A 112,196-nucleotide genomic window follows, 5' to 3' on the forward strand; every position below is an offset into this window, starting at 1 on the left:
GCTGCGGGGCGCGCTGCTGCAACGCCCAGACGATGCCACCGCCAAGCAGGGTCAGCACTGCCGCGAACGCGCACACCCCCAGCCAGTCCCACGCGGCGTAGGCAAGCCCGCCCACACCGCCCAGCACGCTCGACCCCAGGTAGTAGGCGAACAGATACAGTGCCGAGGCTTCCGCGCGCATCATGCCCGCCCGGCTGCCGACCCAGCTGCTGGCGACCGAATGACCGCCGAAGAAGCCGAAGGTCACCAGCGCGATGCCCAGCGCCATCGTGGTCAGCCACGGCATCGCCAGCAGCGCGATGCCGGCACCGATAAGCACGAAGGAGATCGACAGGACACGCCCACGGCCGTACCGCGTGGCCTGTTGGCCCATCCATGCCGAGCTGAACGTACCGACCAGGTAGACGCTGAAGATCAGCCCGACCACGGTCTGGCTGAGGTGGTACGGCGGCGCCAGCAGGTGATAGCCGAGGTAGTTGTAGAGGGTGACGAATACGCCCATCAACACGAAGGAGGTGGCGAACAGCCACGGCAGGCCGGGATCGGCGAACAACGTGCGCCAGCGCGACGGCAGCTGGCGCAGGCCGCCGCGACGGGCCTGGAAATGCCGCGATGGCGGCAGCTGCAGCCACAGCAACACGGTGCTGGCCACGGCGATGATCGAGACCACGCCGATGCCCCAGCGCCACCCCCAATGGTCGGCGATGATGCCGGCGAGCAGGCGCCCGCTCATGCCACCAATCGCGTTGCCGCCGATGTACAGGCCCATCGCCAGGCCCAGTGCGCGGCTGTCCATTTCTTCGACCAGATAGGTCATCGCCACCGCCGGCACGCCACTCAGGGCCAGGCCCAGCAGGGTGCGCAGCACCAGCAGCGTGGTCCAGTCATCGACCAGGGCGGTACTCAGCGAGAGGATGGCCGAGGCCAGCAGGGCGACGATCATCAACGGCCTGCGGCCCACGGCGTCGGACAGCAGCCCGGCCAGCAGCATCGCCACGGCCAGCGTGCCGGTGGTCAGTGACAGCGACATCGCGCTGCCGGCGGCGGAGACGCCGAAGTGGCGGCTGAACTCGGGCAGCAACGGCTGCACCGTGTACAGCAGGCCAAAGGTGGAGAAGCCGGCCAGGAACAACGCGACCGCAGTGCGGCGGAACGCTGGCGTGCCCTGCTGGATGCGCGTCTCGGGGCTGGAATCGGCAGGAGGGAAGCGACGTTCGGGGGCCGCGGCGGTTTCGCCAGTCATGGGATCGATGGGCCGTTGGGGGCGGCCGGGGTGGAGGGAACGGGCCCCAGACTAGGCCCGTCCACCCAGTCGATCCATAACCTGAAAAGTCAGGATTGATATCCCTGACGTATCGATTCAGCTCACAGGTGCTGCCACTGGAAGCCATCGCCACGGCGGTAGTAGACGGCCACCGCGCGCCCGTAGACTTTGTCGGCGTCGACAAAGCCGAAGAAGCGGCCATCGAAACTGTTGCCGCGATGATCCCCCAGTACCAGCAGCTTGCCGGCCGGTACCACCAGATCCGCAATGTCGGGACCACCGCCCATGTCCAGGTCCAGGCGGGCACGGCGGCTGCCGAAGGCCTCCACGTCCTGCAGGTCGGCCATCTGCAGCGGGTGGCCGTTGATGCTCAGATGGCCCTCGTGCAGTTGCACGTGGTCGCCGGCCACGGCGGCGACCCGCTTGATCAGGCGGGTGCCGTCGGCAGGCGAATCGAATACCGCCACCTCGCCGCGCTGCGGCTGGCCGGTGGACAGCAGGGACGTGTTGGTGAACGGCAGGCGCAGGCCATAGGCACGCATGTCCACCACCACCCGGTCACCGGGCTGCAGGGTCGGCTGCATCGAGCCACTGGGCACCACGTAATGATTGGCGAGGGTGTCGCGGGCGGCGGCGAGCAGGCCCAGCATGAGCAGCAGCGGCAGCGCCTCCTTCTTCAGCCAGGCGAGAGCGCGTTGCGGGAACGGCGGTCGGGCAACAGCATCCATGTCAGGTTCCGATGGGGTGGCAGGGTCTTCAGACCCCATCCGGGTGCAAGAGGTTCCCGGTCGCGCCGGGCCATGCCCGGCCGAGTGTTGGAACGGCCGCGCCATGTGCTCTCCGGGCATGGCCCGGCGCTGCCGATGCAGGGTTACGCAGGTTTTACGCCCGGGCCCGGCGCCCGCCATCGCACCTTTACGGGCACTGCGCGCATCGTCTGCCCACCGCGCCGAACGGCGCTTTCCGCAAGGTGTTGTATGACCCTCCTGGTGATCCGCCACGCCTCTTCATCGGCACCGCGTCCGCAGCTGCCGGCGCAGTTGTCCGGCCACCGCGTGCTGTGCAGCGACTGCGCCAGCCTGTCCGAAGTGCGCCAGTGCCTGTGCCAGCCGCAGGCGCGCTCGGCCGACTGGGTACTGCTGGACGTGGGCGTGGCCGACGAGGCGCAATGGCAGGCCGAGGGCAGCGCGCTGCAGGCCGCCCTGGAGCGGCTGCCGGCGCAGTACATCGAGCTGCAGAGCGCCCGCGAACCCGGCCTGGACGCGCGCCTGCGCCTGCAGCATGGGCCGGCCGCGGTGGTGGTCGACCAGCGCAGCCAGCAGGCCGGTTATCCGCTGTCGCTGGCCATCGTCGGCCGCCGCCTGGCGCAGGAGGGCTGAGCCATGTCGATCTTCATCATCCGCGGCCCGGAAGCGGCCGGCACATTGATCCGTACCGCACTGCCGCTGCCGGCACCGGTACTGAAGTCGCTGGTACACCGTGCGATCGATGCCGGCACCAGCGTGGCCATCCGTGCCTGCGGTTCGGAACAGGAACTGCTGGATGCCCTGCGCGTGGCCGATCACAGCCGCGGCGAAGTGACATTGCTCGATCCCGGCGCGTGTGCCGGCAGCCTGCGTCTGCAGCGCCTGCTGCCCTATCTGCACAACGCCTACGTGGAGGTGCATGACGACGGCGCGGTGGCTGAGCCCTGTCTGCCGGCCGGCATCGGCCAGCGCCTGGGCATCGCCGCCGGCTATGGCGCGCAGAGCTACGTGCTGGCGCTGGATATCGCACTGGATCACCTGGGCCTTGCCGAACAGGCGAACCGGGTGCACGTGGGGACGTAACGCTGCAATCAAACTACACAGCTAAGCGTTGGGCAGATGCAAATCCGAAGAAGCGGTGAACATGTTTCGCCGCTTTCCCCACAATTTAGGTCCTCCAAACGGAGGCAGCTCATGCGATGCTGTAAGCAATGGAAAGTTGCACATCGTGCAGACGAGCGCCTACCACAAGGAGGATCACGCGAATGATTGACGCATCTCCCGGCATTCCGCCTCACATTGCCTTGCTCCTCAATGAAAAGTTCGAATTTTCAGATCATCGAAGCGCTGCCAGAAAACTAAAGGGTATGCTGCGAGAGCTGAAGGACCAAGCTGTCGTAGAAGACATCCTTTCAAAGAAACCCAATGAATCTGATGAGAGAAATTTCAACGCCATACTAAGCGGAGGCCTAAACCTCTTCGCCGGAGAAGGCGCTTGCCAAGCCCTACCTTGTCGGGTCAGCTACGCGACCCAGATCTCTCGAAGTATTGCGCTAATGGCTGACACAGTCACGGCGAGCGATTCAATATTCGAAAAAATAATGAGACTGCGTTCAAGACCAAGAAACGACGAGATATACCCTCTTCTGTCTGATCTAATCGTACTGAAGACAATTTATCCACTCATTGAGGCGGGACTATTCAAGTTCTCCCCTCCTTTCATTGGAGCCTGCTCAGGATGCATGAAATCATTCAACGAGAAAATTGAAGAAATCACAGATCGCGCCTTTCTCCAATTAGGGAAGGAGATAAAAGTCGAGCGCGGCTCAAATGGGACTTCAATGGACTTTGCTTCAGTATATACCCCTGCTATCCACATATACATTGACGAAGAATTTGCAAAATCAAACAGAGACGATGAAATAATAAGATCTGTCCTTAGAAGCTCAATTCGCTCCATCTTTCTTGACGCAAAAAGCGCAAGCTGGCTCAAAGGAAGCGTATTCTCCAACTCAAACGCAGGAATAACTGCGCTGCTGTCTGAGGATGGCAGAGTACTTGACTCATGGGATCTTAGAGCATTCTCCGCTGACCGAGCGGCGAATCTTCCGTGGGTTTCAGGATTGACTGTTCGTCAAACTCTAGAACTGAGAAACGAAGCAAAATCCGCGTTGCCAGCTCTCCGAGAGTTCATGGCTAGAAGACTATCGTCGCCCGACAATTCACAACAAGCGACGAACTGGGCGGACACCGTTGCCGAACTTCGAGATCAAGCAGCGCAGGTCCGATCTGAGCTGGCCATTGCAACCTCACGCTCGAGATCCCTTCAACGAAACGCAATTGGCATTCTTGGCCTATGTGTATCAGCAGTGTGCCTTGCGACGGAAGGTCCTGGCTCCGCAATTGGCGGCTTGCTTGGAACGCTCGGACTGGTTCACTCGGACTCTTCGCCGATAAGTGAAGCAAAAGCGAAGCCCGGCTATGTGCTTGTTGCGGCGGAAGATATTCTCCACCATGCCAGTTAGAAAAACGGCGGGGTCGCCCCCGCCGTTTTCGCTTTCTTACTTCAGCCCACGGAACTTCAGCAGCGGTTCCACCGACGGGTCCTTGCCGCGGAAATCGCGGTACAGGGTCGACAGCTCCACGCTGTTGCCGCGCGAGAGGATCTTGTCGCGGAATTGCTGGCCATTGGCCGCGGTCAGGCCACCGTGTTCGGTGAACCACTGGTAGGCATCATGATCCAGCACTTCGGCCCAGAAGTAGGCGTAGTAGCCGGCCGAGTAGCCACCGCCCCAGATGTGGTCGAAGTAGGTGGTGCGGTAGCGCGGCGGAACCTGCGGCAGATCGACCTTGAACTTCTTCAGCGCGCTGGCTTCGAAGGCTCCGACATCCTGCAGCGGCGCGTCGGCCTTCTGCGTGTGCCAGGCCAGGTCCAGCAGCGCAGCCGACAGGTACTCGGTGGTGGCGTAGCCCTGGTTGAAGCTGCGCGCCTTGAGGATCTTGTCGACCAGTTCCTGCGGCATCGGCTCGCCGGTCTTGTAGTTCTTGGCGTAGTTGGCGAACACCTTCGGATCCAGCGCCCAGTGCTCGTTGAACTGCGACGGGAACTCGACGAAATCGCGCGAGGTGGCCGTACCGGCGATCGAGGGGTACTTCACGTTCGAGAACATGCCGTGCAGGGCGTGGCCGAACTCGTGGAACAGGGTGGTGACGTCGTCGAAGCTCAGCAGCGCCGGCTGGCCTTCGGCCGGCTTGGTGAAGTTGCAGACGTTGTAGACCACCGGCTTGGCGCCGGTCAGGCCATCCTGCTCGACGAACACGTCCATCCACGCGCCACCGGACTTGCTGTCACGCTTGAAGTAGTCGGTGTAGAACAGGGCCAGCGAGGTGCCGTCCTTGTCGAACACTTCGTACACCTTCATGTCCGGGTGGTAGGTCGGAATGTCGGTACGTGGCTTGAAGGTGATGCCGTACAGCTGGGTGGCGGCGTAGAAGACGCCGTTCTGCAGCACGTTGTCCAGCTCGAAATAGGGCTTGATCTGCGACTCATCCAGATCGTACTTGGCCTTGCGCACCTGCTCGGCGTAGAAGTCCCAGTCCGAGGCCGCAACCTGGAAGCCGCCCTTCTGCGCGTCGATCACCTTCTGGATCTCGCCGGCTTCGGCACGTGCCTTGGCGGTGGCAGCCGGCACGGTGTCGGTCAGCAGCTTCAGCGCGGCGGCCGGGGTCTTGGCCATCTGGTCGCCCAGCTGGTAGTCGGCGAAGGTGTCGAAACCCAGCAGCTTGGCCTTCTGCGCACGCAGCTGGGCCAGGCGCTGCACGGTCTGGCGGGTATCGTTGGCATCACCGCGCTCGGCGCGGGTTTCCGAGGCCTTGAGCACGGCGGCGCGCTGGTCGCGGTCGCTCAGCGAACCAAGCACCGGCTGCTGGGTGGTGTTCTGCAGCGGCAGCAGGAACTTGCCGTCAAGCTTGCGCGCCTTCGCATCGGCAGCTGCGGTGTTGATCGCGTTCTCATCCAGGCCGGCCAGCTTGGCCTTGTCGTCCACGATGACGGCAGCGGCAGCGGTGGCGGCGACCAGGCGGGTATGGAACTGGGTGGAAAGCGTGGTCTCTTCCACGTTGAGCTTGCGCAGGCTGGCCTTGTCGGCGTCGGACAGCTGCGCACCGGCACGCACCAGGCCGTCGTAGTAATGCTCGACCAGGCGCTTCTGCACCGGGTCCAGGCCCAGCGTGTCACGCTGGTCGTACAGCGACTTCACGCGTGCGAACAGCTTCGGGTCGAGGCTGATCTCGTCCTGGTGCGCGGCCAGTTTCGGCGCGACTTCTTCCTGGATCTTCTGGCGCGCATCGTTGGTATCGGCCTGCACCAGGCCGAAGAAGATGCGCGACACGCGGGTCAGGGTCTCGCCGCTGCGCTCCATCGCCACGATGGTGTTGTCGAAGGTGGCCGGCTCGCTGTTGTCGGCGATCTTGCGCACGTCGGCCAGGTGCTGGCGCATGCCTTCCTCGAACGCCGGCAGGTAGTCGCTGTCCTTGATCTTGTCGAACGGCGGCGCCTGGAACGGCAGCGTGCTGGCGCTCAGCAGCGGGTTGGTGGAGGCATCGGCCGGCTGCTGGGCCGGGGTATTCTGGGCTGCGGACACGGGGGTGGACTCCTTGCCGGAACAGGCCGCCAGCGCCAAGCTGATGGCGGCGGCCAGGACTACGGTACGCGACATGTAAAACGCTCCTTGGGCAGACGGGATGGGATGCCGACCGTCCACCCTACTCCTGTCGCGCTCGCCCGGCATGTGCCGGACGTGGCGTCTGGACCTTCACTGGCGGCCGGCTCAGACCGTACCGCGGGTCTTGCCGATCCAGGGCCGGTAGAACTCGCGGATGGCGGCCATGTCGGCCACGTCATCGCCGGTGGGATGGAACAGCGGACCGACGCCGATGACCTTCTCCGGATAATGGAAATAGGCGGTCAGGATCGGCACGTCGGCCATCCGCGCGATCTTCAGGAATCCGGCCTTCCATTCCTTGACCGCCTTGCGGGTGCCTTCCGGGGTGATCGCGAACCACATCCTGTCGTTGTTGCGGATCAGGTCCACTGCCTGGCCGACGGTTCCCTGCGGCGAGCTGCGGTCCAGCGGGATCACGCCCAGCCGGTGCAGCAGCGGGCCCAGCGGCCACCAGAACAGCGACGCCTTGCCCAGCACCTTGACCTTCATGCCCAGTGCGATCTTGGCCGCCATGCCCCAGAACCCGTCCCAGTTGGACGAGTGCGGGGCGATGATGAAGACCAGCTTCGGGATGTCCGGCAGGGTGCCGACCACCTTCCAGCCGCCCATGCGCAGGGTGCAGCGCGCCAGCCAGCGCAGGAACGGGTTGGATCTGACCTGCGGCATGTTCGGCGGGATGGCCGGCAGCAACGGAGTCGGGTTGTTCAAGCAATCACTCCCAGTCACGTGAGGAGCGCCCGCGCTTGATCTGCGCGCGCCCGCGTTTGGCGTCCAGACGACGCAGTTTCGACCCGAGGGTCGGCTTGGTGGCCTTGCGCGGTTTGGGCACGCTCAACCCGGCCTGGATGAAGGCCGCCAGCCGCTCGCGCGCATCCTCGCGATTGCGATCCTGGGTCCGGAAGCGTTGCGCGTCGATGACCAGCACGCCTTCGCCGGTCATCCGCCGGTCACGCCGCGCCAGCAGGCGCGCGCGCAACGGTTCGGGCAACGAGGGCGAGTTGGCCACGTCGAAACGCAGTTCCACCGCGGTGGACACCTTGTTGACGTTCTGGCCACCGGCACCACTGGCACGCACGAAACGCTCGACGATCTCGCCGTCGGGGATTTCAAGCTGCGCGCTGATGGTGACCGGTCCATTGCCCATCCGCGCATTGTAACGGCAGCCACGTGGCGGAGTGCGGCATCGCGCGCCGTATGCCGCCGATCAGGCACCGAACACGCCGCCTTCGCCTTGCCAGCGGGTATGCTGGCCGTCCCATGTACCGCAGGAAGCTTCGCATGATCCGCTCCGCATCCACCCTGCCCGCCCTGCTGCGCCGTGCTGCCCTTCTGCTGGCGCTTGCCGTGGCCAGCGCCCCGGTCCTGGCCGCCGCGCCGACCGACGGCGACATCAACCGCCTGCTGTCGGCCTCCCGCGCGCAGAGCATGATCGACACCATGCTGCCGCAGATCGAGGCGATGCAGCAGCAGCAGTTCCAGCAGGTCGCGTCGCAGCGCCAGCTCAATGCCCAGCAGCAGGAGCAGCTCAAGCGCATCCAGGCACGGACCAGCCAGACCCTGCGCCAGGCCCTGTCATGGCAGCAGCTGCGGCCGATGTACGTGGATCTCTACAAGAAGACCTTCAGCAAGGAAGACGTGCTGGCGATGGCCGAGTTCTACGAGAGCCCGGCGGGCCAGAGTCTGCTCGACAAGACCCCGGCGCTGATGCAGAACGTGATGGTGGCCATCCAGTCGCGCATGCAGCCGCTGTTCGCCGACCTGCAGAAGGATCTGGAAGCGATCGTCAACGAGCCGGAAAAGAAGTGAGGCGGTAGCGCCGGGCCATGCCCGGCGCTGCCTTCACTCCACCCGCCAGCCGAACAGGTCCAGTGCCTTCTGGAATTCCCGGTCCAGCGGCGCCCGCACATCCACCGTGCCGCCCTCGGGATGCGGAAAACGCAGGCGCTCGGCGTGCAGCAGCATGCGGTGCACCCCCTGCATGCGGAAGATGCGGTTGTGGCGGCCGTCGCCGTGGCTGGTGTCGCCGATCATGTGGTGCGAAAGATGCTTGAGATGCCGGCGGATCTGCCGGAACCGTCCGGTCTGCGGCTGGCAGCGCAGCAGCGCATAGCGCGAACGGGCGAACTCGCCGACCGGCACCGGCAGCTCGCCGGTAGCCAGGCACTGGAAGTCGGTGATGGCAGGCTTCTTGACCGGTTTTCCGGGGCCGCCGTCGAGGTCGTGGTCGACCCGCCAGGACGCCTCGGCCGGCCAGCCGCGGCAGATCGTCAGGTAGTCCTTGGCCACCTCGCCGCCCATCAGGGCCTTGCCCAGCGCACTGGCGGTGTCACGGTCGAAGGCCAGCAGCAGGCAGCCACTGGTGGCACGATCCAGCCGATGCACCAGAAAGATCGGGCGCCCGAGCTGCTCACGCAGGCGATCGGCCAGGAAATCATCTTCGCCACGGGCCAGCTTGCTGTCATGGACCATCAGCCCGGCCGGCTTGTCGACCACCGCCAGGCGTTCATCCAGGTGCAGGAGCCGAAGGGGGGCGGTGTCGGTCTCGACCGCGGCGAGGGTATCGGGTTCGGTGCTCACCGCGCGATTATACGGGCGGCCTGTATGGGGTCAGATCCCTTTTCCTGCGGAAAAGGGATCTGACCCCGGGTTTGTGCCGCGAGGCAGTCAGGCGTTGCGCACGGCCAGCAGTTCACCGTTGCCCACCGGCACCAGGCTGACGCTGAAGTTCGCGTCCGCCTCCAGCAGCGCCCGCAGCGGCTCCATCTGTTCGGCGTGGGAGATCGCGTTGTCCACCACCAGCAGGCCACCGGGCCGCAGCACGCGGCGCAGGTGCGGCCACCAGCCAGCGTACTGCTCGCGATCCGAATCGAGGAACAGCAGGTCGATGCTGGCATCGGCCGCCTGCGCCAGCCACGCCCCGGCGTCAGCGTGCACCAGGGTGATATGCGCCTGCAGGCCGCTGCGGGCGAAGGTCGCGCCGGCCAGGGCCACCTTGTCGGCAGCGTACTCCAGCGTGGTCACATGGCCGTCGATGGCAGCGGCAGCCTCGGCCAGCCACAGGGTGGAATAGCCGTTGGAGGTGCCTATCTCCAGCACGCGCCGGGCCTGTCCGAAACGTACCAGCAGCGACAGCAGCGCACCGGTATCCGGCGTGATGTTGAGCATGCGCCGGGCCCGCTCGCTTTCGCGCGCATCGTTGTCGGCGCCAAAGCGCGCCAGTTCGTCCTTGAGCGCCTGCAGCACGGCGGCTACTTCCACCACGCCCGGGCCAATGCGGCCACACCCACCGCGCCCGACAGCCAGCTCCACATCGGCAGGTCGCCCCAGTACCAGCCGGGCGGCTGCAGCACGTACATCAAGGCGGCAATGGCAAGCAGGCCGACGCCGGTGATGGCACCGACCGCATGCTTCTGCAGGCGCTGCACGCTGGCATCGAGCGATACCAGATCGCGCGAGCGCATCGCCAGCTCGTGACGTCCCTCCACCTGCTGGGTCAGCCAGGCATGCACCAGGCGGGGCATGTCCGGTGCGTGGGTCATGATTTCCGGCAGGCGCTTGCCGAGCTCGCGCATCACCCTGCGCGGGCTGTAGCGCTCGCGCAGGATCTTCGCCAGTACCGGCTTGGCCACCGCCCAGATATCGATCTGCGGGTCGAGCTGGCGACCGACGCCTTCGATGTTCAACAGGGTCTTCTGCAGCAGGATCAGCTGCGGCTGCAGCGTCAGCTGGTAGCGCTGCGCCACGCGGAACAGCTTCATCAGCACTTCCGCCAGCGAGATCTGCGACAGCGGGCGGGTGAAGTACGGCTCGCACACCGACCGCACCGCCGCTTCCAGGTCGTCGATGCGCACGTGGTCCGGCATCCAGCGCGCCTGCACGTGCAGCTCGGCGATGCGGCGGTAGTCGCGGTTGAAGATGGCCATGAAGTTCTCGGCCAGGTAGTACTGATCTTCCTGCGACAGCTGGCCCATGATGCCGAAGTCCAGCGCGATGAAGCGCGGATCGCTGCGGCGTGCCGGATCGGGGTCGACCCAGATGTTGCCGGCATGCGCATCGGCGTGGAAGAAGTTGTCGCGGAACACCTGGGTGTAGAACACCCGCACGCCCTTGGCGGCCAGCGCCTTGCGATCGATCCCGGCGGCGTCCAGTGCCACGATGTCATCGGAGGGAATGCCCCACACGCGCTCCAGGGTCAGCGCGCGCTCGGCCGTGTGGCTCCAGATCACTTCCGGCACGTACAGGTCGTCGGAGTTCTCCCAGAAGCGGCGCAGCACGCTGGCGTTGGCGCCTTCGCGCTGCAGGTCCAGCTCGGCGGCCAGGGTGTTCTCCACTTCCGCCACGACTTCGCGCGGGCGGATCTTGTCGGCACGAGGGTGGGTGCGCTCAACCAGCGCGGCCAGTGAATTGAGCAGGGCGATATCGGCGTCGATCTGCTTCTCGATGCCCGGGCGCAGCACCTTGACCACCACCTGGCGGCCATCGGCCAGCGTGGCCGCATGGACCTGCGCGATCGAGGCCGACGCCAGCGGTTCGGTATCGAAGCTGGCAAAGGCTTCGCTGACCGGCAGGCCCAGCGCGTCCTCGACGATGCGGCGCGCGGTGTCGCCGTCGAACGGCTTGACCCGGTCCTGCAGCAGGGTCAGTTCGTTGGCCACGTCCGGCGGCACCAGGTCGCGACGGGTCGACAGGATCTGCCCGAACTTGACGAAGATCGGACCCAGGTCCTGCAGCGCCAGGCGCAGGCGTGCGCCACGCGATTGCGCGGCGATGTCGGCCGAGGCCCGCGGAACGAAGGGTTTGGCCAGGCGCAGCCAGCGTTCGGCCGGCGTGTCCTGCAGCAGGTCATCCAGGCGGTAGCGCAGGATCACCCGGCCGATGCGGCTGGCCCGCAGCACCGCCTTCATGCCGCACCCCGCAGGCGCTGCACGCGTGCACCCAGGCGCTCGACATCATCGCGCAGCACATCCACATCGTCGTGGAACGCGTCCAGCTCGGCGCGCGGCACCACGTCGCGCGATTCCTCGGTAATGAATTCGGCTGCACTGTGCGCCAGATCGATCACGCCCTGGCGGGCGTGCTGCAGCGCGCCGCGCAGTGTGTTGGCCACCTGTACGCCCAGCACCTCGCCGAACACGCTGACGAACGGCTGCTGCCAGTCCGGGTCGAAGCCCTTGGCCAGCTGCTGCAGGCGGCGCGCCAACTCGGCATCGCCGGCCACGCGCACGCGTCCCTTGCCGGTGCTGTCGGCGCGCCGGGCATTGGCCAGCAGCGGCAGCTGGGCCAGCACCCCCGACAGGCTGCTGCGTACGGCCAGATCGGCTTCCTGCGCATCCACCGGCCCCACCCGCAGCTGGTCACCGTCAACGCTGATGCGCATGGCCAGCGCAGGAGCCTCCAGGGTCAGATCGATATGGCGGCCATCCAGACCGGCCAACGCGTGGCGGGTATCCGGATCCAGCGCCAGGGCGCGGTTCAGGGCGATCTGCAGGGCACGGCCGGCGACCGGCTTGAGGGACTTGAGCAGGGAAAGAGCCATGGCCCCATTCTACCTTCGTGGGTGCCGGGCTTGGGCCGGGCAGCGCGGATGGGTGCGGGTTCATCTCCGCCTCACCTGCCGGGCGAAGGAAGGTCCATGCTGTGGGGCCACGCAACGTCCAGGACATCGCATTGCCCATGAGCAGGACCCGGGTCGGCATCATTTTCGGTGGTACGTCCTCCGAGCACGAAGTCTCGCTGCAGTCGGCGAAGAACATCCTCGACGCACTCGACCACGAGCGCTTCGAGCCGGTGCTGATCGGCATCGACAAGCAGGGCCGATGGCATCTGAGCCAGGCCGGGAGCTTCCTGCTCAACGCCGATGATCCGGCGCGCATCGCGCTGCGCCGGTCCGGCGTCGCGCTGTCGGTGCACCCGGGCGCCGGACAGGCGCAGCTGCAGCCCGCCGATCCGGCTGCCGTGCTCGGCCAGATCGACGTTGTCCTGCCGATCGTGCATGGTCCGCTGGGTGAGGATGGCGCGCTGCAGGGCCTGCTGCGCATGGCCAACCTGCCCTTCGTCGGTTCACCGGTGCTGGGCTCGGCCGTGGCCATGGACAAGGACGTGACCAAGCGCCTGCTGCGCGATGCCGGCCTGCAGGTGGCGCCCTGGCAGTGCATCCGTCGCCACCAGGCTGCGAACATCGATGTCGACGGCGTCATCGCCCAGCTCGGTCTGCCGCTGTTCGTGAAGCCGGCCAACCAGGGTTCGTCGGTGGGGGTGAGCAAGGTCAAGGACGCTGCCGGCTTCGCGGCCGCGCTGGAACGGGCGCTGCGCTACGACCACAAGGTTCTGGTGGAAGCGGCCGTGGCCGGCCGCGAGATCGAATGTGCGGTGCTCGGCAACGAGCAGCCGCAGGCCAGCGTGTGTGGCGAAGTGGTGGTGCACGACGAGTTCTATGCCTACGACACCAAGTACCTCAACGAGAACGGTGCCGACGTCGTGGTCCCGGCCGACATCGATGATGCCACCCAGCAGCGGATCAGGCAGATCGCCCTGCAGGCGTATCAGGCGCTGGAGTGCGCCGGCATGGCCAGAGTGGATGTGTTCCTGACCGGCGATGGCCGCGTCGTCATCAACGAGGTCAACACGCTGCCGGGCTTCACCCGCATCAGCATGTACCCGAAGCTGTGGGGCGCCAGTGGCGTGGATTACACCACGCTGATCACACGCCTGATTGAACTGGCCCTGGAACGGCACGAAGCCGATCAGAGGCTGCTGTAGGCCAGGCAGTACCCGGTACTACAGGAAACAACCGCTTCCGCCGGAGCAGTGCCGGCCATCGACCGGCACTGCTCCGGGGCTCACTAGCCGCGCTTGCGGAACATCGAGATCACCGCCAGGACCAGGAACACCACGAACAGGATCCAGGCAATGTTGCTGGCCGCGCCGGCGATGCCGGAGAAACCGAGCACGGCGGCGATGATGGCGATGACGAAGAAAATGACGGCGTAATGCAGCATGGCGCTCCTCGCAGATATTCGGCCGTGGGTGGCGTGGGGTCCATCCTCCCGGTCCGGCGGTGTGCAACCGGTGATGGCCGGTTCTGCGCGCGATGAAGTCTTCAGCGCCGTGAGGCTGCCGTCATGACGACGCGGCCTGCAGCCGACGCAGCCCTTCCTCGATGCTGACCTGCGGCACATAGCCGAAATCACGGCGCGCCGGCTCCATGCTGTACCAGTGCGGCGTGCACAGCTGCTCGGCGAGGAAACGCGTCAACGGCGGCTCGCCGCGCAACCGCAGCAGCGGCCACAGGCGCTCGCAGATCGCACCGATCCGGTAGGCGGTCCTGAAGCTGATTGCCTTCTCCACAGGCGGGGCGCCCACGGCCTGCAGCAACTTGTTGACCAGCTCGCGCATCGGCAGTGGCTCGCCATTGGAGATGAAGTAGGCCTTGCCGGCGCAGGCCGCCGCCGGGCCCAGCGCCTCGAATGCCAGGAAGTGCGCCAGCGCGGCGTTGTCGATGTAGGTGGTGTCGACCTTGTTGCTGCCATCACCGACCAGGCGCAGCCGGCCCTGCCGTGCGCGCTCGGCCAGGCGCGGCACCAGCTGCTGGTCGCCCGGCCCCCAGATCAGGCGCGGGCGCAGCGCCACCGTGGCCAGCGTCGCGTCGTTGGCGGCCAGCACCCGTTGTTCGGCGATCGCCTTGGTCGCCGCGTACGGCGCCTGGAAATCCTCGCCGTAGGGCACCTCGTCCGCGCCCAGTCCTTCCACGGGGTGGGTGGCACGATGGGTCACGCTCGGTGTGGAGGTATAGACCAGCCTGCCGATGCCATGCGCACGGCAGGCAGCGATGACATTGTCGGTGCCGACCACATTGGCCTGGTGGTAGCTGTCGTAACTGCCCCAGGCGCCGGCCTTGGCACCGTTGTGGAACACCGCATCGACACCGGCCACCGCATGCAGCACGGCCTGCGGGTCCGCCAGGTCGCCACGGATCTGGCCCACTCCCAGCGCCTGCAGCGCCGGGTAGTGGCTGCGGTTGAATGCCAGCACCTGGTGGCCGCGCTCGACCAGCCCGCGGCACAGCGCCTGGCCAAGGAAACCACCACCACCGGTGACCAGGATCTTCATGCGCGCTTCTCCAGTTCGGCGCTGGCCCAGACGGCGAGCTTCTCGCGGCCGATCTTGGCGTTGTGACGGATATCCACGGGAAACGCCGGATGCACCAGGAAGTGCTGCAGCCCGGCCTCGGGCAGGCGTGCGCCGGCAAGGGCGCGCAGCGCTTCATGCAGCGCCGGGCTGTCGGACTGTCCACGCTGCAGCTCCACGCACAGGACCGGCACCTGCGCGCCCGCGGGACCCACGCCGACCAGCGCGGTGCGTGCCACGCCCTGCACCGTGTTGAACACCGGCTCGACCTGTTCGGTGTAGAGCGGGCCGTGCGGGGTCTCCACGCGCTGGGTCTTGCGTCCGCAGAACCACAGACGGCCCTGCGCGTCGAAATAGCCGACATCGCCCATGCGATGCACGATGCGTGTACTGCCATCGGCCAGCGTTTCGGCAATCTTCGCCGCAGCGGTGGCCTGCGGGCGATTGAAATAGCTGTCGGTGGCGGTGGGGCCGGCCACGGTGATCTCGCCCACCTCGCCGGTGGCCAGCACGCGTACCTGCGACCAGTCGGCCAGCGGTGCATCGTCGATGGCGATGATGCGCACTTCGTTCGGGGCCACCACGTTGCCCACGCAGGTACCCGCACCGCCCTCGGTGGCCGCACGGGTGCGCTCCAGTTCATGGCCTTCCACCACCGCCACCGGCAGGCATTCGGTGGCACCGTACGGCGTCCAGAACTGCGCGCCGGCCGGCAGCAGGCCACGGATGGTGGCGACCACATCCGGCGGAACCGGGGCACCGGCCGAGGTCACCCGGGTCACCGACGGCAGCGGCCGGCCATGGCGGGCCAGGACCCGCATCAGCGCAGGCGAGCCGAACAGCTGGGTCACGCCGAAGCGTTGGATCGCATCATGCAGGCGTGCCGGATCGGCCTGCGCGGGCCGCGTGGGGTCCATGTCCGGGATCACCGAGGTCAACCCCAATGCGGGATCGAACAGGGCGAAGGGCGGGAAGGTCGGCAGGTCCACCCCGCCGGCCTCCATGCCGAAGGCGCTGCCCAGCAGCTCGATCTGGCCCAGGAAATGGCGATGGCGGTAGACCACGCCCTTGGGCACGCCCGTAGAGCCGCTGGTGAACAGGATCGCGGCCATGTCCTCGCCGTCGGTGGCCGCCAGCATCGGCCCGGCCTGCGCGCCCGCGCGCTCCAGCGCGGCCAGGGTGGTCCCGCCCCAGGCCAGCCGCCGTCCCACCGTGACCAGGCGGGTCGCCGACGGCGCCCAGCGCAGCGCCAGCCGTGCCACGTGGGCCAGCGGGATGCCGATGAAGGCCTCCGGCTGGGCTTCGTCCAGGCACTGCTTCAGCGCGCGCCGGTCGATGCCGGGATCGACCAGCACCGGCACCGCACCCAGCTTGAACAGGGCGAACATCAGCAGGAAGAACTCCGGCGAGGGCCGCACCATCACCACCGTGCGCACGCCGCGCCCGATCCCGTAGCCGGCCAGGCCGGCGGCCATGGCGTCGCTGCGGGCATCCAGCTGCCGATAGTCCAGGGTCACATCGTAGGCCGCCATGCCGTTGCCGGCGCCGCGGCGGCCGGGGCAGCGGATGGCGATCTGGTCGGGGCGTTCACGGGCCAGTTCAGGCAACCGCGCAGCAATGTTGCAGGGTCGGTTCATCCGTTCATTGTCGCCGCTTACGGAATTTCTTGCGCGGCGGCTCACTTCGTGGAAAATCCGCAGCCTCGTTCCCGATTCCGACTGCCGCCCGAGGCGGCTTGCCCATGCAACACCCCTGCATGACCTGCGGCGCCTGCTGCACCCAGTACCGCGTGGCCTTCCACTGGATGGAATCGGACGAGGTCACCCCGGGCGGCGTGCCCCACCAGCTGACCGAAGTGCTCGACCCGCATCGCCTGTGCATGCGCGGCACCCACTCCAAACCGGTGCGCTGCGTGGCACTGGATGCGCAGATCGGCGTGTATTCGCGCTGCACGATCCACCCCAACCGGCCCAGCGTGTGCCGCGAAGTGGATGCCTCATGGGAGTACGGCAAGGCCAGTCCACAGTGTGACAAGGCCCGCATCGCCTACGGCCTGGACCCGCTGACGCTGGCCGACTGGCGCTGGCGCGACGAGGCGGACAACGACGACGATCATCCGGACGACAACGGCAGCAGCCCGTCGTCTCCGCCACAGGCGCCGATCGCGGCGTGACGGTCGGGGTCGGGCCCGTTTCCGGCACGGAAGGGCTCTGACCCCCTGTACGACAACGCCGGGCATGGCCCGGCGCTACCGAGGGGATCCGATCAGATCGGGTTCGCGTCCAGGAAGGCGCGGATCTCCGGCACCAGCACCTCGTGCTTGTCTTCCAGCACGTAGTGGCCCGCGTCCTTGAAGGCATGCACCTGGGCCTGCGGCAGCGCCGCCTGGAAGCCCTGCAGGAAATGGTGGTCGAACACGAAGTCGCGCAGGCCCCAGCCTATGAAGGCCGGGCGATCGGCAAACGACGGCAGCGCCTTGCCTGCACGCTCCAGCAGCGACCACGCCTTGTCGGCCGGGCCCAGCGGAATGTCCTGCATGAAGCGGATGGTGCTGATGCGGTTGGCGTAGCTGTTGTACGGCGATACATACGCGCGGCGCACGTCGGCGGGCATCTTCCGCTCCACGCCCAGCCACGATGCGCCGGCGGAGAAGGCATTGAAGGTGCGGATGATCCACTCGCCGATCTTCCAGTGCCGTCCGAGCGCGATCTGCCACGGCATCTTCTTCGCTGCCGGCATCGGGAACGCGGCGGTGTTGAGCACCACCAGCCGCTTGACCTGCGCGTGGTGCGACAGCGCCCAGCCAAAGCCGATCATGCCGCCCCAGTCGTGCACGGCCAGGGTCACCGGGCCGGTGATGCCCAGGTGCCTGAGCAGCGCATCCAGGTCATCCACGCGCGATTGCAGCGTGTACGCATAGCCACGGTCATCGGGCTTGTCCGACAGGCCCATGCCGATATGGTCGGGCACGATGCAACGGTACTTGTCCGACAGGCCGGCCACCAGCGTGCGCCAGTAATAGCTCCACGACGGATTGCCGTGCACCATCACCACCACCTCACCGTCGCGCGGGCCCTCGTCGAGATAGTTCATCGACAGGCCGGGGCGGACCTCGAAGCGTTGGGGATGGGCGGGGTAACCGGGAAGCTTGGACATCGGGTCGCACCTGTAAAAAGGGCCGGTAGTACCGGCCCCAGGATTCAACGCAGGGGTCTGTTTACCAGACCACTTCGGCCATCGAGCAGTTCAGGCCCGAGCCGATGCCCAGAAGCGCGATGCGATCACCCTTCTTCAGCTTGCCCAGCTGCTTGAGCTTGCTCAGCACGATCGGTACCGACGCCGGGCCGATGTTGCCGTGCTCGCCGAAGATGGTCATGACCTTCTTCGGGTCGATGCCGAAGTTCTTGATGAACGCTGCGGTGTGCGGCTGGCTGACCTGGTGGATGACGAACTGGTCCAGTTCTTCCACCGCCCAGCCCAGCGCGATCTTGGCCGCAGTGAACGTCTTCTGCGCCAGCTTGATGCCTTCGATCAGCAGCAGGCGGGTGTCGGTCACCATGCGGTCCAGGTTGCCCAGGCACAGCTGGTTCCATTCGGTCGCCGAACGGGTGACGCCGCCCTTGTAGCGCGGGGCATCCGGCACCAGTTCCGAGCGCGCCATCACCATGGCGGCAGCGCCCGAACCGGTGGTCAGCGCCGCCAGTTCGTTGCGGAAATCGTCGGCGGTGACGTCCGGCGCGGTCATGCGCTCCAGCGTCTTCTCGTACACCAGGTTGGCGGTTTCGCCATCCACCACCAGCGCATAGTCGATGTCACCGCGCTCGATCATGCGCGCCGCGATGTCCATGCCGTTGATGAAGGCCAGGCAGGCATTTGCGACATCGAACGTCATGCATTCGTCGCTGACACCCAGATTGCCCGAGACGATGGAGGCCGTGGACGGCTCCAGGTAGTCGCGGCTGACCGAGGTATTGACCAGCAGGCCGACCTGGGTGGCTTCGATGCCGGCATCTTCCAGTGCCTTGCGACCGGCCATGGTGGCCGCGTCCGAGGCCAGCACGCCGTTGTCCCACAGGCGGCGGGCGTGGATGCCGGCGATATCGCCGAGCACGTCGGTGCGGATGCCCAGCCGGTCCAGCGTCGGCTGCAGGCGTTCGTTGATTTCCTTCGTCGTCAGCGTATGAGGCGCATCGACGTGTGCCAGGCCGGCGATCGAGACATTCTTGAAGAGCATCGAGGTTAGCGCCAAGGCTCAGGCAAAAGGGGGCGCTATTCTATAACCCCCCGGGCCTTCACCGCATCTTTACGAATTCAGGCTTGCCCGTATGGTGAAGGATTCAGCGCGGCGGGCACTGGAAGGCGGCAAAGCGCTGGCTGCCATCGGCAGGCGGTGCGGCGGCCTGTACGGCATTGGCGCCAGCGCTGGGGGCCTCGTTGCGGGCCAGCGTTTCCAGTTCTTCCTGCACGCGCAGCGGGTTGCGGTTGTAGAAGCCGACCTTGCTCTTCACGGTGACCACCACCTCGCCCTTGGTGATGCAGCCGGTCGGCGCCGGCCCGGCCGGCAGCACGCGGACGGTCTTCCCGGCCGGTTCGATCGGCACCCAGGTACAGGCGGTGACGGTGAGCAGCAGGGAGGAAAGCAGCAGAACGCGCATGGGCAGATCCTGGAAGGGTATGAGGGGGATTCTGCCTGAACCGCCTGAATCGAGGGTAGCCGGGAGGCCTGCCCGCCGTGGCGGGCAGGCCTGTCCCTTACTTCTTGACCGGCTTGCCTTCGGCATCCAGCACGGTCACCTCGCCCAGGTTCAGCGCGCGCACGGCCGCCTCGGTCTGCTTGAGGTCGCCCACCACTACCCAGGTCAGCGCCTGCGGCTTGATCTCGGCCGCAGCCTGCTGCACCTGGGCCGGCGTCATCGCCTCGATCTCGGCCTTGCGACGCAGCACATAGTCATCCGGCCGCTTGAACTGCACGATGCTGCTGATGGTCGCGGCGACCGCACTGGCGGTCTCATAGGCGCCCGGCAGGCTCAGCGTCTGGATGTTGCGGATGCGGTTGACCTCGGCAGCGGTGGCCGGCTTGCTGCCCGTGCTGAACTCGACGATTTCCTTCTGCATCTCGGCCAGCGCCGGGCCGGTCTTGTCGATCTGCACGGGGGCACTGGCCGCCCACGGCCGCTGTCCGACCGAGTTCGGCGCACTGCTGCGCGCGCCATAGGACCAGTGCTTGTCCTCGCGCAGGTTCATGTTCAGGCGCGAGGTGAAGTCACCGCCGATCACACCGTTGGCGATATCGAAGCGGGTCGAGCTGGCGTCACTGGACGGCGGCACCACCTGGCCGGCGAACAGGTTTGCCTGCACCGCACCCGGCTGATCGATCAGGAACACGCGCGGGCCCTTCGGCAGCGCCACATCGGTGGCCGCCTTCACCTGCGGCGCATCGCCCGTGGCCTTCCAGTCGCCCAGCTGCTTGTCCAGCAGGGGCACGATCTCGGCCAGCGTGGTATCGCCAACCACGATCAGGGTGCCATCCTGCGGGCGCAGCCAGTCGCGGTGGAAGTCGACCAGATCCTCGCGGGTGAGGCTGCTGATGGCCGCTTCATCGCCGCTGCCAGTGAACGGAATGGCGTACGGATGGCCTTTGCCGTACAGCAGCGGCGGCAGCACGCGCATGGCCACCGCGTTCGGGTTGACCTTCTCCTGCTGGATGCCGGCGATCCAGGTGGCCTTGACCCGGTCGATCTCGGCCTGTTCGAAGCGCGGCTCGCGCAGCAGATCGCGGTACAGGGCCAGCGATGGCACCAGGTTCTCCTTCAGTGCCGACAGGTCCACGGTCACCGAATCCAGGCCGGCACCGGCGTCCAGGCTTGCACCCAGCGCATCGGCGGCATCGGCGAAGGCCAGCGAGCCGAGCTTGCCGGCGCCTTCGGTCATCAGGTTCATGGTGAAGTTGGCGGTGCCCGGCTTGCGGCCCTGGTCGGCGGTGAAGCCACCCGGGAACTGGTAGCTGAACTGCACCACCGGAATCTCGTGGCGCTCGGCCAGCACCACCTGGGTGCCGTTCTTCAGCGTGGCGCGCTGCAGGGCGGGGAACTTCAGCTGCGGGAATTCACGGGTCTGCGGCACGCCGGCCTTGCGGTCCACCTGCTCCGGCAGAGTGCTGTACTTCGGGTCCACCGCCGGCACGTTGAACGGCTTCGGCGCCTGTGAGGGATCTTCCTTCAGCGCCACGCGCTCGCCCGGTTCGACCACCAGCGTGTGGCTGCCGACGTCCAGCCACTGTGCGCCCAGGCGCTTCAGGTCGGCCGCGGTCGCCTTGTCGATGTTGGCCAGCGACGTGCGGAAGCAGCCCGGGTCGCCGGTGTAGACCGCGCATTCGGCCAGTGCGTCGGCCTTGCCACCGAAACCACCGATGCGCTCGATGCCGCGGATGAACGCTGCGCGCGAGCCGGTCTTGGCACGCGCCAGCTCGTCGGCCGTGGGGCCCTCCTTGATCAACCGGTCCAGTTCTTCGTCGATGATCTTCTCGACCTTGGCCGGATCCTGGCCCTGCTTCACCGTGGCCATGACGATGAAGTTGGAACCCAGCTGCGAGGCGTAGGCGCCGGCGCTGATGTTGTCCACCAGCTTGTCCTGGTGCTGCAGTCGCTGGCTCAGGCGCGAGGACTTGGCGCCGCCGAGCACATAGGCCAGCAGCTGCAGCTGGTCGACGTCGGTGGTGCCGACCTGCGGCACGTTCCAGGCGCGGTAGATGCGCGACTGCGGCACCTTGTCGGTCATCGTCTCGCGGGTGTCGGCCGGGCGCTTGGCCACGTCGACCTTCGGCTGCGCCATGCTCGGACCGGCCGGGATGCTGCCGAAGTAACGGGCCACCTTCTCCTTGGCGGTGGCCACGTCGATATCGCCCGCCAGCACCAGCACCGCGTTGTTCGGGCCATACCAGGTGCGGAACCAGGTCTTGACGTCATCCAGCGAGGCCGCGTTGAGGTCGTTCATCGAGCCGATCACGCTGTGGTGATACGGGTGGCCGGCCGGGTACATCGCACGGTTGAGCTTCTCCCAGGCCTGGCCGTAGGGCTGGTTCTCGCCCTGGCGCTTCTCGTTCTGCACCACGCCGCGCTGCTCGTCCAGCGCGGCCTGGTCGATCGCACCGAGCAGATGGCCCATGCGGTCCGACTCCATCCACAACGCCATGTCCAGCGCGGTGGTCGGCACGTTCTCGAAGTAATTGGTGCGATCGGTATTGGTGGTGCCGTTCTGGCCGGTGGCACCCACCTGCTTGAACGGTTCGAAATACTCGCCGTCGTGGTTTTCGCTGCTCTGGAACATCAGGTGTTCGAACAGGTGGGCGAAACCGGTGCGGCCCGCAGGCTCGTCCTTGCTGCCGACGTGATACCAGACGTTGACCGCCACGATCGGCGCCTTGCGATCGGTATGCACGATCACGCGCAGCCCGTTGGGCAGGGTGAACTGCTCGAACGGAATATCGACCTTGGCCGGCGTGACCGTCTTGGCCGCCAGTGCAGGAGTGGGCGCGAGCGTGCCCAGGGCAGTGCTGAGGGCAACAGCGAGCAGTGCAGCACGCGGGCGCAGGGCGAGAGACATTTCCGGATCCTTGGTCACGTTGGTGAAGCCCGATCCTAGCGTGCCCATCCGGTGCCCGGAATCCGCCAGCAGTCACTGGGGGTGTTTGCCCCCGTAGCCGTTCAGGGCCTTGTCGGCGGCCCCCGACAGCAGTCACGTCTCCCCCGCCCCTGCGTCCGGACAGTGTCCGCGCCCCCTCGGATGGACAGGTGTCCGCCCCGCGGACACTTTCCGACGGGAGAAAAACCCTTTCAAATCAATGATTAAAAGTTGGCACGGGGTTTGCTTGGTACTTCCTGCGCCAAGAAGGGCTTCAGACAAAAGCTGACTGAAGACTGAACAAATGCAAGAAATCGAAAATTTCCCTTGCATCCCCCGAATTGGTGTTCTACCTTACTACCACACCACCGCTCAACAACACTAAACAGGCCCCGTCATGAACGCCAAGACCATTGCCATCGCCATCGCCCTGATCGCCGGCACCGCGGTTGTTTCGTCGGTGCAGGCCTCCGAATCCATCAAGACCCTGGCCACCGTGCAGGTTCGCCCGGCCGCCGACCAACTGGCCCAGCAGGCCTGGGAACAGGCCAGCGGCATTCCGACCCTGGCCACCGTGGAAGTGCGCCCCAGCGCCGACCAGCTGGCCGAACGCGACGGCTTCACCGCCGCCCCCGTCGCCGCCGCCCTGCCGATCACCACCCTGGCCGCGGTGGAAGTGCGCCCGAGCCTGGAACAGCGCGTTGCCCTGGCCGCCGAACTGGAAGCACAGCGCTACGCAGCCACCCTGGCCGCCGCCGCCACCAGCGTTGCCAACCAGGTGATCGTCAACCTGCCGACCCTGCAGGTGCGTCCGAGCGCGGCCGACCTGCAGGCCCTGGCCACCGAAACCGCCCAGGTCCTGCTGCGCCCGTAAGCGGTGCCCGCCCTGCCCTGGCAGGGCGTGCGCCGTACTGGCAGCCGTCGCAGGTACACTGCGCCGATGAATGCCGCACCCCCGTTCCACGTGATCCTGTTCCAACCGGAAATCCCGCCCAACACGGGCAATGTGATCCGGCTCTGCGCCAACACCGGCGCGCAGCTGCACCTGGTCGAGCCACTCGGCTTCGCACTGGAAGACAAGCAGCTCAAGCGCGCCGGCCTGGACTACCACGAGTACTCGCGCCTGCAGGTGCACCCCGACCTGGACACCGCGCTGGCGCGGATCGCACCGAATCGGTTGTTCGCACTCAGTACCCGCGCCAGCGTGCGCTACGACAGCCTGGCCTTTGAAGAGGGCGACGCCTTCCTGTTCGGCCCGGAAAGCCGCGGCCTGCCGCAGGATGTGCTCGATGCCTTGCCGGAGGGCCGGCGCCTGCGCCTGCCGATGCGGCCGGACAACCGCAGCCTCAATCTTTCCAACACCGTTGCCGTGGTGATGTATGAAGCCTGGCGGCAGCACGGGTTTGCCGGCGGCGCGTGAGAGGAAGCAGCCGAGCATGGGCTCGGCTCTACACGTACGTGTGACCTGCTTATGGTGGGTGTGACCTGCTTATGGTGGGTGCGGACCTTGGTCCGCACCGATGCCCGGATGCGCGCCGAAGAAATGTGCCGACCAAGGTTGGCACCCACCGGAACCCGCTGTCAGAACGCGTTGATGCCGGTCAGTTCGCGGCCAATCACCAGCTGGTGCACGGTCTCGGTGCCTTCATAGGTGATCACCGATTCGAGGTTCAGCGCGTGCCGGATCGCCACGTGTTCGGTGGTGATGCCAGCCCCACCGAGCAGATCGCGACACTCGCGGGCGATGTCGATGGCCATGCGGCAGTTGTTCCACTTGGCCAGGCTGACCTGCTGCGGCTGCAGCTTTCCGGCCTCCTTCAAACGGCCCAGCTGCAGCACCAGCAACTGGGCGGTGGTGATGCGGCGCGCCATCTCGGCCAGCTTGATCTGCGCGCTCTGCGTGGCCGCCAGCGGGCGGCCGAACAGCACGCGCTCCTTGGCGTAGCCCAGCGCTTCATCCAGGCAGGCGATGGCCGCGCCGATCGGGCCCCAGCTGATCCCGTAACGCGCCTGGGTCAGGCACCCGAGCGGCCCCTTCAGGCCCTTCACGTTCGGCAGGCGGTGGCTGTCGGGCACGCGCACATCATCGAAGAACAGCGCGCCGGTCAACGAGGCGCGCAGGCTCATCTTGTGCTTGATTTCCTGCGTGGTGAAACCGGCCATGCCCTTCTCCAGCACGAAGCCCTGGATGCCGTCCTCGGTCTGTGCCCAGACGATGGCCAGGTCGGCCACCGGGCCGCTGGTGATCCACATCTTGCTGCCGCTGATGCGCCAGTCGCTGCCGTCGCGTACCGCTCGGGTCTTCATGCTGGCCGGGTCGGACCCACCGTGCGCCTCGGTCAGGCCGAAGCAGCCGATCAGTTCGCCGCGTGCCATCGCCGGCAACCACTGCTGGCGCTGTTCCTCGCTGCCGTACGCGTAGATGGGATACATGCACAGCGAGCTCTGCACCGAAACGAAGCTGCGCAGGCCCGAATCGCCGCGCTCCAGCTCCTGGCAGATCAGGCCATAGCTGACCGCGCCGAGGCCACCGCCACCGTATTCGGCCGGCAGTGTCGCGCCCAGCAGGCCCAGCGATGCGATCTCCGGTACCAGTTCGGCCGGGAAGCGCGCCTGGTCAAATGCATCGCCGATGATCGGCAGCACGCGCTCATTGGTGAAACGCGCCACGCTGTCCTGTACGGCGCGCTCTTCCTCGCTGAGCAGGGAACGGACATCGAACAGGTCGTACGGATCCAGGGCCATGGCACTCACACGCAGTCGGGACCGGGCCATTGTCGGTCATCCGGGAAGCGCGTGCCGACCAAGGTCGGCTCCCATCCGGCTGCGGGCGTACGCTGCACTGCAGCAATCACGACGTGAACATCGGCGATCTAGCTCGATCACGCCCGTCCCGGTACCCTGACACATTCAAACAACCGTTTCGCCGTGGCTGCACGCGCGATTTCCAGGCAACCGCCGGTGGCCCTGCTACCGGCACTACCCACGAGTCATGCAATCGATGAGCGCTGAAGCCAACGCCCTGCCCCCGCGTGAAGTAATGGAGTTCGACGTGGTGATCGTCGGTGCCGGCCCAGCCGGGCTGGCCACCGCGATCCGCCTGCGCCAGCGTGCGATCGAAGCCGGCCGCGAACTGTCGGTGTGCGTGCTGGAGAAGGGCTCCGAGCCCGGTGCACATGTTCTGTCCGGTGCGGTGATGGACCCGCGCGCCCTGACCGAACTGTTCCCGGACTGGGCCGAACGCGGCGCACCGCTGAAGCAGAAGGTCACCCGCGACGAGTTCCTGTTCCTCAGCGAGACCGGGTCGCGCAGCACGCCCAATGCGCTGCTGCCGGAGTGCTTCCACAACGAAGGCAACTACATCATCAGCCTGGGCGAAGTGACCCGCTGGCTGGCGCAGCAGGCCGAGGCGCTGGAAGTGGCGATCTTCCCCGGCTTCGCCGCCGCCGAGGTGCTGTACGGCGACAACGGCGAAGTGATCGGCGTGGCCACCGGCGACATGGGCATCGAGAAGGACGGCAGCATCGGCCCGGCCTTCGAGCGCGGCATGGCACTGCACGCCAAGTACACGGTCTTCGCCGAAGGCGCGCGCGGCCACCTCGGCCGCCAGCTGATCGCCCGCTACAAGCTGGACGAAGGCAAGGACCCGCAGGCCTACGGCATCGGCATCAAGGAACTGTGGCAGATCGACCCGGCCAGGCATGAGCCGGGCCTGGTGGTGCACGCCGCCGGCTGGCCGCTGGACAGCGACACCTACGGCGGCGCGTTCCTCTACCACGCCGACGGCGGCAAGGTCGCCATCGGCTACGTGGTCGGCCTGGACTACAAGAACCCCTGGCTGAGCCCGTTCGAGGAATTCCAGCGCTTCAAGACCCATCCGGATATCCGCAAGCATCTGGAAGGCGGTACCCGCATCGGCTACGGCGCGCGTGCGATCACCGCCGGCGGCCTGCTGTCGCTGCCGAAGACCGTGTTCCCCGGTGGCGCGCTGGTCGGTTGCGAGGCCGGTTATCTCAACGCCAGCCGCATCAAGGGCAGCCACGCCGCGATCAAGACCGGCATGCTGTGCGCCGACGCCGCGTTCGACGCGCTGGCCGCCGATCGCCAGCACGATGAACTGAGCGCCTATCCGCAGGCCTTCGAAGCCAGCTGGCTGTTCACCGAACTGCAGCAGGCCAAGAACTTCAAGCAGTGGTTCAAGAAGGGCCAGACCGTGGCTACGCTGATGACCGGCGTGGAGCAGTGGCTGCTGCCCAAGCTGGGCGTGCGCAACCCGCCGTGGACGCTGCACCGTACGCAGCCGGACCACGCCTGCCTGGAGCCGGCGGCCCAGCACACCCGCATCAGCTACCCGAAGCCGGACGGGGTGCTGACCTTCGACCGTCTCAGTTCGGTGTTCCTGAGCAGCACCAACCACGACGAGAACCAGCCCAGCCACCTGACCCTGAAGGACCCGAGCATTCCGGTGAAGGTGAACCTGGCCGAGTACGCCGGCCCGGAAGCGCGCTACTGCCCGGCCGGCGTGTACGAGTTCGTTGGCGAAGCCGACAACGCACGCCTGCAGATCAACGCGCAGAACTGCGTGCACTGCAAGACCTGCGACATCAAGGATCCCACCCAGAACATCGTCTGGGTGACCCCGCAGGGCGGCGGCGGCCCGAACTACTCGGGCATGTGACCGCAGGGGGCTGCGACCGCGTGTCGCAGCCCGGCCCGCGGCGGCCACGGCTATCCTCTCCGCCCATGCGTGCCTTCCGTCTGCTCCCTGCCCTCGTCCTGCTGCTGGCGTGCAGCGGCTGCCAGCGCACGGCCACGCCACCGGCCACACCTGAGCAGGCGCGACAACAGGCGATGCAGCGCGCGTTCGAACTGTGTGCGGGCTGCCACACGGTGCAGGCCGGTGGCATCCACCGGTTCGGCCCCAACCTGCACGGTGTGATCGGACGCCGCGCTGGCAGCCTGCCCGACTATGGCTATTCGCAGGGCATGCGCCGGGCCGACATCGTCTGGACCGCGCAGACCCTGGATGCCTTCCTGCAGTCACCAACGCAGCAGGTGCCCGGCACGCGCATGTACAACGCGTTTCCCAGCGCCGAACGACGTGCGCTGGTGATCGCTTACCTGCAGCAGCAGTCTGCTCAGTGAGACAGCCCCTGCAGCTGCTGCTGCAGGCGTGACAGGAACGCCTGGACTTCGGCGAACAACGGCGCGCTGTCCACTTCTCCGGCGTCTTCCAGGCGTTCGACCAGGGCATTGGCCTGCGTTGCCAGCGCATGCGCACCCACCGCCCCGAGCCCCCCGGCCTGGCGATGCAGGTGCAGGGCGGCGGCCTCGCGGTCGCCGGCCTGCACCGCACGCTGCACGGCCGCGATATCCACCTCGCTGGCCTGCAGCAGGGTGGCGGCCAGCTGCACGGCGACCGCATGCGAACCGAAGCGCCGCTGCAGGCCCGCCAGGTCCAGCGATGCGTCGCCCTCCACCGCTGCGGACGACTCGGCGGTCGCCTCCGGTGCCACGGACGCCTGCGGCAGCCATCGCATCAACGCCGCGCGCAGCGTAGCCAGCGACAACGGCTTGGCCAGCACCTCATCCATGCCGGCCTCGCGGCAACGTCGCGCGTCGTCGTCCAGCACGCTGGCCGTCAATGCCAGTACCGGCATGCGCGCCTGGCCCTGGCGGCCTTCGCGCTCGCGCAGCAGGCGGGTGAACGCAAAGCCATCGAGAACCGGCATGCGGCAATCGGTGATCACCAGGTCGAAGCGTTCCGACGCCAACCGGTCCAGCGCCTGCTGGCCATCACTCACCAGCACGTGCGGAAGGCCCAGCTGCTGCAGCCGCCAGGCCATCATCGCCTGGTTGGTCGGATGATCCTCGATCACCAGCACGCGGCTCTGGCGCAGCGCGGTCGGCAGCAGCGCCGCCTGCTCGTGCTCGCTCGCCAGCACGGCGACGTCCTCGATGCCGGCTTCCACCAGCGACAGACGGACCTCCGCGCGGGTGCCCTCGCCGAGCGTGCTCTGCAGGGTCAACGTGCCGTCCATCATCTGCACCAGCCGCTGGCAGATGCTCAGGCCCAGGCCGGTTCCGCCATGGTCGCGCTGGATGTATGCACCGGCCTGGGTGAACGGCGCGAAGAGGTGCTGCAGCTGTTCCGGCGCGATGCCCATGCCGGTATCGATGACGCTCAGGCACAACGGCTGACTGCCATCGGCGGTGGTCGGCCCGAGCACCTCCAGCCGCAGCCACACATCGCCCTGCGCGGTGAACTTGATGGCATTGCTGAGCAGGTTGAAGACGATCTGCCGCAGGCGCACGCCATCCACTTCATGCGCCGCAGCCAGCTGCGGATCGATCTGCACGTGCAGGGCCAGGCCACGCGCGCTGGCCTGCGCCGACATCAGCCGGCACACGCCTTCCAGCAGGGTCCGCAGTGACAATGGCACCGGTTCCAGGCGCAGCGCACCGGCTTCGATGCGCGAGTAGTCGAGGATGTCATCGAGGATCTGCCGCAGCATCTGCGCAGAATCCTCGATCACGGCAAGGATGCGCTGCTGTTCTGCATCCAGCGGCGAGTGCGCCAGCACTTCCAGCATGCCCAGTACACCGCTCATCGGCGTGCGGATCTCATGACTCATCGTGGCCAGGAAGCGTGATTTGGCCTCGGCCGCCTGTTCCGCCTCGATCTTGGCCGCCGCCAGCGCATCGGCCTGTACGCGTGCCTGGGTCACGTCCACCCAGTAGCCGCTCCAGGTGACGGCGCCGGCCTCGGTGGCGTAAGGGTGAGCCTGGCTGCGTACCCAGCGCGCGGGCGTGCCGTCATCACCCGGCAGCAGGCGGAACTCGAAGGCCAGCGGCGCGAACTGGCGGGCCGCCTGGTCGATCGCCTGCAGCACGGCCTGGCGGTCGGTGTCCTCGATCCGCGCCAGCAGCGCCTGCGCATCCTGCTCGGCACGCTGCCGCGGAATGCCGAACAGTGCCTGCAGGTCGCCGGCGATGAAGGGGAAGGCCAGGCTGCCGTCCGCGTCGCGACGTGCCTGGTAGACCACCGCAGGCAGATTGTCGGTGACCTCGGCCAGGCGCTGCTCCAGATGGCGGCGACCGGCCACCTCCCGGCGCAGCCGCCAGTGACCGACGCCATGCACCACCGCCCCGGTCAGCAGCACCAGCAGCAGCGGAAGCCCCCAATGCAGCACGGCGTCCCAGTCCACGCCACTGCGATATTCCACGGCCAGCCAGTCGCCCCGCAGCGCCTCATGCTCCCGCGGTGACATCTGCAGCAGCAGGCGGTCGAAGGTGGTCGCCAGGGCGGCATGGCGACGGTCGACAGCCAGCGCCAGCTGGTCGCCGAATCCGGCCGGCGCAAGGATCTGCAGACGGCCCGGGAAGCGGTTGCGCAACAGGTGATCGACCAGGACCAGGTTGCCCACGTAGGCATCGGCCTCGCCATTGGCCAATCGCTGCAACGCCTGCTCGCCACTGCGCGCGGGAATGATCTTTGCCCGTGGCGCCTGCTGCAGCACGTAGCCGCGCAGGCGTTCCGGGTCGGACAGCAGCACGCGCTTGCCCTGCAGATCGGCCAGCCCCAGGATCGCCGGGCTGTCGCGCGTGCCGACGATCACGCTCGGCACGCTGATGAAGGGCTGGCTGAACACCCAGTCCGGCCCCAGGTAGCGCGAATCGGTGGGAATGCCCATCACCGCCTGCACCTCACCCTGCAGCGCCTTCTCGCGCACCTCGAACCAGTCGTGGCTGGTTTCCACCTCCAGGTTGGCGCCGACCTGGATCAGCCGCCGCAGGTACTCGCTGGTCAGGCCGCTGGGCTGGCCGTCGTCGTCGGTGAACGAAAGCGGCGCGGCATTGGGCGCGAAGGTGATCTTCAACGGCTGCTGCAGCACGCGCTTTTCGGCCTGGCTCAGGGCCAGCTGCGCCGACGCGGACCATTCCGGAGGCCGCAGCCAGCGCTGGGCCAGCGCGTCCCGCTGCGCCTGGCTGGTGGCAGCCAGCGCAAGATCCAGTGCCTCGGCCAGCGGTTGCTTGCTGTTGGGGACGCCGAAGTGCGCCCGCTCCGGCGGCAGATCGCTGGGCCGCAGCAGCACCACTCCCTTCAGCTGATGGGCCGCGATCAGCTCGGTGGCGACATAGGCATTACCGATATAGACGTCGGCCTTGTCGTCTCTGACCATCTGCAACGCCGCCAAAGTGCCATTTGCGACAAGTTGTCGAGCGCGTGGAAACCGTGCACGCACCTGCGGTGCGGTCAGGAAATCCTGCTCGATCACGACGCGCAGTCCGTCAAGATCCGGCATCTCCGAAGCACGCAGGTCTCCAGGTCGTCCGACCACCGCCAGCGGCGCTTCGACATAGGCCGAGGTGTAGACCATGCAACGGGTTCGGTCGGCACTCAGGCCGATGTTCATGACCACATCGATCTCGCCCCGGCATGCCGCGTCCAGCACGGATGTCCAGTCCGGATAGCGGCGTGCCTCGACTTTCACGCCCAAACGACGAGCCAAAAGCGACAAGTAGTCCGGTCCCAGGCCGACCTGCTGGCCTTCGTGGATCGACTCGAAAGGGGGCCAACCGCTGTCATACTGCCCGACGACGATGCGAGGGTGCGCGGTCAGGTATTCGCGTTGCAGGGGACTCAACGGCAATGGGCCGGGCGCGAGTTGCGCCCAAGCGACGGCAGGACCCAACATGGCCAGCAGCAGGACCCGCCCGCGAACAGCCCAGCTACGCATCGGCGTTGATCTCCTAGAATCCTGCCAGGAGCCGCGATGGTCGCGGCCCGGCGTGCCCGGTGGTCATACTAGAGCATGAGCTTGCGCATCATCATCGCAGACGACCACCCCGTGGTCCGTATCGGAACCCGCGCCGTCATCGAGTCCAGCGGCGTTGGCCAGGTCGTCGGTGAAGCCGACAGCGCCCAGGCGCTGATGGCGCTGCTGACCAGCCAGCCATGCGACCTGCTGGTCACCGACTATTCGATGCCCGGCAGTCCCCAGGCCGATGGCTTCGCCATGATCGGCATGATCCGGCGCCGCCATCCCGACCTCAAGGTGCTGATGCTCAGCGTTTCCAGCAACCTGGCGATCCTGCGCATGGTGCTCGACAGCGGCGTGCTCGGCCTGGTCGACAAGAGTTCGTCGATGGACGAGCTGCCGCAGGCGATCCAGGCGGTGAACCGCGGCCAGCTCTATATCAGCCGCAGCCTGCGCGAGCGGGTCGAGGCCGCCGGCAGCTGGCGCATGCGCGAAGGCGACGGCAAACCGCTGTCGCCGCGCGAACTGGAAGTGCTGCGGTTGCTCGGCACCGGCATGACGGTGAAGGAGATCTCGGTGCAGCTGCACAAGAGCGTCAGCACCATCAGCCGGCAGAAGGGCGATGCGATGCTGAAGCTGGGCCTGAAAGGCGATGCGGAGCTGTTCGACTATCTGCGTGACGGCAAAATCTGAATCCTGTCCATCCGGCCATTGAACTTTCAGGCAGGCTTCATGCCTCCTGACGCTAGATGAATACGCACGCCGCCCAGTGGCCCACGCAATGTTCCGGCAATCTCCGGGCGCCAGCGTGGTCACTACGGCAGCCAGGGCGCCCGCGCCCTCCCTGCCCACCGTGGCATGCCCCTACAGGAGAACCGAACATGCTCAGTACTTCCGCTCTCAGCTTCCGTGGCGTGGCGATGGCCCTGGCCCTGCTGGCCGGTGTCGCCGTGGTCAGCGACGCCAGCGCCATGTCGAGGAAGGACAAGCGCACCGTCGTCGGTGCGGTGGTGGGCGGCGTCGCCGGCCACCTGATCTCCAATGGCGATCCGGCCGCCACCGTCGGCGGTGCCGTGGCCGGCGGCGCGATCGGCAACCTGACCACCCCGGACCGCCACGACCGTCGTTATGACCGCCGCTACGACCGCGGCTACCAGCGCGGCTACGACCGGGGCTATGGCTATCGGGACCGCGGTCATGACCGCCGCTGGCGCGACAGCGACCGCCGCTACTACCACGACCGCGGTCGCCACCGCGGCTGGTAACCCTCGCCGGCACTGCCCGGCATCACCGGCAACGGGCGGGTCGATGACCCGCCCGTTTGCGTCGGGACCGTCCATGGCGTTGAATGCGCAGCCCTGGATGACTCCTTTGCCCCCGGCCCCCGCATGACCTCCACCGCCCACCGCGTGCAGGGCCTCAACAACGATGAGGTCGCTGCCGACTGGCCCGCGATCGATGCAGCCGAGGTTGCCTGGCTGGCCCGCCGTTATCCGGTGCTGGACGCGGACAGCGCCCTGCGTTGGCACAGCCCCCGGCCGTTGTCGGCCGCCGCGCTGGCCGAAGGTGCCCGCGGCCGGGTGTTCATCAAGCGCCACCACCGCAGCGTGCGCAGTGCCGCCTGCCTGCAGGAGGAACACCGCTTCATCGCCCATCTGGACGCTGCCGGCGTGCCGGTGGTGAAGGTTCTGCCCACCGCCGGAGGCGACAGCGCCATCGAGCATGGGCCTTGGACCTATGAACTGCATTCGCCGGGGGTGGGTGACGATCTGTACCGCGACGCCGCCTCCTGGACGCTGCTGACGGACACCGCACGGGCGCGTTCTGCCGGACGCATGCTGGCCCGGCTGCATCAGGCCGCCGCCAGCTACCACGCCCCTCAGCGCAGCACGCATGTCCTGGTGGCACGCGACGAGCTGATCCGCGCCGCCGACCCCATCGGCGCGCTGGAAGCGGGTCTTCCCGACCGCCCGGGACTGGCGCGCTACCTGGCGCGGATTCCGTGGCAGGCGCAGCTGCGCCGCGACGTCCTGCCCTGGCATGCCGGCCTGGCCGAGCGCCTGTCCGCCGAGCCGCCGCTGTGGGCGCACAACGACTGGCATGTGTCCAACCTGCTGTGGCGCGGCGACGACGTCAGCACCGTGCTGGATTTCGGCCTCGCCTCACCCACCAGCGCGCTGTTCGACCTGGCCACCGCGATCGAGCGCAATGCCGTGGCCTGGCTGGAGCTGGAGCGGGGCCATGAGGCGGTGCGCATCGACATCGCGCTGGCGCTGCTCGACGGCTACCGCGAAGTACTGCCGTTGTCGGCCACCCGCCTGCACCTGCTGGCGGACCTGCTGCCGATGGTCCACTTCGACTTCGCACTGTCCGAAGTGGAGTACTTCGAAGGCATCACCGGCTCGACAGCGAACGCCGATGTCGCCTGGTATCCCTTCATGCTGGGCCATGCCGCGTGGTTCGCCAGCGCACCCGGCCAGGCCCTGCTGCAGGCGCTGCATGCCGCCGCCTGAAGGGCATCGGCTCGCAAATCCCTGCCATCTGTAGTGAAATAGCGGCCTGAAGCGGGGGTGCCTGGATCTGCAGGCTGAGAGAGTCCCTTGGAACCTGATCCGGTTTGCACCGGCGTAGGGAGCTTTGAGCCGCAGCCACACCCCCGTTCCGGGCCGGTGCACCTGCGCGCCGTCGCTTCGTCTCCCCTGTTGTCCGAAGACGAATCGAATGAACCGCTGCCTGCGTCCCACCCTGCTCGCTCTCGCCCTCTGTGCCGCGCTGCCGCTGCATGCCAGCGAGGCTGGAGCCTCCCCCGACGTGACAGCCGACAGCGGCGAACGTTCGCCCACCGAGCTGGCAGCGGTCCGCGTGCAGGCCGGCAGGCCGGCGGCCGACAGCGCGCGGGTCAGTGCATTCGGCGCCGGCTCCTGGAAGGACACCCCGGCCTCGGTGAACGTGCTCGAACGCGACTACCTCGACCGTCGACAGGTGCGCTCGTTGTCCGAACTGGCCAGCAATGACGCCTCGCTCGGTGATGCCTACGCGCCGGTGGGCTACTACCAGAACGTCGCCATCCGCGGCTTCGCGCTCGATGCCGCCACCGGCTACCGCTTCAACGGCCTGGCCATCGCCGGCGAACAGCGGCTGGCGCTGGAGAACGTGCAGGCGGTGGAGATCCTGAAGGGTGAAGCCGGCCTCGCCGCGGGGGTGATGGCACCCGGCGGCATCATCAACTACATCGGCAAGCGCCCGGCGGAAGTGCGCACGGCTACCCTTGGCACCGATTCGGAAGGCTCGCGCTATGCCGCCGTCGATGTCGGCCACTGGATCACGCCGCGTTTCGGCATCCGCCTCAATGCCGCCTGGGAGGGCAGCGAGTCCTACGTCGAGCACGCCGACGGCCGCCGCAACTTCTATTCGCTTGCAGCGGACTGGCTGATCGGCGAGCGCGGCAAGCTGGAAGTGGACGCCAACTACCAGACCAGTTCGCAGCGCTCGGTGTCCGGCTACCAGCTGCTGGGCGCACGGGAGCTGCCTCGTGGCGTCGACCGCGAGCACCTGCTGGGCTATCAGCCGTGGCAGCGCCCGGTGGAGATCGCCAGCACCAACATCACCGCCGTACACACCTACGACTTCAACGAGCGCTGGCAGTCGCGGCTGTCGGTGGGCCACAGCCGCTCGGTGATCGACGACAACGTCGCCTTCGCCTATGGCTGCTACTACGCCGACGCGTGCGCTGATGGCAGCGTGCCCGGCAACTACTTCGCCCCCAACGGCGACTACGACATCTACGACTACCGCAGTCCGGACGATACCCGCCGCAACCAGCAGGCGCGCGCCGAGCTGCGTGGCCGCTTCGACACCGGCAGCGTCGGCCACCAGCTGACGGTCGGCGCCGACACGTTCCGCCGCACGGTGGACAGGCGACCGAGCGTCAACGAGTACGTAGGCAGCAGCAACATCCACGACACGCAGGTGCCGGTGTACGAGCCCTCGCCGCTGATGCCCGGCCCGTCCGCACGGCGCCTGGACAGCCGCCAGACCGCCGTGTTCGCGCTGGACCGCATACAGTTCGGCGATGACTGGCAGTGGCTGGCTGGTGGCCGCTTCGTCCGCCTGGACGAGCGCGCGTACGACAAGCGCGGCACGCCGCAGCGGCACAGCCGGCTGTCGCGCTTCCTGCCGCAGACCGCGCTGGTATGGAAGGCCACCGACCAGCTCAATGCGTACGCCAGTTATGTGCGCGGCATTGCGCTGGGCCAGGAGGCACCGTTCTGGACCTCCAACGCCGATGCCTTCCTGCCGGCGGTGCAGTCACGGCAGCTGGAAGCCGGCGTCAAGTACGTGCCAGCTGCCTCGCTCACCCTGGGCGCCGCGCTGTTCCGCATCTCGCAGCCCTACCAGTACGCCATGCCGGATGACAGCGATGCCGGTTACACCTTCGTCGAGCGCGGCACGCAGACCCATACCGGCCTGGAGCTGACCGCCAACGGCCAGCTGACCGATGCGCTGCAGATCGTCGCCAGCGCCAGCGTGCTGCAGGCGCGTGCACGCGATACCGGCACGCCGGGCCAGGAAGGCCATCAGCTGGTGAACGTGCCGAAGGTGCGTGCCAGTGTGCATCTGGCCTACGCACTGCCGTTCGTGCAGGGCCTGGATGTCACCGGTGGCTGGCGCTATGCCGCCGCCAATGTGGCCCGTGCCGACGGCGGCGTGCGTGCGCCGGACTATTCGGTGTTCGATGCCGGCCTGCGCTTCCGCCACCGCGTGCATGAGCGCGCCGTGACCTGGAACCTGTCGGTGGACAACGTGTTCAACCGCTTCTACTGGCGCGACACCGGCAGCAGCGGCGGTGACTACTACCTGTTCCCCGGCGCACCGCGACAGGCACGCCTGTCGGTGACGTTCGCGCTGTGAGCGGCGCCGTGCTCGAGTGGACCGCCGCGTTGTGCAGCGTGCTGGGCGTATGGCTGATGGCGCGCCGGCGGCTGGCAGCGTGGCCGGTCGGCCTGCTGTCGGTGGCGCTGTACGGCCTGGTGTTCGCCGAGGCCAGGCTGTACTCCGACACGCTGCTGCAGGTCGCCTTCGCCGGCTTCCTGGTCTATGGCTGGATCAACTGGCGCCAGCACGCCGCCGACGAGGGCAGCATCCGCATCGTGCCCCTGGCGCGCGGGAAACTGCTGCGTGACCTGATCATCGGCCTGTGCGGTGGCGTGGCGCTGGGCACGGTCATGCACACCTTCACCGATGCCGCGCTGCCATGGCTGGACGCGATGCTGACCGCCCTGAGCCTGGTCGGCCAGTGGTGGCAGGCGCGCCGCCATGTGGCGTGCTGGTGGGTGTGGATCGGGGTGGACGTGGTCTATGTGGGCGCGTACCTGTTCAAGTCGCTGCACGTCACGGCCGCGCTGTATGTGTTCTTCCTGGGGCTGGCAGTATTCGGCCTGCGCGCCTGGAGTTCGGCGGCGCGGGAGCGCGAGCTGCTGCCGGCGCGGTAGTGCCGCGCGGTACACCTCGCTTCGGCTGCAGCACCAGCCCCAACCGCAACGGCTGGCGCATGTCGCCCGGTGGCGCCGACGACAGCGGCGCCGACTGCAGCGTCGCGCGCAGATCCGCGTCCGCCTGCGCATCGCCGAGACTGTCGAATTCCAGTTTCGCGATGCGGCCATCGGCTGCGATCCAGAGGCTGACCGGCAGCGGCGTGGACACCTGTGGGTGCGCCTGCAGCCAGGCCAGCACGCGCTGCACCTTCGGGTCCTGCTCCTGCTGCAGGCGCTGCTGCAGCTCACTGCCTGCCGTGGCGGCGTAGGCCATCCAGTGCGGTGGAGCCTCATCGGCCGAGACGGCCCCGGCGCCGCCCAGCGCCAGAAGGCCGATCAGCGATGCCAGCGGTCGCCACCAGCGGCGGCGGTCGGCGCGAAGTACGGATTCCATGGCAGCACCCTCATGCAGTCGTCCAGCGCTCCATCGTCGGCGGCGCGGATGACAGGCAGATGGCGGGCAGGCATTACCCGCCCAGGTCGGCCAGCACCTTGCGCGAAGGCGCGAAGAAGGTCACGCCGGTCATCGCGGTAGAGAAGTCCAGGATGCGGTCATGCAGCGGCGCAGGGTTGCCGATGAACATGCGCTCGAGCATCTTCTCGATCACCCACAGGCGGCGCGTGTAGCCGATGAAGTACGTACCGTACTCACCGCGCCCCGGATTGGCGAAGGGCATGTTGTCGCGCAGGATGTCGTGCTCGCCGTCGGCGTCCTCGATGGTGCACAGCGTCTTGTGCGACTTCTGCGCGTCGGCCGGTGCATCGTCCAGCTCGGTGTTGTCGTGCTTGGTGCGGCCGATGATCGCCTCCTGCACCTCGGTCTTCTGCGCGCGCCATGCGTCGAGGTTGTGCAGGTACTTCTGTACCACCACGTAGCTGCCGCCGGCATGCGCGGGATCCTCGTCGCCGACGATCGTGGCGTCCGGCAGCGACAACCCTTCCGGATTGGCCGTGCCGTCAACGAAATCGAGCAGGTCGCGGCCGTCGAAATAGCGGAAGCCGGCCACCTCATCGACCGTCTCCACCGCATCGCCGAACGCCATCAGCAGGTTGCGCTCGAACGCCACGATCAGGTCCATCGTGCGTGCCCGGATGTGGTACAGCAGATCGCCCGGGGTCGACACCGCGGTGTGGGTGGCGCCCTTGATCTCGCGGAACGGATGCAGCTCGCGCGGCGGCGTGCTGCCAACCAGCGGCTGCCACACACGGTGGCCGATCGCCACATTGCAGGTGAAGGTCCGTTCGATCTCGCGGATGGCCGTGTTCTTGATCAGGTCATCGGTGCTGGCCAGCACGTCGCGTACCTTCGCGATCGAGTCCGCATCATCCTTCACCTTCAGCACCAGGAAGGCGGCCGAGTGGGTCAGCGGCGCAGTGATCTGCTGCGGCTCGTTGTCGAGCGTGTGATTGAGGGCGGTGATCGGTGCGGGCTGGGAATTCACGGCAGTTCCTGCGGGCTTGAGGCGGGCGCATCGCGCATGGTGCAGCGATGTGCGGGCGATCATAGCGGAACGGCTTCCGCTGCGACGGAGCGGTTCTCAGTCGCGCGCCAGCCGCTTGGGGCGCAGAAAAGTGAAGCCCGGCGCGAGGCCGGGCTTCGATGGCGTGCGGGAGAGAGAGAGAGAGTCACACGCCAGTTACACGCACTAACGACAGAGCGTTTCTTACCAGGTGAAGCGCGGGCCGACGAACCACTCGCGGTCGCCTGCCTTGGCCAGCTTCACTTCGCCACTCAGGCCCCAGTTCTGGTTGAACTTGGCGGTGGCACCGACGCGGCCGTAGAACTCGCCGTCCGGGTTGTAGCCGTGCTTCTTGCTGAAATCTTCGTAGCCGGCCAGCGCGTAGCCTTCCAGGTACGGGTTGAACGCGGTGCGCACGCCCACTTCAGTGGAGTAGCCATTGAAGTCCAGGCCGCGCTTCTCGTCGTACTTCTGATAGGCCACGCGGGCCACCAGGTCGGTGTTCGGTGCGATGCCGTAGTTGTAGCCGACACCCAGGCGCCACTGGTCGACGTCATTCTTGAAGCGGTCGGTTTCCTGCGCGCTGTAGTCGCCGAAGATGTGGAAGTTCGGGTGGACGGCCACCGAGCCCTTCACGCCCCAGCCATCGGCGTCGCCGCCCTTGGCATCGGTGTTCACGTAGCCGCCTTCAACGTAGTTGTACGACAGGCCATCGGCAGCCGATGCAGCGAACGGCAGGGCAGCCAGCAGACCCAGGGCAAGCAGCGAATTCTTGTTCATCGGGACACACCTTTAATTATTTTGGTTTCGTCGACCGCCTCCCGGGAGGGGGAGAGAGGAGAGGCGGTCGACAGGTGTGAATTATCCGTTTGTTGGCGAAATCAGCCCTGAATATTGAACTGACCGGTACATGAATGAAGTTGCTGTTCAGGGAACTCCGGGGCTGGTCGACAGCAGCATGCTGCTGCATGCCAGGGTCACCTACCCGTCATGTCCCTTCAGGCGGCTGACACCTGTCACTGGTTCGGGAAGGCTCCGGCGCGAATAGTACGCGTCACCGCCCGGCGCCACTGCGCCGGCACTCACCCAAGGGGACCTGTCATGAGCCTGTTCCAGCAACTCCTTTCGCATACTCCGATCTGGGTCTGGGTGCTGATGGTGTTTCTCATCACCCGGGGCATCGCGGCCATGAAGCCCGGCGAAACCTCGTTGCCTACGCTGGCGATCGTGCCGGCGGTGTTCGCGGCATGGGGGGTGTGGTCCATCAGCCACCGCTACGGCGCATCGTGGTCGGCCTGGGGCGAGTGGCTGGTCGGCGTCGGCGCAGGAACGGGCCTGGGTTGGCTGTTGCTGCGCCGGGCGCGTGTGGCCATGAACAGTGCGACGGGACGGCTGTGGCGCAGCGCGGATTACAGCCTGCTGCCGCTGCTGCTCATCACGTTCCTGGTGAAGTATGGCTTCGAAACGGCGCTCGCAGTGTCGCCCGCGCTGAGCGCGAACTCAGGTTTCAGCGCTGCCTACCTGCTGCTGTCCGGTGGTTTCACCGGCATCTTCATCGGCCGCTACTGCCGGTATCTGTCGGCGGCACGCCTTGAGGGGCACAGCCGGATGGGGGCTGCCAGCTGAGGCGGGTGCACCCGGGAGGCGTCGCGCAGTGCCGTCACCCGGTGCCGGCTGCGGTCGTCGCCCCTGCGGCCTGCGCCAGCGCTGCCGCTGCAGCGTCACCCTTGCGCTCGCTGTAGCGATCCACCAGGTAGTCCGCCCGGCCCCGCGTCAACAGGGTGAACTTCACCAGTTCCTCCATGACATCCACCACCCGGTCGTAGTATGGCGAGGGCTTCATTCGTCCGTCCTCATCGAACTCCTGCCAGGCCTTGGCCACCGAAGACTGATTGGGGATGGTCAGCATGCGCATCCAGCGCCCCAACACCCTCAGGGTGTTGACGGTGTTGAACGATTGGGAGCCGCCACTCACCTGCATCACGGCCAACGTTCTGCCCTGCGTGGGCCGCACGCTGCCGTCCTCCAGCGGCAACCAGTCGATCTGGTTCTTGAACACGCCGGTGACGGTACCGTGCCGTTCCGGGCTGACCCACACCTGCCCCTCAGACCACTGCGACCACGCGCGCAGCCGCTGCACTGCGGGATGGCTCCTGTCCACGCTGTCCACCATCGGAAGCGCATGCGGATCGAACACCCGGGTTTCGCAACCCAGATGCTGCAGGAGCCGCTCGGCTTCCAGGGCCAGCTTGCGGCTGAACGACTGCGGCCTCAGCGAACCGTAGAGCAGCAGGATGCGGGGCGGTCCCAGATTCCCCGCGGCGAGCAGGCTGGGGTCGGGCTGGGGCAGCGAGGCTTCCCTCAGATTCGGCAGCTGGGTACTTGCGATCGTCTTATTCATTCGACTATTCTAGAAATATGGAAACGTCAAATGCAATCGTCGCGCTCACCGCGTTGGGCCACGCCACCCGCCTGGCGGCCTTCCGCCTGCTGGTGGAAGCCGGTCCAGCGGGGCGCGTGGCCGGTGACATCGCGGCGGCCCTGCAGGTGCCACCGGCCACACTCAGCTTCCACCTGAAGGAGCTGGTACAGGCCGGCCTGGTGGAGAACGAGAGCCAGGGCCGCAATGTCTGTTACCGCGCCAACTTCGCCGCCATGACCGGCTTGATCGAGTACCTCACGCACAACTGCTGCGCGGGTTCGCCGAGCGAGGAGTGCGGGCCCACTGCGCCCGCATGCAAGTGCTGAAGCCCGATCCAACCTCCTGCCATCACAACGACTGCACCATGACACGCAACGTCCTGTTCCTCTGTACCGGCAACAGCGCGCGCAGCGTCCTTGCCGAGGCCACGCTGCGAGCCTGGGGCGCTGAACGTTTCAATGCATTCAGCGCAGGCAGCCACCCCACCGGCCAGGTCAACCCATTCGCGCTCGCACAGCTGCAGGCCGAAGGAATCACCATCGATGGGCTGCGCAGCAAATCGTGGGATGAGTTCGTGGATGCTGCGCCCATGGACCTGGTGATCACCGTGTGCGATTCGGCTGCGGCAGACGCCTGCCCGGTGGTGTTTGGCGACTTCATTCGCAGCCACTGGGGCCAGCCGGATCCGGCCGCAGTTGCAGGCAGCGATGCCGAGAAAGCAGCCGCGTTTGCACGCGCGCATGCCATCGTGAAATCGCGGCTGCGTGCGTTGATCGATCTGCCCGGATCGTTGTGGTCCGACCGCGAGGCAATGCAGAACGCTCTGGATCAGATCGGCCGGTTGCAGCCGACCGACAGCACACCGTGACGGCGCCCGCGCGCATGCGCCTGTTCGAGCGCTACCTCACCCTGTGGGTCGCGCTGTGCATCGCGGCCGGTACCCTGCTGGGACACCTCCTGCCCGGCGCCTTTGCGGCACTGGCGTCCGCCGAAGTGGCCAAGGTCAACCTGCCGGTCACGGCACTGATCTGGCTGATGATCATCCCGATGCTGCTGAAGGTCGACTACGGCGCAATGCGCCAGTTGCAGCAGCACTGGAAAGGCATCGGCGTAACGTTGTTCATCAACTGGGCGGTCAAGCCCTTTTCGATGGCACTGCTGGGCTGGGTATTCCTGCGTCACCTCTTCGCGGAATGGCTGCCAGCCGGCCAGATCGACAGCTATATCGCCGGCCTGATCCTGCTGGCAGCCGCGCCCTGCACCGCGATGGTGTTCGTGTGGAGCAACCTGTGCCGCGGCGATGCGAACTTCACGTTGAGCCAGGTCGCGCTGAACGACGCGATCATGGTGGTGGCCTATGCGCCGGTGGTCGCGTTGCTGCTCGGCATGTCCGCGATCACTGTTCCGTGGGACACCCTGCTGCTGTCAGTGGGTTTGTACATCGTTGCACCTGCCGGTGTTGCCACCCTGCTGCGCCGCTGGATGCTTTCGCGCAGCGGCGAGGCCGGTCTGCAGCTGGCGCTGACCCGACTCGGCCCGGTTTCGCTGTCGGCCCTTCTACTGACACTGGTGCTGCTGTTCGGCTTTCAAGGTCAGCAGATCGTCGAGCAGCCGCTGGTCATCGCGCTGATCGCCGTGCCCATCCTGATCCAGGTCTATTTCACTTCGGGCCTGGCCTATCTGCTCAACCGTCGTCTGGGCGTCGCCCATTGCGTGGCCGGGCCGTCGGCGCTGATCGGCGCGAGCAACTTCTTCGAGCTGGCGGTCGCAACCGCCGTCGGGCTCTTCGGGGTGCATTCGGGCGCCGCACTGGCCACCGTTGTCGGTGTGCTGATCGAGGTGCCGGTGATGTTGTCGGTCGTTCGTATCGTGAACCGTACTGAAGGCTGGTACGAGAGGCAGGGTGCGGGTGACCGCGGGCGGTCGTAGAGGGCCGATGCCTGCTTCTGGCCCGCGCTGTCGCAATCGTCCAAGTTTCGCGGCACCCCGAAGCACTCAACCACGACTCGTGTCGCAAATTCCCCGAATGCGTGAGGCCCTTGCGCCATCAACGTCTGCGACTACTTAACCGTGTGCGAGGATGCTGAAAGCGTCGAGCATCGTGGGTTGAATACAACTCGGCTCATTGGCGTTGCGCAGTGACACAGGTACAGATGCAGTGCCACCCAAAAAGGTGGCCGGGCATCGAAAACCCGTGGAGTTGCTTGATTACGGTTGCCAGCCGGTGTCACCTCGTGTGGTGCCGGCTGGCAACGCGTCCGCCGGCCATGGCGGGCGGAGCGTGGAGGCCTTGTGCCTGCCGGCCTAGCAACCTCCCGGTTTTCGAGCCACGTCTCCGCCCGCCACCTTTATCCGTGGCGGCTACCGTCTGTCCTGCACGGAGCCTCATCAATGACCACACCCGAGTTTCCCCCTCCGCATTCCGACAGCGCGCCGGCCAACGACGCCGATGCGACCCCCCAACAGTCCCCGTCCGACCCCAACACCTTCATCGCCACGCTGAAACGGATCGGCAGCGGCGCAGCCGCCGATGGCCTGCCCTGGCCGGAACGCCATCCGCTGCCTGGCCGTCAGCTGGCGCTGGCCGATGCCGACTGCGCGCACGCCGGCCTGCGGGTGGCGCTGGAGATGCTGCTGGCCGCAGAGCGTGTCCGGCAGAACGGGCCGGAGGAGCAGTACGTGGGCGATCGCGTGATGGAAGGACTGGTGATGGCCTGCCTGTCACTGTCAGTGCAGGCCGGCACCTTGCTGCGTCCGGGCTGACAGGGAGGTTTCGCGCACCCTCGGCCGCGTGATCCGGGGCCGGCCCGTGTGGTTATTCTTGCGGCCAGGCTTCTGCCACCGCCCGGGACTCTTCGCATGCGCCGACCCTTCCATGCCGCGATCCTTCTTGCCACCGTGCTGCTGGCCGGTCCTGCCCTCGCGCAGCACGCCAGCAGCGCACCGCCGCCCGCTGAACGCCTGCCCGACGTGGCACTGCCTGCGGCACTGGATCGCGTGCTGCGCGACTACGAGCGGGCGTGGAGCGCGGGCGATGGCAAGGCACTGGCGGCGCTGTTCGCCGAAGACGGATTCATCCTGCAGAGCCACCAGCCGCCGGTGCGCGGGCGCGACGCGATCGCGGCCGCCTACGCCGGACAGGGTGGAAGCCCGCTGCGCCTGCGTGCGCTGGCGTACGCGGTGGACAGGAGCACGGCCTACATCATTGGTGCCTACACGTTTGGCGGCAACGTCAGCGATACCGGAAAGTTCACGCTGACGCTGACGCGCGCGGGCGATGGACCCTGGCTGATCTTCTCGGACATGGACAACGGCAACGCGCCGCCACGGGCGCGGTGATCGGGCGTTGCAGTGGATCCACGCCATGCGTGGATATGCTGCACGCGTGATGCCAAGCAAGCTTGGCACCCACCAAAGCCTGTGTCCGGTCCGGCACCCGCATGGGGTACTCCCTGATGAAAAAACCCCGGCGCTTGGCCGGGGTTTTCGGTTACTTGAACAGCGTGTCCGGATACTCCGGCTTCTGTTCGCGCGCCAGCAATGCGCGCAGGCCCTCTGCCGGGGTCTGCTCGCCGTGCAGTACGGCGCGTACGCCATCGGAGATCGGCAGGTCGATGCCGTGTCGGCGTGCCTGACGCATCACCTCATCGGCCGTCTGCACCGATTCAACCACCTGCCCGATCTCGCGCACGGCATCCTGCAGCGTCTGCCCGCGGCCCAGGGCCAGGCCCAGGCGGCGGTTGCGCGACAGGTCGCCGGTGCAGGTCAGCACCAGATCGCCCAGGCCCGCCAGACCCATCAGGGTTTCCGGCTTGGCACCGATTGCCGCGGCCAGCCGCAGCATCTCGTTGAGGCCGCGGGTGATCAGGCCGGCACGGGCGTTGAGGCCCAGCTGCATGCCATCGGCAACGCCGGTGGCCACGGCCAGCACGTTCTTCATCGCGCCCCCCAGCTCGGCACCGACCATGTCGTCGCCGGTGTAGGCACGGAACGCCGGGCCATGCATCGCTTCGGCCACGGTCTGCGCGAACGCCGGCACGTCGCCGTGCACGGTGATCGCGGTGGGCAGGCCCTGGGTGACTTCCTTGGCGAACGACGGCCCGGTGACGACGGCCAGCGGCACGTCCTCGCCGAGGATCTCGCGCGCGACTTCATGCAGGAAACGGCCGGAGCCGGGCTCGAAACCCTTGGTCGCCCAGGCCACGCCGGCACCGGCCGGACGCAGCGGCGCCAGCGCGCGCACGGTCTCGTTGAACGCGTGCGACGGGGTCACCACCAGGATCCAGGCGGCACCGTGCACCGCCGACGCCAGGTCGGTGGTGGCATGCAGGCTGTCCGGCAGCGGGATGCCCGGCAGGTAGCGCGGATTCTCGTGGCGCTGGTCGATGGCCTCGACCACGGCGGCATCACGCCCCCACAGCACGGTCGGATGACCGTGCCGGGCGAGCAGGCTGGCCAGCGCGGTTCCCCAGGAACCGGCGCCCAGCACGGCGATCTTGTCAGCGGTAGTGCTCATCCGTGACGTCGCGACGGATTCAGGCGTTGCCGGCCGGCTCGGAGTCAGCCAGCGACGGTGCGTCGCCCTGCTCCTGGCGCTGGCGCAGGGTTTCTGCGTACAGGCCTTCGAAGTTGATCGGCTGCAGGAAGAACGGCGGGAAGCCGCCGGCCTGGATCAGATCGCTGACCAGCTGGCGCACGTACGGGAACAGGATGTTCGGGCACTGGGTGCCGAGCAGCACGTCGATCGACTGCGGGTCCAGGCCGACCAGGCCGAACACGCCGGCCTGCTTCACTTCGGCCACGTAGGCGGTGCGCTCACCGGCCTGGCAGGTCAGGGTGACGGCCAGCACGACTTCGAACGCGTTCTCACCCAGGCGCTGCACCTGCTGGTTCAGATTCAGCTGCAGCTCCGGCTGCACCTGGTCATTGAAGATGGTCGGTGCGTTCGGCGACTCGAAGGAGACGTCCTTGACGTAGATCTTCTCGACGGTGAAAGCGGGGCCGGTAGCGGCATCGACCGGCGCAGCGGCGCCGTTGGTGATCTCTTCGGACATTTCCAGTAACTCCAGGTGAATGCAATGAAAACTAGGGTCGAATTACTGCGATGGGGGCGGCATCAGGCCCATACAAGGCCGGATCCGCCACCTGCGGCAATCAGTTGCGGCCCTTGACCAGCGGCAGTTCGGCCTGCTGCCAGGCGGGAATGCCGCCCTCGAGCACGAAGACCTTTTCGAAACCGGCCTTCTTCAGCGCCTTGGCGGCGGTTTCCGATGCGTTGCCGTTGCGGCACACCAGAACCACCGGCGCCTGCTTGGCGCTGGCCACGAGCTTGTGCTCCGGGCCGAACGCGCTGGCCTGCGCATTTCGGCTGCCGGCGATGTGGCCCTTTTCGAAGTCACCGCTGGCGGACAGGTCCACCACCACCGTGCCGCCCGCATTCATCAGCTGGGTCAGTTCGGCGGGCTTGATGCCCTTGAAGCCCCGGAACAGGCGGCGGATTTCGGTGACGATGAGGGCCACGGTCAGGCCGACCAGGGCCGCGGACAGCATCGGGTTTCGGCCTGCAAAGGCCAGCAACTCTTCGTAATTCACTCAGGTCACGGGTCGATAAGCGGGCGCCGATTGTCGCACAAGCCGGACGCGGCCCGTCACTGCCCCTGCCACAGATCCGGCAGGCCGCCGGCCTGCCACCAGCGCTTGGCCTCGGCATCCCAGCGCCAGCGCTCGGTCACCACCACGGTGCGCTCGGCCTGGGTGTTCTGGTTGATGACGCCGATTTCCACCCGGCGCTCGACCTGGCCATCAGGAAGCGAGGCGCTGCTGCGCTCGCGGTAGGAGGACACCCGCAGCTGTGCGTAACGGTTGAGCTCGAACTCGGTGGGCGGCTTTTCCTTGCGCAGCACCGGATCCAGGTAGCCGATGGCGTCGTCCATGCTGCCCCAGCGGATCGTCGCCCCGTAGGCGATCTGGGTCTCTTCCAGCATCTTGCGCTGCTTGCGGCTCAGCTCGTCGGCACCGGCCATGGCGCTGACCAGCAGCAGGGAACACAACAGGATCTGGATGAGGCGGCGCATCAGGGGTTTCCGCAGGGCGTCAGCCTGCCATCCTACCCTTTGGCGAAGGCAACGAAGCGACCGCTGAACTCGGCAGCGGCCCGGCCGTCGGCGGCCGGCTGGGTAGCGATGATGCTGATGCGGGCCTTGCGACGCTGGCGGAAGGTGGCCAGGAAGGTGTCCCAGGCACCGCTTTCGGCCGCCTCGGCCTGCGCGTGCAGGTCTTCGTAGACCGGTGCCAGGTAGCGCAGGTTGCTGTCGGCCACGTAGACCTCGGCGTCGTGGCCGGCCAGGCGCAGGCGCAGGCTGACCAGCGCCCAGCCGGACAGGGTCAGCACCGAGGCCAGGCTGCCGCCGAAGGCGTTGCCCTTGTCGTTGACGTTCGCCGTCAGCGGCGCGGTGATGCGCAGCACGCCATCGGCATAGCCGTCCAGGCGGATCTGCATGGCACGGACCGCAGGCATGCAGTCCAGCACCTCCTGCAGGGAGGCCAACGAGGAGCTCAGGGCATCAACGGACATCGGAGCAGCAACCACGACAACGGCGGGCCCGCATAATGCAGGCAATGGATGACCATACGATACCCACTGGCAGCGCGTGCCGCGGCGCGGGCTGGACGCTGATCTCGCTGCGTCCGCAGGGCCAGCATGCGGCGCTGCGCCGCGCCGTTGCGGGGCTCGGCGGGCAGCTGGTGGCGCTGTCGCCGTGGCGGCTGCAACGCTTGCAGGGCCCTGCCGTGGTGGGCCAGCTGCAACGCGCGCTGAACTGCGATCGGGTGGTGTTCACCAGCCCCGCAGCCGTCACGGCGGCTGCCGCGCTGCTGCCGCTGCGCCCGGCGCAGCACAGCCCGTGGCTGACGGTTGGCGAGGGCACCACACGCGCGTTGCAGGCGCACGGCATCAGCGAGGTACACGCGCCGCAGCGGATGGACAGCGAGGGGTTGCTGGCCCTGCCTGTACTGGCGGCGGTACAGGGCCTGCGGATCGGGCTGGTCACCGCGCCCGGTGGCCGGGGCCTGATTGCCGCCCGGCTGCAGGCGGCGGGTGCCAGCATCGAACGTGCCGATGTCTATCGGCGCCAACCACTGCGCCTGTCGCCTCGCGCCCTGTCACGGCTGGGAGAGTGTTCTGCGCCCTGGCTGATGGCGGTCAGCAGCGGTGAAGCCCTGCAACGTGTGTGGGAGCAGCTGTCGCCGCAGTGGCAGCAGCGGCTGCAGGCCCATGCCACCGCGCTGGTCGCCAGCGAACGGCTGGGCGTGCAGGCGCAGGCGCTGGGCCTGCGGGTGGTACGCAGCGCGGGGCCGACCACCCCGCAGTTGATCGCCGCTGCACACACCACGCTCACCGGGCCGGCAGCGACCTGAACAGGGACGTGGGTCACGCTTGCCGCTGTCGTCGGCAACAGGGATGCTGTGCCTGACGCTGCCTGCCGGAACCCTTCCGGCGACGCCGCCGACAAGGAAGCCTGATGAACGACACCGCCCCCGTTTCCCCACCCCGCCGCTCCCTGCGCTGGCTGCTGCTGCCGCTGGCGGTGGTGGCCGTGCTCGGTGCAGGGAGCTATGCCGGTTGGCGTTTCTGGCAGCAGCAACAGCATGAGCAGGAAGCACAGTCGCGGACGATGGCGGTGCAGTTGCAGGGCCTGGAGGCCACGCTGGATGCGCTGCGTCGCGACCAGCGCGCAACCAGCCAACGCCTGCAGGACGCGGCCGCAACCAACCGTGTGCTGCGCGACGAGATGCTGGGCCTGTCGCAGCGCAGCGCGCTGCTGGAGGAAAACCTCGCCAAGCTCGCCGACAGCGCCAACCAGGGCCGGCAGGCCGTGCAGCGCGACGAGGCCGAACTGCTGCTGACCCAGGCCGCACAGCGCTTGAACTACGCCGACGATGTCGAAGGTGCCCGCCGTCTTTATGCACAGGCCGCGACCGCGCTGGCCGCGCTGCCCGACAGCGAGGGCCTGAACCTGCGCCAGGCGCTGGTACAGGAGCGCGATGCCCTCGATGCGTTGGGTGCCGGACCCCGCGTTCAGGCGCTGCAGCGACTGGATGCGTTGGCCGGCGCCCTGCGGGGGCTGCCGACCCAGGTGGCCAGTACGCCGGCCGGCGACCAGACGCGACCGTGGTGGCAGGCCGCTTTGGCGCCCTTCGTCGATATCAGCCCGAGCCGCCAGAACGGTCCGCTGACCGCCGCCGAACGGCGCAACGCCGACGATGCACTGCAACTGGAACTGACCCTGGCCCGGGCGGCGATCGAGCGCGGCGACCGTGCCGGCCGTGACGCCGCGCTGTCGCGCGTGGAGCAGTGGGCACAGCGGCGCTGGCCGGATTCACCGGCCCTGCGCGCGCAGCGTGCTGAACTGCAGGCCTTGCGCGAGCTTCCCCTGCAGACCAGCAACACCGTCCTAGGCAGCACCCTGCAACAGCTGCGCACCCAGACCGACCGGAGGCTACCCGAATGAAACCCCTGCAATCCCTGGTCGTGCTGTTGCTGGCCGTGGCCATTGGTGTGGTCGCCGCGCAATGGCTCGGCACCGACGATCTCAACCGCTACGGCGAAGTGATTCTGCGCTATGGCGGCTACGACTATCACAGCAACCTGCCGAAGGTGGCGCTGCTGACGGTGATTGCAGTGCTGGTGCTGTGGCTGCTGTGGAGCCTGATCGCCGCACCGTTCCGTGCGTGGGGCCGCTACCGCCGCAAGCAGGGCCGGGTGCGCCTGATCGATGGCCTGCAGGCTTACGAGCACGGGCAGTGGCAGCGTGCGGAAAAGCTGCTCGACGGCGCCGCCAAGGATCCGGAAGTGAGCGCGGTGGCGCTGGCCAATGCCGTGCGCAGTGCACAGGCACGTGCTGACGCCAGCGCAGGTGAGGCGCTGCTGCAGCGGCTGGGTGAATCCGATGCCACCCTGCAGGCGCTGCTGCGCGCCGAGCAGCTGCTGGCGCGCGACCTGCCGGTGGACGCGATCAACGTGCTGGACGTGGCCGCGATCCAGCCGCTTCCGCCGCGTGGCCTGTGGCTGCGCACCGAGGCACTGGCCCGCGCCGGTCGTGCGCACGAAGCGTATGGACAGCTGGGCGCCCTGCGTCAGAGCAAGGTGCTGCCGGCCGAATCCAACAGCGAACTGGAAGCGCGCCTGGCCGCGCAGGCGCTGCTGGAAGCGGCCGACGTCAATGCGTTGGCCGCGCAGTGGGAAGCCACGCCGAAAGCGCTGCGGCCGACCCCCGACGTGGTGGGCGCCTATGCCAGCCGCGCGGTGGCGCTGAACTGGGACGAGCCGGCGCTGCTGGCGCTGGAGCACGCCCTGGACCAGCGTTGGGACGACGAACTGGTGGCCCTGTATGGCCGCCTGCCCGCCGAACGCCTCGCCACCCGCCAGGCCAACCTGCAGCGCTGGCGCAACGTGCATGACGATTCGGCGGCGCTGCGCCTGGCACAGGGCCGCGTCGCCCTGGCCCAGCAGCAATGGGACGCTGCCGATACGTTCCTGCACGAAGCGATCGCCAGCGGCGCCGGTGCCCCGGCCTGGGAAGCGCTGGGTGAGCTGTTCGCCCAGCGGGGTGAACATGCCCTGGCTGCACAGTGCCTGGCCAACGCGCTGCGCCTGCAGCGCGGCGAGGACAGTGTGGCGCTGGTGCGCACGGCAGGGGCCGGTGCCGATGAAGTGCCGCCGCGCGCCACCGTGGAAGATCTGCCGACGGTGCCGCAACCCCCGGTGTACAACGCCAACGAAGAGCGCGACGAGTTCGGCAACCCCCGTCTTCCCTGACCGGTGCAGTGCCGGCGAAGGGTCGGCACCCCACCGGGTCCGCAACGAAAAAGCCGCCCATCCGGGCGGCCTTTCCATGTACAGCCTTCTGCAGCGATCAGCGATCAGCGCTCGACGATCGCCACCACGCCCATGCCGCCTGCCGTGCAGATCGACACCAGCGCGCGGCCGCCGCCGCGTTCGGCCAGCTGCTTTGCGGCCGTGGCGATCACACGCGCACCGGTAGCGGCAAACGGGTGACCGGTAGCCAGCGACGAGCCCAGCAGATTGATCTTGTCCGGATCGATGCGGCCCAGTGGTGCCTCCAGGCCCAGCCGGTTGCGGCAGTAATCCTCGCTCTCCCACGCGCGCAGGGTGCACAGCACCTGTGCGGCAAACGCTTCGTGGATTTCGTAGATGTCGAAGTCCTGCAGGGTCAGGCCGTTGCGCTTGAGCATCTCGGGCACGGCCACGGTCGGTGCCATCAGCAGCCCTTCGCCGTGCACGAAATCGACCGCCGAGACATGCGCATCGCGCAGGTAGGCCTGCGGCTCGTGCCCGTGGGCGCGGGCCCATTCCTCGCTGGCCAGCAGCACCGCCGCGGCACCATCGGTGAGCGGCGTGGAGTTGGCGGCGGTCAGGGTGCCGCGGCCGGACACCTTGTCGAACGCAGGCTTCAGCGTGGCCAGCTTTTCCAGCGAGGTATCCGGGCGCAGGATGTTGTCGCGCTCCACGCCGCGGAACGGCGCGATCAGGTCGTTGAAGAAGCCACGCTCATAGGCGGCGGCCAGCTTCTTGTGCGAGGACACCGCCCACTCGTCCTGCGAGTCGCGCGAGATGTTCCATTCCTTGGCCATGTCCTCGCAATGATCGCCCATGCTCTTGCCGGTGCGCGGTTCGGCCACGCCCGGGAACTCGGGCTTGAGCTCGGAGAACTTGAAGCCGGAGGTCAGCGCGCGGATCTTGTCGCCGGTGCTCTTGGCGCGGTTGGCGGCCAGCAGGCGTGCACGCAGCTTCTTGCCGTACACGATCGGCACGTCGGAAGTGGTGTCCGACCCGCCGCCGATGCCCGATTCGATCTGGCCCAGGGCAATCTTGTTGGCGACGGTGATGATGCTGTCCAGCGACGTGCCGCAGGCACGCTGCAGGGTGATGCCCGGGGTGAGCGGCGACAGTCCGGAGGACAGCGTGGCTTCGCGGCCCAGGTTCCAGTCGCTGGAGTGCTTGATCACCGCACCCATCGCCACTTCACCCAGCTGCTGGCCGTGCAGGCCGAAGCGTTCGACCAGCGCGCCCAGCGTGCGTACCGACATGCCGAGGTTGCCGACATCCGAATACGCGGTGTTCTGGCGGCAGAACGGAATGCGGACGCCACCGAGAATGGCGACGGGACGAGCGTTGGGCATGGAGATACCTGGCATGGATGAGGGTGTCTGCAACATGGCCTGCACGACAGAGCAGGCATAATGGGGCCAAGTGTAGCTGCCGCCCTGTGATGGGCCAACCGTGGAACCATGAGCAAACCCGACCCCGCGATGAATGCCCTTGGCGTGCTGGCCCTGGAACTGGCCGGCGGCGAGATCCCCCGCCAGGCGGTACTCAGCGCAGACCAGGCCGGTGAACTGGCCGAGCGCGTCGGCCGCGACCTGTCCAAGCTGGTACCGGCCGTGGCCGAGCTGGACCTGGTCCTGGCCGCCGCCCATTTCGACCCGGCCGAAGTGCTGCGCCCGGGCTGGCCGATCCATCGCCGTCTGGAAGAACTGCAGATGCGCGCGCCGGGCCGCAACCAGGGCCCGCGGCTGCTGGCCTTCGGTACCGATGCCAATGGCGATGTGCCGCTGCCGTTCCAGGCCGATTCGACGCTGGTGGGTGGCGGCCTGCGTGTGCTGCCGTTCCTGCTGACCGGCAGTGATGTGGCGACCACCCGTGCGGTGGCCGATGCGTTGGAAGAGGTGCTGCTGGCCAATGGCATGGCCCATGCCGATACCGCGCTGATGGCGCAGAACAGTTTCGGTGCCCGCATCGAGCATGCGCGCTATTTCACCGTGAACGACCTGGCCGCGATGATGTCGATGCAGTACGACAACCAGGGCCTGGCCGCGCTGTGGCCGTTGATCGAGACCGCGATCATGGCGCCGGGCGAGGATGAATGGCTTGAGGCCGCACCGGAGCCGTTGCTGCGCTACAGCCATGGCGAGGCGCGCATGGCGTTGTTCGATCCGGCCGGCTGGTGCGCCCACTACAGTCATGACAGTGGCGACTGCGATCGCCTGCAGGGCATCTACGAGCAGTTCCTGATGCGCCAGCGGCAGATGGCGGCAGTGCTGGAAGCACACGGTGTGCCGGTGCTGTTCGTGCATTGCGAGGCGGGACAGGACGCGCGCGAGCTGCTGGCGCGCTGATCGGCGCATGCATTCCGCCGGGCATGGCCCGGCGCTACCGTGTTCCGATTCGGCGGGTGCATTCCGCCGGGCATGGCCCGGCCTTACGGGGCCTTCTGGATCACTGCGCAGGCCAGGCGCGCACCGGCGTTGCCGGTCGGCTGGCTGGTGTAGTCATCCGGATCGGCGTGGACGATCAGGCCACGGCCGATGATGTCGAAATCATCGCCCTTGCCGATGTTCACGTTGCTCGACACCGGGCCATCGATGGTGGCCACGCCCTTGTCGTCGGCCTTGATGTTGGGCATGTCGCCACCGTGGTGCGGATCACTGGCCACGCTGCCATGGTCCTGCTTGCCCGGGTTGAAATGACCGCCGGCGCTGGTGCCGTCTGGCGCACTGCAGTCGCCCTTCTCGTGGATGTGGAAACCGTGTTCGCTGCCGGGCTTCAGGCCACTGATCTGGCCCGTGACGTGCACTTTGCCGTCAACCCACTTGAAGGTGACGCTGCCCTTGGTCTCGTTGCCCTGGGTGGGTGCCAGCTCGGCCGTGGCCGAGGCATCGGCGGTGGACGCCGGTTCTGCAGCGGGCGCCGGTTCGGTGGTTGCGCTCTCGGCCGGCGCGGCCGGCGGCGTCTCGGTCTGCGGGGTGTCGGCCGGCTTGCCGCAGGCCGCCAGGCCCAGGGCGGCGATGGCCGCGAACAGCGAAGTATGGATCAGACGCATGGATGCTCTCCTTGGAAGATGGCCGGCGGCGATCAGCGCGTCACGCGGATCACGCCGCAGGCGATGCGAACGCCGGCATTGCCGGCAGGCTGGCTGCGATAGTCATCGGCATTGGCATGCACGACCAATGCGCGTCCTGCGATATCGGTGGCGGCGCCTCCGCCCAGAGTAACGCCCTTGAGGTGGATGTCGACGTTGGCGCGGCCCTGGGCATCGGCACGCAGGTTGTCGATGTCGCCCAGGTGATGCGTTCCGGCACCGGCGCGACCGTGCGCGACGCCGCCGGGATTGAAGTGATTGCCCGCACTGCTGGCATCCACAGCGCTGCAATCACCACGCTCGTGGATATGGAAGCCTGCCTGCTGCATCGGCTGCAGGCCACCGACCAGGCCGGTGATATGTACGCCTGCCGGTTCGACCTTCAGCACCAGCCGGCCACTGACGATGCTGGCCGACGCCGGGGCCAGATTCGCCTCGGCCTGCTGTGCGGTACTGGTCACGACCGGCGGCGGTGGCGTGGGCTGCGGCTTCGGCGTACTGCCACACGCGGACAGCAGCGCGGCGGCGGACAGCGGAAGAAGGGCAGGTAACAGGCGCATCGAAGACTCCTTGCAGGTGACACTACGGACGGCATCGTCCATGAGGGATCAACGGTTCGGCAAGCGGATGCGAGGATCGCGTGCAGGGACCGTTCAATGGGGGCCGCGGCGGCGGCCTGCGCCCAGCTTGCGGGTCAGCGTGTTGCGGCCCAGGCCCAGCCGCGCCGCTGCTTCCGCGCGGCGACCGTGGGTGATCTGCAGGGCAGCGTCCAGCAGGGCGTGATCGACGCGCTCGCGCACCTGCGCATGCAGCCCTTCCACGCCCTCCGCCAGTTGCCGCCGCGCCCACTCCGACAGCAGCGCCTCCCACTGCCCCGGGTCGGTGCCGCCGGTGCTGCTGCGCCGGGTGCGTGCCCGGTTGAGCGCGGTATCCACGTCGGCCACGCCGATGGTGTCGGCGGCGGCCAGTGCGGCCATCCGCCAGCACACGTTCTCCAGTTCGCGCACATTGCCCGGCCAGTCGTGCTCGCGCAGCGCCTGCAGTGCAGCGGCGGTCAAGCGCTTGGTCGGCGTATCCAGCCGGCGTGCGGCCGCCGCCAGGAAGGTGGTGGCCAGCTGCGCGATGTCCTCGCGGCGCTCACGCAGCGGCGGCAGCTGCAGGCGCACCACGTCCAGGCGATGCAGCAGGTCGGCGCGGAACAGCCCCTGCGCCACCCGTCCTTCCAGGTCCTGGTGGGTCGCTGCGATCACGCGCACATCGACACGGATCAGTTCGCGACCGCCGACACGGAAGAACTCGCCCTGCGCCAGCACGCGCAGCAGGCGCGTCTGCAGCGGCAGGGGCATGTCGCCGATTTCATCGAGGAACAGGGTGCCACCGTCGGCCTGCTCGAAGCGGCCGATGTGCCGGCGCTGTGCGCCGGTGAATGCACCGGCTTCATGGCCGAACAGTTCACTCTCCAGCAGCTCGGCGGGAATGGCGGCGGTGTTCAATGCCACGAACGGGCCCTGCGCACGCGGCGATTCGCGGTGCAGCGCGTTGGCCACCAGCTCCTTGCCGGTGCCGGTTTCACCGGTGATGAGCACCGCCAGCGGCGCCTGCGCGAGCCGGCCGATGGCGCGGAACAGCGCGCGCATCGGCGGCGTATCGCCAACCAGCTGCGGCGACGGGTCGGCGGAGGCCTCCGTGGCCGGTACCGGCGCGGCCAGTGCCGGCGCGACCGCCGGCAGCACGCGCTGGGCCAGCGCTACGGCATCATCCAGATCGAACGGCTTGGACAGGAATTCGTGCGCGCCGCCGCGGAAGGCGCCCGCCGTGCTGGCGACATCGGTGTAAGCCGACATCACCACCACCGGCAGCTGTGGCAAGGCAGCCTTGAGCTTGTCGAGCAGCACCAGGCCGTCATCGCCGGGCATGCGCACATCGGTGAACAGCAGTGCCGGCGGAGAGCCCTCGGCCAGCGCCTGCAGGGCGGCGGCGGCGCTGTCGAAATCATCGACCCGGTAGCCCGCCTCGCGCAGCGCGGTGCACAGCACGAAGCGCACGGCGCGGTCATCGTCGACCACCCAGATCCGCTGGGGTGAAGGGGACGCGTCAGACATCGCGCGGGGCCTCCTCGGCCGGAACGGTGCCGCTGCCGATCGGCAGCAGCAGGGTGAATACGGTATGGCCGGGCCGCGAGCGGTAGGTCAGCGTGCCGCGATGCTCGCGCGCGACCTGCTGGGCCAACGCCAGGCCCAGGCCGGTGCCTTCGGCGCGCCCACTGACCAGGGGCAGGAACAGGTGTTCGGCCAGCTCCTCGGGTACGCCACGACCGTCGTCGGCGATCTCCAGCCGCAGCGCCAGCGTATGCAGCCGCTCGGCAACCCGCGCACCATGCTCCACGCGCGTGCGCAGGGTGATGGTGCCCGCGCCGGCCTGGATCGCATTGCGCACCAGGTTCCACACTGCCTGGGTAAGGCGGTCGGCGTCGCCATCCAGCTCGGGAATGCTGGGGTCGTAGTCGCGTTGCAGGCGCACCGCCCAGCCCGCTTCGTTCTCGGCCAGGCGCAGCACGCGCTCCAGTGCTGCATGGATGTTCAAGGCGGCATGCGGTGCGGCCGGCGCCGGCGACAGCAGCTGGTCAAGCAACCCGTTGAGGCGTTCGATCTCCGAACCGATCAGTTCGATCAGTTCGCGCTCGCTGGCATCGCGCTGTGCGGCACGGCGCGCCAGCAGCTGCGCCGCGCCTTTCAGGCCAGCCAGCGGGTTGCGCAGTTCGTGGGCCAGGCCCTTCAGCGCCGCGCTGAGTGCGCTCGGCAAGGCCTGGGTGGGGTCAAGCCCGGGGAACTCATCGACCGGATGCGCCTCCAGCAGCCAGCCGCCATCATCACGGCGGCTCATCCAGCCTTCGGCGAAGCGGGGTGCCTCTCCCGGTACCGCCAGTGCCAACCGGTGCAGGCGCAGGCTGTCACGCTCGTCGCGGGCCAGGAAGTGGGCCAGCGCCTCTCCCTGCACCTCCAGCGCCGCCAGGGGCTGGCCCAGCAGGCGACGGCCGCTGACGCCCAGCCAGCGGCCGAAGGCCGGATTGCAGCCGGTGATGCGACCGTCGGCAGCGGCCCAGGCCAAGGGGGTACCCAGGGCATCAAGGGACGGTGGCGGCGCGGGGTCGGACATTGCACCAATGTAGTGCAAAAGCGTGGCGGATGCGTTCCTTCCGCAGCCCGGAGCGCCCCGCCGGGCTACAGCTTCATGCTGAGGCCGACGAAGACGGTGCGGCCGGGGGCGGGCGAGAACATCGGCCGGGCACTGTCCCAGAAGAAGCTGTCGTACCACGCGTAGGCGTACTCACGTCCGGTGACGTTCTTCAGCTGCAGGTCCACGCTCCAGCGCGGATTGATCCGGTACGCGGCAGTAAGGTCGAGCACGGCGAAGCCGCCGAACCTGCCGGCCACGTTGCGCTCTTCCAGGTAGTAGTCGCCCTGCGCGCGCGCCTGCAGGCCCAGCCGCAGTGCCTGGCTGGCCTGGTAGTCCACGCCCAGGTTGCTGATGTGGCGCGGGGTGGCGGCCACTTCGCGGCCCTGCAGGGACACGCCGGGGGCGCGGTTGTCGCGGGTGATCTTCGCTTCCTGGTACGCATGCGAGGCCCACACCGTCCAGTCGTCGCCCACCTGCAGGCTCAACTGCGCGTCCACGCCACGGCGCCGGGTCTTGCCCAGGGTGACGGTGGTGCCGGTGGCCGGCATGTTGGACACCTCGTTCTCCGCATCCTGCTGCCATATCGCCAGGCGGGCCTGGGCGCCGTCAAAGGGCTGGAACTTCAGGCCCAGCTCCATGCCGGTGTTGGTGGAAGGACGCATCGGCGTCTGCCCGGGCGTGAGATAGGCCGGCGCGGTGGCGCCGGTCAGCACCTGGAACGTGCGGCCCCAGTTCGCGTAGACGTGGGTGGTGTCGCCCAGGCTGTGGATGACGCTCAGCTTGGGCTGGCCGATGGTGCCGTAGTCCTGCAGCCGCCCGCGGGTGCCATCCATCAACCGCGTACGACCATTGAAGCGGTCCACGCGATAGGCCGGCACGATCTTCCAGGCGGCGGCTGGCTGATAGATGGCCTGCAGATAAGCGCCCACGTTGTCGAAGCTGTGGCGGTCGTCGTTCTGCACGCGGGCCGGCGGGCGGGTGAAATCGGTGGGTTCGGCGTAGGCATACCGCTCGCGGATGTAACCGTTGTCCTGCTGCTCGTAGTTCAACCCGCCCTCCACCGTCAGCGTGGCTGCGGGCTGCCAGGTAAGCGTGGTGAGCAGGCCGGCCTGGCGCTCGTCCCACAGCCGCCGCTGGCGCGGCAGGTTGCCGGTGGGCAGGTCGCTGAAGGTCACGCGCCGATCGTCCTGGTAACGGTTGTAGTACAGCCGGGTGCCGAGAACGAGCGCGTCGGACAGCTTCAGGTCCAGATGCGCAGCGAACTGGCGCATGTCGCGGTCGTCGCCGTCATGGGCGTTGCGCAGGTCGCTGCCACGGCGGTGCGTGCGCAGTTCCTCGGCCGTCATGAAGCCGGGCTCGTCCGCCTCGTGGTGATAGGCGCGCGCGGTCAGGCCCACGCGCAGGCCATCGTCCAGTGAACCGTAGAACCACTTGCCACCCAGCGAGTACTTCCTGGAGGTGTCGTGCTCGCGATAACCGTCGCTGGCCTGGGTGCCGATGAAGTAGTTCTGCGCGAAGCCGTTGGATTCGCGGCCCACCGCCAGCTGCGCATCGCGCGTGTTGTAGCTGCCATAGGCCAGCCGCGCATCGGTGTAACTGCCGCCCTGGCGGGTGCCGAAGTTCACGTTGCCGCCGATGTTGTGCAGCCCATAACGCGGATCGTTGGTCCCGCGCACCACCTCGATGTAGCTGATTTCCAGCGGGAACAGCATGTCGATGAAGCGCTGGTTGCCGCTGTTGACGTTGCTCGGGATGCCATCGATCAGGGTCTTGATGGCATTGAGGTAACCCTCGCCATTGAAAGCGCGGAAGCTGACCTTGCCCGACTCGGCACCCTGGCGTGTTTCGGTCAGCTGGATGCCGGGCATCTGCCCCAGCAGTTCCCAGCTGTGGGACACGGTGCGGTCTTCAATCTGGTCTGCGCCCAGAACGTCAACGGAGGTGAGTACCTGGTGCGCGCTGAGGGCGCCTTCCCGGTGCTGGTGGACATCGACCTTGCCCAGGGTGAGCGCCGCGTCGGCTGACTGCGCCAATGCGTCAGGGGCAAGGGGAGCCGCCGCCAGGGCGGCCAGCAGCGTGGGGGTCTTCATGGGGGAGGAGATGGAGTGCCAAAAATGAAACTTTATAACATTTCAGTTCTGGCAGCCATCGGGGACGCCGGTTTGCCGGGCGTCAGGCAGACGGATACCCGGTCGCTTCCCTGGCCTTCTTCCACGCGATTTCAAATTCGCGCGCGCTGATCTCGTCGTCGGAATCGAAATCCAGGAACGAGACGGGCTGGTCGGCCAGCATGAAACGGTCATCGCTCTGGCCGTTTTCATCGGCCCATACCAGCTTGGAGCCGTAGATCTCCACCTGGCGGACGATCCTGTCGCCCCGTGCTTCCATCAGCACGTTGCCCTTGCCGAGGCCCGATTCGGCCCAGTGCTTGTAGTACTTCTTTGCGTTCTTCATTGCCGGAGTCCTGGCTGTGGAGGCAGCCGGAGAGTTCAGAGGGCGGCATTATCGCCCAGCGGGCACCGCAGGGGCCCTGCGATGACCTGCCATTCGCCCGTCGATCACGGCAGAAGGCCCCGGCTCACCGCCGGGGCCCTGCACTCACTTCTGCTGCAGGAAGGCCAGCAGGTCCTGGTTGACCTTGTCCTTGTGGGTTTCGGTCAGGCCATGCGGCGCACCCGGGTAGACGATCAGGCGGGCGCCCTTGATCAGCTTGGCCGACATGCGGCCGGCAACGTCGATCGGCACGATCTGATCGTCATCACCGTGGATCACCAGCGTCGGCACGTCGAACTTCTTCAGGTCCTGGCGGAAATCGGTTGCCGAGAATGCGGCGATCGAATCGTAGGTGTTCTTGTGCCCGCCCAGCATGCCCTGCGCCCACCAGGCGTCGATCATGGCCTGCGAAACCTTCGCGCCGGGGCGGTTGAAACCATAGAACGGGCCGGAGGGAATGTCGCGGTACAACTGCGAGCGGTTTTCCAGCTGCGCCTTGCGCAGGCCATCGAACACTTCGATCGGTACGCCGCCGGGGTTGTCGGCGGTCTTGAGCATGAGCGGCGGCACCGAGCTGATCAGCACGGCCTTCTTCACCCGGCCGGTACCATGGCGGCCGATGTAGCGCGCCACTTCGCCCCCCCCGGTGGAGAAGCCCACCAGCGTCACGTCATGCAGATCCAGCGTGTTGATCACCGTGGCCAGGTCATCGGCATAGTGGTCCATGTCGTTGCCTTCCCACGGCTGGCTGGAGCGTCCATGACCGCGGCGGTCATGCGCGATCACGCGGTAGCCATGGTCGGCCAGGAAGATCATCTGCGATTCCCAGCTGTCCGAGTCCAGCGGCCAGCCGTGGCTGAAGGTGACCACCGGGCCATCCTTCGGACCCCAGTCCTTGTAGTAGAGCTGCACGCCATCGGCGGTGGTGAGGGTGCTGGCGGTACGGGCGACGGCGGTGACGGCGGTGGAGGGCGCCGCTTGCGCAGCCTGGGCGGACAGGCCGGCCTGCAGGGACAGAGCCAGGGCAGTGGCGGCCAGGGTGCGGGTGACGGTGTTCATGGTGGAATCTCCTGCGAAGTGAGTGGGTTTCGACAGGTCCACTTTGCGCCCCTTTCCGGGACTTTTTGCTACATAAAGTCCTTAAAGTTTAACCATTCGTCCGCCAATCCCGACGCCCACAACCGCATCCACGCGCGGGCATCGCCGCGGCCCGGTCTACGGTCAGCGGGCCGGCAGCGCCACGCCCTTCGGCCACAGCATCCACAGGCTGCCCTGCTGCTTCATGTCGCCGGCCAGCTTCCCGGCGGCATCACCGGTGCCCCAGTACAGATCGGCGCGGACTTCGCCGGCAATGGCGCCACCCGTATCCTGCGCGGCCACCGGGCGTACCAGCGGCGTGCCGTCCGGACGGGTGGTCGACAGCCACAGCAGGCTGCCCAGCGGTACCACGGTGCGATCCACGGCAACGCTGTAGCCGGCAGTCAGCGGTACGTTCAACGAACCGCGCGGGCCTTCCGGGCTGTCCGCGCTGCGCACGAAGAACACGTAGCTGGGATTGCTGCGCAGCAGCTCCGGAACACGCGCGGGATTGGCCTTCGCCCACGTGCGGATGGCGTCCATGGTGACGTCTTCCTTGCGCAGCTCGCCCTGCTCCACCAGCCAGCGGCCGATGGCGCGATAGGGATGGCCGTTCTGCTCGGCGTAGGCCAGCCGCACCTGCGTGCCATCGGCCAGGCGCACCCGGCCCGAGCCCTGGATCTGCAGCAGCTGCAGGTCCATCGGATCGGTCAGCCAGGCCAGTACCGGCGCCTTGGCACCCTTGCCGGCGATGGTGCCTGCGTCGTCATAGGGCTTGAGTACCTTGCCGTCCAGGCGGCCGCGCAGGCGCTTGCCCTTCAGTTCGGGGTAGACGCTGTCCAGCTGCACCACGATCAGATCATCGGGGGTGCCATAGACCGGCACTGTTGCCGTGTCCGTGCGGCTGAGGCTGCCGGGGTAGATCGGCTCGTAGTAGCCGGTGATCAGGCCTTCGGCCTGCTGGCCACCCGCACGCAGCGCATACACGTCCAGATCACGCTGCAGGAACTGGCGGATGGCGGCCGGGTCCTTGTCTGAAACCGCAGCGGCTGTGGCGCAGGGTCTGGCCCAGACCGCATCGTTCTTCAGGCGGGTGCAGCTGCTGCGCCAGGCGACGAAGCCGGCCTGCAGGTCGCTGTCCGAGACCGGTGGCAGCGCACTCCATTCAACCCTGGCGTAGGTGGCCGCAGCGGGCGTGGCAGCGGCAGGCGTGCCTGGGCGGGTGCCGGTGGTGGAACACGCGGCGAGCAGGGCTGCACCGAGCAGGAGGAGCAGCGCGCGCGGCAACGACTTAACAGTGATCATGGTCGCAATGTAGTGGGGCGGGTGCTGGCCCGGCAACCTCATGCAGGTGAAGCGCGGGCCCATGGCCGGCGGAAGCGGATCCCGCGCTGTGCGCTCGCCGGGCACGGCCCGGCGCTACCGGCATTCCGACCCGGCGCTGGCGGTCACGGCGTCTGCAGCAGCAGCGAGTACAGGATGCGCGCGTCTTCCGCATCCAGCGTCTTCGGCAGATCATCGCTGCCACGGAATCGACGGTGGAACGCGGCCACCGCCGCGTCCCTATCCTCCAGCGGGTAACCGAAGCGGGCCAGCGCATTCCAGGCATCGAAGCCTTCCGGTGCGGGGCCATCGCTGGCACGCGGCCACACGCCGAAGCCGGCCTCTGCCAGCTGCTGCCACGGGAAGAAACGGCTGGGATCCTGCTTGCGCGTCGGCGCCAGGTCGGCGTGGCCGATGACCTGCCGCGGGGGAATGTCCAGGCGCGCGGTGAGGTCGCGCAGCAGCACGATCAACGATTCGATCTGCGCCGCGCTGAAGGGTGTGCGGCCGTTGTTGTCCAGCTCGATGCCGATGGACGCCGAGTTGAGATCGGTGATGGTGCCCCATCGGCCCGTGCCGGCATGCCAGGCACGACGTTGATCGCTCACCAGCTGGTAGCGATGGCCATCGGCGCCGATCAGGTAATGCGCGCTGACCCGGCCGCCACTGTTGGCGGTGCGCAGCGTGCGCAGGCTCTGCTGCACCGAATCCTGTTCGGTGTGGTGGATGACGATGATGACCGGACCCCGCGCGTTGTGGTTCGGCGAGGGCACCCAGGTCGCGAGCGGATTGCGCGGCTCCGGCGGAGCGGACGCACAGGCGGCCAGCAGCAGGCAGGCCGAGAGCAGCAGGGACGTGCGGATCGGGGGCATGCCCCTGATTGTGCGCGATCGGGATGGATCGTGCATGGAGGGGCACGCGGCGCGTGGCCGGTGCCCTGACGGACGCAGCCGGGCATGGCCCGGCTGCACAGCGTGCGGGCGGCCCTTCCGGACCGCCCGCCCCTGCATCAGGCCTCGTACGCGGATTCGCCGTGCGAGGTGACGTCCAGGCCGGTACGTTCGGCCTCTTCGGTCACGCGCAGGCCGACCACCACCTTCACCAGCAGCAGGATGACCGCGGTCACCACGGCGGACCAGACCACCGTCAGGCCGACGCTGACCACCTGCACCCACACCTGGTGGCCGATATCCAGATCGGCCTTGGTGCCGCCCAGCGACTGCGCACTGAACACACCGGTGAGGATCGCGCCGACGATGCCGCCGACGCCGTGCACGCCGAACACGTCGGCCGTGTCATCCACCTTCAGCAGCCGCTTGAGACCGGTGACGCCCCACACGCAGACGGTGCCGGCGACGAAACCAATGACGATGGCACCCAGCGGCCCGACCGTGCCGCACGCGGGCGTGATGCCGACCAGGCCGGCCACCGCGCCGGAGGCCGCACCCAGCGCCGACGGCTTGCCCTTGCCGATGGCTTCCACCAGCGTCCAGCCCAGCACTGCGGCGGCGGTGGCCAGCACGGTGTTGAGGAAGGCCAGCGATGCCACGGTATCGGCCGCGGCGGCGGAGCCGGCGTTGAAGCCGAACCAGCCCACCCACAGCAGCATCGCGCCGATGTAGGTGAACGGTACGTTGTGCGGCTTCAGCGCGGTCTGGCCGTAGCCGAGGCGCTTGCCGACGAACCACGCGGCGACCAGGCCGGCAACGCCGGCGTTGATGTGCACCACGGTACCGCCAGCGAAGTCGATCGCGCCCAGCTCACCCAGGTAGCCACCGCCCCAGACGATATGCGCCATCGGGATGTAGCTGAAGGTGAACCACAATGCCGAGAACAGCAGCACCGCACGGAACTTGATGCGCTCGGCGAAGGCACCGACGATCAGCGCGGTGGTGATGCCGGCGAAAGTCGACTGGAAGGCGACGAACAGATAATCCGGCAGGCCCGCGATCGGCGTGTTGCCCACCGAGTCGGGCGTGAAGCCCTTCAGGAACGCGAACTCGGTGAATGAACCGAAGAACGGATTGCCGGCGCTGAACACCGCGCTGTAGCCGTAGGACACCCACAGCAGCAGCACCAGCGAGAACACCACCAGGATCTGGCTCAGCACGGACAGCACGTTCTTCGAACGCACCAGGCCGCCGTAGAACAGGGCCAGGCCCGGCACCACCATCAACAGCACCAGCAGGGTGGAGGTCAGCATCCAGGCGACGTCGCCGTGATCGAAGGCCGGGGCCGCAGCCTCGGCAGCCGCGGGAGCGGCGGCGGCCGGTGCCTGCAGCGGCTCGACCGCTACCGGTTCACTGCTCAACGGTGTCACCTGGGCCTGGGCGTGGGCGTTGCCCGGCCAGACGCCCGCGGCCAGCGCGCTGAGCAGCATCAGCAGGCACACGAGATGGAACCGGGCTTGCCACCCGGTAAGAAGGCGCATCTTCATTGGGGGAGTCTCCGGAAGGGGGTTACAGCGCGTCTGCACCGATTTCGCCGGTGCGGATGCGGATGACCTGTTCGACGGCGGTGACGAAGATCTTGCCGTCACCGATCTTGCCGGTACCTGCCGACGATTGGATCGCCTCGATCACCGCATCGGCGCGCTCGTCGGTGACCACGGTTTCGATCTTGATCTTGGGCAGGAAATCGACGACGTACTCTGCGCCGCGGTACAGCTCGGTATGGCCCTTCTGGCGGCCGAAGCCTTTCACTTCGGTCACGGTGATGCCCGACACGCCAGCATCGGAGAGGGCCTCGCGGACCTCGTCGAGCTTGAACGGTCGGATGATGGCGGAGATCAGTTTCATGCGCATGTCCCGATGGTGGATGGGGCCAGCGCGCCAACGCGCGATGGCATCAGGCAACCACGGGCCATCACATCGATGGCCGTGGCTGTTGCACCGGACACGAACGGGGCCGGGACGGTCGTGCCTCTCTCCTTGCACGACCGACGCGGGAGGGAGGGCGGCCCATGTCGCGTATCCGGTCTCTCTTGCCCCTGGATCAACGGACCCACGGTCCGCTCTACCACGGTGGGCCGGAGCCCACCCTGCGGCTCCCCAGCCGCAAAGATCGGAGGCGATGGCGGCGGGTGGGAGGGGGAAGCCCGCCGCCATCGCCGCCCGGTCAACTGGCGTAGTACAGCTGGTATTCCAGCGGGTGGGTCGCCGCGCGGAACTTGGTCACTTCCTGCATCTTCAGCGCGATGTAGCCGTCGATGAAGTCATCGCTCATCACGCCGCCGGCCTTCAGGAACTCACGGTCCTTGTCCAGCGCTTCCAGCGCCTGGTCCAGCGAGGAGCAGACCTGCGGAATCAGCTTCTCTTCTTCCGGCGGCAGGTCGTACAGGTCCTTGTCGCTCGGTGCGCCCGGGTCGATCTGGTTCTTGATGCCGTCCAGGCCGGCCATCATCAGCGCGGTGAAGGTCAGGTAGCCGGACTGGATCGGATCGGGGAAGCGCATTTCGATGCGGCGTGCCTTCGGGTTGGAGACCCACGGAATGCGGCACGACGCCGAACGGTTGCGCGCCGAATAGGCCAGCATCACCGGTGCTTCGAAGCCCGGCACCAGGCGCTTGTAGCTGTTGGTGCCCGAGTTGGCGAAGGCATTGATGGCGCGGGCGTGCTTGAAGATGCCGCCGATGTACCACAGCGCCAGCTGGCTCAGGCCGCCGTAACCGTCGCCGGAGAACAGGTTGGCGCCGCCCTTGGACAGCGACTGGTGCACGTGCATGCCGCTGCCGTTGTCGCCGACGATCGGCTTGGGCATGAAGGTGACGGTCTTGCCGTTGCGGTGCGCGACGTTCTTGATGACGTACTTCATGCGCAGCAGCTCATCGGCCTTCTGCACCAGGGTGCTGAACTTGGTGCCGATCTCGCACTGGCCGGCGGTGGCCACCTCGTGGTGCTGCACTTCCACTTCGATGCCGACCTGTTCCAGCGTCTTGCACATTTCCGCACGCAGGTCGTGCAGGGTGTCGGTCGGCGGCACCGGGAAGTAGCCGCCCTTCACGCCCGGGCGGTAGCCGCTGTTGGCGCCGTCGTACTTCGCGCCGCTGTTCCAGGCGGCTTCTTCCGAGTCGACCTTGAAGAAGGTGTTGCCCATTTCATTGGCGAAACGGACCGAGTCGAAGATGAAGAATTCCGGCTCCGGGCCGAAGAACGCCGATTCGGCGATGCCCGAGGACTTCAGGTAGGCCTCGGCACGCTTGGCGATGCCGCGCGGGCAGCGGCCGTAGGCCTGCATGGTGGCCGGATCGAGGATGTCGCAGCTGATCACCAGAGTGGGATCGGCGTAGAACGGATCGACATAGGCGCTGGACGGATCCGGCAGCAGGACCATGTCCGATTCGTTGATGCCCTTCCAGCCGGCGATCGAGCTGCCATCGAACATCTTGCCTTCTTCGAACAGCGACGCTTCGACGATGCTGACCGGGAAGGTGACATGCTGTTCGACACCGCGCATGTCGACAAAGCGCAGATCGACGAACTCGATCTGGTTGTCCTTGATCAGCTTCTCAACGTTTTCCACGGACATCGGTACGACCTCGGATGGGAATGAATGCCTGCTGAGGTACAGCAATGACCGTGCCAACTTTTTGCGCCCTGCAAGTCCTTGATTTCACACAATGTGCACTGCGTCAGTGCGGCACAGCCTGCACCAAAGGGGTGCGCAGGCACGCGGATGCACCCCTTTGGTGCGGCATGGATGGTCTATCCTCTCGACCTTCTTCCGCCGCACGCGCCCGCACTGTCCATGTCCGACCTGCTCTCCGCCCTGCTGCTGGGCATCCTCGAAGGCTTGACCGAATTCCTGCCGATCTCCAGTACCGGCCACCTGCTGATCGCCCAGCATTGGCTGGGCGCACGTTCGGATTTCTTCAACATCATCATCCAGGCCGGCGCGATCCTGGCCGTGGTGCTGGTGTTCCGCCAGCGCCTGTGGAGTCTGGCCACCGGCCTGGGGCAGCGCGAGAACCGCGACTACGTGTTCAAGCTGGGCGCGGCATTCCTGGTCACCGCCGTGGTCGGGCTGCCGGTGCGCCTGCTCGGCTGGGAACTTCCGGAAACGGTCAGCCCGATCGCCTGGGCGCTGATCATCGGCGGCATCTGGATGCTGCTGGTGGAGCTGTATACCGCGCGCCTGCCCGACCGCGACCAGGTCACCTGGACGGTGGCGATCGGTGTCGGTCTGGCACAGGTGGTGGCCGGCGTGTTCCCCGGCACCTCGCGCTCGGCGTCGGCCATCTTCCTGGCCATGCTGCTGGGCCTGAGCCGTCGCGCAGCCGCCGCCGAGTTCGTGTTCCTGGTCGGCATTCCCACCATGTTCGCCGCCAGCGCCTATGCGTTCCTCGAGCTGGCCAAGAAGGGACAACTGGCCAGCGAGAACTGGGCCGATGTCGGCGTGGCGTTCGTTGCCGCCGTCATCACCGGCTTCATCGTAGTGAAGTGGCTGCTGGGCTACATCAAATCGCACCGCTTCACCGCGTTCGCCCTGTACCGCATCGCGCTGGGTGCCGCACTGCTGCTGTGGTTGCCGTCCGGCACCTGAACAGCGGCGGGGAACGGCAACCCCGTTGCCGGCCCCGCCCCGTTTCCCCCTCGGTTCCCCAAGGAGAATCACCATGAACCGCAAGCTCACCCTGCTCCTCCCGCTGGCCCTGCTGGCCGCCTGCAGCCAGACCCCGGCCCCGGCCGGAACCGGCGGCGACGACGTGGCCCCGGCGGCGACCAAGGCGGCAGACCAGCAGACGCTGGCGCACCTGGACGCGCAGCGCCTGCAGAGCCAGCACTGGCGGCTGCAGAAGGCCACGGCCGCCGACGGCAAGCGCATCGACGCGCTGTTCGCCCGTGAGGACAAGCCGGTCACCCTGGACTTCGTCGATGGCCGCCTGTCGGTCAGCAATACCTGCAACCGCATGAGTGGCGGTTACACCCTGGCCGACGGAAAGCTGAGTGTCAGCGCGATGGCCTCGACGATGATGGCCTGCGCGGACAAGTCGCTGATGGCGCTGGACGAGGCCGTATCCAGCCGCCTGCAGGGCGAACTGAAGGCGGAGCAGGATGCCGCCGGCACGCTGACCCTGACCAGCGCACAGGGCGACACGCTGGTCTTCGCTCCGGAACCCACCGCTGAAACCCGCTATGGCGGCGCCGGCGAAACCGTGTTCCTGGAAGTGGCCGCCCGGACCGAGAAGTGCTCGCACCCGCTGATCCCGGACTACCAGTGCCTGCAGGTCCGCAAGGTGAAGTATGACCACAAGGGCCTCAAGCAGGGCGAGCCGGGCAAGTTCGAGAACTTCTACGGCAACATCGAGGGCTACACCCACGAAGACGGCGTGCGCAACGTCGTGCGGGTGAAGCGCTACGAGGTGAAGAACCCGCCGGCCGATGCGCCGTCGCAGGCGTATGTGCTGGACATGGTGGTCGAGTCGGCCGTCGAGAAGAAGTAAGCATGCAGAAGGGCGGCCGCAGGGCCGCCCTTCTTCGTTGCCGCCGGGCGTACTGCCCGGCGCTGCAGAAACACGCTGCGCGGTCAGGCCAGCGCCGGATTCAACGTGTAGGTGCCGTGCAGCGCCGCCTCGGCCAGCACATGGCCATGCATGGCGCGATGGACATCCGCGGCGGTGAAGCGCTCCGGCAACGCCAGCGCGGCCACGTCCAGCGCGAACACACGGAAGAAGTAGCGGTGCAGCCGCTCGTCGTTGAACGGCGGGTACGGGCCGTCGTAGCCCAGGTAATCACCGGCCATGTCCGGATTGCCGGCGAACCAGCCGGTGAAGTCGTTCAGGCCCTGCCGGCTGCCGGCCGGACCGGCCGGTGCGGCCTTGCCCTTGACCACGAAGCCATCGCTGCAGCTGCCCGCGGCGATCTCGTGCACGCTGGCAGGGATGTCGGCCATCACCCAGTGCACGAAGTCGCAGCGCGGCTGGTCGCGTGGCACCGTCATATCACTGCGGCCGACGGTGTCCGGCACGGTCGGCACATCCGGGTCCACGCAGATCAGCACGAACGAGCGGGTGCCCTCGGGCACATCGCTCCAGGCCAGGTGGGGATTGCGGTCCGGCGCGAAACCGGCGGTGTCGCCGGCGGCGAATTCGCGGTCGATCGGTGCGCCGTTGGTCAGGCTGTGGCTGCTCAGTTTCATCGGACGGTCCTCACTCTTCCGGGTAGCCCAGGCGCACCGCGATCGGTGTCAGCTGGGCGAAAGCGGCGCTCATCACGTCGCGGTAGTGGCGCCAGTGGCCCGGCGGGAAGCGCGGCACGCCAAGCTGGGCTGCCACGGGCATGGGGCGCTCGAACAGGCGTCCCAGCAGCTCGGCCATCGCCTGCGCATCATTGCCGATATGATCGATCCGCAGCAGCACATGCGGGTACAGATCTTCCTCGTTCAGGGTCGCGACCTGGGCCAGCGCACGCGCCAGCCATTCGCCGGCCTCGGCCAGCGAGGTCATCGCCAGCGGCGCGGCAGCGCCATAGGCCACCCAGTCCAGCAGCATGTCGCGCGGATCACGCAGCACGATCAGCAGGCGGCCCTGCGGCAGCTGCGGGCGCAGGGCCCACAGCAGCGCGTTGTCCCACCACAGCAGCCAGTCGATGATCGTGTCGCCCTGCACGCCGCGCGCCGGCAGCTGCTCGCGCCAGCGCTGCACCAGCCGCTCCGGCGTCAGCACGCCGGACGCCAGGTCCTGCAGCGTGTGGTAGTTCTGGAACGCGTCATCCGGCGGGTTGCTGGTGTAGCGATCACTGCGCAGCACCGGGCTGGCAGCGGCCAGGCCGGTCGCCACGCGCTCCACACCCGAACCCGGTGCGCCCCACAGGAAAATCGGCGCCGACGTGTTGGATTCGTCGACACTGCCCTTGTCCGGCCAGCTCGGCGGTGCCTTCGCCTGCGGCGGCAGCGGCAGGCGCTGCGGCGCCTGGTCGGCCTGCAGCGCCAGCCAGGTTGCCAGGGCAGCATCCGGTTGCCCGGCGCGATCCTGGATCTCGCCCAGCCAGGTGCGCAGGTCAGCGCGATGGCCCTCCGCGGCCTGTTCGATCAGCGCCTGCACGCGGGCGACGGCAGCAGCGGGGTCGCGCTGCAGCAGGCCCTCGACAAGGCGGGACTCGGCGCTGACACGGCCCGGCTCGAGGCTGACGATGCGTTCTGCGATGCCTTCAGCCTGTGCGTGCTCACCCGCCATATCGTGCAGCCGCAGACGCGCCTCCAGGGCGGGCACATGGCCAGGCATCGCTTCGATCCAGCGCTCGACCACGGCAACCGCCGCATCGCTGCCCACCTCTTCCACCGACAGGCGTGCCAGCCACAGGTCATGCAGCTGCGGGTTGTTTTCCAGCGCCGCATCCAGGCGTGCGCGTGCTTCTTCCTCGCGGCCCAGCCGCTGCCACGACATCAGCAGCAGCTGCAGCATCTGCCGGTCTGCCGGCTGCGATTCCAGCAGCGGCAGCAGGTGTTCCAGCGCCTGCAAGGGCTGCCCGCTGCGCAGCGCCAGCTCACCGGCCAGGCGCCGCAGCGATGCGTGGTCCATGCCTGGCTGCTGCAGCGCCACCTGCATGGCCTCGGCGGCGGCCTCGAGATTGCCCTGCCGCAACGCCAGCTGCACGACCAGCCCGTGCAGGGACGACAGCGACGGGTTGAGCTCCAGCACGCGGCGGAAGGCCTGCTCGGCGAATGCCAGCATGTCCTTGCCCAGATAGGCAAAGCCCAGTGCATACAGCACGCGCGGATCATTCGGCTGGGCCTGGTTGGCCTGCGACAGCAGTACCAGCGCGCGATCAGGATCGTCACGGCGCAGGGCGATCATGCCGTCGATGTGCAGCAGATCGGGGTGATCCGGTTCAACGCGCGCGGCCAGGGTCGACAGGCGCTGGGCTTCATCGAAGTCATTGCGGCCGATCGCCAGGTGCGCCTGCATCAGGTAGGCGGAAAAGGCGTTCGGATTGAGATCGGTGGTACGCAGCAGCGCCTCGTCGGCGCCCTGGTATTCGCGCAGCGCCAACAGCAGGCCGGCATGCTGCAGATGCAGCTGGGCATCGTCGGGGGCCAGCCGCAGCGCCTGCTGCAGGGCGTCCATCGCGTCGCCGGGCTTGCCCTGCTGCTGCAGCGCAAGCGCCAGCCAGCGGTGGGCCGCGGCCAGGCCGGGTTCGTCACGGGTCCACGCCTGGGCCAGCTGCACGGCCTGGCCGGCCTCGTTCTGGCGCAACGCTTGGATGATCTGGTCTTGCATGGCGGTCCGGTTCAAGGGCAAACCCGCATTGTAGCGGCCTGCGCGCCGGTCCCGGTTCAGGCCTGCAGAACCCGCCGCAGGCGCTGCGCCACCCAGCGCTCGGAGAAGCCGTCACCACGCCAGTTTTCCAGGAAGCCGCAGTGACCGCCCCAGCACGCCGTTTCCAGATGCGCCTGGCGTGGCAGCTGCCAGTCGCGGAATGTGGAATACGGGATCACCGGATCATCCTGTGCCATCAGGATGTCGGCCGGCACCTGCAGCCCGGACAGGCGATCACCGGCAATCGAGTAGCCGTCGAAGTACGCCTGCAGCGAACCGAAGGTGGTGTGGCGCTCGACCAGCCATGCGGTCAGCGCGCGGATGTCCAGCTTCAGCACGCGATCGTCGCAATCACTCAACTCGGGGAACAGGTCGCGCTTGCGGCGCAGCGAGACGGTCCACTTGCGGCGGAAATACCAGTCGTACATCGCCGGGCCGTTCTCGATGCTCTCCATGGTCAACGCCGGGTCCAGCACCGGGCACACCGAGGCCACCCGCAGCAGCGGCACGCCGGCTGCCGGCGCACGCAGGGCCAGGCGCAGCACGAAGTTGCCACCCAGCGAGTAGCCAGCGGCGACCAGCGGCAGGTGCGGCCAGCGCTGGGCGACGTCGCCCGCGGCATGCACCACTTCGTCGATCAGGTTGGAGTGGAAGATGCCGGGGTTGAGGTGATGGGTGTTGCCATGGTCACGGAAGTTCAGCCGCACCACGTCGAAGCCCTGCTCGAGCATGCGCGCGGCGGCCATGCGCATGTAGCTGGACTCGGCGCTGCCTTCCCAGCCATGCAGCAGCAGTGCGATGCCACGCGGCTCGCGCCCCTCGACGTGGCTGTGCCAGCCCTGCAGGCGCACGCCCTCGCCACCATCGAGGATCATTTCCTCGCTGACTGCGCCGGTGGCGGCAAGCAGCAGCAGGCCGCGCTGCAGGCGCATGCGGCTGGAACTGAGCATCGACTGCAGGTGGGGATTGCGCAGCCAGCGCGGCGGCTGGTAATCGGCCGCAGTCAGCATCGACGCGGATGCGTCGACAGGCGGTGGCGGGACCAGGGCCACCACGGCCTCACTCCCCGCTCATGGCCGCCACGATGCGCGCGCGCGAGGTTTCCGCGATGCGCCGACGGCCTTCCAGGTCCTGGGCACCGATCGGTGCCAGGAAGTGCACTTCCGCACGTCGCGCCGGCTCACCGAGCAGGCGCAGGAAATTGGCGAAGAAACTCTCGCCCGGGCCGAAGGCCACGATCGTCTGCGCGTCGCCCTTCGTTCCGTACACCAGCGCCACCGGCTGCACCGGCACACCGGTCTCGACTGCCGCCTGGAAGATCCGGGCGTGGAACGGGCCCACTTCGTGGCCCCCGCGGGTGCGCCCCTCCGGGAACACGCCCACGGCCTTGCCTTCACGCAGGCGATCGGCCATCACCTGCATCACCCCACCGAGCGACTCGGTGTTGCCACGCTGGTGGAAGATGGTCTGGCCGCGCGCGGCCAGCCAGCCGACCACCGGCCAGCCGGCGATCTCGCGCTTGGCGACGAAGCCCATCATGCGCTGGCTGTGCAGGATGCTGATGTCGACCCAGCTGACGTGGTTGGCGACGAACAGCACCGCGCCGGGCAGCGGCTGGCCGAAGCGCACCAGGCGGAAACCGAAGATCCACATCAGGCCGCCCTGCCACGCGTTCACCACTTTGGCACCGAGACGGTCCTGGCCCACGCGCAGGTTCGCCCACGGCGCGAGCATGCCCAGCAGGGTGAGCGGCAGGAACACGAGGATGTGGACCAACAGCAGCGGTACGCGGTACAGGTAACGGCACACACGCGCCACGCCGCCGCGGGGGGCCGGAGTGGGGGAAGTCATCCGCGCACGATACCGGAGGGCTGCCATCGCTGCCAGCTGGTTCAGGCCATAAATCCGCTTGATCGGGGCAATCGGCGGGGAACGCTGGGTTCCGCCGCTGTCGCGGGCCTGGCCAGGGGCTCAGCCGTGGCCGGCAGCCACCACGGCCAGGGTCAGCCGCGAGATGCACACCAGCCGGCCCTGCTCGTCCTCGATGCGGATCTCCCACAGCTGCGTGCTGCGACCCACGTGCAGCGCGCGTGCGGTACCGGTGACGGTGCCCGAACGCACCGCGCGCACATGGTTGGCGTTGATCTCCAGGCCCACGCAGATCTGCTTGCCGGCCTCCACGCACAGATTCCCCGCGCTGCTGCCCAGGGTCTCGGCCAGCACCACCGATGCGCCGCCATGCAGAATTCCGTAGGGCTGGCGGGTGCGCTCGTCCACCGGCATGGTGGCCTGCAGCCAGTCTTCACCGGCAGCGCTGAAGACGATGCCCAGCGACGCGATGGCCGTGTTGCGGCTGAACGCGTTGAGCTGCTCGAGGGATACGGCTTCGCGGAACACCTGGGTCATGCGGGCACCTTCAGAGGATGGGGACGAGGCCGGCGCCGAACGCGGTCAGCATGCGCACCAGCAGCCACTTCGGTCCGACGTTGACTTCGGGGAAGTCGCCCACGGCAACGTAGCACTGGTGGAAGTCCGGGCTCTGCCGGGGCAGCGGCTGCGGGCAGTCCGGACCCGGCTTGAACTCGTAGTCGGTGGCGTAGCGCCACGGCCAGAAATCGAGGATCGGCAGGGCCTCGGAGGCCTTGCCGACGCTGTAGTTGAGCCCGGACAGCACCGGCGGCTTGGCGCGTGGCGCGACCGTCCAGGAGTTCTGCGGGTGGATGTCGCGCAGGATGCTCTGCGCCAGCTGCTCGGCGAACACCGGATCGTCGATGATCACCGCACCTTCGGTGTTGTAGTTCTCGCTGCGCGGATCGAAGTTGTGGGTGCCGACCACGCCGATGCGGCGGTCGACCACCAGCGACTTCGCGTGCAACCCCATGCGCGCACCCTTGCGGGTCACAGGCAGCGGCTTGTTGACCGCCTTGCTGCCCAGGAACGAAGGCCGCGTCTCGGTGCGCAGCAGACGCGTTTCCACTTCACTGCCGGCGGCGCGGCGGCGCGCCCGCGCATTCTCGTAGGCGCTGCCGGTGCGGGGGCGGAAAACCGCCGGCGCTTCGTCGGCGCCAGTCGTGGTGGCGGCGGCGGCGTCGGTGGCGGTGGACGTACCGCCGCTGCGGGCATTGCTGCCGGCAGCGCTGCCGCCGATCAGCGGATTGCGTCCGCCACTGTCCTGGCCCGGCGGCGCCTCGATCGGGTCCGGCAGCAGGTTGCGGTAGTCGACCGGCGCATCGAGCGGGAACGGCTTGTATTCGAAGATGTTGAAGCCCAGCTCACGCATGTTGCGCCGCTTGTACTTGTACGACAGCGCGTAGACGATCGGGTTGTCGGTGGCCGCCAGACTGTTGGTGGACACCAGCACGCGCGGCGGCTGCGGACGCTTGCGCAGATCGCGGAACAATGTCTGCGCGGGTTTGGACAGCACCAGGTACGGCGTCTGCAGGATCACTTCGTGCTGCGCGCTGGCGATCAGTGCGTCGAGCTGTGGCTCGGTGACGTGCTGGCTGGCCAGCGGCGCATCGACCTTTTCGCGCCGATGCTTTCGCGGCAGGTCGGCGACGTAGCGCACCGACGCCACCGGCAACGCGGTGTCGACGAAAGAGCGGGTGACGAAGTCCATGTCGTTGGCCTCCGCGCTGACCCGCTGCACCCGCTCGGGACGGCGGAAGGTGGCGGGCGGCAGGGCCGGCACGCCCTCGCGCAGCAGCGTACGTCCGACGTCGTTCAGGCGTTCGGCCGGCACGCTGCGGCGGGCGCGCCAGAATGCATCGAAGTTGGCCGCCATCTCGCGCACTTCCGGGCCGGCGATCAATACGTCGCGATCGCGGAAGTTGTACTCGCGGTCCCAGTCGTAATAGTCGTCCTGGTAGTTGCGGCCGCCAACCACGCCGATTGCGTCATCAATCACCAGCAGCTTGTTGTGCATGCGCTGGTTGAAGCGGCGGAAACAGCACAGCACGCTGCCGGCATAGTCGAAGTAGTTCAGCCGCGCCTTGCCGAAGGTCGGGTTGTACACCCGCAGCTGGAAGTTCTCGTGGGCGCCGGACAGGGCGCCGAGAATCTGCAGGTCGGAGATGGCCGAGAGCTGGTCGATCAGCAGCCGCACCTTCACTCCCCGCTTCGAGGCGGCGAGCAGTTCATCGATGACCAGCCGGGCACTGTCGTCCTTGTCGAAGATATAGGTCTGCAGATCGATGCTGCGGGTGGCACTGCGCAACAGGTTCAGGCGCGCGACCAGTGCGCCCTCTCCCTCGTCCAGCAGGGTGGCGTAATGACGGGGACGGGTTTCGGTGGACTCGCTGAATGCGCGGCCAGCGAGCGCGCGCAGCGGCGACTCCTGCGCGCAGCGGTCGGCACGCTGGCACTCGACCTCGGTGGAGCGCGCCTGCACGGCAATCGCTTCGGCACGGTCGCGCTCGGCGTGCGACAGCGACGCACAGCCACTGCCAAGCAACACCGTTGCCAGCGCCAGCACCCGCAGCAGCAGATTCACGGTTTCGGCGCCTCGCTCAGGCGCGCTCGCAATACGAAGGTCACTCGGTCACTCAAGGCAAGCTGCCAGCTGTCCATGCCATACCGGCCTCGTTGCACGGTACCGCGGCTGACGACGTCGCAATCATAGCCGGGTCGGGCGCACTGCGCCTTCTCGACCCGCAGCGATTCAGGATGGCTGACCCCGCGCAGGGTCAGACGGCCTTCGATGTCGCCGCCTTCGGCCACCGTGTCGGGCCAGTAGGGCAGCGAATCGAACTCCACCATGGGGTGCCGCCCGGCGTCGAAGAACTCCTCGCCCCGCATCCAGCCGGTGTAGCGGGCCTTGCCGGGAATCTCCACCGAACGGGTGAACATCTTCAGGTGCACCTGGTGGCGGCCGTCGGAGAGCACCTCGATGCGCCCCTCGAACTGCGGGAACACCCCCTCGATGCGCTGCCCGAAGCGGGTGCGTACTTCGAAGCCGATGCGCGAATGCTGGGTGTCGAGCAGCAGCACGCGGGGGCCATCGGCGCGCACCGGAGGCAACGTGGTTGGCTGGGGCACGCCCGCCCAGGCCGGGGCGAGTGCCAGCAGCAGGGGCAACAGGCAGCGGCCGGGCCACCGCAGGCTCATCGGCTCACGGCCACCAGAAGGCGTTCAGGCTGGCCACGCCCGGCTCGATCGCCGCTTCGCGCGGGAAGCCGAGCACCGCGATGCCGGCCGGCGGCATGCCGCGGTAATCGCTGCTGCTGCCTTCGGTCATCAGGGCCACCAGCCGTTCCAGGCCGGGGTTGTGGCCCACGACCAGCACGCGGTCGAGATCGCGGCGTTCATCCACCAGTGCCGCCAGGGTGCCCGGGGTGGCTTCGTAGATGCGGTCTTCCAGGCGCTTTTCGACATAGCCGATGGCCGCCATTACCGCTTCCAGGGTTTCGCGGGTCCGCCGCGAAGGCGAGCACAGCACGCAATCCGGCAGCAGCTTGTTCTCCTTCAGCCAGCGGCCGGCGGCTTCGGCTTCGGCAAGCCCGACCGGCGACAGGGGCCGGTCGAGGTCGGCCTGGCCCGGGGTGGCCGGTTCGGCGTGGGCATGGCGCAGCAGGATCAGTTCACGCATCGCGGATATCCATGGAATCGGGGAGTGGAGCAAGGGCCCAGGCGTGAACGGTCACAGCTTCAGCCAGGACAGCAGAGGTTCCCAGTCGGCCTGGTGCTCGCGCACCTGGGCGGAGCGATAGTCGAACAGGCTGCGGCCCAGGCCGGTCATGACCACGTAGCTCTGGCTGTCGCGCAGCTGTGCGACCACCGGGTACGGCCATTCGGCCAGCATCTGCAGCGCCTGCTGCGAGGTCTGGGTCCAGGGCTTGGTGCGGTTGAGCACCAGCCCCACCGGCAGCTTGCGGCTGTGCACGCGCGGCACCTGGGCCAGGCTGTTGAGGAAGCCGACGATGGCTTCGATGTCCAGCGCCGAGGGCAGCACCGGCACCACCACCGCATCGGCGGCATCAAGGAAATGGGGGATATCGTCGGCCAACGCGCCGGCAGGCGCATCGATGATGACGGTCTCGGTGCCATCGGGCAGCTTCTGCGCCCATTGCTTCTTCCGGTACACGTCGATCGGCAGCACCGCGCTTTCCAGGCCGGCGCGGCGCTGTGCCCAGCGGGTGCTGGAGCCCTGCGGGTCGGCATCGGCGATCACCGTGGCCTTGCCCTGCAATGCCGCGTACGCGGCCAGGTGGGTGGCGACGGTGGTCTTGCCCACCCCGCCCTTGGAACCGGCCACCAGGATCGTCTTCATGCCAGCCTCGCTTCCGGGTACGTGCCCCGAGCGTACACCGGCGATGGTGACGGGAGGTAGAGCCGCGCTGAACCTGTCGGCATCGGCTTTGCTATGGTGACGCCCCCGAAGGATCGAACCCGCATGAGCGAACTGCAGGACCTGAGCGCGCTGATCCGCGCCAATACCCCCCTGATCGTGGTGGAGACCCAGGACGAGGGCCGCATCGTCGAGTTGTTCCGGCAGACACTGATGCATGTATGGCGGGCCCTGCACCGCTGGTCGATCACCGAGGGCCTGCGCCGCATCGATCTGGACAGCGAGGATGCGCCGGTCGGACCGCCCGATGCCAGCGCGGCGCTGCAGATGATCCGCCAGGCCGACCAGCGCGGGGTGTACCTGCTGCTCGATTTCCATCCCTATCTGGGCTATGCCAGCCACCAGCGCGCGTTGCGCGACCTGATCCAGCGCCGCCACAGCGAACCCCATGTGCTGGTGCTGATCGGTGCCAAGGTCGAACTGCCGGCCGAGCTGGAAGCCCTGGCGGTGCGCTTCAACCCGCGCCTGCCCGACGCCAATGCGCTGCTGAAGATGCTGCGCGAAGAGGCCGATGCCTATGCACGCGAGCACGGCGGCCGCCGCGTGGAGGTCGACAGCGAGGCGGTGAAGAAGATCCTGAAGAACCTGCAGGGCCTGAGCCTGGTCGACGCCCGGCGCATCGCCCGGCAGCTCATCTACGCCGACGGTGCGCTGCGCGACGACGACCTGCCGCAGCTGGCGCGGCTGAAGTTCGAGCTGCTCAACCGCAGCGGCCACCTGTTCTTCGAGCATGACAGCGCGCGCTTCGGCGACGTGGCTGGCGCCAACCGGCTCAAGCGCTGGATCAACCAGCGCCGTGTCGCCTTCATCGCCGGCTCGGCGCCGGCAGGGCTGGATCCACCGCGCGGCATGCTGCTGCTGGGCGTGCAGGGCTGCGGCAAGTCGATGCTGGCCAAGGCCACCGCCGCCGGGTTCGGCGTACCGCTGCTGCGCCTGGACGTGGGCGCGCTGTACAACAAGTACCACGGCGAGACCGAGTCCAATCTGCGCCAGGCCCTGGCCTCGGCCGAGCAGCTGGCGCCCTGCGTGCTGTGGATGGACGAGATCGAGAAGGGCCTGGCCAGTGGTGGCGACGACGGTGGGGTATCGCGCCGCGTGCTTGGCTACCTGCTGACCTGGATGGCCGAACGCAAGGCGCCGGTGTTCATCGTCGCTACCGCCAACCAGGTGCATGAGCTGCCCGCGGAGCTGCTGCGCAAGGGGCGCTTCGACGAGATCTTCTTCGTCGACCTGCCCTCGCCCGAGGTGCGGGTGGAACTGCTCCGCCTGCACCTGGGGCGACGCCAGCTCACTGCGGACGACTTCGCGCTGCCGGCGCTTGCCGCAGCGTCCAACGGGTTCTCCGGTGCGGAGATCGAGCAGGCCATCGTGGCCGGGCTGTATGCGGCCCATGCCGAGAACCGGCCGCTGGATACCGAAACGCTGATGGGCGAGATCCGGGCGACACGGCCCTTGTCGGTGCTGATGGCCGAGCAGGTGGCGGCGTTGCGCGAGTGGGCGTCCGGTCGCACGGTGTCTGCGGACGACTGAGCGGTCTGCCACGCGCGGCGCAGGCTGTTGCCCTCTGCAGGTGCCGGGTGCACCCCGGCACCACGCCTGCCCTCAGGGCCAGGCCGGCGGCGCGGCAGCCCAGGCCTGCTGTACTTCGGCCAGCGACGCGCGCTCGTCCTCGCGCCACTGCGGCAGCAGCTGCGCGTAGCGGCTGCTGTCGCTCCACTGCGACGGTTCGGTGCGCACGGCAGCGGCGTACCACTGCACTGCCTGCTCCTTCTGCCCCAGGCGCCACAGTGCCAACGCGTAGCTTGGCGGCAACCAGCTCGGCTTGCTGAGCGTACTGCCGGCGGCGGCCTGCCACTGCTCCAGCGCGGCCTCCGGCTGCCCCTGCCGCAGCAGGTCCCAACCATAGTTCCAGCGGACGCCGCGACCGACGCTGCTCTGCACCGGGGCATCCTTCAATGCTTCGCGGTACAGCTGCTCGCCAAGTTCGGTACGGCCCTGCGCGATCGCCACCGAGGCCAGCTGCACGGTCGCTTCCACCACGCGCCGGCCACGCTCGCGCTGCTTGAGCAGCTGCGCCACCAGGGCATCGCCCTGCGACTGCTGCACGACCACCATCGGCGCAGCCGCGGCATCGTTGTCGAAATAGAACTCCTGTGGCGCCGGCAATACCGGCGCCGCCCACGCGGAGGCCGCCCCCGAGACCAGCAGGATGCCGGTCAGGATCTTTACTGCCACTGACATTCCTTCTTCCCCCGGGCTGCGACCGCAGCCCCTCTCTCTCCTCCTGATCCTAACCGCAGCATGGCCGCCGGCGCGAGTGCCGGGGCCTGCGCGGCCTCACTGCTACAATTCGCGCCTTCCCCGTCGCGTGCCTGCACGCGGCCGGTGCCAGCCGATCCTGACCGGGCCAGCCATGACCAGTACCGCGCAACTCACCTCGCCCTCTTCCGCCGACCTGATCGACCGTGATTACACGCTCGATCACAAGTACACCCGCAACGAGGGACGGATCTACCTGAGCGGGGTGCAGGCGCTGGTGCGGCTGCCGTTGATGCAGCGGCTGCGGGATGCCGCCGAAGGCATCGACAGCGCGGGGTTCATCAGCGGCTACCGCGGCAGCCCCCTGGGCGGCTTCGATCTGGAGCTGTGGCGCGCCCGCACGCACCTGGAGGCCGCGCGGGTGAAGTTCACCCCCGGCCTGAACGAGGACCTGGGCGCCACCATGGTCTGGGGCACCCAGCAGACCAACCTGTTCCCCGGCGCCAACGTGCAGGGCGTGTTCGGCATGTGGTACGGCAAGGGCCCGGGCGTGGACCGCTGCGGCGACGTCTTCAAGCACGCCAATGCGGCAGGCACGTCCCGTCATGGCGGCGTGCTGGCGCTGGCGGCCGATGACCATGCCTGCCGCAGCTCCACCCTGCCGCACGGCAGCGAGGACGAATTCGTCAGCGCGATGATGCCGGTGCTGAATCCGGCGGGCGTGCAGGACATTCTCGACATGGGCCTGCTCGGCTGGGCGATGAGCCGGTATACCGGGCGCTGGGTCGGCTTCAAGACCATCGCCGAGACGGTGGAATCGTCGGCATCGGTCGACGTGGATCCGCTGGCGCGTCGCATCGTGCTGCCGGACGACTTCCCGATGCCGGCCGGCGGCCTCAACATCCGTTGGCCGGACCCGCCGCTGGACCAGGAGATGCGCCTGCACCGCTATGCCGTGAAGGCGGCGCAGGCCTTCGCCCGCGCCAACGGCATCGACCGGGTGGTGATGGACGCGCCGCGTGCACGGCTGGGCATCGTCACCACCGGCAAGAGCTACCTGGATGTGCTGCAGGCACTGGAGTACCTGGGCCTGGACGAGGCCGCCTGCGCCGACATCGGCATCCGCGTCTACAAGGTCGGCATGACCTGGCCGCTGGAGCCGGAAGGCATCGCCCGCTTCGCGCAGGGCCTGGACGACATCATCGTGGTGGAGGAGAAGCGCGCCTTCATCGAGCGGCAGATGAAGGAGCAGTTCTTCAACTGGCCGGCCAGCTGGGGCCCGCGCCCGTCCATCGTCGGCAAGTACGACGAAGCCGGTGAATGGATCCTGCCGTCCACCGGCGAGCTGACCCCGGCCACCATCGCCGGCGTGATCGGCCGGCGCATCCAGCGGTTCTTCAACAACGAGTCGATCGAACAGCGCCTGCAGTGGATGCAGCAGAAGGAGGCCGAGCTCGCGTTGCCGCGCGCCAGCTTCCCGCGCGTACCGCACTACTGCTCGGGCTGCCCGCACAACACCTCCACCACGGTGCCGGACGGTTCACGTGCGTTGGCCGGCATCGGTTGCCATTACATGGTGACCTGGATGGACCGCAGCACCGACACGTTCACCCACATGGGTGGCGAAGGCGTGACCTGGGCAGGGCAGGCGCCGTTCACCGATACCCCGCACGTGTTCCAGAATCTGGGCGACGGCACCTATTTCCACAGCGGCTCGCTGGCGATCCGCCAGGCGATCGCGGCCGGCGTCAACATCACCTACAAGATCCTCTACAACGATGCGGTGGCGATGACCGGTGGCCAGCCGGTGGATGGCCCGCTCAGCGTGCCGGATATCGCCCGGCAGATGCGCGCCGAAGGCATCCACACCATCGTGGTGCTGTCCGACGACATCGCCAAGTGGACCCGCCAGCGCGAGCATTTCCCCAGTGACGTCGAGTTCCACGACCGCAGCGCGCTGGACGAGGTGCAGAAGCGCCTGCGCGAGGTGAAGGGGGTCTCGATCCTGATCTACGAACAGACCTGCGCCACCGAGAAGCGGCGGCGCCGCAAGCGCGGCAAGCTGGAAGATCCGGCCAAGCGGGTGATGATCAACTCGCTGGTCTGCGAGGGCTGCGGCGATTGTGGCAAGAAGAGTTTCTGCGTCTCGGTGCTGCCGAAGGAAACCGAGTTCGGGCGCAAGCGCGAGATCGACCAGTCCAACTGCAACAAGGACTACTCGTGCGTGAATGGCTTCTGCCCGAGTTTCGTCACGGTGCATGGCGGGAAGCCGCGAAAGGGCAGCCGGCGCGATGCATCGTCCCTGCTGGACAACCTGCCGGCGCCGACGGTGCGCGGCAGCCTGGAGCAGCCCTGGAACATCCTCATCACCGGCGTGGGCGGTACCGGCGTGGTCACCATCGGCGCGTTGCTGGGCATGGCCGGCCACCTGGAGGGCAAGGGCGCCACGGTGCTCGACCAGACCGGCCTGGCGCAGAAGGGCGGCGCGGTGACCACCCACATCCGCATCGCACGCCGGCCGGAGGACATCCACGCCGTGCGCATCGCCGCCGGTGAGGCCGACCTCGTACTGGGCTGCGACATGGTGGTGGTCAACGATTACTGGGCACTGTCGAAGGTGCGCTCGGGCCGCTCGCAGGTCGTGCTCAACACCTACGAAGCGATGCCGGGCACGTTCACCACCCGTCCCGACATGCAGTTCCCGGCGGCCGACATCATCGCTGGCGTGCGCGTGGCGCTGGGCGGCGATGAGCCGCTGCTGCTCGATGCCACCCAACTGGCCACGGCGCTGCTGGGCGATGCGATCGCCGCGAACCTGTTCATCCTCGGCTACGCCTGGCAGCAGGGCCTGGTGCCGCTGTCGTTCGAATCGCTGATGCGTGCCATCGAGCTCAACGGCGCGGCGGTGGCGATGAACCAGCAGGCCTTCGCCTGGGGCCGGCTGGCGGCGATCGATCCGCAGGCCGTGCAGGAGGCCGCCGGCCTGGTGCGCAACCGCCATACCGATACGGAATCCACGCCCGGCCCGTTGCATCCGCTGCCACCGGGCGAGTGGGAAGGCAACGAGTGGGGTGCCACCGCTGCGCCACGCAACACCGGCGACGAACGCGAACTGCGTGGCCTGCCCTCGCATGGCGGCGAGGTTGCCTTCCTGCCGCTGGACGACGCGCGCCTGTCGCGCTCGCTGGATGAAATGATCGAACGCCGCGCCGCGTTCCTGGTCGACTACCAGGACGCCGCCTACGCCGATCGCTACCGCAGCGTGGTCGAACGCGTGCGCGCCGCCGAACGCGAGCGCATCGGCGGCTCGACCGCGCTGACCGAGACCGTGGCCCGCTATCTGTTCAAGCTGATGGCCTACAAGGACGAATACGAAGTCGCCCGCCTGTACACCAGCGGTGATTTCCAACGCCGGCTGCAGCAGCAGTTCGAAGGTGACTACCAGTTGCGCTTCCATCTGGCGCCGCCGCTGTTCGCGAAGAAGGATGAACAGGGCCGGCTGCAGAAAAAGGAGTACGGCCCGTGGATGTTCAAGGCGTTCGGCCTGCTGGCTAAGCTGAAGTTCCTGCGGGGCGGTGCCTTCGATGTGTTCGGCCGTACTGCCGAGCGCCGCATGGAGCGCAAGCTGATCGGCGACTACGAAGCCACTGTGCAGCTGCTGCTGGACGGGCTGGATGACGGTCGCCTGGCGTTGGCCGTGGAGATCGCCAGCATCCCCGAGCACATCCGCGGCTTCGGCCACGTCAAGGAAGCGCATGTGGAGAGCGCCAAGGCGCGGGAAGCTGCGCTGCTGGCGCAGTGGCGCAACCCGAAGGCGCTTCATATCGTGCAGGTGGTGTAAAGCAAGCGAACGCAGACATCACGTTGCATGTCAACGATCGATTACATTTGACAGGGTGTAATCGAACGTAGACTTTGCTGACGTCAATGTGATCTAACGCATTGATGTCAAATTAATGTCAGCGTTCATTGACCATTGCCTAAAAGTAGTCATACGCATACATTGAGCACATGGCACTTCTAAAGACGACCGACGATCTAGGACTCACCATCCGTCAACGTCGCAGGGCGCTTGGCTGGGATCAAGCGGGACTGGCCGAACGTGCGGGGGTGAGCCGCCAGTGGATCATTGATATCGAGAAGGGCAAGCCTCGTGCCGAAATGCATCTGGTACTGCGGGTAATGAATGTCCTCGGCTTGAGGCTCAGCGCAGATGCGCCCACTGCGGATCGCATTCCCTCTACGCACAAAGCCCCCAGTATCGACGCGGTGGTAGCGTCCCACCGAGGTTCATCACACTCAACTTCGCCTCCCGCAGCCGGAACACGGCGTGCGAACCGTTCTGTAGGCGCTGGAGTGGATTTCAGCCGGATTATGGATGAGATCAAATACGAGTTGAGTTCCGCATCAAAACGTTCTGCCGCCATACGAGAGCAGTCAACGCCACCACCACCGAGCAAGCAGAGAAAATGAAACTCAACCTGCTGATGGGTGCCAGCAATGTCGGGATCGTGGAGCAAAACACCCATGGGCATCCCGAACTCACGTATGCTCCATCATGGGTTGCCTCATTGGACGCGGTGCCATTGTCGCTGAGCCTTCCTCTGGCTCAGCAGGTCCATCCCACACAGACGGTATCGGCTGTTCTGTGGGGCCTGCTGCCAGACAATGAAGCCACATTGGATCGGTGGGCCTCCGCCTTCCAGGTTTCTGCACGCAATCCACTCGGCATACTTTCACATGTCGGTGAAGAGTGCGCCGGAGCAATGCAGTTCATCACCGACGACCGCCTTGATCTGGTTGCTTCCGGCGCGCTCGACGCAATAACTCCACTGTCGGACGAGGACGTCGCCGCGAGACTGCAGCGAGTCCGGCAAGACGTGGGAGCCACTCGCAGGCCGGACGATCTCGGCCAGTTCAGCCTTGCAGGCGCCCAAGCAAAGATCGCGCTACTGCATACGGAACAGGGATGGGCTCTCCCATCCGGGCGCATTCCAACCACACATATTCTCAAACCGCCTAGCGGCGACTTCAGAGGATACGTGGAGAACGAAATGTTCTGCCTCGCATTGGCCAGGGAAATGGATCTCTCTACTGCCAACAGCAGCCGCCTTCAGATAGGCACGGAGTCGGCAATATGCGTGGAACGTTACGACCGCTATCAGGTCGATGGTCAGTGGTTCCGCCTGCACCAAGAGGACTTCTGCCAAGCCCTTGGTATTCGCCCCCACCTGAAGTATCAGAATCAAGGTGGACCGGGGCCGGCAGATCTCGGAAATGTTCTGTGGCAGCACTCAGGCAATCCCACGGAAGACGTACAGCGCCTGTTCGACGCGCTGGCGTTCAACTACTTCATTGGTGGCACCGACGCCCACGCGAAGAACTACTCCCTGTTGATCGACAGTGGAGGCCACACAAGGCTCGCGCCGCTGTATGACATTTCAAGCGCGCTTGCCTACCCGGAACTCGATGTCAGGGCAATCCGGATGGCCATGCGCATCGGCAGCCACTACAACTGGTGGGACATACGCTTGAATGACTGGGTGACCCTCTCGGAACAACTGCGACTGGATCCGTCCGATTGTCTGAAGCGAATGACGTTGATGGCATACCAGCTACCTGCGGAGGCCAGCGACGTTCATCAGTTGATGGAGCAGCAAGGCACCGCCCATGAGATTCTTCATCGCCTGGTCGAACAGATCCACATTTCCTGTGAAAGATTCATCCGGAAAGTCCAGGCAGCAGCCACCTGATCACCCCAGCCGCCACACCAACAGGCGGTTGTTGGCCGGCATCGCCACATCGCGCAGGCGGGTGAAGCCGCCTTCCGCGGCCAGCGCCTGCACGGCCTCCGCATCGCGGATGCCGCTGCGCGGATCCCGCGCCTTCAGCCAGGCATCGAACCGCGCATTGCTGTCACTGGTGTAGCGGCCGCCGTAGTTGAAGGGGCCATACACCGCCAGCAATGCGCCATGTCGCAGCACCGACGGCAACGCGGCAAACAGCGCCTGCACGTGCTCCCAGCTCATGATGTGCAGCGTATTGGCACTGAATGCGGCGTCGAACAGACTGCCCTCGGGCACCGGCAGCCCTGCTGCCGGTGGCAGTTCCACCTGCAGCGCCACCGGCGGCAGCAGGTTCAGCAGTGCCGCCTCGGCGCGCCACGCCTCGATACCCGGCAGATGATCCGGGTGGTCGCTGGGCTGCCAGCGCAGCCAGGGCCAGCGTTCGGCGAAGAACACGGCGTGCTGGCCGGTGCCGCTGCCGATCTCCAGTACCCGGTGGCGGTCGCCCATCCACGGATCGAGCGCGGCAGCGATCGGTTCGCGGTTGCGTTCGCAGGCTTCTGAATACGGCTTGCTCGACATCGGGACGGCACCGGACGGGGTCGGGCCATTGTGCACGAGGGAGGGTGTCCGGCAGGGCTGCGCCCTGCACCCACCGAAGCAACATCAACGTCAAAAGCGGACTATCCGTGGGTTGGCGGGGTGGGTCCGGTTGCGGGGGACGGCGTGAATACGTCCCTGTAGCCTCGGTCGCGCCATCCATGGCGCTCACGCCCCCGCAACCGGACCCACCCCGCCTTCGACAGTTGGCCGCGATCTGTCGGAAATACTCTTGGGGTCAGATCCGTTTTCCACAGGAAAACGGATCTGACCCCGGAATTTGATTCGATATCCAACAGCTTTCGTCCACGCATGGCGTGGATCTGCTGGCCGCCGGCCAACTGTCGAAGGTGGGGCGCTGTGGGTTTGCGGGGTGTGAGCCGCATGGATGCGGCGACCAAGCCCCCATGGACGGGTTTACGGCGCCCCCGCAAACCCACAGCACCCCGCCATCCCACGGAATGCCCGCTTTTGACGTTGACGTTGATTCCAGCAGGTGCAGGGCGGCAAGCCCTGCCGCGCCCCACCCATGACTGCAGTCACTTGTGCTGATTGCCCTCCGCTGGCGAAAGTCGAGCAGTTGACGTGATCGGCTTGGCCCGTTGCCGGCCGCACGCGAGTGAGAGAGAGCGCTGTGCAACGACGTGAGTTCCTGGCTTTATCCGGTCTGGGCATGGCCGGCCTGCTGCTGCCGCACGCGCGGTTGATCGCCGCCGAGCAGCTGCTCGAACCGGGCGACATGGCCCGCAGGAAGGTGCTGGCCGAGGCCGCGCTGGCCGCTGCCAAGCGGGCCGGGGCGACCTACTGTGACGTGCGCATCGGCCGCTACCTCAACCAGGCCGTGATCACCCGCGAGGCGCGGGTGCAGAACGTCACCAACAGCGAGTCGTCCGGCATCGGCATCCGGGTCATCGTCAACGGCGCATGGGGCTTCGCCGCCACCCGCGAGCAGACCCCCGCCGCGGTCCTGGCCGCCGTCGGGCAGGCCGCTGCCATCGCGCGCGCCAACGCCCCCCTGCAGAGCCGGCCGGTGCAGCTGGCACCGGTCACCGGCGTCGGCGATGTGAGCTGGAAGACCCCGATCCGCAAGAACGCGATGGCGGTGCCGATCCAGGACAAGGTCGACCTGCTGCTGAGCCTGAATGCGGCGGCGATGAACGCCGGTGCCGACTACATCAATTCCACCCTGTTCCTGGTCAACGAACAGAAGTACTTCGCCTCCAGCGACGGCTCGTTCATCGACCAGGACATCCATCGCATCTGGCTGCCCTTCACGGCCACCGCCATCGACAAGGCCACCGGCAAGTTCCGCACCCGCGCCGGTCTGTCCTCGCCGATGGGCATGGGCTACGAGTTCCTCGATGGCGACGCGCGCGGCAAGGTGCAGCTGCCCGGCGGCATCACCGCCTACCGCGACTCCTACGATCCGGTTGAAGATGCGATCGCAGCGGCGCGGCATGCGCGCGAGAAGCTGAAGGCGCCGTCGGTGAAGCCCGGCAAGTACGATCTGGTACTGGATCCCTCCAACCTGTTCCTGACCATCCACGAGAACGTCGGCCATCCGTTGGAGCTGGACCGCGTGCTGGGCTACGAGGCCAACTACGCCGGCACCAGCTTCGCCACCCTGGACAAGCGCGATGCTGGCTTCCGCTGGGGCAGCGACATCGTCAACTTCTTTGCCGACAAGACCCAACCGGGCAGCCTCGGTGCCGTCGGCTATGACGACGAGGGCGTCAAGACGCTGCGCTGGGACCTGGTCCGCGACGGCATCCTGGTCGATTACCAGGCCACGCGCGATGAGGCACACATCCTCGGCCGCGATGCGTCGCATGGCTGCAGCTACGCCGATTCCTGGTCCAGCGTGCAGTTCCAGCGCATGGCCAATGTCTCACTGGCGCCAGGCAAGCAGTCACTGAGCGTGGAGGACATGATCAAGGACGTGGAGAACGGCATCTACATCCACGGCCGTGGTTCCTATTCCATCGACCAGCAGCGCTACAACGCGCAGTTCGGCGGCCAGCTGTACTACCAGATCAAGGACGGAAAGATCGCCGGCATGGTCGAGGACGCGGCCTACCAGATCCGCACGCCGGAGTTCTGGAACGCCTGTACGGCCATCTGCGACGAACGCGACTTCCGCCTTGGCGGCTCGTTCTTCGACGGCAAGGGCCAGCCGGGCCAGGTCTCGGCGGTGTCGCACGGTTCGTCCACCACCCGCTTCAACGGCATCAACATCATCAACACCGCGCGCAGTCTCGGCGCTTGAGCCACCCCATCGTTCATGGAGAGCAGCCTTGCACAGACGTGACTTCCTGGCCCTGACCGGGCTTACCGCGGGCGGCCTGATCGTGCCGTCCTTCTTCGGCAAAGTGATCGCCGCCGAGCAGCTGCAGTCCAGCCTTGACCCCGCGCTGAAGAAGCGCCTGGCCGATGCTGCCCTGCAGGCCGCCCGCAGTGCCGGCGCCACCTACTGCGACGTGCGCATCGGCCGCTATCTGCGGCAGTTCGTGATCACCCGCGAAGACAAGGTGCAGAACGTGGTGAACACCGAGTCCACCGGTGTGGGCATCCGCGTGATCGTCAACGGTGCCTGGGGCTTCGCCGCCACCAACGCATTGGGTACTGCCGACGTGGCCAGGGCCGCCCAGCAGGCTGCGGCCATCGCCAAGGCCAACGCAGGCGTGCAGAGCGCGCCGGTGCAGCTGGCCAGCACGCCCGGCGTGGGCGAGGTCAGCTGGCGCACGCCGATCCGCAAGAATGCGATGGAGGTGCCGATCAAGGAGAAGGTCGACCTGCTGCTGGACGTCAATGCCGCAGCGATCGGCGCCGGTGCCAGCTTCGTCAATTCGATGCTGTTCCTGGTCAATGAACAGAAGTACTTCGCATCCACCGATGGCTCCTACATCGACCAGGACGTGCACCGCATCTGGGCACCGATGACCGTCACCGCCATCGACAAGACCAGTGGCAAGTTCCGCACCCGCGAAGGCCTGTCTGCGCCGATGGGCCTGGGTTACGAGTATCTGGACGGCGCCGCCGCCGGCAAGGTCGTCAGCCCCAACGGCGTGGTCAACTACAGTTCCTCCTACGACATGAAGGAGGACGCCATCGCGGCCGCCAAGCAGGCGCAGGAGAAACTGAAGGCGCCGTCGGTGAAGCCGGGCAAGTACGACCTGGTACTGGACCCGTCGCACACCTGGCTGACCATCCACGAGTCGATCGGCCATCCGCTGGAGCTGGACCGCGTGCTCGGCTACGAGGCCAACTACGCCGGCACCAGCTTCGCCACCCTGGACAAGCGCGAGCAGCGCTTCCAGTACGGCAGCGAGCTGGTGAACGTGTTCGCCGACAAGACCCAGCCGGGCAGCCTCGGCGCGGTCGCGTACGACGATGAAGGCGTGAAGTGCAAGCGCTGGGACCTGATCAGCAACGGCAAGCTGGTCGACTACCAGACCATCCGCGACCAGGCCCACATCCTCGGCAAGACCGAGTCCGATGGCTGCTGCTATGCCGACTCGTGGTCCAGCGTGCAGTTCCAGCGCATGGCCAACGTGTCGATGGCGCCGGGAAAGACGCCGCTGAGCGTGCCGGACCTGATCAAGGACGTGGAGAACGGCATCTACATCATCGGCGACGGCTCGTTCTCGATCGACCAGCAGCGCTACAACGCCCAGTTCGGCGGCCAGCTGTTCTACGAGATCAAGAACGGCCAGATCACCCGCATGCTGGAGGACGTGGCCTACCAGATCCGCACGCCGGAGTTCTGGAACGCCTGCACCGCCGTGGCCGACGAACGCGATTACCGCCTGGGCGGCTCGTTCTTCGACGGCAAGGGCCAGCCGGGCCAGGTCTCGGCGGTTTCGCACGGCTCGTCGACCGCACGCTTCAACGGCATCAATGTCATCAACACCGCACGCAGCCTCGGCTGACCGGTCAGGAGCCCTTACACCATGAGTATCTTCACCGAAGCCCAGGCCAAGGCCATCCTCGACAAGGTCATCGCCCTGTCCAAGGCCGATGAATGCACCGCCGTGCTGGCGGGATCGATCGCCGGCAACATCCGTTTCGCCCTGAACAACGTTTCCACCAGCGGCATCGTGGACAACACCGAGCTTGCCGTTACCGTGGCCTTCGGCAAGCGCGTAGGCACCGCCTCGATCAACGAGTTCGACGACGCCGCACTGGAACGCGTGGTGCGCCGCGCCGAGGATCTGGCCCGCCTGGCACCGGAGAACCCGGAGTTCATGCCCGCCATCGGCAAGCAGACCTACCGGCCGAGCCCGACCTTCAGCGAGTCCACCGCCGCCATCGATCCGGCATTCCGCGCCAAGGTGGCCGCCGATTCGATCGCGCCCTGCCGTGGCAACGGACTGATTGCCGCAGGCTTCCTTGAAGATGGCCAGGGCTTCTACGCCACTGCCAACAGCAACGGCAACTTCGGTTACCAGCGCACCACCAACTTCGACTACACCTGCACCGTGCGTACCGAGGACGGCCGCGGATCGGGCTGGGTCGGCCGCAACCTGAAGGACGCGGCGGACTTCAAGGCCGACCAGGATGTCCGCATCGCCATGCGCAAGGCCACCGAGTCGGCCGAAGCCAAGGCGCTGGAGCCGGGCAAGTACACGGTCATCCTGGAGCCGGCCGCAGCCGCAGGCCTGATCAGCTTCATGATGAATTTCTTCAGTGCGCGCTCGGCCGACGAAGGCCGCAGCTTCCTGTCGAAGAAGGGCGGCGGCAACAAGCTCGGTGAGCAGGTCTACGACCCACGCGTGAACATGTATGCCGATCCGTGGCACCCGGAAGCGCCGGTGCTGCCGTGGGACAACGAGGGCATGCCGCGCGAGCGCCTGGCCATCATCGAGAACGGCAAGGTGGCCAACCTGGACTACTCGCGCTTCTGGGCGCAGAAGCAGGGCAAGACCGCCAAGGCCACGCCGGGCAACCTGCTGATGAGCGGTGGCGAGAAGAGCACCGCCGAGCTGGTGCGTGGCACCCAGAAGGGCATCCTGGTCACCCGCACCTGGTACATCCGCATGGTCGATCCGCAGACCGTGCTGCTGACCGGCCTGACCCGTGACGGCACCTTCTACATCGAGAACGGCCAGATCAAGCACCCGGTGAAGAACTTCCGCTTCAACGAATCGCCGGTGATCATGCTCAACAACATCGAAGAGCTGGGCAAGCCGGTGCGCGTGGCCGGCGACGAGTCGAGCTTCGTGATGATGATCCCGCCGATGAAGCTGCGCGATTTCACCTTCACCTCGTTGTCCGACGCCGTCTGATGGATCGCCGGGCCTGCCTGCGCTGGTTGGCTGCTGCCGCTTCGGCGGCCGCGCTTCCGGCCTGGGCACAGGCAGGCCCGCGCAGTTCGCGCTACGACTTCTGGTTCACCCGCCTGCAGTACGACTCGGGCGACTGGGACGTGGACGCGCGCATGCCGTCCAACCTGATCACTTCGCTGATCGACTACACCTCGCTGCGCGTGGACCCGCAGGAACACGTGGTGGCACTGGCCGACCCACGCATGCTGGAAGCCCCCTTCTGCTACCTGGCCGGGCACACGCTGGTGGAATTCAACGCCGCCGAGCGGCAGAACTTCGTGCGCTACGTGCGCAACGGGGGCTTCGTCTTCGTCGATGACTGCAACCATGACATCGATGGCCTGTTCGCAACCTCCTTCGAGGCGCAGATGGGCCGCCTGTTCGGGCCCAGGGCGCTGCAGAAGCTGCCCAACAGCCACACGCTGTACCGCAGCTTCTTCCGCTTCCCCGATGGACCACCGGCCACCAGCTTCGAGCTGAACGGCTGGGGCGACGATCTGGTGCACGACTATCTGAAGGGCATCGAGGTCGATGGCCGCCTGGGCGTGCTGTACAGCAACAAGGATTATGGCTGCGAGTGGGATTACGACTGGCGCAACAAGCGCTTCCTGGCCGAGGACAACACGCGCTTCGGCGTCAACATCGTGATGTACGCATTGAACAATTGAGTGAGAGCCCCCCATGACCCGCCCTGATCTCGATTCCCTGCTGCCGCGCCTGCACGATCTGCGCGCCGCCCTGGCCCGTGCCGTGGTCGGCCAGCACACGGTGGTCGAGCAGCTGCTGATCGGACTGCTGGCCGGCGGCCACTGCCTGCTGGAAGGCGCGCCCGGCCTGGGCAAGACCCTGCTGGTGCGTTCGCTGGGGCAGGCGCTGGAGCTGCAGTTCCGACGCGTGCAGTTCACGCCGGACCTGATGCCCAGCGACATTCTGGGTACCGAGCTGCTGGAGGAAGACCACGGCACCGGCCATCGTCATTTCCGCTTCCAGCAGGGGCCGGTCTTCACCAATCTGCTGCTGGCGGATGAGCTCAACCGCACGCCGCCCAAGACCCAGGCCGCGCTGCTGGAAGCCATGCAGGAACGCACCGTCAGCTATGCCGGCACCACCTATGCGCTGCCCGCGCCGTTCTTCGTGCTGGCCACGCAGAATCCGATCGAACAGGCCGGTACCTATCCGCTGCCGGAGGCCCAGCTGGACCGCTTCCTGCTGCACGTCCTGGTCGATTACCCCAGCGAGGCCGAGGAGCGCCAGATCCTGGAACAGACCACCGGCGGTGCCGGCGAGGCGGTGCCGAAGGTGATGGACGCCGCTGCGGTCATCGCCCTGCAGGCGGCAGTGCGCCAGGTGCACGTCAGCCCCGATGTGCTGGCCTGGATCACGCGGCTGGTGCGTGCCAGCCGACCCGGGCCGGAAGCGCCTGCGGCGATCAACCAGTGGGTGAAGTGGGGTGCGGGACCACGCGCCGGACAGTCGCTGGTGCTCGCGGCCAAGGCGCGCGCGTTGCTGCAGGGCCGCTTCGCCGCCACCCGCGAGGACGTGCAGGCCCTGGCTGCACCGGTGATGCGCCACCGCCTGCTGCTGTCGTTCGCCGCCGAAGCCGAACAGAAGCGCGCCGACGACGTGGTCGCCGCTCTGCTGCACGCCGTGCCGTTCCCCGGGTGATCCACGCGTGAGTGCTGGCACGCTGGTCCTGCCTCCCGAACTGCGAGCGCGCCTGCGCGCGCTGCGGTTGCGGCCACGTCTGGCCAGCGGCGCGAGCGGCATCGGCCAGCACGCGAGCCGCAGTCGTGGCGCCGGCCTGGAATTCGCCCAGTACCGCGCCTACGAACCCGGCGATGAACTGCGCCAGATCGACTGGAAACTGTACGCGCGCTCGGACCGCTTCTTCGTGCGCGAGTCGGAGCGCGAAAGCCCGATCACGGTATGGCTGCTGCTCGATGCCACCGCATCGGCCGGCCAGTCCGATCGCACCGCGCCGGCACGCAGCCGCCTGGATCACATGCGCATGCTGGCCGCCTGTGTCAGCGAGCTGGCACTGCAGCAGGGCGATCATTTCGGCCTGCTGACCATCACCGGCGACGGCCTGCAGCTGGTGCCCGCAGCGCAGGGCGCACGCCAGCGCGACCGCGTGCACCTGCAACTGCATGCCCTGCAGCCACGAGGCGGCTGGCCCGCCCGTGAAACGCTGCGCCCGCTGTGGGAGCGCGTTCGCCCGGGCGACCTGCTGCTGGCCATCGGCGATGGCTTTGATGACGCCGGCATCGTGCTACTGGAGCAGCTGGCCAGTGCACGCCGCGAGGTACTGCTGCTGCAGGTGCTGACCGCTGACGAGCGCGACTTCCCGTTCGATGCCGGCCACCGGTTCCGTGACCCTGAAACCGGCGAGGAACTGCTCGGCGATGGCGCGGCGATCCGCGCCGACTACCTGCAGCGTTTCACTGCTGCACACACGGCACTGCACCTGCGGCTGCAGGCCAGTGGCATCGCCAGTGCCACCGGCTGGCTCGATCAACCGGTGGACCAGCCGCTGCAGGCGCTGTTCGGCCGCAGGGGCGGCGCGTGAGCCTGCTGTTTCCGCTCGGGCTGGCCGCACTGGCGGCGTGGCTGCTGCCGCTGCTGATCCATCTCGCGCGTCGCCATCCCTACACGCCGTTGGACTTCGCTGCGCTGCGCTGGCTGCGTGCACGGATCCGCCCGCGCCAGCGCGTCCGCTTCGATGACTGGCCGCTGCTGCTGGTGCGGTTGCTGCTGCTTGCCGCGCTGGCCGTGCTGCTGGCGCGGCCGGCATTGACCGGACCGGCGCCGGCTACCGGCGCATGGACGGTCGTCGCACCCGGTCTGGATGCGACCGCGCTGCATGCCGGCGCTCCTGCCGACGGCGACAACTGGCGCTGGCTTGCGCCCGGATTCCCCACCATCGACCAGCCACCACCGGCCACGGATGTGGCCCTGCCCAGCCTGCTGCGCGAACTGGATGCGAAGCTGCCGACCGGCACCGCGCTGACCGTGCACGTGCCCGATCCGCTGCCCGGCCTCGACGGCATGCGCCTGCAGCTCTCGCGGGCGGTGCAATGGCAGACACATCCCCGTGCGACCGCTGCAACGGCCGCGCCCACCCCGCTGCCGCAACTGCGCATGCACGCTGATGCCCCGGCCGCAGCACAGCGCTGGCTGGCTGCGCTGCAGCGCGCATGGGGCACCCGATCACCCGCGCCCGCCTTGCCTGCGGATGCGCTGCCCGCTTCGGGTGAAGTCGGTGTCTGGAGCCGCGCCGATGCGCTGCCCGCTCACTGGCAGGCATGGCTGCAGGACGGTGGCAGCGTGCTGACCGCCGCCCGGCCGGCAGCGGATGCACGCCCGCTGCTGCGCGACGCCGAAGGCGCGACGCTGCTGTGGCAGCAGCGCGTTGGCCACGGCCGCCTGCTGTTCCTGCCCGGCGAATGGAATGCCGCAGGCAATGCCGCGCTGCGCGATGCCCGCCTGCCGCACACCCTGCTGCAGGCGTTGCAACCCGCGCCACCGCCGCGCTCAGGTGATGCGCAGGATCACGCACCGCGCCAGGTCGCCCTGCCGGCTGCCACGCCTGCCGTGCGTGAGCCCACCGCCTGGCTGCTGCTGGCCATCGTGCTGTTGTTCGCACTGGAGCGCTGGATGGCCAGCAACGCGCGGCGGAGGCTGCCCGCATGACGATGCTGCAACGCGCCTGGCAGCGCGCACGGCGCCGCAGCGGCGCCATCACTCTGCTGCTGGGACTGCCGTGGGCGCTGGCCACGACCACACTTGCACTGCGCCTGGGCGGTTTCGATATCGCCTGCATCGTTGCTACCGCCACTCTGCTCGCCTGCACAGTGCTGGCCACGGTCCGTGCCCGCCGCCTGGACCGCCACTGGGTGCAGCGCCGGCTTGACGGCAGCGGGGCCAGCGAAGACAGCGCCGACCTGCTGTTCGCCGATCCTGCCACACTCAATCCGCTGCAGCAGCGCCAGCGCGACCATGTGCAGGCCGCGCTCGAACGCGCCATGCCGGAACTGCGTCCGCGCTGGCCGCGCGGCGCGTTGCTGCTGTGCTGGGTCGGAGGGATCGCCGTCGCACTGCTTGCGTTGGGCTGGCCACGGTCCGGTCCGCCCATGCCGGGCGTGTCCTCGTCGCGCCCCGCTGCCCCGGCAGTTGCGGGCCCGTTGCAGCTGCAGTCCACCCGCCTGCGCATCGAGGCTCCGGCCTATACGGGTCAACCACCCCGTAACCAGAACGCACTCGATGCCAAGGTCGCCGCCGACAGCCGCCTGTCCTGGTCGCTGCGCTTCGATCGTGCGCCCCGCAGCGCATGGCTGCAGTTCCACGATGGCCGGCGCGTACCGCTGAACGAGCGCGACGGCCACTGGCAGGCGCAGGATGTGGCCCGTGCACCGGTGCTGTACCGCGTGGTCAGCGAACCGGCACTGGCCACGACACGCCTGTACCGCCTGGACGTGGTGGCGGACCGCGCCCCGACCGTACGCGTGCTGGAGCCCGCTGCCAGCCTGGTACTGGGCACGCCCGGGCAGCGCCAGTGGGCACTGCGCTTCGAGGCCAGCGACGATCACGGCGTGGCCACGCAGGCCCGCCTGTCGATCACCCTCACCCAGGGCAGCGGCGAGAACATCACCTTCGTCCAGCGCAGCGTGACGCTCACCGGCAGTGGCGAAGCAACGGCGCGACGGTTCGCTCACACGCTGGATCTGGGTGCACTGGGAGCGCAGCCCGGCAACGATGTGATCGCGCAGCTGGAAGTGCGCGACAACCATGCCCCGACGCCCCAGACCGGCCGCAGCAGCAGCGTGATCCTGCGCCTGCCCAGCAGCGAGGCGGTGCTGGGCGCTGAGCTGGAAGGCCGCATCAAGAAGACCCTGCCGGCCTACTTCCGCAGCCAACGGCAGATCATCCTCGATGCGGAGGCGCTGATCCGCCAGCGGCGCAGCCTGGCCGCCGATGACTTCGTCAAGCGCAGCGACGCCATCGGCGTCGACCAGCGCATCCTGCGCCTGCGCTACGGCCAGTTCCTTGGCGAAGAGAGCGAAGGCGCGCCGAAGCCACCGCCGACCAGCGACCTGCCCACCAGTGACATCCCCACCGCAGACGACCACGACGGCGATCACGACCATGATCACGACCACGCGGCGCAGCCGCAGGCCGGCGACCACGATGCGCATGGCCACGACCACGGCGGCAACGCAGGCAACGCCGATACGCCACCGGTGTTCGGCAGCGCCACGGACGTGCTGACCGAGTATGGCCACACGCACGACCACGCCGAGGCGGCGACCCTGCTCGATCCGCAGACCCGCGCGACGTTGAAGGCGGCACTCGACCAGATGTGGGCCTCCGAAGGCGAGCTGCGCCAGGGACGCCCGGAGCAGGCGCTGCCGTACGCCTACAAGGCACTGGGATTCATCAAGCAGGTCCAGCAGGCCGAACGCATCTACCTGGCCCGCGTCGGCCCGGAACTGCCGCCCATCGATGAGGGCCGGCGCCTGGGCGGTGACCGCGCCGGGCTGGCCAGCCGACAGCTGCCACTGACGGCACGCACGGCACCGGACCCCGCCATCGTCGAGGCCTGGCAACGACTGGGGGACGGCGACGGCACGCCGGATCTGGACGCGCTGGCGGACTGGCAGCAGCGCAATGCGACCTACCTGCCCGACGCGCTCGACCTGGCGGCCGCCATCGAACAGCTGCGCATCGAGCCGGGCTGTGCCAACTGCCGGCAGCGCCTGCGGGCACAGCTGTGGAGGGCGCTGCAGCGCCCCGTGCCGCAGGCCACACGTCGCAGCACGGCCGATGCGATGGGGCAGCGATACCTGGATGCACTGGAGGCGCAGCCATGAACCTGTCGGCACCGGCTCTGTGGGTCGCGCTTGTCCTGGTGCTGATCGTGTTCGTCGCCAGCGCGCGCCAGCTGCGCGCACCGGCGCGACCGCGTGGCCCGCTGTTGGCCGTGCTCGGCCTGCAGGTCATCGCCGCTGCACTGCTGTACGCATGCCTGCTGCCGCCCGCACGGCAGCAGCCCGCTGCGGGCCTGGTGGTGCTGGGTGCCGATGCCGGAAGGGCCAGCGCGCAGCCGGCAAGCGAGGGACCGCTCATCCTGTTGCCCGAAGCCGCCCAGGTGCCGGGCGCGACGCGTGTGCCGGACCTGGCGACCGCGCTGCGCCAGCATCCCTCGACGCGGCTGACCCTGGTCGGCGCCGGCCTGGAGGCACGCGACCGCGACGCCACGCTGCCCGCGCAGGTCCATTGGCAGGCACCGCCCGCCCCTCGCGGCTGGACCGCGCTGCAGCTGCCCGCGGATGTCGCCCCTGGCGCGCGCTTCGACGTGCAGGCGCAGGCCCGCGGCGTCCCCCGCGCACAGGCTGAGCTGCTGGACCCGGCTGACACGGTGATCGACCGCGCCCCGCTGACCGAGGACGGACGGGTACGACTGAGTGGCGTGGCCCGTGCCGAAGGCCGCAGCGTGTTCCGCCTGCGCCTGCTGGATGGCGAAGGCCATGTCGTCGATACCGTTCCCGTACCCCAGCAGACCCTGCCGGCCACGCGGGTCCGCCTGCAGATCCGCGCCGGCACGCCGGGACCCGAACTGAAATACCTGCGACGCTGGGCCACCGATGCCGGCATCGACGTGCAGATGCAGGCCGACACGGGCGCCGGCCTCAGCATCAGCGAAGGTCAGGTCGGTCTGGACGCGGCATCATTGGCGCGCACCGACCTGCTGCTGCTGGACGAGCGCAGCCTGGCCACGCTGGGGAGTGGCCAGCTCGCAGCGGTGCGCCAGGCCATGCACGAGGGCCTGGGTGTGCTGGTCCGCAGTGCCGGCGTGCCATCGGCCGGAGCGCGGCAACGCCTGCGTGAGCTCGGCCTGCCCGTGCAGGGCGATGGCGCCAGCCGCAGCGTCACGCTGCCCGGCGATGGTGACAGCGCGATGCTGGCAGCCCGACGCGGTCCGCTGGCGTCCGGCACGCTGCCCACCCGCGATGGCGAAGAGGCTGATCGTGATTCGCATGCCGCCGCGCTGCCCACCTTGGAACAGCTTGCGCTGCAGGTGCCTGCCACCACCGCACTGCTGCACGACCGCAGTGGCGCTGCCATCGGAGGCTGGCGCGATGCCGGCAAGGGCCGCATCGGCCTGCTGCCGCTGACCGACACGTGGCGCTGGGTGCTGGCCGGCCGCGACGATCGCCATGGCGAGCTGTGGAGCGATGTGGTCGGCACCCTGGCGCGCGCGCAGGGCGGCAGCACCGCGCCGTGGTCGCCGCAGCCGATTGCGTGGGCCGGGGAACGACAGGCCCTGTGCGATGTGCAGGCGCCGTTGCAGGTGTTCGATGCACAGGGCGCGTCGGTGGCGCTGATCGTGGACGGCGGTACCGGCAGCGCACGCTGTGCCGGCTGGTGGCCACGCGAGGCCGGTTGGCACCGGTTGCAGCAGGGCGAACGCTCCTACTGGCGCTATGTGTTCGACAGGACGGATGCAGCGGCGCTGCACCGGCAGGGAATGATCGATGCGACGGCGCAGGCCCTGGCCACCTCCGCACCGGTCAAGGCACAGGCGACACAGCCCGTGCCGGGATCACGCTGGCCATGGTGGCTGGCCTTCGTGCTGTGTGCGTCGCTGCTGTGGTGGCTGGAACGGCGGCCGCCCGGCGTTGCCCGTACGGCATAGCTTCCCCCCATCCTTCGCTCACTTCAGCGGCGGTGCACCACCGCAACCCTCCTGCTGCGCACAGAACTGCAGCGCGCGACGCTGCTGTTCCGCGCTCAGTTCCGGCGGTGGCCGTGCGATGGCGGACTGGATCTGATCCGGCCCCCCGGTGATCTTGTTCAAGCCCTTGCCCGCCGCCAGCAAGCCCTTGACCACGCCCATCATCACGTAGCCGCCGGCCATGCTCACCTGCTCGGGCGTCGGCGGTTCACTCCAGTTGCGGCTGAAGCGGTTGTTCTCGATCTTCACCGGGTTCCTGAAGCGGTACAGATCCAGTGGCTGATCGTCTTCAGGCTTCAGCGCGCGCACTTCGCCGAGGGTGGTGACGTTGCCCTGCGCGGGCGTGCCTTCGGGGGTCACGACAGGCTCCGGCGGTGCGGCGACGGTCTGCCCGGGTTCGGGCACCACCGATACGGGTGATGGCGCCTGCTGCGCCTGCGCGGTACCGGCCAGCACCAGGCCGGCCAGAAGTGCTCCCTGCGTTGCTCGTCGTGCCACCCCTACCGCCCCTGTTGGTTGCATCCTTCGCCTGAGGATACGGATGGCGGCTTCAGATTTCGTTGGAACGGCGCGCGCTGTTCAGCCCGCGCTGAAGTGGACTGCACGTCCGCGCCCGCGAGGTGCACCTGTCATTTGTTCGAGGCGGGCCAGCCCGTTGTTCCGGCGCACGCGGCAGGCGTTTCACTGGATTCGACGTCCGGCTGCCGCCCTCGCACTGAACGGTTCACTCCGTCCCGCTGCGGGGTCTCACATCCTGAGACCCATCTGTGGTGCCATGTGCCCCCCTGGAATCCGTGCACCCATGGCCTACGAACTCGCCAAGCGCACCGCCGACGCGGAGCAGCAACTCGCGACCCGCGACGGTCTGCCCGCCCGCGACGGTGCCCTGCTCAGCGCGCGCCTGCAGCGCCGCTACCACGACCGCATCACCGGCAGCTTTGCCATCCCCGGCCGCGAGGGCCGATATGCGCCCATTCCGGAATCGGTACCGCCGGCCCTTGCCGCCGCATTGAAGGCACGTGGCATCGAACAGCTGTACAGCCACCAGGCCGAGGCCTGGGAGGCCAGCCAGCGCGGCGAGCATGTGGCCATCGTCACCCCGACCGCCAGCGGCAAGTCGCTGTGCTACACCCTGCCGGTGGTCAGTGCGGCCATGCAGGACAACGCCAAGGCGCTGTACCTGTTCCCCACCAAGGCGCTGGCGCAGGACCAGGTGGCCGAACTGCTGGAGCTCAACCGCGCCGGCGATCTCGGGGTGAAGGCGTTCACCTTCGATGGCGACACGCCCGGGGACGCGCGGCAGGCGATCCGCCTGCATGGCGACATCGTGGTATCCAATCCCGACATGCTGCACCAGGCGATCCTGCCGCATCACACCAAGTGGGCGCAGTTCTTCGAGAACCTGCGCTACATCGTCATCGACGAAGTGCATACCTACCGCGGCGTGTTCGGCAGCCATGTCACCAACGTACTGCGCCGGCTCAAGCGCATCTGTGCGTTCTATGGCGTGCAACCCCAGTTCATCCTGTGCTCGGCCACCATCGGCAATCCGCAGGCACATGCCGAGGCCCTGATCGAAGCACCGGTCACCGCCATCACCGAGTCCGGTGCGCCCAGCGGACCGAAGCAGGTGCTGTTGTGGAACCCGCCGGTCATCAACCCGGACCTGGGCCTGCGTGCATCGGCGCGTTCGCAGAGCAACCGCATCGCCCGCATCGCGATCAAGTCCGGCCTCAAGACCCTGGTGTTCGCGCAGACGCGGCTGATGGTCGAAGTCCTCACCAAGTACCTGAAGGACATCTTCGACCACGATCCGCGCAAGCCACCGCGCATCCGCGCCTATCGCGGCGGTTACCTGCCCACCGAGCGTCGCGAGACCGAACGCGCCATGCGCGCGGGCAGCATCGATGGCATCGTCAGCACCTCGGCGCTGGAGCTGGGCGTGGATATCGGCAGCCTGGACGTGGTGATCCTCAACGGCTATCCGGGCAGCGTGGCCGCCACCTGGCAGCGTTTCGGCCGCGCCGGACGCCGCCAGCAGCCCGCGCTGGGCGTGATGGTGGCCAGTTCGCAGCCACTGGACCAGTACGTGGTACGCCATCCGGACTTCTTCGCCGAAGCCTCGCCCGAACATGCGCGCATCGCCCCGGACCAGCCACTGATCCTGTTCGACCACATCCGCTGCGCGGCATTCGAGCTGCCGTTCCGGGTCGGCGATGGCTTCGGCCCGATCGATCCGGAGGTGTTCCTGGAAGCCCTGGCCGAGACCGACGTGGTCCATCGCGAAGGCGAGCGCTGGGAGTGGATCGCCGACAGTTATCCGGCCAACGCGGTGAGCCTGCGCGCGGTGGCCGACGGCAACTTCGTGGTGGTCGACCGCAGCGACGGCCGCCAGCAGATCATCGCCGAGGTCGATTACTCCGCCGCCGCGCTGACCCTGTACGAGGGCGCCATCCACATGGTGCAGTCCACGCCGTACCAGGTGGAGACGCTGGACTGGGAGGGGCGCAAGGCCTACGTCACCCGCACCCACGTGGACTACTACACCGACAGCATCGACTTCACCAAGCTCAAGGTGCTGGATCGTTTCGACGGCGGCGTGGCCGGGCGCGGCGATTCGCACCACGGCGAGGTGCACGTGGTGCGCCGCGTGGCCGGCTACAAGAAGATCCGGTACTACACCCACGAGAACATCGGCTACGGCCCGGTCAACCTGCCCGACCAGGAACTGCACACCACCGCAGTGTGGTGGCAGCTCCCGCAGGCGCTGCTGCTGCGTGCGTTCGCCAGCCGGCAGGACGCGCTGGATGGCTTCCTGGGTGCCGCCTACGCGCTGCACATCGTCGCTACGGTGGCGGTGATGGCCGACGCACGCGATCTGCAGAAGTCGGTCGGCAATGGCGACGGTGCATGGTTCGCGGTCGCCGACCAGAGCGGCCGCGGCCAGCTGCGCGGCAGCGATGGCGATCCGGGCGCGGTCGAGCTGCTGCAGGTGTTCGTGCCGACCGTGTACCTGTACGACAACTTCCCGGGCGGCGTCGGCCTGAGCGAACCCCTGTGGCAGCGCCAGGCGGAGCTGGTGCAGCGCGCGCGCGAACTCGTGCAGCGCTGCGACTGCACGGCGGGCTGTCCGGCCTGCGTCGGCCCGGTACTGGCGGCGCAGGAGGAGGACGAGACCTCGCCGCGCGCACTGGCATTGCGTGTGCTGGACCTGTTCGATGCCGACGCCTGCCAGCACCTGCCCGATGTGGTGCCCGCCGCCCGTGGCGCCGTGGAGCTGCTGGCACCGTGAGCCTGAGCCTGGACAAGCTGCGTCTGCTGCGGAAGCAGGCGGGCGACCCGAAGGCCGGGCCGCCGGCTGTCACGGCGGCGGCGCCCGCAGCGGTCGTCCCGGCAGCGGCCAATGATGCACGGCAGCCACCGGCCGAACGCTCGGTATTCGCCTGGGTTGAACAGGAGATCCGCCACAAGCCGACCGGCCCGGCCGTCATGACACCCGCCCCCACCACGCCACCGTTGCGGCAGCCCCACGTCGGCAGCCTGCATCGCCTGCTGGGATTGCGCACACGCGGCAGCGCAGCGCCCCTGCACGCGACCGCACAGGACCGGCGGCTGCCCGGCGAGGAGATCGCGCCAGGCCTGTTCCTGATCGAATCCCTGCAGCCGCAGCCGGTTCCGAAGGTTCCCCTGTCGCTGGCGTTCGCCCGGCGCGAGAACGAGCACGTGGCCGCGCACGACCTGCTGTTCTTCGATACCGAGACCACCGGGCTGGCCGGCGGCACCGGTACCCGCGCCTTCATGATCGGTGCTGCCGACTGGTACACCTGCCCGCAGCGCGGCGAAGGCCTGCGCATCCGCCAGTTGCTGATATCGACGATGGCCGCCGAAGAGGCGATGCTGGCCACCTTCGCCGGCTGGCTGCAGCCCTCCACGGTGTTCTGCAGCTACAACGGCCGCAGCTACGATGCGCCCCTGCTGAAGGCGCGCTACCGGCTGGCGCGCCAACGCGACCCGATCAGTGCCCTGGATCATGTCGACCTGCTGTATCCGACCCGCCGCCGCTATCGCGGCACCTGGGAGAACTGCAGGCTGTCCACCATCGAGCGCCAGCTGCTGCGCGTGATCCGCGAAGACGATCTGCCGGGATCGGAGGCACCGGGCGCGTGGCTGCGGTTCCTGCGCGGCGGCGACGCGGTGAACCTGCGCCGGGTGGCCGATCACAATCACCAGGACGTGGTGACCCTGGCCCTGCTGCTGCAGCGGCTGGTCCGCGAGGAAGCACAGGAGCGCGAACTGCTCGCCCTGCAGGCGCCGCCCGGCATGGCCTGAGCCGGGTCCTGCGCGTTCGCGGACGGTGTCACTTTATGACTGAATGCGATGGGGTTGGCAGAATGATGCCCTGCCGCTGGACCCCCAGGCGGCCCCGCCGGAGACTGGCGCGGCTCACGACACGGAGGTTCCATGAGCACCCAGGTCCCGGGCTCCCAGCTGCGCTCCCTTGCTGCCCTGCTGGCCGGCACGGAGGCGTCCAGCACGCTGGCCGCATTCCATGGCGAGGACCAGGCGGCGCTGCTGGCCCGGCTGGATGACGGGCAACTGGCCAGCCTGCTGCCGATGGCTCTGGGGTGCGACGGCCTGCCGCTCACCGATAGCGCGCGCCAGTGGGCGCACCGCATTCTCGACGCCGACGCGCAGCGGCAGCCCCGTCTTACCGTTGCGATCTGCGCCGCTGCACTGCTGCGCTTGTCCCGGCGCAGCACCGGTACACGGTCGGGCGCGCTTCGTCCGGTCGACGGCGTGGCCCTGCTTGCGCGCTGCACCGAGCCCGGCCACGAGCGGCTGCAGGCGCCCGCGCTGGCATTGCTGCAGCACTGCGGCCTGCACGCCGGGGCAAGCGTCGAAGCCGGCAGCGATGCACTGTCGCTGCTGGCGTTGGCGCGCTGTGCCGGTGCCGACGGCAGCGGAACGCTGGCCTCGCTGCTGGACGGCTGCAGCGCGCACCCGCTGCTGCGTGATGAGCTGCGCCTGGTGGCGCACTGGCCGTTGCAGGACCTGTTGCGCCATGCCCGCATCGCCGAGCTGTACCCCACCGAGTCCGACATCGATCCGGCACCCGCCGATCTGCAGCCACTGAGCGAACACGACACCTACCTGCAGTTCGCCGAGCACGCATTGCAGCAGGCAGCGCAGCGCCTGCAGGCGATCCACGGTGGCCAGGCGCCCTACATCGCTGACCGTGCCTTCAGCATCGCCGAAGCCGGTGTGCTCTGGCGTGCCACGCGCGCGGCACTGGAATGCGATGCGCCCTGGCTGCGGCCCTTGCTGGCGCAGGTGCTGCCACCGGTGTGCGTTGCCCCGATCGCCGCCCGGACCCTGCCCTCGCAATCGGTGGCTGTGGCGTTGGCCAAGGCGGTCAATGCGATGCCCACCCCTGAGGCCATCGCCGCGCTGGCGCTGGCGCGGTCGCAGGTGCGCCATGCCGGCATCGCGCGGAAGCTGGACCGCCATCTGGCCGCCGCCGAACGCCGCCTCGCACAGCGCCCGCAACTGCTGCTGCGCCTGCCGGTCATTGCCGCCGGCAGGCGCTCACTGGCCAGCCTGGCCCGTGCCCTGGAGGCCACGTTCGTGCTGGGCGGCGAGTGGGCACTGCAGGACTGGCGCGACGCGTGCCAGCAACCGGCATTGGCCACCCTGCTGCAGGGCCTGGTCTGGCAGCTCGCCGATGCGCGCGGGCACTGGATCGATGCGATGCCGGTGGACGGCGCAGAGGCGTTCGCCGATGCGCATGGCATCGTGGTCGCGTTGCAGGGCCGCAACCGCCTGCGCCTGTGGCATCCCGCCCGCAGCCAACCCCATCTGCGCGCCGCCTGGCGCGCGCGGCTGATCGAGCAGCGCTGCCGGCAACCGCTTCGCCAGGTGTTCCGCGAACACTATCTGGACGCCCGCGGCGAACCCGCCGATACCGCTGCATTCAATGGGCTGACGCTGTCGGTGGCGACCTTGGCCGGGCTGGCCCGTCGGCAAGGCTGGCACGGCGATGACAGCGGCCAGCTGATGTTGGCCAAAGGCCCGTGGCGGATCGGCTGGCAGCTGTCAGCACCGCTGTCGCATGGCCTTGCCGGTGAGATCCGCAGCGGCCGCGTCCAGTTCCAGCGGCAGCATCGCGACGCGTGGCAACCGGTGCAGGCGCGCGAGCTGCCCGGAGTGGTGGCGTCCGAACTGCTGCGCGAACTCGACCTGCTGGCCAGTACCTGCGCATGCGGTGGCGAGGGCATGCCACTGCCGCCGGCCCGCATGGTCCGCTTGCGCGGGCGAACCCTGGAGCATCTGCTGGCCGCTCATCCGCAGCGTGACCTGATGACCTTCCAGCGCCGCCATGTGCAGGTCGGCCACTACAGGCTGCACCTGGCCACCGCCCGCGCCAGCCTTGCCGGGCAGACGCTGGCCCTGCCGGACCTGCCGGCGCGGCCACGCCGCTGGCTGCCTTACGATGACGCCGTGCTGGCGCAGCTGCTGGGCCGCATCGAACAGCTCGCCGAACGGGTATTGACGCCCCCTGAAGCCCCGATCGATGAGACTGTCGGCTCCTGATGCGTGGAGAATCCGCGATGCGTTCCAGTCTCTGGTTGATGCTCGGTTGTACCCTGCCGCTGGCCGCCTGCAGCCATGCGGGCGGCAGTGCAGGCAGTGGCAGCAGCAGCGATCCTGCACCCCGGCCTCCGCATGTCGCAGGAAGCCCGCAGCGATGCAACCCGGAAAAGCTGGAGGGGCTGGCAGGCAGGACCGCCGACGAGGCCACGGTGAAGCAGGTGGTTCAAGCCAGTGGTGCACGCACGGCGCGGGTGGTGAAGCCCGGCATGGCCGTGACCATGGATTTCCGCGAGGACCGGGTCACCATCGAGGTCGACGCGCAGAACCGGATCGTGCGCGCCAACTGCGGTTGAGCCGCTAACGCCGGGCTGGCCCGGCGTTACCGCCGCTTCACAGCTGCTGCGCCTTGCCATTGGCCAGCGCACGGGCGATCACCTGCTGCGCCTGTCGCGAGGCCTGCTCGTGCAGGCGTGCCTGGCGTTCGCCGAGCGCGGCCTGCTGGCTGCCCAGCGCCGCCTGGCGGCTGGCCAGCGCGGCCTGCTCTCCGGCCAGCCGACCCATCTCGCTGCTCCGCCCCGACTGGCGTTCGTCATCACGAGCAGCCTGAAGGGCGCGCCGCGCTTCAGCGGCGGCCTGCCGCGCGAGCGCTGCATCGTCGACCGAGTCACGCGCGGCCCTGGCCGCTTCGGCCGCCGCTTCACGATTGATGTCATGGGCAGCCATCGCACTGCGCGCAGTGCGCATCGCATCCTGCGCGATCTGGCGTGCATGTTCGCTCTGCAACCGGCCCAGTTCGCCCTGCCGGCGGCCGAGCTCGCCCTGCTGGCGACCCAGCACGCTCTGCTGGCGTCCCAGTTCGCCCTGCTGACGGCCCAGTTCCGCCGCGCCGGCATAGGCACGTTGCAGTGACTGCACCAGCATCGGATCACGCACCACGTAGCGCTTGTCACCCTGGCGGAACCACAGTGCCGGTCCCTTGCCGAGCTGCCTGCGGGCCTGCGCCACGTCATCGATGCCGCCATTGGCGAAGGTCGAATCCCCATCCACCAGCACATAGGCCTGGCGCGGCGACTCGCCCAGATCCAACGTCCCGTAGGTGGTGATGGAGGTGCCGGTAGAGGTCATGCCGTCATGGTCCTCGTCCACGTCGGTCGCATCGTCGAAGGCCCCCACATCGGCATCATCGGGTCCGGTCACATCGTCCGGCCCGGTCGCGTCAGCCGGCGGCGCGGGGGGAACCGGCACGGCCGGCAGGCGCGCCGACGCTGCCGGCGCCGGCGGTGCCTTCGGAGCCGGCGGCGGCGACAGGGGCTTCGGGGCCGCCGGCGGTGCGGGAGGCGCCGGCGGCACCGGCGCTGCGACCAGTCGCATGGGTGCCACACCCACCACCAGCACCACGGCCGTCAGGGCAACCGCGAGCACGCGCGGGCAGGCTTTGCGCGGCTGCAGCGAAAGCAGCCGGCGCTTGAGGCTGGTCGTGTCCGGCGCGGCACTGGCCACCCCCAGGTGCGGCTGCGGTGCAACGCCCAGCTGCAGCAGCAGACGCCCGTACGCGTGGCGACTGGCCCCATGCTGGCCCACCACCGCCTCATCCACCGCTTCTTCCCGGGCCTGGGCGTACTCACGCACAGACAGCCGCAGCAGCGGGTGGAAGAAGAACAGGTGCTGCGCCAGTGCCGGCAACAATCCCCACTGCAGGTCACGGCGCTGCAGGTGCTGCAGTTCATGGGTCAATGCCAGGTCCAGCGCGTCGCCCTGCAGTGCAGTGGCGCCGGCCGGCAGCAGCAGCACCGGGCGCAGCGGCCCGACCAGCTGCGGCGCATCGATCTGTGCGCTCATCCACAGGCGCGGCGGGCGGCGAAGTCCATGCGCGTCGGCGGCCAGGTGCAGCGCCTGCACCAGCGCCGCGTCCTCGCAGGGATACGCGGCGGCCAGCAGCGCGCGGCAACGCCGCCACTCCGCCAGGGTGCGCCAGGCCATCAGCAGGACACCGGAGGCCCACAGCGCGGCCAGTGCAAGCGCCCACCACGCTGTTGCGGGCGTCGCCACGACCTCTGCCGGCATCGTGGCCAGCAGCTGCGCGGAGCCTTCCGCAGACAGCGGATAGACCACATCGGCGGCGATATCGGTAGCGGTCATCGCCACCGACGGCGACGCGGGCAACCAGGGCAGCTGCACCGGCTGGCTCCACACCAGGCCGAGCACGGCCTGCAACGAAACCAGCCACCACAACCGGCAACGCGTGGCGGCCGACAGCGACGGCATCAGCCGGCACACGGCATACACCAGCGCCACCAGCAGCACGGTCTGCAGGCTGGTCCAGCCCAGCCGTTCCAGCATCGGGATCAGCATCGTGGTGTCCATGACTCAGCCCTCGTGGCGACGCGATTGGAGTTGGGCGACCAGCGCTTCCAGCTCGGCCAGCTCGTTGTCGCTGACCTGCTGGCGCTGCGAAAGATAGGCCACGAACGGCGACACCGAGCCCTGCAGGGTGTTGTCGACGAACTGGGCCACCGCGCCCTGCAGCACGCTGTCAGGGCCACGCGTGGCCTGGTAGCGGTACAGGCCTTCGTGCTGCCGGCGCTGCAGGTACCCCTTGGTGCGCAGCCGCTCCATCATCGTCAGCACGGTGGAACGGGCCAGCCCGCGCGCCTCGCCATAGCCGCTGGCGACCTCGCCGACACTGGCCGGCGCATGTTCATCGATGTACTGCAGCAGGGCCAGCTCCTGGTCCCCGATGGTTTTGCCGCGCATGACAGGCTCCCTTGACTACACGTGTCGTCACTGTCGGCGTGACGACACCTGTAGTCAACCCCCCGGAAGTCATGGGCCGACGAACGGTAGGGGGCAAGCGCAGCGTATGCAGCCGACGCGGCAGCTGCTGGGCTGGGAACCGGCGAGGCGAGCACTGAGTCATTGGTCGATCCCACCCTGCAAATATGACTTGTGCCGAGCATCAAGGCCCAGGCTCAGCATATTTCAGGCCTTGGAATAGCTCGCAAGAAGTAGCTCTGCATCTCGAGCGAGCCCCTCCTCGACCTCCACATCCGCTGCAAAATCGGACAACGCACGAAACTCCGCCGCGCTTCTGATTTTTCCACGCTTCAGAATTTCGCGAACCTTGGCCAACTTCCTATCCACAAAAAACTCAAAACTGAAACCATAAGTGGAGATCAGGTAGTCCTTCGCAGCCCGCCTCGAACTCTCAGGAAGATCGTTCAGGCCCTCAGCAATATCCTTTGCCAACTCGTAAAGCTTCGGACTGCGCGAAAAATGCGCAACCGTCTTCCTCCGCAACTCAACAACATGAGGAACATCACCCGGAGACGACAACATTGCAATCCCGTCCTGACACCACTTCTCCAGAACTTCCAGATCCATTGTCATTCCCCAAAATCAGCTAAAGCATGCCGCTGCGAGCCAGCGGGACGACAGGCACATGTGACAGCATGACTTATCGTACGCCCGGAAACGCTTCCTCCACTTGCCGATCCGATAGAGTTGGCGCTGGCGACGAGCCTTCTCTTCTCCATCTTCAGGAATCGCATGCATGCGTACTCCGGTTGGCCGCTGGCTACGGCGGCCTTCAACAGCCTCCTTCCTTGCGGCGTGCCTGTCCGCCGCTCTGCCCGCGCATGCTGCAGACGCAGGCAATGCACTTTCCAGTGGCCGCGCACTGCTGGAGCGAATCACAGGCAACGAGGAGGGGCGTGAGTGCAGCGACGCACTGTGCCGCGCTCGCGCGGTGTCCTGGGCCCAGGATTACATCGCGGCAGTCGCCGACAGCAGCGCCGGGCAATGGTGTGGACGAGCCACGGTCCTGCCCCATGAGCTTGTGGATCGCGTGTACAGCCACCTGAAGGCGCTTCCGCGCGCCCGCCTCGAGGAAGACGCATCGACGCTGACTCGGGAAGCGCTGGTTCACTCTTTCCCGTGTTCCCATGCGGCTCCATCGAGCAACAGCAGACCTGCCCAGGAGTGATGATGCCCCGATCCTTGATCAGTGCGTTCGCATTGCTTGTACTGCACATTCCCGCCTCACATGCGTGGGAGTGCGAGACGGATCCTGCGAAGTTCAGGTTCACATCGGACTCGCCTTCCACGTTCAACCTGGGTGAGCGGGAGGAAGTGGACAGGGCCTACGCCGCCCTGGCCAAGCACCTGCAACCGCTGCAGGGCTATCGGGCACCGAGGATCTTCTATTCAAAGGGCTTCAGCGCGATCCGGGAACATGACTGCAAGGCCGGAAAGTGCACCGCCATGGAGGTGCTGGAAGGCCTCCAGGAATGCGGCGCAGGCGGAATGAGCAGGCAGGATGCCTGTTACCCGTTGGCAGTCGTGCATGAAGGCAGGCTCTATTGCCTTCTGTACCCTGGCCAGAAGGACTTCGATCCTTCCAGGCCGTTTACACCCTATGTGCCCTTCAACAATAGCTGATGCGCGGGATCAGTCCCGCAGATCCTGCAGCTGATCGCGTGGGAAGAAGTCCGGATCGTCCTGTCCATCCAGCATCGCCTCGACCCGTTCGTCGAACTCGCGGGCGGCGGCAGCGGAGGCGTCGGGCCCCAGGAATGCGGAGTATCCGTTTCCAGCGAGGCCAAGCGCGGCGACCGTTCTCCGTTCGCCGTCCTCGCCCCACAGATAGTCGTGGACAACGACCAGGCCGGCATCGTCCGTGGCCAGGAACTCGGCTGCGCTGCGCCCCAGGGCCAGAAAGAACAGGATGTCGTAGAGACTCTCCGAATAGGTCAACGACCCGGCAACGAAGTGTCTTCCCTGATGGTCATAGGCCGCAATCCTGATGTTCTCCGCCTCTGCCGATCCCAGCACGAACTCCAGTGCCGCGTGGTTGTCCCGATGACGCGCCAACATCGCGTTGCAGTCTGAAATGAGCGTCTGCAGACCCGGCGCATCCGGGTCGGAAAGATCCCCGCCTCCGGGAAGACTCCACTGCCCGCCGATCGAGCGCCAGTCCGACCAGCGGGACACGTCCGGCGGTGCTGCCGCAAGCCACCGCGCAAGATCTGCGCGTGAAATCCTCAATCTGAGAAAAGCCGAGTACGGTTCGGACATCGCCGCCCTTCCTCCTGGGCATGGGTCTGCGTTGCGTGCAGCGGACGGACTGTAGCAAGTCCGGCAGCAGGCATCCTCCGTTCGCTGTCAGTATCGGCATCAACGCAGTCAGGGTGGCCTGCCGGCCCCGTTGGAATGTCCTCCCTCCCGGAAAGTCGCAACGGCAGCATCTAAACCCTCCTGCTGCCTGCTGCATCCCATCCGCACATCCCGCCGGGAATAACCCATGTTCCGCCCATCGCTTCCCCTTCTGCTCCTGCTGCTTGCTGCTCTGCCCCTCTCGCCGGCGTCAGCCAGCCCGGAGCCGGCGAACGAACAGGCTCGCCGCCTGATCCGCCAGACATTGCAGGACGAGCGCATTCCAGGCCTGCAGATCGCAGTGGTCAAGGACGGCCAGGTCGTGCTGTCCGAAGCGTTCGGCCTGGCCAACGTGGAAAACGGCGCGCCCGCCACACGCAGCACGCGATTCCCGTTGAACTCCGCCACCAAGGCCTTTACCGGCGTCGCCGCCGCACAGCTGGCACAGCAGGGCCGGCTGGATCTGGATGCACCGCTGTCGCGCTATCTGGATGCACTTCCGGCCGCCTGGCAGACCGTGCGCGTACGTCAGCTGCTGGCCCACACCTCCGGCCTGCCGGACATCCTTGACGCGCGCGGGCTGCTGGGCGGAGGCACCGAGGCACAGGCCTGGCAGGCCGTGACCGCACAGCCGATGGATGCAGCACCTGGCCAACGTTTCGCCTACAACCAGACCAACTATCTGCTCCTGGCGCGGATCATCGCGCGGCAGTCGGGCATGCCCTACGACCGCTTCCTGGCCAGCCGGCAGTTCGGCGCCGCTGGCATGGAACGCACCACCTTCGGCGACAGTTACGACCTGATCCCAGACGCCGCCACGATGTACAGCCTGGCCCCGCGCGCGACCGAAGCCGCCGATACGCCGCCCCGGCTGTCGCACTGGTTCTACGACGTGCCGCCCAGCCTGTGGTCCGGCGGCGGCATCCTTACCACCGCCGATGACACCGCGCGCTGGCTGGTCGCACTGCTGGACGGGCGACTGCTGCACGAGGACGGGCGCACACGGATGTGGACCGCCGAGCCGCTGGCCGATGGCAGGGCGGGCCCGTGGTCTGCCGGCTGGCCGGTACTGCAGGGCGCGCCGGACCGCCAGGTCGCCGGCATCGGTGGCGCGCGCTCGGCCTTCATCGTCTACCCTGACCGCGGCATCGCCGTGGTGGTGCTCACCAACCTGGTCGGCGCCAACCCGCAGCGCTTCATTCCGCGCATCGCCGATCTGTATGCGCCCCCGGTCAGCCCCGCGGGCCGCCCATCACCGGCAGGATCACCCCGCTGATGTAGCTGGCACAGGCCGGTGACGCCAGGAACACATAGGCCGGAGACAGCTCCTCCGGCTGTGCCGGGCGCCCCATGTCACTGTCCTTGCCGAACTCGGCCACGTCGGGGGCCTGCTTGTCCGCAGGATTGAGCGGCGTCCACACCGGGCCGGGGGCCACGCAGTTGACCCGGATGCCACGCGGCAGCAGCTGGCTGGCCAAGGC

103 protein-coding genes, 1 pseudogene and 1 riboswitch (1 of these 105 running past the window's edge) are annotated in these 112,196 nt (G+C 67.7%); of the genes and pseudogenes, 47 read left to right on the forward strand and 57 right to left on the reverse strand.

The window, feature by feature from the left end; all coding sequences use genetic code 11:
• On the reverse strand, nucleotides 1-1,243 hold a 1,243-nt coding region (locus AC06FB_RS11345), incomplete at its 3' end, for an MFS transporter (RefSeq protein WP_478053708.1).
• Nucleotides 1,244-1,365: 122 nt separating this feature from the next.
• Nucleotides 1,366-1,992 carry a signal peptidase I gene (lepB, locus tag AC06FB_RS11350; protein ID WP_065174178.1) on the reverse strand — a complete coding sequence of 209 codons (627 nt, stop codon included), beginning with the start codon at nucleotides 1,990-1,992 and terminating at the stop codon, nucleotides 1,366-1,368.
• 249 nt (nucleotides 1,993-2,241) lie between these two features.
• On the opposite strand from lepB, the gene AC06FB_RS11355 reads away from it, so the two are divergent.
• The 3 genes from AC06FB_RS11355 (at nucleotide 2,242) to AC06FB_RS11365 (ending at nucleotide 4,535) form a co-directional block, all read left to right on the forward strand.
• Entirely contained in the window at nucleotides 2,242-2,643 is a 402-nt protein-coding gene (locus AC06FB_RS11355; protein WP_065174177.1) for a hypothetical protein, read from the forward strand.
• A 3-nt stretch (nucleotides 2,644-2,646) separates the two neighbouring features.
• Nucleotides 2,647-3,093 (forward strand): hypothetical protein, encoded by a 447-nt coding sequence (locus AC06FB_RS11360; protein ID WP_053518439.1) that lies wholly within the window; start codon nucleotides 2,647-2,649, stop codon nucleotides 3,091-3,093.
• Nucleotides 3,094-3,275: 182 nt separating this feature from the next.
• Entirely contained in the window at nucleotides 3,276-4,535 is a 1,260-nt protein-coding gene (locus tag AC06FB_RS11365; RefSeq protein WP_285311662.1) for a hypothetical protein, read from the forward strand.
• 36 nt (nucleotides 4,536-4,571) lie between these two features.
• Here the strand turns inward: AC06FB_RS11365 and dcp are convergent, their stop codons facing one another.
• The 3 genes from dcp to arfB form a co-directional block, all read right to left on the reverse strand.
• The gene (gene dcp / locus AC06FB_RS11370; protein WP_478053709.1) at nucleotides 4,572-6,728 is read right to left on the reverse strand and encodes a peptidyl-dipeptidase Dcp; all 2,157 of its coding nucleotides are present in this window, start codon (nucleotides 6,726-6,728) and stop codon (nucleotides 4,572-4,574) included.
• Nucleotides 6,729-6,839: 111 nt separating this feature from the next.
• Entirely contained in the window at nucleotides 6,840-7,442 is a 603-nt protein-coding gene (locus AC06FB_RS11375; RefSeq protein ID WP_053518437.1) for a lysophospholipid acyltransferase family protein, read from the reverse strand.
• Nucleotides 7,443-7,446: 4 nt separating this feature from the next.
• Nucleotides 7,447-7,878 (reverse strand): alternative ribosome rescue aminoacyl-tRNA hydrolase ArfB, encoded by a 432-nt coding sequence (gene arfB / locus AC06FB_RS11380; protein WP_111186528.1) that lies wholly within the window; start codon nucleotides 7,876-7,878, stop codon nucleotides 7,447-7,449.
• 134 nt (nucleotides 7,879-8,012) lie between these two features.
• Here arfB and AC06FB_RS11385 point away from each other — a divergent pair, with 134 nt between their 5' ends.
• Nucleotides 8,013-8,540 (forward strand): DUF2059 domain-containing protein, encoded by a 528-nt coding sequence (locus AC06FB_RS11385; RefSeq protein WP_065174175.1) that lies wholly within the window; start codon nucleotides 8,013-8,015, stop codon nucleotides 8,538-8,540.
• Nucleotides 8,541-8,573: 33 nt separating this feature from the next.
• Here the strand turns inward: AC06FB_RS11385 and AC06FB_RS11390 are convergent, their stop codons facing one another.
• From AC06FB_RS11390 to AC06FB_RS11405, 4 genes are all read right to left on the reverse strand, one after another.
• Nucleotides 8,574-9,311 carry a pseudouridine synthase gene (locus AC06FB_RS11390; RefSeq protein ID WP_053518434.1) on the reverse strand — a complete coding sequence of 246 codons (738 nt, stop codon included), beginning with the start codon at nucleotides 9,309-9,311 and terminating at the stop codon, nucleotides 8,574-8,576.
• 87 nt (nucleotides 9,312-9,398) lie between these two features.
• Nucleotides 9,399-9,977, reverse strand: a complete 579-nt coding sequence (locus tag AC06FB_RS11395) for an O-methyltransferase (protein ID WP_111186527.1) — start codon at nucleotides 9,975-9,977, stop codon at nucleotides 9,399-9,401.
• Nucleotides 9,978-9,982: 5 nt separating this feature from the next.
• Nucleotides 9,983-11,638: a ubiquinone biosynthesis regulatory protein kinase UbiB gene (gene ubiB / locus AC06FB_RS11400; RefSeq protein WP_065174173.1), complete on the reverse strand. Its 1,656-nt coding sequence runs from the start codon at nucleotides 11,636-11,638 to the stop codon at nucleotides 9,983-9,985.
• Nucleotides 11,635-12,270, reverse strand: a complete 636-nt coding sequence (locus tag AC06FB_RS11405) for a ubiquinone biosynthesis accessory factor UbiJ (RefSeq protein ID WP_053518430.1) — start codon at nucleotides 12,268-12,270, stop codon at nucleotides 11,635-11,637. Before AC06FB_RS11405 ends, ubiB begins: the two co-directional genes overlap by 4 nt.
• A gap of 137 nt (nucleotides 12,271-12,407) precedes the next feature.
• Between AC06FB_RS11405 and ddlA the strand changes: the two genes are divergently transcribed.
• Nucleotides 12,408-13,493 (forward strand): D-alanine--D-alanine ligase, encoded by a 1,086-nt coding sequence (ddlA, locus tag AC06FB_RS11410; protein ID WP_478053710.1) that lies wholly within the window; start codon nucleotides 12,408-12,410, stop codon nucleotides 13,491-13,493.
• Nucleotides 13,494-13,576: 83 nt separating this feature from the next.
• Here the strand turns inward: ddlA and AC06FB_RS11415 are convergent, their stop codons facing one another.
• The 3 genes from AC06FB_RS11415 to oleC form a co-directional block, all read right to left on the reverse strand.
• Nucleotides 13,577-13,732: a DUF1328 domain-containing protein gene (locus tag AC06FB_RS11415; RefSeq protein ID WP_004153593.1), complete on the reverse strand. Its 156-nt coding sequence runs from the start codon at nucleotides 13,730-13,732 to the stop codon at nucleotides 13,577-13,579.
• A gap of 121 nt (nucleotides 13,733-13,853) precedes the next feature.
• Complete coding sequence (oleD, locus tag AC06FB_RS11420; protein WP_111186525.1) at nucleotides 13,854-14,843, reverse strand: 2-alkyl-3-oxoalkanoate reductase; 990 nt, start codon at nucleotides 14,841-14,843, stop codon at nucleotides 13,854-13,856.
• Nucleotides 14,840-16,498: an olefin beta-lactone synthetase gene (gene oleC, locus AC06FB_RS11425; protein ID WP_053518426.1), complete on the reverse strand. Its 1,659-nt coding sequence runs from the start codon at nucleotides 16,496-16,498 to the stop codon at nucleotides 14,840-14,842. Before oleC ends, oleD begins: the two co-directional genes overlap by 4 nt.
• 104 nt (nucleotides 16,499-16,602) lie before the next feature.
• Here oleC and AC06FB_RS11430 point away from each other — a divergent pair, with 104 nt between their 5' ends.
• Nucleotides 16,603-17,034: a YkgJ family cysteine cluster protein gene (locus AC06FB_RS11430; protein WP_053518425.1), complete on the forward strand. Its 432-nt coding sequence runs from the start codon at nucleotides 16,603-16,605 to the stop codon at nucleotides 17,032-17,034.
• Between the two features lie 92 nt (nucleotides 17,035-17,126).
• On the opposite strand, the gene AC06FB_RS11435 is transcribed toward AC06FB_RS11430, so the two are convergent.
• The 4 genes from AC06FB_RS11435 to AC06FB_RS11450 form a co-directional block, all read right to left on the reverse strand.
• Nucleotides 17,127-18,017 (reverse strand): alpha/beta fold hydrolase, encoded by an 891-nt coding sequence (locus AC06FB_RS11435; RefSeq protein WP_053518424.1) that lies wholly within the window; start codon nucleotides 18,015-18,017, stop codon nucleotides 17,127-17,129.
• 61 nt (nucleotides 18,018-18,078) lie between these two features.
• Nucleotides 18,079-19,095 (reverse strand): 3-oxoacyl-ACP synthase III, encoded by a 1,017-nt coding sequence (locus AC06FB_RS11440; RefSeq protein WP_008264841.1) that lies wholly within the window; start codon nucleotides 19,093-19,095, stop codon nucleotides 18,079-18,081.
• Nucleotides 19,096-19,198: 103 nt separating this feature from the next.
• A complete protein-coding gene (locus AC06FB_RS11445; protein ID WP_053518422.1) occupies nucleotides 19,199-19,516 on the reverse strand; it encodes a DUF4156 domain-containing protein in 318 nt (105 codons plus the stop codon).
• A 97-nt stretch (nucleotides 19,517-19,613) separates the two neighbouring features.
• Nucleotides 19,614-22,463: a M16 family metallopeptidase gene (locus AC06FB_RS11450; RefSeq protein WP_053518421.1), complete on the reverse strand. Its 2,850-nt coding sequence runs from the start codon at nucleotides 22,461-22,463 to the stop codon at nucleotides 19,614-19,616.
• 415 nt (nucleotides 22,464-22,878) lie between these two features.
• Here AC06FB_RS11450 and AC06FB_RS11455 point away from each other — a divergent pair, with 415 nt between their 5' ends.
• Nucleotides 22,879-23,355 carry an XAC0231 family protein gene (locus AC06FB_RS11455; protein WP_065182052.1) on the forward strand — a complete coding sequence of 159 codons (477 nt, stop codon included), beginning with the start codon at nucleotides 22,879-22,881 and terminating at the stop codon, nucleotides 23,353-23,355.
• Nucleotides 23,356-23,421: 66 nt separating this feature from the next.
• Nucleotides 23,422-23,901 carry a tRNA (cytidine(34)-2'-O)-methyltransferase gene (locus AC06FB_RS11460; RefSeq protein ID WP_461289099.1) on the forward strand — a complete coding sequence of 160 codons (480 nt, stop codon included), beginning with the start codon at nucleotides 23,422-23,424 and terminating at the stop codon, nucleotides 23,899-23,901.
• A 161-nt stretch (nucleotides 23,902-24,062) separates the two neighbouring features.
• Here the strand turns inward: AC06FB_RS11460 and AC06FB_RS11465 are convergent, their stop codons facing one another.
• Nucleotides 24,063-25,226, reverse strand: coding sequence for an acyl-CoA dehydrogenase family protein (locus AC06FB_RS11465; protein WP_128989302.1), 1,164 nt, complete (start codon nucleotides 25,224-25,226; stop codon nucleotides 24,063-24,065).
• A gap of 256 nt (nucleotides 25,227-25,482) precedes the next feature.
• Between AC06FB_RS11465 and AC06FB_RS11470 the strand changes: the two genes are divergently transcribed.
• Both AC06FB_RS11470 and AC06FB_RS11475 read left to right on the forward strand, forming a co-directional pair.
• A complete protein-coding gene (locus tag AC06FB_RS11470) occupies nucleotides 25,483-27,159 on the forward strand; it encodes an electron transfer flavoprotein-ubiquinone oxidoreductase (RefSeq protein WP_340044210.1) in 1,677 nt (558 codons plus the stop codon).
• Nucleotides 27,160-27,224: 65 nt separating this feature from the next.
• Entirely contained in the window at nucleotides 27,225-27,626 is a 402-nt protein-coding gene (locus AC06FB_RS11475; RefSeq protein ID WP_053518416.1) for a c-type cytochrome, read from the forward strand.
• Here the strand turns inward: AC06FB_RS11475 and AC06FB_RS11480 are convergent.
• On the reverse strand, nucleotides 27,620-31,222 hold the full coding sequence (locus AC06FB_RS11480) for an ATP-binding protein (protein ID WP_053518415.1): 3,603 nt from the start codon (nucleotides 31,220-31,222) through the stop codon (nucleotides 27,620-27,622). The genes AC06FB_RS11475 and AC06FB_RS11480 overlap by 7 nt on opposite strands.
• A gap of 75 nt (nucleotides 31,223-31,297) precedes the next feature.
• Between AC06FB_RS11480 and AC06FB_RS11485 the strand changes: the two genes are divergently transcribed.
• The 5 genes from AC06FB_RS11485 (at nucleotide 31,298) to pnuC (ending at nucleotide 36,735) form a co-directional block, all read left to right on the forward strand.
• Nucleotides 31,298-31,936: a response regulator gene (locus AC06FB_RS11485; protein WP_053518414.1), complete on the forward strand. Its 639-nt coding sequence runs from the start codon at nucleotides 31,298-31,300 to the stop codon at nucleotides 31,934-31,936.
• Between the two features lie 188 nt (nucleotides 31,937-32,124).
• Nucleotides 32,125-32,508, forward strand: a complete 384-nt coding sequence (locus AC06FB_RS11490) for a glycine zipper 2TM domain-containing protein (protein WP_074902303.1) — start codon at nucleotides 32,125-32,127, stop codon at nucleotides 32,506-32,508.
• Nucleotides 32,509-32,631: 123 nt separating this feature from the next.
• Nucleotides 32,632-33,756 carry a phosphotransferase enzyme family protein gene (locus AC06FB_RS11495; RefSeq protein WP_478053711.1) on the forward strand — a complete coding sequence of 375 codons (1,125 nt, stop codon included), beginning with the start codon at nucleotides 32,632-32,634 and terminating at the stop codon, nucleotides 33,754-33,756.
• Between the two features lie 43 nt (nucleotides 33,757-33,799).
• A riboswitch (TPP riboswitch) is annotated at nucleotides 33,800-33,894 on the forward strand.
• A 70-nt stretch (nucleotides 33,895-33,964) separates the two neighbouring features.
• The gene (locus AC06FB_RS11500) at nucleotides 33,965-36,154 is read left to right on the forward strand and encodes a TonB-dependent receptor (protein WP_478053712.1); all 2,190 of its coding nucleotides are present in this window, start codon (nucleotides 33,965-33,967) and stop codon (nucleotides 36,152-36,154) included.
• A gap of 8 nt (nucleotides 36,155-36,162) precedes the next feature.
• Nucleotides 36,163-36,735 carry a nicotinamide riboside transporter PnuC gene (pnuC, locus tag AC06FB_RS11505; RefSeq protein WP_459040829.1) on the forward strand — a complete coding sequence of 191 codons (573 nt, stop codon included), beginning with the start codon at nucleotides 36,163-36,165 and terminating at the stop codon, nucleotides 36,733-36,735.
• A 22-nt stretch (nucleotides 36,736-36,757) separates the two neighbouring features.
• On the opposite strand, the pseudogene AC06FB_RS11510 reads toward pnuC, so the two are convergent.
• The 3 genes and pseudogenes from AC06FB_RS11510 to AC06FB_RS11520 all read right to left on the reverse strand — a co-directional run.
• Nucleotides 36,758-37,171: pseudogene (locus tag AC06FB_RS11510) on the reverse strand (hypothetical protein); the annotation flags it as partial.
• 73 nt (nucleotides 37,172-37,244) lie between these two features.
• Nucleotides 37,245-38,219, reverse strand: coding sequence for a Dyp-type peroxidase (locus tag AC06FB_RS11515; protein WP_065174161.1), 975 nt, complete (start codon nucleotides 38,217-38,219; stop codon nucleotides 37,245-37,247).
• A 222-nt stretch (nucleotides 38,220-38,441) separates the two neighbouring features.
• A complete protein-coding gene (locus AC06FB_RS11520) occupies nucleotides 38,442-39,017 on the reverse strand; it encodes an OmpO family porin (RefSeq protein WP_065174160.1) in 576 nt (191 codons plus the stop codon).
• 321 nt (nucleotides 39,018-39,338) lie between these two features.
• Here AC06FB_RS11520 and AC06FB_RS11525 point away from each other — a divergent pair, with 321 nt between their 5' ends.
• The gene (locus tag AC06FB_RS11525) at nucleotides 39,339-39,863 is read left to right on the forward strand and encodes a DUF6622 family protein (protein WP_180876382.1); all 525 of its coding nucleotides are present in this window, start codon (nucleotides 39,339-39,341) and stop codon (nucleotides 39,861-39,863) included.
• 34 nt (nucleotides 39,864-39,897) lie between these two features.
• Here AC06FB_RS11525 and arsH read toward each other — a convergent pair whose 3' ends face one another.
• Nucleotides 39,898-40,638, reverse strand: coding sequence for an arsenical resistance protein ArsH (arsH, locus tag AC06FB_RS11530; RefSeq protein WP_461289105.1), 741 nt, complete (start codon nucleotides 40,636-40,638; stop codon nucleotides 39,898-39,900).
• A gap of 17 nt (nucleotides 40,639-40,655) precedes the next feature.
• Between arsH and AC06FB_RS11535 the strand changes: the two genes are divergently transcribed.
• The 5 genes from AC06FB_RS11535 (at nucleotide 40,656) to AC06FB_RS11555 (ending at nucleotide 43,998) form a co-directional block, all read left to right on the forward strand.
• On the forward strand, nucleotides 40,656-40,985 hold the full coding sequence (locus AC06FB_RS11535) for an ArsR/SmtB family transcription factor (protein ID WP_053518034.1): 330 nt from the start codon (nucleotides 40,656-40,658) through the stop codon (nucleotides 40,983-40,985).
• A gap of 38 nt (nucleotides 40,986-41,023) precedes the next feature.
• Nucleotides 41,024-41,527: an arsenate reductase ArsC gene (locus AC06FB_RS11540; RefSeq protein ID WP_065182163.1), complete on the forward strand. Its 504-nt coding sequence runs from the start codon at nucleotides 41,024-41,026 to the stop codon at nucleotides 41,525-41,527.
• Nucleotides 41,528-41,541: 14 nt separating this feature from the next.
• Complete coding sequence (arsB, locus tag AC06FB_RS11545; protein WP_478053713.1) at nucleotides 41,542-42,588, forward strand: ACR3 family arsenite efflux transporter; 1,047 nt, start codon at nucleotides 41,542-41,544, stop codon at nucleotides 42,586-42,588.
• 462 nt (nucleotides 42,589-43,050) lie between these two features.
• Nucleotides 43,051-43,422: a hypothetical protein gene (locus AC06FB_RS11550; protein ID WP_065174145.1), complete on the forward strand. Its 372-nt coding sequence runs from the start codon at nucleotides 43,051-43,053 to the stop codon at nucleotides 43,420-43,422.
• Nucleotides 43,423-43,518: 96 nt separating this feature from the next.
• Entirely contained in the window at nucleotides 43,519-43,998 is a 480-nt protein-coding gene (locus AC06FB_RS11555) for a nuclear transport factor 2 family protein (protein WP_193395726.1), read from the forward strand.
• A 151-nt stretch (nucleotides 43,999-44,149) separates the two neighbouring features.
• Here the strand turns inward: AC06FB_RS11555 and AC06FB_RS11560 are convergent, their stop codons facing one another.
• The 5 genes from AC06FB_RS11560 to AC06FB_RS11580 form a co-directional block, all read right to left on the reverse strand.
• Nucleotides 44,150-45,175: an NAD(P)H-dependent glycerol-3-phosphate dehydrogenase gene (locus AC06FB_RS11560; protein ID WP_053518041.1), complete on the reverse strand. Its 1,026-nt coding sequence runs from the start codon at nucleotides 45,173-45,175 to the stop codon at nucleotides 44,150-44,152.
• Nucleotides 45,176-45,194: 19 nt separating this feature from the next.
• The gene (secB, locus tag AC06FB_RS11565) at nucleotides 45,195-45,713 is read right to left on the reverse strand and encodes a protein-export chaperone SecB (protein ID WP_004153553.1); all 519 of its coding nucleotides are present in this window, start codon (nucleotides 45,711-45,713) and stop codon (nucleotides 45,195-45,197) included.
• A gap of 100 nt (nucleotides 45,714-45,813) precedes the next feature.
• Complete coding sequence (locus AC06FB_RS11570; RefSeq protein WP_053518043.1) at nucleotides 45,814-46,251, reverse strand: rhodanese-like domain-containing protein; 438 nt, start codon at nucleotides 46,249-46,251, stop codon at nucleotides 45,814-45,816.
• Nucleotides 46,252-46,307: 56 nt separating this feature from the next.
• Nucleotides 46,308-46,733 carry a hypothetical protein gene (locus tag AC06FB_RS11575; protein WP_053518045.1) on the reverse strand — a complete coding sequence of 142 codons (426 nt, stop codon included), beginning with the start codon at nucleotides 46,731-46,733 and terminating at the stop codon, nucleotides 46,308-46,310.
• A gap of 32 nt (nucleotides 46,734-46,765) precedes the next feature.
• On the reverse strand, nucleotides 46,766-47,233 hold the full coding sequence (locus tag AC06FB_RS11580; protein WP_053518047.1) for a YiiD C-terminal domain-containing protein: 468 nt from the start codon (nucleotides 47,231-47,233) through the stop codon (nucleotides 46,766-46,768).
• A 35-nt stretch (nucleotides 47,234-47,268) separates the two neighbouring features.
• Here AC06FB_RS11580 and AC06FB_RS11585 point away from each other — a divergent pair, with 35 nt between their 5' ends.
• The 3 genes from AC06FB_RS11585 (at nucleotide 47,269) to AC06FB_RS11595 (ending at nucleotide 50,476) form a co-directional block, all read left to right on the forward strand.
• On the forward strand, nucleotides 47,269-48,075 hold the full coding sequence (locus AC06FB_RS11585; RefSeq protein ID WP_461289108.1) for a uroporphyrinogen-III synthase: 807 nt from the start codon (nucleotides 47,269-47,271) through the stop codon (nucleotides 48,073-48,075).
• 104 nt (nucleotides 48,076-48,179) lie between these two features.
• Nucleotides 48,180-49,169 (forward strand): uroporphyrinogen-III C-methyltransferase, encoded by a 990-nt coding sequence (locus AC06FB_RS11590; protein ID WP_461289109.1) that lies wholly within the window; start codon nucleotides 48,180-48,182, stop codon nucleotides 49,167-49,169.
• A complete protein-coding gene (locus AC06FB_RS11595) occupies nucleotides 49,166-50,476 on the forward strand; it encodes a heme biosynthesis HemY N-terminal domain-containing protein (protein ID WP_053518053.1) in 1,311 nt (436 codons plus the stop codon). Before AC06FB_RS11590 ends, AC06FB_RS11595 begins: the two co-directional genes overlap by 4 nt.
• 104 nt (nucleotides 50,477-50,580) lie before the next feature.
• Here the strand turns inward: AC06FB_RS11595 and AC06FB_RS11600 are convergent, their stop codons facing one another.
• Entirely contained in the window at nucleotides 50,581-51,876 is a 1,296-nt protein-coding gene (locus AC06FB_RS11600) for an acetyl-CoA C-acetyltransferase (RefSeq protein WP_111186508.1), read from the reverse strand.
• Between the two features lie 93 nt (nucleotides 51,877-51,969).
• Here AC06FB_RS11600 and AC06FB_RS11605 point away from each other — a divergent pair, with 93 nt between their 5' ends.
• Nucleotides 51,970-52,857, forward strand: a complete 888-nt coding sequence (locus AC06FB_RS11605; RefSeq protein ID WP_053518057.1) for a hypothetical protein — start codon at nucleotides 51,970-51,972, stop codon at nucleotides 52,855-52,857.
• Nucleotides 52,858-52,940: 83 nt separating this feature from the next.
• Here the strand turns inward: AC06FB_RS11605 and AC06FB_RS11610 are convergent, their stop codons facing one another.
• The 12 genes from AC06FB_RS11610 to glnA form a co-directional block, all read right to left on the reverse strand.
• Nucleotides 52,941-53,561, reverse strand: a complete 621-nt coding sequence (locus AC06FB_RS11610) for a superoxide dismutase family protein (protein ID WP_277381273.1) — start codon at nucleotides 53,559-53,561, stop codon at nucleotides 52,941-52,943.
• Between the two features lie 32 nt (nucleotides 53,562-53,593).
• A complete protein-coding gene (locus AC06FB_RS11615) occupies nucleotides 53,594-54,160 on the reverse strand; it encodes a superoxide dismutase family protein (RefSeq protein WP_053518061.1) in 567 nt (188 codons plus the stop codon).
• 93 nt (nucleotides 54,161-54,253) lie between these two features.
• A complete protein-coding gene (gene ntrC, locus AC06FB_RS11620) occupies nucleotides 54,254-55,702 on the reverse strand; it encodes a nitrogen regulation protein NR(I) (protein WP_065174140.1) in 1,449 nt (482 codons plus the stop codon).
• Nucleotides 55,695-56,756 (reverse strand): two-component system sensor histidine kinase NtrB, encoded by a 1,062-nt coding sequence (locus AC06FB_RS11625; protein ID WP_053518064.1) that lies wholly within the window; start codon nucleotides 56,754-56,756, stop codon nucleotides 55,695-55,697. Before AC06FB_RS11625 ends, ntrC begins: the two co-directional genes overlap by 8 nt.
• 65 nt (nucleotides 56,757-56,821) lie before the next feature.
• Nucleotides 56,822-58,867: a TonB-dependent receptor gene (locus AC06FB_RS11630; protein WP_065182071.1), complete on the reverse strand. Its 2,046-nt coding sequence runs from the start codon at nucleotides 58,865-58,867 to the stop codon at nucleotides 56,822-56,824.
• Nucleotides 58,868-58,949: 82 nt separating this feature from the next.
• Complete coding sequence (locus AC06FB_RS11635; protein ID WP_053520269.1) at nucleotides 58,950-59,231, reverse strand: hypothetical protein; 282 nt, start codon at nucleotides 59,229-59,231, stop codon at nucleotides 58,950-58,952.
• A gap of 144 nt (nucleotides 59,232-59,375) precedes the next feature.
• On the reverse strand, nucleotides 59,376-60,329 hold the full coding sequence (locus AC06FB_RS11640; RefSeq protein ID WP_065182072.1) for an alpha/beta fold hydrolase: 954 nt from the start codon (nucleotides 60,327-60,329) through the stop codon (nucleotides 59,376-59,378).
• Between the two features lie 162 nt (nucleotides 60,330-60,491).
• The gene (gene mltA, locus AC06FB_RS11645) at nucleotides 60,492-61,652 is read right to left on the reverse strand and encodes a murein transglycosylase A (RefSeq protein WP_197572591.1); all 1,161 of its coding nucleotides are present in this window, start codon (nucleotides 61,650-61,652) and stop codon (nucleotides 60,492-60,494) included.
• A 143-nt stretch (nucleotides 61,653-61,795) separates the two neighbouring features.
• Complete coding sequence (locus AC06FB_RS11650; RefSeq protein WP_277381270.1) at nucleotides 61,796-62,542, reverse strand: N-acetylmuramoyl-L-alanine amidase; 747 nt, start codon at nucleotides 62,540-62,542, stop codon at nucleotides 61,796-61,798.
• A 137-nt stretch (nucleotides 62,543-62,679) separates the two neighbouring features.
• Nucleotides 62,680-64,107, reverse strand: coding sequence for an ammonium transporter (gene amt / locus AC06FB_RS11655; protein ID WP_053520267.1), 1,428 nt, complete (start codon nucleotides 64,105-64,107; stop codon nucleotides 62,680-62,682).
• Nucleotides 64,108-64,129: 22 nt separating this feature from the next.
• Complete coding sequence (locus AC06FB_RS11660) at nucleotides 64,130-64,468, reverse strand: P-II family nitrogen regulator (RefSeq protein ID WP_004134334.1); 339 nt, start codon at nucleotides 64,466-64,468, stop codon at nucleotides 64,130-64,132.
• Between the two features lie 319 nt (nucleotides 64,469-64,787).
• Complete coding sequence (glnA, locus tag AC06FB_RS11665) at nucleotides 64,788-66,197, reverse strand: type I glutamate--ammonia ligase (RefSeq protein ID WP_053520266.1); 1,410 nt, start codon at nucleotides 66,195-66,197, stop codon at nucleotides 64,788-64,790.
• Nucleotides 66,198-66,416: 219 nt separating this feature from the next.
• Here glnA and AC06FB_RS11670 point away from each other — a divergent pair, with 219 nt between their 5' ends.
• Nucleotides 66,417-67,211 carry an undecaprenyl-diphosphate phosphatase gene (locus AC06FB_RS11670; protein ID WP_053520271.1) on the forward strand — a complete coding sequence of 265 codons (795 nt, stop codon included), beginning with the start codon at nucleotides 66,417-66,419 and terminating at the stop codon, nucleotides 67,209-67,211.
• 73 nt (nucleotides 67,212-67,284) lie between these two features.
• Nucleotides 67,285-68,112: a DUF4377 domain-containing protein gene (locus tag AC06FB_RS11675; protein WP_478053714.1), complete on the forward strand. Its 828-nt coding sequence runs from the start codon at nucleotides 67,285-67,287 to the stop codon at nucleotides 68,110-68,112.
• A gap of 83 nt (nucleotides 68,113-68,195) precedes the next feature.
• Here AC06FB_RS11675 and AC06FB_RS11680 read toward each other — a convergent pair whose 3' ends face one another.
• The 9 genes from AC06FB_RS11680 to AC06FB_RS11720 all read right to left on the reverse strand — a co-directional run bounded on the left by AC06FB_RS11680 (nucleotide 68,196) and on the right by AC06FB_RS11720 (nucleotide 77,194).
• A complete protein-coding gene (locus AC06FB_RS11680; protein WP_065182075.1) occupies nucleotides 68,196-68,807 on the reverse strand; it encodes a YbhB/YbcL family Raf kinase inhibitor-like protein in 612 nt (203 codons plus the stop codon).
• Between the two features lie 10 nt (nucleotides 68,808-68,817).
• Nucleotides 68,818-70,887: a tetratricopeptide repeat protein gene (locus tag AC06FB_RS11685; protein WP_065182076.1), complete on the reverse strand. Its 2,070-nt coding sequence runs from the start codon at nucleotides 70,885-70,887 to the stop codon at nucleotides 68,818-68,820.
• A gap of 56 nt (nucleotides 70,888-70,943) precedes the next feature.
• Nucleotides 70,944-71,978, reverse strand: coding sequence for a YheT family hydrolase (locus AC06FB_RS11690; protein ID WP_080375346.1), 1,035 nt, complete (start codon nucleotides 71,976-71,978; stop codon nucleotides 70,944-70,946).
• A 7-nt stretch (nucleotides 71,979-71,985) separates the two neighbouring features.
• Entirely contained in the window at nucleotides 71,986-72,777 is a 792-nt protein-coding gene (locus AC06FB_RS11695; protein WP_053519975.1) for a lysophospholipid acyltransferase family protein, read from the reverse strand.
• Nucleotides 72,778-72,897: 120 nt separating this feature from the next.
• Nucleotides 72,898-73,332 carry a hotdog fold thioesterase gene (locus AC06FB_RS11700; RefSeq protein WP_478053715.1) on the reverse strand — a complete coding sequence of 145 codons (435 nt, stop codon included), beginning with the start codon at nucleotides 73,330-73,332 and terminating at the stop codon, nucleotides 72,898-72,900.
• Nucleotides 73,333-73,342: 10 nt separating this feature from the next.
• Nucleotides 73,343-75,418 carry a phospholipase D family protein gene (locus AC06FB_RS11705; RefSeq protein ID WP_340044190.1) on the reverse strand — a complete coding sequence of 692 codons (2,076 nt, stop codon included), beginning with the start codon at nucleotides 75,416-75,418 and terminating at the stop codon, nucleotides 73,343-73,345.
• On the reverse strand, nucleotides 75,415-76,032 hold the full coding sequence (locus tag AC06FB_RS11710; protein ID WP_065174131.1) for a YceI family protein: 618 nt from the start codon (nucleotides 76,030-76,032) through the stop codon (nucleotides 75,415-75,417). The genes AC06FB_RS11705 and AC06FB_RS11710 overlap by 4 nt, the downstream gene beginning before the upstream one ends.
• A 4-nt stretch (nucleotides 76,033-76,036) precedes the next feature.
• Nucleotides 76,037-76,513 carry a SixA phosphatase family protein gene (locus AC06FB_RS11715; RefSeq protein WP_053519979.1) on the reverse strand — a complete coding sequence of 159 codons (477 nt, stop codon included), beginning with the start codon at nucleotides 76,511-76,513 and terminating at the stop codon, nucleotides 76,037-76,039.
• A gap of 51 nt (nucleotides 76,514-76,564) precedes the next feature.
• The gene (locus AC06FB_RS11720) at nucleotides 76,565-77,194 is read right to left on the reverse strand and encodes a ParA family protein (RefSeq protein WP_053519980.1); all 630 of its coding nucleotides are present in this window, start codon (nucleotides 77,192-77,194) and stop codon (nucleotides 76,565-76,567) included.
• 123 nt (nucleotides 77,195-77,317) lie between these two features.
• Between AC06FB_RS11720 and AC06FB_RS11725 the strand changes: the two genes are divergently transcribed.
• Complete coding sequence (locus AC06FB_RS11725; RefSeq protein ID WP_065182079.1) at nucleotides 77,318-78,802, forward strand: AAA family ATPase; 1,485 nt, start codon at nucleotides 77,318-77,320, stop codon at nucleotides 78,800-78,802.
• A gap of 72 nt (nucleotides 78,803-78,874) precedes the next feature.
• Here the strand turns inward: AC06FB_RS11725 and AC06FB_RS11730 are convergent, their stop codons facing one another.
• The gene (locus tag AC06FB_RS11730; RefSeq protein WP_065182080.1) at nucleotides 78,875-79,513 is read right to left on the reverse strand and encodes a tetratricopeptide repeat protein; all 639 of its coding nucleotides are present in this window, start codon (nucleotides 79,511-79,513) and stop codon (nucleotides 78,875-78,877) included.
• A gap of 172 nt (nucleotides 79,514-79,685) precedes the next feature.
• Here AC06FB_RS11730 and AC06FB_RS11735 point away from each other — a divergent pair, with 172 nt between their 5' ends.
• The 3 genes from AC06FB_RS11735 (at nucleotide 79,686) to AC06FB_RS11745 (ending at nucleotide 85,284) form a co-directional block, all read left to right on the forward strand.
• Nucleotides 79,686-83,372, forward strand: coding sequence for an indolepyruvate ferredoxin oxidoreductase family protein (locus tag AC06FB_RS11735; protein ID WP_478053716.1), 3,687 nt, complete (start codon nucleotides 79,686-79,688; stop codon nucleotides 83,370-83,372).
• 170 nt (nucleotides 83,373-83,542) lie between these two features.
• Nucleotides 83,543-84,004 carry a helix-turn-helix transcriptional regulator gene (locus tag AC06FB_RS11740; protein WP_263176733.1) on the forward strand — a complete coding sequence of 154 codons (462 nt, stop codon included), beginning with the start codon at nucleotides 83,543-83,545 and terminating at the stop codon, nucleotides 84,002-84,004.
• A complete protein-coding gene (locus tag AC06FB_RS11745) occupies nucleotides 84,001-85,284 on the forward strand; it encodes a type II toxin-antitoxin system HipA family toxin (protein ID WP_263176731.1) in 1,284 nt (427 codons plus the stop codon). The genes AC06FB_RS11740 and AC06FB_RS11745 overlap by 4 nt, the downstream gene beginning before the upstream one ends.
• Here the strand turns inward: AC06FB_RS11745 and AC06FB_RS11750 are convergent, their stop codons facing one another.
• Complete coding sequence (locus AC06FB_RS11750) at nucleotides 85,285-85,899, reverse strand: DUF938 domain-containing protein (protein ID WP_459040809.1); 615 nt, start codon at nucleotides 85,897-85,899, stop codon at nucleotides 85,285-85,287.
• Between the two features lie 652 nt (nucleotides 85,900-86,551).
• On the opposite strand from AC06FB_RS11750, the gene AC06FB_RS11755 reads away from it, so the two are divergent.
• Genes AC06FB_RS11755 through AC06FB_RS11795 form a run of 9 tightly spaced genes read left to right on the forward strand, consistent with a single transcriptional unit; the run spans nucleotide 86,552 to nucleotide 98,934 of the window.
• Nucleotides 86,552-88,183, forward strand: a complete 1,632-nt coding sequence (locus tag AC06FB_RS11755; RefSeq protein ID WP_478053717.1) for a TldD/PmbA family protein — start codon at nucleotides 86,552-86,554, stop codon at nucleotides 88,181-88,183.
• 28 nt (nucleotides 88,184-88,211) lie between these two features.
• On the forward strand, nucleotides 88,212-89,846 hold the full coding sequence (locus AC06FB_RS11760) for a TldD/PmbA family protein (protein ID WP_074902370.1): 1,635 nt from the start codon (nucleotides 88,212-88,214) through the stop codon (nucleotides 89,844-89,846).
• Between the two features lie 21 nt (nucleotides 89,847-89,867).
• Complete coding sequence (locus tag AC06FB_RS11765; RefSeq protein ID WP_053515946.1) at nucleotides 89,868-91,202, forward strand: TldD/PmbA family protein; 1,335 nt, start codon at nucleotides 89,868-89,870, stop codon at nucleotides 91,200-91,202.
• Nucleotides 91,202-91,909 (forward strand): DUF4159 domain-containing protein, encoded by a 708-nt coding sequence (locus AC06FB_RS11770; RefSeq protein WP_461289711.1) that lies wholly within the window; start codon nucleotides 91,202-91,204, stop codon nucleotides 91,907-91,909. Before AC06FB_RS11765 ends, AC06FB_RS11770 begins: the two co-directional genes overlap by 1 nt.
• 13 nt (nucleotides 91,910-91,922) lie before the next feature.
• Nucleotides 91,923-92,906 carry an AAA family ATPase gene (locus AC06FB_RS11775; protein ID WP_053515950.1) on the forward strand — a complete coding sequence of 328 codons (984 nt, stop codon included), beginning with the start codon at nucleotides 91,923-91,925 and terminating at the stop codon, nucleotides 92,904-92,906.
• A 7-nt stretch (nucleotides 92,907-92,913) separates the two neighbouring features.
• On the forward strand, nucleotides 92,914-93,807 hold the full coding sequence (locus AC06FB_RS11780) for a DUF58 domain-containing protein (RefSeq protein ID WP_478053718.1): 894 nt from the start codon (nucleotides 92,914-92,916) through the stop codon (nucleotides 93,805-93,807).
• Nucleotides 93,804-94,931, forward strand: a complete 1,128-nt coding sequence (locus AC06FB_RS11785; RefSeq protein ID WP_478053719.1) for a BatA domain-containing protein — start codon at nucleotides 93,804-93,806, stop codon at nucleotides 94,929-94,931. Before AC06FB_RS11780 ends, AC06FB_RS11785 begins: the two co-directional genes overlap by 4 nt.
• Nucleotides 94,928-97,108 carry a hypothetical protein gene (locus AC06FB_RS11790; RefSeq protein ID WP_478053720.1) on the forward strand — a complete coding sequence of 727 codons (2,181 nt, stop codon included), beginning with the start codon at nucleotides 94,928-94,930 and terminating at the stop codon, nucleotides 97,106-97,108. The genes AC06FB_RS11785 and AC06FB_RS11790 overlap by 4 nt, the downstream gene beginning before the upstream one ends.
• A complete protein-coding gene (locus AC06FB_RS11795) occupies nucleotides 97,105-98,934 on the forward strand; it encodes a hypothetical protein (protein ID WP_065182087.1) in 1,830 nt (609 codons plus the stop codon). Before AC06FB_RS11790 ends, AC06FB_RS11795 begins: the two co-directional genes overlap by 4 nt.
• 18 nt (nucleotides 98,935-98,952) lie before the next feature.
• On the opposite strand, the gene AC06FB_RS11800 is transcribed toward AC06FB_RS11795, so the two are convergent.
• On the reverse strand, nucleotides 98,953-99,495 hold the full coding sequence (locus tag AC06FB_RS11800; RefSeq protein WP_197572009.1) for a hypothetical protein: 543 nt from the start codon (nucleotides 99,493-99,495) through the stop codon (nucleotides 98,953-98,955).
• 280 nt (nucleotides 99,496-99,775) lie between these two features.
• Here AC06FB_RS11800 and AC06FB_RS11805 point away from each other — a divergent pair, with 280 nt between their 5' ends.
• From AC06FB_RS11805 to AC06FB_RS11820, 4 genes are all read left to right on the forward strand, one after another.
• Nucleotides 99,776-102,265: a DEAD/DEAH box helicase gene (locus AC06FB_RS11805; protein WP_460256163.1), complete on the forward strand. Its 2,490-nt coding sequence runs from the start codon at nucleotides 99,776-99,778 to the stop codon at nucleotides 102,263-102,265.
• Nucleotides 102,262-103,302 carry a ribonuclease H-like domain-containing protein gene (locus AC06FB_RS11810; protein WP_065174118.1) on the forward strand — a complete coding sequence of 347 codons (1,041 nt, stop codon included), beginning with the start codon at nucleotides 102,262-102,264 and terminating at the stop codon, nucleotides 103,300-103,302. The genes AC06FB_RS11805 and AC06FB_RS11810 overlap by 4 nt, the downstream gene beginning before the upstream one ends.
• 132 nt (nucleotides 103,303-103,434) lie before the next feature.
• Entirely contained in the window at nucleotides 103,435-105,564 is a 2,130-nt protein-coding gene (locus AC06FB_RS11815; RefSeq protein WP_478053721.1) for a DUF4132 domain-containing protein, read from the forward strand.
• Nucleotides 105,565-105,581: 17 nt separating this feature from the next.
• The gene (locus AC06FB_RS11820; protein ID WP_065182092.1) at nucleotides 105,582-105,917 is read left to right on the forward strand and encodes an I78 family peptidase inhibitor; all 336 of its coding nucleotides are present in this window, start codon (nucleotides 105,582-105,584) and stop codon (nucleotides 105,915-105,917) included.
• A 37-nt stretch (nucleotides 105,918-105,954) separates the two neighbouring features.
• Here AC06FB_RS11820 and AC06FB_RS11825 read toward each other — a convergent pair whose 3' ends face one another.
• The 3 genes from AC06FB_RS11825 to AC06FB_RS11835 form a co-directional block, all read right to left on the reverse strand.
• Nucleotides 105,955-107,928 (reverse strand): M56 family metallopeptidase, encoded by a 1,974-nt coding sequence (locus AC06FB_RS11825; RefSeq protein ID WP_262218854.1) that lies wholly within the window; start codon nucleotides 107,926-107,928, stop codon nucleotides 105,955-105,957.
• Nucleotides 107,929-107,931: 3 nt separating this feature from the next.
• Nucleotides 107,932-108,318: a BlaI/MecI/CopY family transcriptional regulator gene (locus AC06FB_RS11830; protein WP_053515971.1), complete on the reverse strand. Its 387-nt coding sequence runs from the start codon at nucleotides 108,316-108,318 to the stop codon at nucleotides 107,932-107,934.
• Nucleotides 108,319-108,543: 225 nt separating this feature from the next.
• Entirely contained in the window at nucleotides 108,544-108,945 is a 402-nt protein-coding gene (locus tag AC06FB_RS11835; RefSeq protein ID WP_478053722.1) for a hypothetical protein, read from the reverse strand.
• Nucleotides 108,946-109,114: 169 nt separating this feature from the next.
• Between AC06FB_RS11835 and AC06FB_RS11840 the strand changes: the two genes are divergently transcribed.
• Together AC06FB_RS11840 and AC06FB_RS11845 are read left to right on the forward strand one after the other, a co-directional pair.
• Complete coding sequence (locus AC06FB_RS11840; protein ID WP_478053723.1) at nucleotides 109,115-109,546, forward strand: Rap1a/Tai family immunity protein; 432 nt, start codon at nucleotides 109,115-109,117, stop codon at nucleotides 109,544-109,546.
• Between the two features lie 2 nt (nucleotides 109,547-109,548).
• Nucleotides 109,549-110,001: a hypothetical protein gene (locus AC06FB_RS11845; protein ID WP_128987667.1), complete on the forward strand. Its 453-nt coding sequence runs from the start codon at nucleotides 109,549-109,551 to the stop codon at nucleotides 109,999-110,001.
• Nucleotides 110,002-110,010: 9 nt separating this feature from the next.
• On the opposite strand, the gene AC06FB_RS11850 is transcribed toward AC06FB_RS11845, so the two are convergent.
• Nucleotides 110,011-110,637, reverse strand: a complete 627-nt coding sequence (locus AC06FB_RS11850; protein WP_478053724.1) for a hypothetical protein — start codon at nucleotides 110,635-110,637, stop codon at nucleotides 110,011-110,013.
• Nucleotides 110,638-110,893: 256 nt separating this feature from the next.
• On the opposite strand from AC06FB_RS11850, the gene AC06FB_RS11855 reads away from it, so the two are divergent.
• On the forward strand, nucleotides 110,894-111,991 hold the full coding sequence (locus AC06FB_RS11855) for a serine hydrolase domain-containing protein (protein ID WP_478053726.1): 1,098 nt from the start codon (nucleotides 110,894-110,896) through the stop codon (nucleotides 111,989-111,991).
• Here AC06FB_RS11855 and AC06FB_RS11860 read toward each other — a convergent pair.
• Nucleotides 111,948-112,196, reverse strand: partial view of an SDR family oxidoreductase gene (locus tag AC06FB_RS11860; protein WP_111187066.1) — the end only. The gene runs 867 nt beyond the window's last position; only the last 249 of its 1,116 coding nucleotides appear in the window; its start codon lies beyond the right edge, outside the window; its stop codon occupies nucleotides 111,948-111,950. The genes AC06FB_RS11855 and AC06FB_RS11860 overlap by 44 nt on opposite strands.

The sequence above is a fragment of the Stenotrophomonas sp. Steno-C15 genome (assembly GCF_056393265.1).

Bases quoted from the DNA above. Each gene is read 5' to 3' on its own strand.
- lepB (WP_065174178.1), bottom strand. From the start codon at position 1,992: ATGGATGCTGTTGCCCGACCGCCGTTCCCGCAACGCGCTCTCGCCTGG.
- AC06FB_RS11355 (WP_065174177.1), top strand. From the start codon at position 2,242: ATGACCCTCCTGGTGATCCGCCACGCCTCTTCATCGGCACCGCGTCCG.
- AC06FB_RS11360 (WP_053518439.1), top strand. From the start codon at position 2,647: ATGTCGATCTTCATCATCCGCGGCCCGGAAGCGGCCGGCACATTGATC.
- AC06FB_RS11365 (WP_285311662.1), top strand. From the start codon at position 3,276: ATGATTGACGCATCTCCCGGCATTCCGCCTCACATTGCCTTGCTCCTC.
- dcp (WP_478053709.1), bottom strand. From the start codon at position 6,728: ATGTCGCGTACCGTAGTCCTGGCCGCCGCCATCAGCTTGGCGCTGGCG.
- arfB (WP_111186528.1), bottom strand. From the start codon at position 7,878: ATGGGCAATGGACCGGTCACCATCAGCGCGCAGCTTGAAATCCCCGAC.
- AC06FB_RS11385 (WP_065174175.1), top strand. From the start codon at position 8,013: ATGATCCGCTCCGCATCCACCCTGCCCGCCCTGCTGCGCCGTGCTGCC.
- ubiB (WP_065174173.1), bottom strand. From the start codon at position 11,638: ATGAAGGCGGTGCTGCGGGCCAGCCGCATCGGCCGGGTGATCCTGCGC.
- AC06FB_RS11405 (WP_053518430.1), bottom strand. From the start codon at position 12,270: ATGGCTCTTTCCCTGCTCAAGTCCCTCAAGCCGGTCGCCGGCCGTGCC.
- ddlA (WP_478053710.1), top strand. From the start codon at position 12,408: ATGAGCAGGACCCGGGTCGGCATCATTTTCGGTGGTACGTCCTCCGAG.
- AC06FB_RS11415 (WP_004153593.1), bottom strand. From the start codon at position 13,732: ATGCTGCATTACGCCGTCATTTTCTTCGTCATCGCCATCATCGCCGCC.
- oleD (WP_111186525.1), bottom strand. From the start codon at position 14,843: ATGAAGATCCTGGTCACCGGTGGTGGTGGTTTCCTTGGCCAGGCGCTG.
- oleC (WP_053518426.1), bottom strand. From the start codon at position 16,498: ATGAACCGACCCTGCAACATTGCTGCGCGGTTGCCTGAACTGGCCCGT.
- AC06FB_RS11430 (WP_053518425.1), top strand. From the start codon at position 16,603: ATGCAACACCCCTGCATGACCTGCGGCGCCTGCTGCACCCAGTACCGC.
- AC06FB_RS11435 (WP_053518424.1), bottom strand. From the start codon at position 18,017: ATGTCCAAGCTTCCCGGTTACCCCGCCCATCCCCAACGCTTCGAGGTC.
- AC06FB_RS11440 (WP_008264841.1), bottom strand. From the start codon at position 19,095: ATGCTCTTCAAGAATGTCTCGATCGCCGGCCTGGCACACGTCGATGCG.
- AC06FB_RS11445 (WP_053518422.1), bottom strand. From the start codon at position 19,516: ATGCGCGTTCTGCTGCTTTCCTCCCTGCTGCTCACCGTCACCGCCTGT.
- AC06FB_RS11450 (WP_053518421.1), bottom strand. From the start codon at position 22,463: ATGTCTCTCGCCCTGCGCCCGCGTGCTGCACTGCTCGCTGTTGCCCTC.
- AC06FB_RS11455 (WP_065182052.1), top strand. From the start codon at position 22,879: ATGAACGCCAAGACCATTGCCATCGCCATCGCCCTGATCGCCGGCACC.
- AC06FB_RS11460 (WP_461289099.1), top strand. From the start codon at position 23,422: ATGAATGCCGCACCCCCGTTCCACGTGATCCTGTTCCAACCGGAAATC.
- AC06FB_RS11465 (WP_128989302.1), bottom strand. From the start codon at position 25,226: ATGGCCCTGGATCCGTACGACCTGTTCGATGTCCGTTCCCTGCTCAGC.
- AC06FB_RS11470 (WP_340044210.1), top strand. From the start codon at position 25,483: ATGAGCGCTGAAGCCAACGCCCTGCCCCCGCGTGAAGTAATGGAGTTC.
- AC06FB_RS11475 (WP_053518416.1), top strand. From the start codon at position 27,225: ATGCGTGCCTTCCGTCTGCTCCCTGCCCTCGTCCTGCTGCTGGCGTGC.
- AC06FB_RS11480 (WP_053518415.1), bottom strand. From the start codon at position 31,222: ATGCGTAGCTGGGCTGTTCGCGGGCGGGTCCTGCTGCTGGCCATGTTG.
- AC06FB_RS11485 (WP_053518414.1), top strand. From the start codon at position 31,298: ATGAGCTTGCGCATCATCATCGCAGACGACCACCCCGTGGTCCGTATC.
- AC06FB_RS11490 (WP_074902303.1), top strand. From the start codon at position 32,125: ATGCTCAGTACTTCCGCTCTCAGCTTCCGTGGCGTGGCGATGGCCCTG.
- AC06FB_RS11495 (WP_478053711.1), top strand. From the start codon at position 32,632: ATGACCTCCACCGCCCACCGCGTGCAGGGCCTCAACAACGATGAGGTC.
- AC06FB_RS11500 (WP_478053712.1), top strand. From the start codon at position 33,965: ATGAACCGCTGCCTGCGTCCCACCCTGCTCGCTCTCGCCCTCTGTGCC.
- AC06FB_RS11520 (WP_065174160.1), bottom strand. From the start codon at position 39,017: ATGAACAAGAATTCGCTGCTTGCCCTGGGTCTGCTGGCTGCCCTGCCG.
- AC06FB_RS11525 (WP_180876382.1), top strand. From the start codon at position 39,339: ATGAGCCTGTTCCAGCAACTCCTTTCGCATACTCCGATCTGGGTCTGG.
- arsH (WP_461289105.1), bottom strand. From the start codon at position 40,638: ATGAATAAGACGATCGCAAGTACCCAGCTGCCGAATCTGAGGGAAGCC.
- AC06FB_RS11535 (WP_053518034.1), top strand. From the start codon at position 40,656: ATGGAAACGTCAAATGCAATCGTCGCGCTCACCGCGTTGGGCCACGCC.
- AC06FB_RS11540 (WP_065182163.1), top strand. From the start codon at position 41,024: ATGACACGCAACGTCCTGTTCCTCTGTACCGGCAACAGCGCGCGCAGC.
- arsB (WP_478053713.1), top strand. From the start codon at position 41,542: ATGCGCCTGTTCGAGCGCTACCTCACCCTGTGGGTCGCGCTGTGCATC.
- AC06FB_RS11550 (WP_065174145.1), top strand. From the start codon at position 43,051: ATGACCACACCCGAGTTTCCCCCTCCGCATTCCGACAGCGCGCCGGCC.
- AC06FB_RS11555 (WP_193395726.1), top strand. From the start codon at position 43,519: ATGCGCCGACCCTTCCATGCCGCGATCCTTCTTGCCACCGTGCTGCTG.
- AC06FB_RS11560 (WP_053518041.1), bottom strand. From the start codon at position 45,175: ATGAGCACTACCGCTGACAAGATCGCCGTGCTGGGCGCCGGTTCCTGG.
- secB (WP_004153553.1), bottom strand. From the start codon at position 45,713: ATGTCCGAAGAGATCACCAACGGCGCCGCTGCGCCGGTCGATGCCGCT.
- AC06FB_RS11575 (WP_053518045.1), bottom strand. From the start codon at position 46,733: ATGCGCCGCCTCATCCAGATCCTGTTGTGTTCCCTGCTGCTGGTCAGC.
- AC06FB_RS11580 (WP_053518047.1), bottom strand. From the start codon at position 47,233: ATGTCCGTTGATGCCCTGAGCTCCTCGTTGGCCTCCCTGCAGGAGGTG.
- AC06FB_RS11585 (WP_461289108.1), top strand. From the start codon at position 47,269: ATGCAGGCAATGGATGACCATACGATACCCACTGGCAGCGCGTGCCGC.
- AC06FB_RS11590 (WP_461289109.1), top strand. From the start codon at position 48,180: ATGAACGACACCGCCCCCGTTTCCCCACCCCGCCGCTCCCTGCGCTGG.
- AC06FB_RS11595 (WP_053518053.1), top strand. From the start codon at position 49,166: ATGAAACCCCTGCAATCCCTGGTCGTGCTGTTGCTGGCCGTGGCCATT.
- AC06FB_RS11600 (WP_111186508.1), bottom strand. From the start codon at position 51,876: ATGCCAGGTATCTCCATGCCCAACGCTCGTCCCGTCGCCATTCTCGGT.
- AC06FB_RS11605 (WP_053518057.1), top strand. From the start codon at position 51,970: ATGAGCAAACCCGACCCCGCGATGAATGCCCTTGGCGTGCTGGCCCTG.
- AC06FB_RS11610 (WP_277381273.1), bottom strand. From the start codon at position 53,561: ATGCGTCTGATCCATACTTCGCTGTTCGCGGCCATCGCCGCCCTGGGC.
- AC06FB_RS11615 (WP_053518061.1), bottom strand. From the start codon at position 54,160: ATGCGCCTGTTACCTGCCCTTCTTCCGCTGTCCGCCGCCGCGCTGCTG.
- ntrC (WP_065174140.1), bottom strand. From the start codon at position 55,702: ATGTCTGACGCGTCCCCTTCACCCCAGCGGATCTGGGTGGTCGACGAT.
- AC06FB_RS11625 (WP_053518064.1), bottom strand. From the start codon at position 56,756: ATGTCCGACCCCGCGCCGCCACCGTCCCTTGATGCCCTGGGTACCCCC.
- AC06FB_RS11630 (WP_065182071.1), bottom strand. From the start codon at position 58,867: ATGAAGACCCCCACGCTGCTGGCCGCCCTGGCGGCGGCTCCCCTTGCC.
- AC06FB_RS11635 (WP_053520269.1), bottom strand. From the start codon at position 59,231: ATGAAGAACGCAAAGAAGTACTACAAGCACTGGGCCGAATCGGGCCTC.
- AC06FB_RS11640 (WP_065182072.1), bottom strand. From the start codon at position 60,329: ATGAACACCGTCACCCGCACCCTGGCCGCCACTGCCCTGGCTCTGTCC.
- mltA (WP_197572591.1), bottom strand. From the start codon at position 61,652: ATGATCACTGTTAAGTCGTTGCCGCGCGCGCTGCTCCTCCTGCTCGGT.
- AC06FB_RS11650 (WP_277381270.1), bottom strand. From the start codon at position 62,542: ATGCCCCCGATCCGCACGTCCCTGCTGCTCTCGGCCTGCCTGCTGCTG.
- amt (WP_053520267.1), bottom strand. From the start codon at position 64,107: ATGAAGATGCGCCTTCTTACCGGGTGGCAAGCCCGGTTCCATCTCGTG.
- AC06FB_RS11660 (WP_004134334.1), bottom strand. From the start codon at position 64,468: ATGAAACTGATCTCCGCCATCATCCGACCGTTCAAGCTCGACGAGGTC.
- glnA (WP_053520266.1), bottom strand. From the start codon at position 66,197: ATGTCCGTGGAAAACGTTGAGAAGCTGATCAAGGACAACCAGATCGAG.
- AC06FB_RS11670 (WP_053520271.1), top strand. From the start codon at position 66,417: ATGTCCGACCTGCTCTCCGCCCTGCTGCTGGGCATCCTCGAAGGCTTG.
- AC06FB_RS11675 (WP_478053714.1), top strand. From the start codon at position 67,285: ATGAACCGCAAGCTCACCCTGCTCCTCCCGCTGGCCCTGCTGGCCGCC.
- AC06FB_RS11680 (WP_065182075.1), bottom strand. From the start codon at position 68,807: ATGAAACTGAGCAGCCACAGCCTGACCAACGGCGCACCGATCGACCGC.
- AC06FB_RS11685 (WP_065182076.1), bottom strand. From the start codon at position 70,887: ATGCAAGACCAGATCATCCAAGCGTTGCGCCAGAACGAGGCCGGCCAG.
- AC06FB_RS11695 (WP_053519975.1), bottom strand. From the start codon at position 72,777: ATGACTTCCCCCACTCCGGCCCCCCGCGGCGGCGTGGCGCGTGTGTGC.
- AC06FB_RS11700 (WP_478053715.1), bottom strand. From the start codon at position 73,332: ATGACCCAGGTGTTCCGCGAAGCCGTATCCCTCGAGCAGCTCAACGCG.
- AC06FB_RS11710 (WP_065174131.1), bottom strand. From the start codon at position 76,032: ATGAGCCTGCGGTGGCCCGGCCGCTGCCTGTTGCCCCTGCTGCTGGCA.
- AC06FB_RS11715 (WP_053519979.1), bottom strand. From the start codon at position 76,513: ATGCGTGAACTGATCCTGCTGCGCCATGCCCACGCCGAACCGGCCACC.
- AC06FB_RS11720 (WP_053519980.1), bottom strand. From the start codon at position 77,194: ATGAAGACGATCCTGGTGGCCGGTTCCAAGGGCGGGGTGGGCAAGACC.
- AC06FB_RS11725 (WP_065182079.1), top strand. From the start codon at position 77,318: ATGAGCGAACTGCAGGACCTGAGCGCGCTGATCCGCGCCAATACCCCC.
- AC06FB_RS11730 (WP_065182080.1), bottom strand. From the start codon at position 79,513: ATGTCAGTGGCAGTAAAGATCCTGACCGGCATCCTGCTGGTCTCGGGG.
- AC06FB_RS11735 (WP_478053716.1), top strand. From the start codon at position 79,686: ATGACCAGTACCGCGCAACTCACCTCGCCCTCTTCCGCCGACCTGATC.
- AC06FB_RS11740 (WP_263176733.1), top strand. From the start codon at position 83,543: ATGGCACTTCTAAAGACGACCGACGATCTAGGACTCACCATCCGTCAA.
- AC06FB_RS11745 (WP_263176731.1), top strand. From the start codon at position 84,001: ATGAAACTCAACCTGCTGATGGGTGCCAGCAATGTCGGGATCGTGGAG.
- AC06FB_RS11750 (WP_459040809.1), bottom strand. From the start codon at position 85,899: ATGTCGAGCAAGCCGTATTCAGAAGCCTGCGAACGCAACCGCGAACCG.
- AC06FB_RS11765 (WP_053515946.1), top strand. From the start codon at position 89,868: ATGAGTATCTTCACCGAAGCCCAGGCCAAGGCCATCCTCGACAAGGTC.
- AC06FB_RS11770 (WP_461289711.1), top strand. From the start codon at position 91,202: ATGGATCGCCGGGCCTGCCTGCGCTGGTTGGCTGCTGCCGCTTCGGCG.
- AC06FB_RS11775 (WP_053515950.1), top strand. From the start codon at position 91,923: ATGACCCGCCCTGATCTCGATTCCCTGCTGCCGCGCCTGCACGATCTG.
- AC06FB_RS11790 (WP_478053720.1), top strand. From the start codon at position 94,928: ATGACGATGCTGCAACGCGCCTGGCAGCGCGCACGGCGCCGCAGCGGC.
- AC06FB_RS11795 (WP_065182087.1), top strand. From the start codon at position 97,105: ATGAACCTGTCGGCACCGGCTCTGTGGGTCGCGCTTGTCCTGGTGCTG.
- AC06FB_RS11800 (WP_197572009.1), bottom strand. From the start codon at position 99,495: ATGCAACCAACAGGGGCGGTAGGGGTGGCACGACGAGCAACGCAGGGA.
- AC06FB_RS11805 (WP_460256163.1), top strand. From the start codon at position 99,776: ATGGCCTACGAACTCGCCAAGCGCACCGCCGACGCGGAGCAGCAACTC.
- AC06FB_RS11815 (WP_478053721.1), top strand. From the start codon at position 103,435: ATGAGCACCCAGGTCCCGGGCTCCCAGCTGCGCTCCCTTGCTGCCCTG.
- AC06FB_RS11820 (WP_065182092.1), top strand. From the start codon at position 105,582: ATGCGTTCCAGTCTCTGGTTGATGCTCGGTTGTACCCTGCCGCTGGCC.
- AC06FB_RS11825 (WP_262218854.1), bottom strand. From the start codon at position 107,928: ATGGACACCACGATGCTGATCCCGATGCTGGAACGGCTGGGCTGGACC.
- AC06FB_RS11830 (WP_053515971.1), bottom strand. From the start codon at position 108,318: ATGCGCGGCAAAACCATCGGGGACCAGGAGCTGGCCCTGCTGCAGTAC.
- AC06FB_RS11835 (WP_478053722.1), bottom strand. From the start codon at position 108,945: ATGGATCTGGAAGTTCTGGAGAAGTGGTGTCAGGACGGGATTGCAATG.
- AC06FB_RS11840 (WP_478053723.1), top strand. From the start codon at position 109,115: ATGCGTACTCCGGTTGGCCGCTGGCTACGGCGGCCTTCAACAGCCTCC.
- AC06FB_RS11845 (WP_128987667.1), top strand. From the start codon at position 109,549: ATGCCCCGATCCTTGATCAGTGCGTTCGCATTGCTTGTACTGCACATT.
- AC06FB_RS11850 (WP_478053724.1), bottom strand. From the start codon at position 110,637: ATGTCCGAACCGTACTCGGCTTTTCTCAGATTGAGGATTTCACGCGCA.